The organism is Duodenibacillus massiliensis (genome assembly GCF_928721995.1).
Taxonomy (GTDB): Bacteria; Pseudomonadota; Gammaproteobacteria; order Burkholderiales; family Burkholderiaceae_F; genus Duodenibacillus; species Duodenibacillus massiliensis.
The window spans coordinates 1,258,688-1,372,270 of the sequence record NZ_OV788642.1 but is presented as its reverse complement, the minus strand read 5'-3'; the positions used below and the strand labels follow the sequence as shown (position 1 = coordinate 1,372,270).

The 113,583-nt window shown below is 57.2% G+C and carries 104 protein-coding genes, 4 tRNA genes and 3 pseudogenes (2 of these 111 only partly in view); 81 read left to right on the top strand and 30 right to left on the bottom strand.

The window, feature by feature from the left end:
• The 3 genes in view from cydB to cydP are tightly spaced (at most 18 nt apart) and all read right to left on the bottom strand, a layout consistent with a single transcriptional unit that may run on beyond the window.
• Positions 1 to 795, bottom strand: the 5' portion of a protein-coding gene (gene cydB / locus NXF97_RS06295) for a cytochrome d ubiquinol oxidase subunit II (protein ID WP_022372677.1). The gene continues 345 nt to the left of window position 1, outside the view; only the first 795 of its 1,140 coding nucleotides appear in the window; it begins with the start codon at positions 793 to 795; its stop codon lies beyond the left edge, outside the window.
• An 18-nt stretch (positions 796 to 813) separates the two neighbouring features.
• Positions 814 to 2,367, bottom strand: a complete 1,554-nt coding sequence (locus tag NXF97_RS06290; protein WP_074008609.1) for a cytochrome ubiquinol oxidase subunit I — start codon at positions 2,365 to 2,367, stop codon at positions 814 to 816.
• A complete protein-coding gene (gene cydP, locus NXF97_RS06285; RefSeq protein ID WP_274955483.1) occupies positions 2,364 to 2,714 on the bottom strand; it encodes a cytochrome oxidase putative small subunit CydP in 351 nt (116 codons plus the stop codon). The genes NXF97_RS06290 and cydP overlap by 4 nt, the downstream gene beginning before the upstream one ends.
• Positions 2,715 to 2,804: 90 nt before the next feature.
• Here cydP and NXF97_RS06280 point away from each other — a divergent pair, with 90 nt between their 5' ends.
• Complete coding sequence (locus NXF97_RS06280; RefSeq protein ID WP_274955482.1) at positions 2,805 to 4,115, top strand: sigma 54-interacting transcriptional regulator; 1,311 nt, start codon at positions 2,805 to 2,807, stop codon at positions 4,113 to 4,115.
• 63 nt (positions 4,116 to 4,178) lie between these two features.
• Positions 4,179 to 5,108, top strand: a complete 930-nt coding sequence (locus NXF97_RS06275) for an alpha/beta fold hydrolase (protein WP_074008610.1) — start codon at positions 4,179 to 4,181, stop codon at positions 5,106 to 5,108.
• Here the strand turns inward: NXF97_RS06275 and NXF97_RS06270 are convergent.
• Complete coding sequence (locus NXF97_RS06270; protein ID WP_022372682.1) at positions 5,105 to 5,554, bottom strand: hypothetical protein; 450 nt, start codon at positions 5,552 to 5,554, stop codon at positions 5,105 to 5,107. The two genes, NXF97_RS06275 and NXF97_RS06270, sit on opposite strands and share 4 nt — an antisense overlap.
• A 223-nt stretch (positions 5,555 to 5,777) precedes the next feature.
• On the opposite strand from NXF97_RS06270, the gene NXF97_RS06265 reads away from it, so the two are divergent.
• From NXF97_RS06265 to rpoC, 14 genes are all read left to right on the top strand, one after another.
• Positions 5,778 to 6,131, top strand: a complete 354-nt coding sequence (locus tag NXF97_RS06265; RefSeq protein ID WP_143182981.1) for a hypothetical protein — start codon at positions 5,778 to 5,780, stop codon at positions 6,129 to 6,131.
• 167 nt (positions 6,132 to 6,298) lie between these two features.
• Positions 6,299 to 6,384: transfer RNA gene (locus tag NXF97_RS06260), tRNA-Tyr, on the top strand.
• A gap of 69 nt (positions 6,385 to 6,453) precedes the next feature.
• A tRNA-Gly gene (locus tag NXF97_RS06255) sits at positions 6,454 to 6,527 on the top strand.
• A gap of 12 nt (positions 6,528 to 6,539) precedes the next feature.
• Positions 6,540 to 6,614, top strand: a tRNA-Thr gene (locus NXF97_RS06250).
• Between the two features lie 72 nt (positions 6,615 to 6,686).
• Positions 6,687 to 7,877: an elongation factor Tu gene (tuf, locus tag NXF97_RS06245; RefSeq protein WP_074008611.1), complete on the top strand. Its 1,191-nt coding sequence runs from the start codon at positions 6,687 to 6,689 to the stop codon at positions 7,875 to 7,877.
• A gap of 46 nt (positions 7,878 to 7,923) precedes the next feature.
• Positions 7,924 to 7,999 (top strand) — tRNA-Trp (locus NXF97_RS06240).
• 76 nt (positions 8,000 to 8,075) lie between these two features.
• Positions 8,076 to 8,462 carry a preprotein translocase subunit SecE gene (secE, locus tag NXF97_RS06235; protein ID WP_022372540.1) on the top strand — a complete coding sequence of 129 codons (387 nt, stop codon included), beginning with the start codon at positions 8,076 to 8,078 and terminating at the stop codon, positions 8,460 to 8,462.
• Positions 8,463 to 8,481: 19 nt separating this feature from the next.
• Positions 8,482 to 9,042: a transcription termination/antitermination protein NusG gene (nusG, locus tag NXF97_RS06230; protein ID WP_022372541.1), complete on the top strand. Its 561-nt coding sequence runs from the start codon at positions 8,482 to 8,484 to the stop codon at positions 9,040 to 9,042.
• Positions 9,043 to 9,266: 224 nt separating this feature from the next.
• Positions 9,267 to 9,698, top strand: coding sequence for a 50S ribosomal protein L11 (gene rplK / locus NXF97_RS06225; RefSeq protein ID WP_022372542.1), 432 nt, complete (start codon positions 9,267 to 9,269; stop codon positions 9,696 to 9,698).
• 1 nt (position 9,699) lies between these two features.
• Entirely contained in the window at positions 9,700 to 10,392 is a 693-nt protein-coding gene (gene rplA, locus NXF97_RS06220; RefSeq protein WP_022372543.1) for a 50S ribosomal protein L1, read from the top strand.
• 399 nt (positions 10,393 to 10,791) lie between these two features.
• Entirely contained in the window at positions 10,792 to 11,322 is a 531-nt protein-coding gene (rplJ, locus tag NXF97_RS06215) for a 50S ribosomal protein L10 (RefSeq protein WP_022372544.1), read from the top strand.
• Between the two features lie 42 nt (positions 11,323 to 11,364).
• Positions 11,365 to 11,745: a 50S ribosomal protein L7/L12 gene (gene rplL, locus NXF97_RS06210; RefSeq protein WP_022372545.1), complete on the top strand. Its 381-nt coding sequence runs from the start codon at positions 11,365 to 11,367 to the stop codon at positions 11,743 to 11,745.
• A 325-nt stretch (positions 11,746 to 12,070) separates the two neighbouring features.
• Complete coding sequence (gene rpoB / locus NXF97_RS06205; protein WP_274955481.1) at positions 12,071 to 16,252, top strand: DNA-directed RNA polymerase subunit beta; 4,182 nt, start codon at positions 12,071 to 12,073, stop codon at positions 16,250 to 16,252.
• Positions 16,253 to 16,260: 8 nt separating this feature from the next.
• Entirely contained in the window at positions 16,261 to 20,646 is a 4,386-nt protein-coding gene (rpoC, locus tag NXF97_RS06200) for a DNA-directed RNA polymerase subunit beta' (RefSeq protein WP_084765516.1), read from the top strand.
• A gap of 109 nt (positions 20,647 to 20,755) precedes the next feature.
• Here rpoC and NXF97_RS06195 read toward each other — a convergent pair whose 3' ends face one another.
• Together NXF97_RS06195 and NXF97_RS06190 are read right to left on the bottom strand one after the other, a co-directional pair.
• Positions 20,756 to 22,018 (bottom strand): amidohydrolase, encoded by a 1,263-nt coding sequence (locus tag NXF97_RS06195; protein ID WP_022372549.1) that lies wholly within the window; start codon positions 22,016 to 22,018, stop codon positions 20,756 to 20,758.
• Positions 22,019 to 22,043: 25 nt separating this feature from the next.
• Positions 22,044 to 23,102, bottom strand: a complete 1,059-nt coding sequence (locus NXF97_RS06190) for an NAD(P)-dependent oxidoreductase (protein ID WP_274955480.1) — start codon at positions 23,100 to 23,102, stop codon at positions 22,044 to 22,046.
• A 317-nt stretch (positions 23,103 to 23,419) separates the two neighbouring features.
• On the opposite strand from NXF97_RS06190, the gene rpsL reads away from it, so the two are divergent.
• From rpsL to rplQ, 32 genes are all read left to right on the top strand, one after another.
• On the top strand, positions 23,420 to 23,797 hold the full coding sequence (gene rpsL, locus NXF97_RS06185) for a 30S ribosomal protein S12 (protein WP_022372551.1): 378 nt from the start codon (positions 23,420 to 23,422) through the stop codon (positions 23,795 to 23,797).
• Between the two features lie 179 nt (positions 23,798 to 23,976).
• Entirely contained in the window at positions 23,977 to 24,447 is a 471-nt protein-coding gene (gene rpsG, locus NXF97_RS06180) for a 30S ribosomal protein S7 (protein ID WP_074008614.1), read from the top strand.
• A gap of 75 nt (positions 24,448 to 24,522) precedes the next feature.
• Positions 24,523 to 26,625 carry an elongation factor G gene (fusA, locus tag NXF97_RS06175; protein WP_022372553.1) on the top strand — a complete coding sequence of 701 codons (2,103 nt, stop codon included), beginning with the start codon at positions 24,523 to 24,525 and terminating at the stop codon, positions 26,623 to 26,625.
• Between the two features lie 84 nt (positions 26,626 to 26,709).
• On the top strand, positions 26,710 to 27,900 hold the full coding sequence (gene tuf, locus NXF97_RS06170; RefSeq protein ID WP_074008611.1) for an elongation factor Tu: 1,191 nt from the start codon (positions 26,710 to 26,712) through the stop codon (positions 27,898 to 27,900).
• Positions 27,901 to 27,997: 97 nt separating this feature from the next.
• Positions 27,998 to 28,309 carry a 30S ribosomal protein S10 gene (rpsJ, locus tag NXF97_RS06165; protein WP_022372973.1) on the top strand — a complete coding sequence of 104 codons (312 nt, stop codon included), beginning with the start codon at positions 27,998 to 28,000 and terminating at the stop codon, positions 28,307 to 28,309.
• 201 nt (positions 28,310 to 28,510) lie between these two features.
• Positions 28,511 to 29,155 carry a 50S ribosomal protein L3 gene (gene rplC, locus NXF97_RS06160; RefSeq protein WP_022372972.1) on the top strand — a complete coding sequence of 215 codons (645 nt, stop codon included), beginning with the start codon at positions 28,511 to 28,513 and terminating at the stop codon, positions 29,153 to 29,155.
• Between the two features lie 13 nt (positions 29,156 to 29,168).
• Positions 29,169 to 29,792, top strand: coding sequence for a 50S ribosomal protein L4 (gene rplD / locus NXF97_RS06155; RefSeq protein ID WP_022372971.1), 624 nt, complete (start codon positions 29,169 to 29,171; stop codon positions 29,790 to 29,792).
• The gene (rplW, locus tag NXF97_RS06150; protein ID WP_022372970.1) at positions 29,789 to 30,088 is read left to right on the top strand and encodes a 50S ribosomal protein L23; all 300 of its coding nucleotides are present in this window, start codon (positions 29,789 to 29,791) and stop codon (positions 30,086 to 30,088) included. Before rplD ends, rplW begins: the two co-directional genes overlap by 4 nt.
• Positions 30,089 to 30,916, top strand: coding sequence for a 50S ribosomal protein L2 (rplB, locus tag NXF97_RS06145; protein ID WP_074008615.1), 828 nt, complete (start codon positions 30,089 to 30,091; stop codon positions 30,914 to 30,916). It begins immediately after the preceding gene.
• 12 nt (positions 30,917 to 30,928) lie between these two features.
• On the top strand, positions 30,929 to 31,210 hold the full coding sequence (rpsS, locus tag NXF97_RS06140) for a 30S ribosomal protein S19 (RefSeq protein WP_022372968.1): 282 nt from the start codon (positions 30,929 to 30,931) through the stop codon (positions 31,208 to 31,210).
• Between the two features lie 5 nt (positions 31,211 to 31,215).
• The gene (gene rplV / locus NXF97_RS06135; protein WP_022372967.1) at positions 31,216 to 31,545 is read left to right on the top strand and encodes a 50S ribosomal protein L22; all 330 of its coding nucleotides are present in this window, start codon (positions 31,216 to 31,218) and stop codon (positions 31,543 to 31,545) included.
• A 14-nt stretch (positions 31,546 to 31,559) separates the two neighbouring features.
• Complete coding sequence (gene rpsC, locus NXF97_RS06130; RefSeq protein ID WP_274955479.1) at positions 31,560 to 32,363, top strand: 30S ribosomal protein S3; 804 nt, start codon at positions 31,560 to 31,562, stop codon at positions 32,361 to 32,363.
• Positions 32,364 to 32,366: 3 nt separating this feature from the next.
• Positions 32,367 to 32,783: a 50S ribosomal protein L16 gene (rplP, locus tag NXF97_RS06125; RefSeq protein WP_022372965.1), complete on the top strand. Its 417-nt coding sequence runs from the start codon at positions 32,367 to 32,369 to the stop codon at positions 32,781 to 32,783.
• A 10-nt stretch (positions 32,784 to 32,793) separates the two neighbouring features.
• Positions 32,794 to 32,988, top strand: coding sequence for a 50S ribosomal protein L29 (gene rpmC / locus NXF97_RS06120; RefSeq protein WP_274955478.1), 195 nt, complete (start codon positions 32,794 to 32,796; stop codon positions 32,986 to 32,988).
• Positions 32,985 to 33,263, top strand: coding sequence for a 30S ribosomal protein S17 (rpsQ, locus tag NXF97_RS06115; protein WP_022372963.1), 279 nt, complete (start codon positions 32,985 to 32,987; stop codon positions 33,261 to 33,263). The genes rpmC and rpsQ overlap by 4 nt, the downstream gene beginning before the upstream one ends.
• A gap of 249 nt (positions 33,264 to 33,512) precedes the next feature.
• Complete coding sequence (rplN, locus tag NXF97_RS06110; RefSeq protein WP_022372962.1) at positions 33,513 to 33,881, top strand: 50S ribosomal protein L14; 369 nt, start codon at positions 33,513 to 33,515, stop codon at positions 33,879 to 33,881.
• A gap of 13 nt (positions 33,882 to 33,894) precedes the next feature.
• A complete protein-coding gene (gene rplX / locus NXF97_RS06105; protein ID WP_022372961.1) occupies positions 33,895 to 34,215 on the top strand; it encodes a 50S ribosomal protein L24 in 321 nt (106 codons plus the stop codon).
• Between the two features lie 12 nt (positions 34,216 to 34,227).
• Positions 34,228 to 34,767, top strand: coding sequence for a 50S ribosomal protein L5 (gene rplE / locus NXF97_RS06100; protein WP_022372960.1), 540 nt, complete (start codon positions 34,228 to 34,230; stop codon positions 34,765 to 34,767).
• 20 nt (positions 34,768 to 34,787) lie between these two features.
• A complete protein-coding gene (rpsN, locus tag NXF97_RS06095; protein WP_022372959.1) occupies positions 34,788 to 35,093 on the top strand; it encodes a 30S ribosomal protein S14 in 306 nt (101 codons plus the stop codon).
• Between the two features lie 17 nt (positions 35,094 to 35,110).
• Positions 35,111 to 35,506 (top strand): 30S ribosomal protein S8, encoded by a 396-nt coding sequence (rpsH, locus tag NXF97_RS06090; RefSeq protein WP_022372958.1) that lies wholly within the window; start codon positions 35,111 to 35,113, stop codon positions 35,504 to 35,506.
• A gap of 16 nt (positions 35,507 to 35,522) precedes the next feature.
• Positions 35,523 to 36,056 (top strand): 50S ribosomal protein L6, encoded by a 534-nt coding sequence (gene rplF, locus NXF97_RS06085; protein ID WP_074008617.1) that lies wholly within the window; start codon positions 35,523 to 35,525, stop codon positions 36,054 to 36,056.
• Positions 36,057 to 36,076: 20 nt separating this feature from the next.
• Positions 36,077 to 36,442, top strand: a complete 366-nt coding sequence (gene rplR, locus NXF97_RS06080) for a 50S ribosomal protein L18 (protein WP_074008628.1) — start codon at positions 36,077 to 36,079, stop codon at positions 36,440 to 36,442.
• A 15-nt stretch (positions 36,443 to 36,457) separates the two neighbouring features.
• Positions 36,458 to 36,976, top strand: coding sequence for a 30S ribosomal protein S5 (rpsE, locus tag NXF97_RS06075; protein WP_022372955.1), 519 nt, complete (start codon positions 36,458 to 36,460; stop codon positions 36,974 to 36,976).
• Between the two features lie 20 nt (positions 36,977 to 36,996).
• Positions 36,997 to 37,179 carry a 50S ribosomal protein L30 gene (rpmD, locus tag NXF97_RS06070; protein WP_022372954.1) on the top strand — a complete coding sequence of 61 codons (183 nt, stop codon included), beginning with the start codon at positions 36,997 to 36,999 and terminating at the stop codon, positions 37,177 to 37,179.
• 17 nt (positions 37,180 to 37,196) lie between these two features.
• Positions 37,197 to 37,631, top strand: a complete 435-nt coding sequence (gene rplO, locus NXF97_RS06065) for a 50S ribosomal protein L15 (protein ID WP_022372953.1) — start codon at positions 37,197 to 37,199, stop codon at positions 37,629 to 37,631.
• Positions 37,632 to 37,688: 57 nt separating this feature from the next.
• Positions 37,689 to 39,014, top strand: a complete 1,326-nt coding sequence (gene secY / locus NXF97_RS06060; RefSeq protein WP_022372952.1) for a preprotein translocase subunit SecY — start codon at positions 37,689 to 37,691, stop codon at positions 39,012 to 39,014.
• A 339-nt stretch (positions 39,015 to 39,353) separates the two neighbouring features.
• Positions 39,354 to 39,467 carry a 50S ribosomal protein L36 gene (rpmJ, locus tag NXF97_RS06055; protein ID WP_074008629.1) on the top strand — a complete coding sequence of 38 codons (114 nt, stop codon included), beginning with the start codon at positions 39,354 to 39,356 and terminating at the stop codon, positions 39,465 to 39,467.
• A 13-nt stretch (positions 39,468 to 39,480) separates the two neighbouring features.
• Positions 39,481 to 39,846: a 30S ribosomal protein S13 gene (gene rpsM / locus NXF97_RS06050; RefSeq protein WP_022372950.1), complete on the top strand. Its 366-nt coding sequence runs from the start codon at positions 39,481 to 39,483 to the stop codon at positions 39,844 to 39,846.
• A 16-nt stretch (positions 39,847 to 39,862) separates the two neighbouring features.
• On the top strand, positions 39,863 to 40,261 hold the full coding sequence (gene rpsK / locus NXF97_RS06045; protein ID WP_022372949.1) for a 30S ribosomal protein S11: 399 nt from the start codon (positions 39,863 to 39,865) through the stop codon (positions 40,259 to 40,261).
• A 105-nt stretch (positions 40,262 to 40,366) separates the two neighbouring features.
• Complete coding sequence (rpsD, locus tag NXF97_RS06040; protein ID WP_274955477.1) at positions 40,367 to 40,993, top strand: 30S ribosomal protein S4; 627 nt, start codon at positions 40,367 to 40,369, stop codon at positions 40,991 to 40,993.
• Positions 40,994 to 41,221: 228 nt separating this feature from the next.
• A complete protein-coding gene (locus tag NXF97_RS06035; RefSeq protein ID WP_022372947.1) occupies positions 41,222 to 42,217 on the top strand; it encodes a DNA-directed RNA polymerase subunit alpha in 996 nt (331 codons plus the stop codon).
• Positions 42,218 to 42,384: 167 nt separating this feature from the next.
• Positions 42,385 to 42,804 carry a 50S ribosomal protein L17 gene (rplQ, locus tag NXF97_RS06030; protein WP_022372946.1) on the top strand — a complete coding sequence of 140 codons (420 nt, stop codon included), beginning with the start codon at positions 42,385 to 42,387 and terminating at the stop codon, positions 42,802 to 42,804.
• Positions 42,805 to 42,930: 126 nt separating this feature from the next.
• On the opposite strand, the gene galE is transcribed toward rplQ, so the two are convergent.
• The 4 genes from galE to NXF97_RS06010 all read right to left on the bottom strand — a co-directional run bounded on the left by galE (position 42,931) and on the right by NXF97_RS06010 (position 48,903).
• Complete coding sequence (galE, locus tag NXF97_RS06025; protein WP_022372945.1) at positions 42,931 to 43,944, bottom strand: UDP-glucose 4-epimerase GalE; 1,014 nt, start codon at positions 43,942 to 43,944, stop codon at positions 42,931 to 42,933.
• 27 nt (positions 43,945 to 43,971) lie between these two features.
• Positions 43,972 to 45,249, bottom strand: coding sequence for an RNA-guided endonuclease IscB (gene iscB, locus NXF97_RS06020; protein WP_274955476.1), 1,278 nt, complete (start codon positions 45,247 to 45,249; stop codon positions 43,972 to 43,974).
• Positions 45,250 to 45,556: 307 nt separating this feature from the next.
• Entirely contained in the window at positions 45,557 to 46,318 is a 762-nt protein-coding gene (locus tag NXF97_RS06015) for an enoyl-CoA hydratase/isomerase family protein (RefSeq protein WP_274955475.1), read from the bottom strand.
• A gap of 23 nt (positions 46,319 to 46,341) precedes the next feature.
• Positions 46,342 to 48,903 carry an acetate--CoA ligase family protein gene (locus tag NXF97_RS06010; RefSeq protein WP_274955474.1) on the bottom strand — a complete coding sequence of 854 codons (2,562 nt, stop codon included), beginning with the start codon at positions 48,901 to 48,903 and terminating at the stop codon, positions 46,342 to 46,344.
• A 111-nt stretch (positions 48,904 to 49,014) separates the two neighbouring features.
• Between NXF97_RS06010 and NXF97_RS10745 the strand changes: the two genes are divergently transcribed.
• Positions 49,015 to 49,665, top strand: a complete 651-nt coding sequence (locus NXF97_RS10745; RefSeq protein ID WP_022372942.1) for a VOC family protein — start codon at positions 49,015 to 49,017, stop codon at positions 49,663 to 49,665.
• 63 nt (positions 49,666 to 49,728) lie between these two features.
• On the opposite strand, the gene NXF97_RS06000 is transcribed toward NXF97_RS10745, so the two are convergent.
• Positions 49,729 to 50,607, bottom strand: a complete 879-nt coding sequence (locus NXF97_RS06000; protein WP_274955473.1) for a DUF1801 domain-containing protein — start codon at positions 50,605 to 50,607, stop codon at positions 49,729 to 49,731.
• A 188-nt stretch (positions 50,608 to 50,795) separates the two neighbouring features.
• Positions 50,796 to 51,317: a DUF3455 domain-containing protein gene (locus NXF97_RS05995; protein ID WP_022372940.1), complete on the bottom strand. Its 522-nt coding sequence runs from the start codon at positions 51,315 to 51,317 to the stop codon at positions 50,796 to 50,798.
• A gap of 297 nt (positions 51,318 to 51,614) precedes the next feature.
• Between NXF97_RS05995 and NXF97_RS05990 the strand changes: the two genes are divergently transcribed.
• The 4 genes from NXF97_RS05990 to NXF97_RS05975 are packed head-to-tail and all read left to right on the top strand — an operon-like array spanning position 51,615 to position 56,187.
• Complete coding sequence (locus NXF97_RS05990; protein WP_022372939.1) at positions 51,615 to 52,178, top strand: 2-oxoacid:acceptor oxidoreductase family protein; 564 nt, start codon at positions 51,615 to 51,617, stop codon at positions 52,176 to 52,178.
• Positions 52,179 to 52,185: 7 nt separating this feature from the next.
• Positions 52,186 to 53,454, top strand: a complete 1,269-nt coding sequence (locus NXF97_RS05985) for a transketolase C-terminal domain-containing protein (RefSeq protein ID WP_274955472.1) — start codon at positions 52,186 to 52,188, stop codon at positions 53,452 to 53,454.
• A 15-nt stretch (positions 53,455 to 53,469) separates the two neighbouring features.
• On the top strand, positions 53,470 to 54,531 hold the full coding sequence (locus tag NXF97_RS05980; RefSeq protein WP_074008623.1) for a thiamine pyrophosphate-dependent enzyme: 1,062 nt from the start codon (positions 53,470 to 53,472) through the stop codon (positions 54,529 to 54,531).
• Between the two features lie 18 nt (positions 54,532 to 54,549).
• Complete coding sequence (locus NXF97_RS05975; RefSeq protein WP_274955471.1) at positions 54,550 to 56,187, top strand: NAD(P)-binding protein; 1,638 nt, start codon at positions 54,550 to 54,552, stop codon at positions 56,185 to 56,187.
• Between the two features lie 194 nt (positions 56,188 to 56,381).
• On the opposite strand, the pseudogene NXF97_RS05970 reads toward NXF97_RS05975, so the two are convergent.
• Positions 56,382 to 57,227: pseudogene (locus NXF97_RS05970) on the bottom strand (IS256 family transposase); the annotation flags it as partial.
• Between the two features lie 286 nt (positions 57,228 to 57,513).
• On the opposite strand from NXF97_RS05970, the gene NXF97_RS05965 reads away from it, so the two are divergent.
• On the top strand, positions 57,514 to 57,675 hold the full coding sequence (locus NXF97_RS05965; protein ID WP_022372369.1) for a hypothetical protein: 162 nt from the start codon (positions 57,514 to 57,516) through the stop codon (positions 57,673 to 57,675).
• Here NXF97_RS05965 and NXF97_RS05960 read toward each other — a convergent pair.
• The gene (locus NXF97_RS05960) at positions 57,672 to 58,910 is read right to left on the bottom strand and encodes an MFS transporter (RefSeq protein WP_274955469.1); all 1,239 of its coding nucleotides are present in this window, start codon (positions 58,908 to 58,910) and stop codon (positions 57,672 to 57,674) included. The genes NXF97_RS05965 and NXF97_RS05960 overlap by 4 nt on opposite strands.
• Before the next feature lie 397 nt (positions 58,911 to 59,307).
• Here NXF97_RS05960 and sstT point away from each other — a divergent pair, with 397 nt between their 5' ends.
• Both sstT and recQ read left to right on the top strand, forming a co-directional pair.
• On the top strand, positions 59,308 to 60,567 hold the full coding sequence (sstT, locus tag NXF97_RS05955; RefSeq protein ID WP_022372367.1) for a serine/threonine transporter SstT: 1,260 nt from the start codon (positions 59,308 to 59,310) through the stop codon (positions 60,565 to 60,567).
• A 172-nt stretch (positions 60,568 to 60,739) separates the two neighbouring features.
• Positions 60,740 to 62,578 (top strand): DNA helicase RecQ, encoded by a 1,839-nt coding sequence (gene recQ, locus NXF97_RS05950; protein WP_022372366.1) that lies wholly within the window; start codon positions 60,740 to 60,742, stop codon positions 62,576 to 62,578.
• A 1-nt stretch (position 62,579) separates the two neighbouring features.
• On the opposite strand, the gene NXF97_RS05945 is transcribed toward recQ, so the two are convergent.
• The 4 genes from NXF97_RS05945 to NXF97_RS05930 form a co-directional block, all read right to left on the bottom strand.
• Entirely contained in the window at positions 62,580 to 62,924 is a 345-nt protein-coding gene (locus NXF97_RS05945; protein WP_274955468.1) for an NAD(P)H-dependent oxidoreductase, read from the bottom strand.
• A gap of 117 nt (positions 62,925 to 63,041) precedes the next feature.
• Positions 63,042 to 64,463 carry a zinc ribbon domain-containing protein gene (locus tag NXF97_RS05940; protein ID WP_274955467.1) on the bottom strand — a complete coding sequence of 474 codons (1,422 nt, stop codon included), beginning with the start codon at positions 64,461 to 64,463 and terminating at the stop codon, positions 63,042 to 63,044.
• Positions 64,464 to 64,478: 15 nt separating this feature from the next.
• On the bottom strand, positions 64,479 to 64,643 hold the full coding sequence (locus tag NXF97_RS05935) for a hypothetical protein (protein ID WP_154666311.1): 165 nt from the start codon (positions 64,641 to 64,643) through the stop codon (positions 64,479 to 64,481).
• Positions 64,644 to 64,704: 61 nt separating this feature from the next.
• Positions 64,705 to 64,872 carry a hypothetical protein gene (locus NXF97_RS05930; RefSeq protein ID WP_274955466.1) on the bottom strand — a complete coding sequence of 56 codons (168 nt, stop codon included), beginning with the start codon at positions 64,870 to 64,872 and terminating at the stop codon, positions 64,705 to 64,707.
• 180 nt (positions 64,873 to 65,052) lie between these two features.
• Here NXF97_RS05930 and NXF97_RS05925 point away from each other — a divergent pair, with 180 nt between their 5' ends.
• The 3 genes from NXF97_RS05925 to NXF97_RS05915 all read left to right on the top strand — a co-directional run bounded on the left by NXF97_RS05925 (position 65,053) and on the right by NXF97_RS05915 (position 66,306).
• Complete coding sequence (locus NXF97_RS05925) at positions 65,053 to 65,304, top strand: helix-turn-helix domain-containing protein (protein ID WP_274955465.1); 252 nt, start codon at positions 65,053 to 65,055, stop codon at positions 65,302 to 65,304.
• 92 nt (positions 65,305 to 65,396) lie between these two features.
• A complete protein-coding gene (locus tag NXF97_RS05920) occupies positions 65,397 to 65,852 on the top strand; it encodes a hypothetical protein (protein WP_274955464.1) in 456 nt (151 codons plus the stop codon).
• A 166-nt stretch (positions 65,853 to 66,018) separates the two neighbouring features.
• A complete protein-coding gene (locus NXF97_RS05915) occupies positions 66,019 to 66,306 on the top strand; it encodes a hypothetical protein (protein ID WP_074009581.1) in 288 nt (95 codons plus the stop codon).
• 98 nt (positions 66,307 to 66,404) lie between these two features.
• Here NXF97_RS05915 and NXF97_RS05910 read toward each other — a convergent pair whose 3' ends face one another.
• Positions 66,405 to 66,965: a superoxide dismutase family protein gene (locus NXF97_RS05910; protein WP_074009582.1), complete on the bottom strand. Its 561-nt coding sequence runs from the start codon at positions 66,963 to 66,965 to the stop codon at positions 66,405 to 66,407.
• 348 nt (positions 66,966 to 67,313) lie between these two features.
• Positions 67,314 to 69,125, bottom strand: a complete 1,812-nt coding sequence (locus NXF97_RS05905; RefSeq protein ID WP_418928521.1) for an aryl-sulfate sulfotransferase — start codon at positions 69,123 to 69,125, stop codon at positions 67,314 to 67,316.
• 149 nt (positions 69,126 to 69,274) lie between these two features.
• Between NXF97_RS05905 and NXF97_RS05900 the strand changes: the two genes are divergently transcribed.
• Positions 69,275 to 70,201, top strand: a complete 927-nt coding sequence (locus tag NXF97_RS05900) for a LysR family transcriptional regulator (RefSeq protein WP_274955462.1) — start codon at positions 69,275 to 69,277, stop codon at positions 70,199 to 70,201.
• Between the two features lie 136 nt (positions 70,202 to 70,337).
• On the opposite strand, the gene NXF97_RS05895 is transcribed toward NXF97_RS05900, so the two are convergent.
• Entirely contained in the window at positions 70,338 to 71,135 is a 798-nt protein-coding gene (locus NXF97_RS05895; RefSeq protein WP_274955461.1) for an aryl-sulfate sulfotransferase N-terminal domain-containing protein, read from the bottom strand.
• Between the two features lie 157 nt (positions 71,136 to 71,292).
• Here NXF97_RS05895 and NXF97_RS05890 point away from each other — a divergent pair, with 157 nt between their 5' ends.
• The 8 genes from NXF97_RS05890 (at position 71,293) to NXF97_RS05855 (ending at position 78,189) form a co-directional block, all read left to right on the top strand.
• The gene (locus NXF97_RS05890; RefSeq protein WP_274955460.1) at positions 71,293 to 72,558 is read left to right on the top strand and encodes a LysR family transcriptional regulator; all 1,266 of its coding nucleotides are present in this window, start codon (positions 71,293 to 71,295) and stop codon (positions 72,556 to 72,558) included.
• A gap of 443 nt (positions 72,559 to 73,001) precedes the next feature.
• A complete protein-coding gene (locus NXF97_RS05885) occupies positions 73,002 to 73,502 on the top strand; it encodes a hypothetical protein (RefSeq protein ID WP_274955459.1) in 501 nt (166 codons plus the stop codon).
• Positions 73,388 to 73,954, top strand: a complete 567-nt coding sequence (locus NXF97_RS05880; RefSeq protein WP_274956727.1) for a metallophosphoesterase family protein — start codon at positions 73,388 to 73,390, stop codon at positions 73,952 to 73,954. The genes NXF97_RS05885 and NXF97_RS05880 overlap by 115 nt, the downstream gene beginning before the upstream one ends.
• Before the next feature lie 245 nt (positions 73,955 to 74,199).
• Complete coding sequence (locus tag NXF97_RS05875; protein WP_074009588.1) at positions 74,200 to 74,862, top strand: thiol:disulfide interchange protein DsbA/DsbL; 663 nt, start codon at positions 74,200 to 74,202, stop codon at positions 74,860 to 74,862.
• 25 nt (positions 74,863 to 74,887) lie between these two features.
• On the top strand, positions 74,888 to 75,550 hold the full coding sequence (gene dsbI / locus NXF97_RS05870) for a protein-disulfide oxidoreductase DsbI (RefSeq protein ID WP_022372387.1): 663 nt from the start codon (positions 74,888 to 74,890) through the stop codon (positions 75,548 to 75,550).
• 304 nt (positions 75,551 to 75,854) lie between these two features.
• Positions 75,855 to 77,042 (top strand): cystathionine beta-lyase, encoded by a 1,188-nt coding sequence (gene metC, locus NXF97_RS05865; RefSeq protein ID WP_274955458.1) that lies wholly within the window; start codon positions 75,855 to 75,857, stop codon positions 77,040 to 77,042.
• 241 nt (positions 77,043 to 77,283) lie between these two features.
• Entirely contained in the window at positions 77,284 to 77,733 is a 450-nt protein-coding gene (locus tag NXF97_RS05860) for a MarR family winged helix-turn-helix transcriptional regulator (protein ID WP_143183112.1), read from the top strand.
• A 75-nt stretch (positions 77,734 to 77,808) separates the two neighbouring features.
• Positions 77,809 to 78,189: a cupin domain-containing protein gene (locus NXF97_RS05855; protein ID WP_274955457.1), complete on the top strand. Its 381-nt coding sequence runs from the start codon at positions 77,809 to 77,811 to the stop codon at positions 78,187 to 78,189.
• Between the two features lie 47 nt (positions 78,190 to 78,236).
• On the opposite strand, the gene ade is transcribed toward NXF97_RS05855, so the two are convergent.
• Together ade and NXF97_RS05845 are read right to left on the bottom strand one after the other, a co-directional pair.
• Positions 78,237 to 79,997 (bottom strand): adenine deaminase, encoded by a 1,761-nt coding sequence (gene ade, locus NXF97_RS05850; protein ID WP_274955456.1) that lies wholly within the window; start codon positions 79,995 to 79,997, stop codon positions 78,237 to 78,239.
• Between the two features lie 243 nt (positions 79,998 to 80,240).
• The gene (locus tag NXF97_RS05845; protein ID WP_274955455.1) at positions 80,241 to 81,344 is read right to left on the bottom strand and encodes an amidohydrolase; all 1,104 of its coding nucleotides are present in this window, start codon (positions 81,342 to 81,344) and stop codon (positions 80,241 to 80,243) included.
• Positions 81,345 to 81,571: 227 nt separating this feature from the next.
• On the opposite strand from NXF97_RS05845, the pseudogene NXF97_RS10790 reads away from it, so the two are divergent.
• Together NXF97_RS10790 and NXF97_RS05835 are read left to right on the top strand one after the other, a co-directional pair.
• Positions 81,572 to 81,871, top strand: a pseudogene (locus NXF97_RS10790) (helix-turn-helix domain-containing protein); the annotation flags it as partial.
• A gap of 315 nt (positions 81,872 to 82,186) precedes the next feature.
• On the top strand, positions 82,187 to 82,939 hold the full coding sequence (locus NXF97_RS05835; RefSeq protein ID WP_274955453.1) for an ATP-binding protein: 753 nt from the start codon (positions 82,187 to 82,189) through the stop codon (positions 82,937 to 82,939).
• Between the two features lie 88 nt (positions 82,940 to 83,027).
• On the opposite strand, the gene NXF97_RS05830 is transcribed toward NXF97_RS05835, so the two are convergent.
• Positions 83,028 to 86,783, bottom strand: coding sequence for an SNF2-related protein (locus NXF97_RS05830; RefSeq protein WP_274955452.1), 3,756 nt, complete (start codon positions 86,781 to 86,783; stop codon positions 83,028 to 83,030).
• Positions 86,784 to 87,587: 804 nt separating this feature from the next.
• On the opposite strand from NXF97_RS05830, the gene NXF97_RS05825 reads away from it, so the two are divergent.
• Positions 87,588 to 87,971 (top strand): nucleotide pyrophosphohydrolase, encoded by a 384-nt coding sequence (locus NXF97_RS05825; protein ID WP_274955451.1) that lies wholly within the window; start codon positions 87,588 to 87,590, stop codon positions 87,969 to 87,971.
• Positions 87,968 to 89,983 (top strand): DNA/RNA helicase domain-containing protein, encoded by a 2,016-nt coding sequence (locus tag NXF97_RS05820; protein WP_274955450.1) that lies wholly within the window; start codon positions 87,968 to 87,970, stop codon positions 89,981 to 89,983. Before NXF97_RS05825 ends, NXF97_RS05820 begins: the two co-directional genes overlap by 4 nt.
• A gap of 579 nt (positions 89,984 to 90,562) precedes the next feature.
• On the opposite strand, the gene NXF97_RS05815 is transcribed toward NXF97_RS05820, so the two are convergent.
• Positions 90,563 to 91,603: a threonine aldolase family protein gene (locus tag NXF97_RS05815; protein WP_274955449.1), complete on the bottom strand. Its 1,041-nt coding sequence runs from the start codon at positions 91,601 to 91,603 to the stop codon at positions 90,563 to 90,565.
• A gap of 211 nt (positions 91,604 to 91,814) precedes the next feature.
• Here NXF97_RS05815 and NXF97_RS05810 point away from each other — a divergent pair, with 211 nt between their 5' ends.
• Together NXF97_RS05810 and NXF97_RS05805 are read left to right on the top strand one after the other, a co-directional pair.
• Positions 91,815 to 93,974, top strand: coding sequence for a flavocytochrome c (locus NXF97_RS05810; protein WP_274955448.1), 2,160 nt, complete (start codon positions 91,815 to 91,817; stop codon positions 93,972 to 93,974).
• A 195-nt stretch (positions 93,975 to 94,169) separates the two neighbouring features.
• Positions 94,170 to 94,562: a nucleotide pyrophosphohydrolase gene (locus NXF97_RS05805; protein ID WP_274955447.1), complete on the top strand. Its 393-nt coding sequence runs from the start codon at positions 94,170 to 94,172 to the stop codon at positions 94,560 to 94,562.
• Positions 94,563 to 94,745: 183 nt separating this feature from the next.
• Here the strand turns inward: NXF97_RS05805 and NXF97_RS05800 are convergent, their stop codons facing one another.
• The 4 genes from NXF97_RS05800 to NXF97_RS05785 form a co-directional block, all read right to left on the bottom strand.
• Positions 94,746 to 94,880 carry a hypothetical protein gene (locus NXF97_RS05800; protein ID WP_268874087.1) on the bottom strand — a complete coding sequence of 45 codons (135 nt, stop codon included), beginning with the start codon at positions 94,878 to 94,880 and terminating at the stop codon, positions 94,746 to 94,748.
• Between the two features lie 313 nt (positions 94,881 to 95,193).
• Positions 95,194 to 95,433, bottom strand: coding sequence for a hypothetical protein (locus NXF97_RS05795; protein ID WP_022373767.1), 240 nt, complete (start codon positions 95,431 to 95,433; stop codon positions 95,194 to 95,196).
• A gap of 48 nt (positions 95,434 to 95,481) precedes the next feature.
• On the bottom strand, positions 95,482 to 96,954 hold the full coding sequence (gene cls / locus NXF97_RS05790; RefSeq protein ID WP_274955446.1) for a cardiolipin synthase: 1,473 nt from the start codon (positions 96,952 to 96,954) through the stop codon (positions 95,482 to 95,484).
• Positions 96,951 to 98,804 (bottom strand): ATP-binding cassette domain-containing protein, encoded by a 1,854-nt coding sequence (locus NXF97_RS05785; protein WP_274955445.1) that lies wholly within the window; start codon positions 98,802 to 98,804, stop codon positions 96,951 to 96,953. The genes cls and NXF97_RS05785 overlap by 4 nt, the downstream gene beginning before the upstream one ends.
• A 183-nt stretch (positions 98,805 to 98,987) precedes the next feature.
• Between NXF97_RS05785 and istB the strand changes: the two genes are divergently transcribed.
• The 6 genes and pseudogenes from istB to NXF97_RS05755 form a co-directional block, all read left to right on the top strand.
• A complete protein-coding gene (gene istB / locus NXF97_RS05780; protein ID WP_274955444.1) occupies positions 98,988 to 99,671 on the top strand; it encodes an IS21-like element helper ATPase IstB in 684 nt (227 codons plus the stop codon).
• Between the two features lie 547 nt (positions 99,672 to 100,218).
• The gene (locus NXF97_RS05775; protein ID WP_274955443.1) at positions 100,219 to 104,607 is read left to right on the top strand and encodes an autotransporter domain-containing protein; all 4,389 of its coding nucleotides are present in this window, start codon (positions 100,219 to 100,221) and stop codon (positions 104,605 to 104,607) included.
• A 313-nt stretch (positions 104,608 to 104,920) separates the two neighbouring features.
• The gene (locus tag NXF97_RS05770) at positions 104,921 to 105,295 is read left to right on the top strand and encodes a hypothetical protein (RefSeq protein ID WP_274955442.1); all 375 of its coding nucleotides are present in this window, start codon (positions 104,921 to 104,923) and stop codon (positions 105,293 to 105,295) included.
• Between the two features lie 720 nt (positions 105,296 to 106,015).
• On the top strand, positions 106,016 to 110,386 hold the full coding sequence (locus NXF97_RS05765; protein WP_338031943.1) for an autotransporter domain-containing protein: 4,371 nt from the start codon (positions 106,016 to 106,018) through the stop codon (positions 110,384 to 110,386).
• Positions 110,387 to 110,696: 310 nt separating this feature from the next.
• Positions 110,697 to 111,059, top strand: coding sequence for a helix-turn-helix domain-containing protein (locus NXF97_RS05760; RefSeq protein WP_074009614.1), 363 nt, complete (start codon positions 110,697 to 110,699; stop codon positions 111,057 to 111,059).
• Between the two features lie 88 nt (positions 111,060 to 111,147).
• Positions 111,148 to 111,390 (top strand): annotated as a pseudogene (locus NXF97_RS05755) (IS256 family transposase); the annotation flags it as partial.
• Between the two features lie 297 nt (positions 111,391 to 111,687).
• Here NXF97_RS05755 and NXF97_RS05750 read toward each other — a convergent pair.
• A complete protein-coding gene (locus NXF97_RS05750) occupies positions 111,688 to 113,541 on the bottom strand; it encodes a hypothetical protein (protein ID WP_274955439.1) in 1,854 nt (617 codons plus the stop codon).
• Here NXF97_RS05750 and rsmI point away from each other — a divergent pair.
• Positions 113,540 to 113,583: the 5' end (the start) of a 16S rRNA (cytidine(1402)-2'-O)-methyltransferase gene (gene rsmI / locus NXF97_RS05745; protein WP_274955438.1), read on the top strand. It continues 916 nt past the right edge of the window; 44 of the gene's 960 nt are visible here — the first part of the coding sequence; its start codon is at positions 113,540 to 113,542; its stop codon lies beyond the right edge, outside the window. The genes NXF97_RS05750 and rsmI overlap by 2 nt on opposite strands.

Sequence of the window (113,583 nt, the reverse complement as noted above, 5' to 3'; positions counted from 1 at the left end):
CAGAACCGGGTAGGACGAGAAGTTCGCAAACCACGCGCCGGCGTAAACGTCAACGGTCTTGGCAAGCGGATTGGCGGGACCGGCCGGGTCAAGACCCGCGGTCGCAACAAAGCCGTCAACACCGAAGTAAGCCCAGATGCCGCCCAGGATGAAGAGCACAACCGTCGCAAAGGAGGTGAGCGTGCTCACCACGGAGGCGCGGCGCTGCAGGTCATCTTCGGTTCTTAAAACCAGGTAGTTGGCGCCGTGGGCAACGATCATCAGCAGAGAGACCACACCGCACAGAAGGCCGAAGGGATTCAGAAGCCCGAAGAAGCTGCCGGTGTAAATCGGACGCATCGTTTCATCGAGGTGGAAGGGCACACCCTGCAGCATATTGCCGAAGGCCACACCGAAAATGATCGGGGGAACGGCAGAACCCACAAAGAGCAGCCAGTCCCAGGACTTCTTCCACGTGTCGTGCTCATGCTTGCTGCGGTAGTCAAACGCCAGGGGGCGGAAGATCAGAGCCGCGAGAATGATGAGCATGGCCCAGTAAAAGCCCGAGAAAGCCGTTGCGTACACAATCGGCCAGGCGGCAAAAATGGCGCCGCCCCCGGTGATGAACCACACCTGGTTGCCGTCCCAGTGGGGAGCAACCGAATTGATCATGCAGCGGCGTTCCGTATCGTTTTTGCCGAGGAAGGGCAGCAGAGACCCCACACCCATGTCCTGGCCGTCCATGATGGCAAAGCCCACGAGGAGAACCCCGATAAAGAGCCACCAGATGACTTTCAGAATTTCATAATCGATCATCGTAATTTCTCCATCCGGTTAGGCTTTGCGTTCAAAGAAGTAGCGGCCGGTGCTCAGAGAGCTCGGACCGAGTTTGGCAAAGCGCACCATGAGCCAGAGTTCAACCACAAGCAGTACCGCGTAAAGGACGATAAAGCCGATGAGAGACCCGAGAACGCTGCCGGCGGAAAGCGAAGACACCGAGAGATCCGTGGGAAGCACTTCGTAAATGGTCCAGGGCTGACGGCCGTATTCGGCGACAAACCAGCCGGCTTCGCAGGCAATCCAGGGCAGCGGCATGGCCAGCAGACTGAGCCACAGAAGCTTCTTCTTCTCAACCATGTTGTTCTTGATGCTGAACCAGGCGCACAGAAGGAAGATGAGAAGGCTTGCAATGGCGCAGCCCACCATCAGGCGGAAAGACCAGTACATCGGATTCACGGCAGGCACCGTGGAAAGAGCCGCGGTGCGGATCTGGTCGGGCGTGGCCTTGGAGACATCAGCGGTGTACTTTTTCAGAAGCAGACCGTAACCCAAATCAGCCTGAACTTCTTCAAACTGCTGACGCAGGTTCTGGCTTGAGGGGTTCTTGCGGAGTTCTTCCAGAAGTCCCACGGCACGCTGGCCGTTGATGATGCGGGCCTGAGCCTTTTCAACAAGCGGATTGATGCCTTCGATTTCCGTGGAGATGCTGCGCGTACCCATCAGACCGAAAAGCCAGGGAACCGAGACTTCCATTTCATTGGAACGGGTCTTGTCGTTCGGAAGAGCAAAAAGCGAGAGCGGAGCCGGCGCTTCGTGCGTTTCCCACATGGCTTCCATCGAAGCGATCTTGGTGGGCTGATTTTTCGTCACGAGGTAACCGGATTCGTCACCCATGTGAATCGTGAGAAGCGTGGCGATAAAGCCGAAGCATGCTGCCAGGCGGATCGACTTCTTCGCAAAGTCAATATCGCGGCCCTTGATGAGGTACCAGGCCGAAATCGACAGAACGAACATGGCGCCCGTCATGTAGCCGGCGTTAATCGTGTGCATGAACTTGGCCTGCGCCCAGGGACTCGTAACCACTTCCCAGAAGTTGGCCATTTCCATACGCATTGTCACGAAATTGAATTCGCTGCCCGCGGGGTATTGCATCCAGGCGTTGGCAATCAGAATCCACAACGCCGAGAGGTTCGTGCCCAGGGCCATCAGGAACGTGACGGCAAGGTGTCCGCCCTTGCTCAGACGGTTCCAGCCGAAGAAAAAGAGCCCGACCATGGTGGATTCCAGGAAGAAGGCCATCAGACCTTCAATCGCAAGCGGGGCGCCGAAGATGTCGCCCACGTAGTGCGAGTAGTAGGCCCAGTTCGTGCCGAACTGGAATTCCATGGTGATGCCGGTGGCAACGCCCAGGGCAAAGTTAATGCCGAAAAGCTTGCCCCAGAAACGGGTCATGTCTTTGTAGACCTCACGGCCGGTTACGACGTAACAGGCTTCCATGACCACCAGCATGAATGAAAGCCCCAGCGTAAGCGGGACAAACAGGAAGTGGTACATGGAGGTGAACGCGAACTGCAGCCGCGACAGATCAACGAGTTCAGAAGAAATCATTGCTGCTCCCTCGGAGTGATTTGTTGTGTTGAATTGTTAGATTCCGGCGCACGTTCCAGAAGGGCTGTTGCGACGTTTTCAGGCGTTTGCTCGACGCGCTTGTCCGGGCCGAAAAAGAAGTACCACAGCCCGAAGATGGCAGTGAGTTTGCAGCACAGGATGACGGCGATTTCCAAAACGAGTCCGGGCTTTTTGGCGGCGGAACAGGTGGTTTCAGACATAAGACCCAACTTTCGTATACGCAGGGATTCTTGACGAGCGTATCTTAGAGAAGCGGCCCTGCGTGAGGGTAAGAAAATATGCCGGGAAGGGATAGTTTTTCTCCAAAAATCATCAAAATCGGACATAAACTGACATATTTGGCATAATGAGTTTCACTTGGTTGTCAGCCCGCCGGGTCCGCTCGGCGTTTTCCTTTTCCTGTTGAGCGGTTTTTTATGGCGGTAGCGTCCGAACTTGACTGTCTTTTGTCGGCAATTGATGAACCGGCGTGTCTTATCCGGCCGGAGGATCAGACGGTGGCGGCCGTCAACGCCGCCTATACAGCCGAATTCGGGGCGGTTTTCTTTGAAGGAAGACGCTGCTGGGAGGCACTGCACCGGGCGGCAAGATGCCCGGAGTGCGGCCTGGCCTGTCCCCTGGACAAAACCGGCGAGACGCACCGGGAAGCCTCGGCTGTGCACGCAATTTTTGCCAACGACGCCGAACACCGCTATACGGTTATCACAAGCGCCGTGACCGCCTCTGACGGCAAGGTGCTTTACTGGCTTGAGCGGATCCGTCCGCACCGCACGGACGCGGCTGCGGGGGTTATGGTGGGAAAAAGCGCGGCGTTTCGGCGCATTGTGAGCCGCCTTGCCTCCGTATCGCAGAGAAATTCAGCGCTTTACTTCTGGGGTGAGGAAGGCAGCGGCCGGGAACTTGCCGCACGCACCGTGCATGAAAACAGTCCGCGCGCCACGGGCCCCTTTGTGAAAATCAATCTGGCCGGCATGACGGTGCGCGCGGCGCACGATCTTTTTGCCGGCGAGGTCTCGGGCGGCATTGCGGGCTGCGCGACAGGCCTTTTTGCGCAGGCTGCGGGCGGCACGCTTTTTCTCGAACGCGTCGATGAAGCCGATGGGGCGGTGCTGTCTTGGCTCTGCGAAGTGCTGCACCGGGAAGAGTACGAGGGTGTGAAGGGCTTTACGGTAACCGATTTTCGCTGGATGATGAGTGCGGGGATTTCCTCACGCGCCTTTGCCGCTTTCGGAGAAGCGCAGAAAACGCTGGTAGCGGAAGCCGTGACGGTGTTTATCGAACCGCTTTCGGCAAGGCGCGATGATGTGGAACTTCTGGTGCGGCACTTTCTAAGTGACTTCCGCCGGCAGGGGGAGGGGACGGCGGATGTGTCGCCGGAGGCTCTGAGCGCTTTGACAGGGGCCCGCTGGAAGGCCAATATCCGAGAGTTGCGGGAGACGGTTTTTGCCGCGGCGCGCCGTGCGGCGGCAGAAGACGCTTCCTGCATAACGCCTGAGATGCTGAGCCTGACGCAGGAACCCGCCGATGAAGCCGACAGCCTCTTTCAGCCCGATGCCGGCATACGGCCTGTTGCGGAAGTAAACGATCTTTATATCCGCTGGGCCGTGAACCGTTTTTCCGGCAGCCGCGCGCAGCTGGCGCGCCGGCTCGGTATTTCCGAGCGCACGCTCTACCGGCTGGCTGCAGCCCAAAGGCTTGCCCGAAAGAAGTCAGCTGTAGGAAAATGACGGTTTGACGGCCGGCGGTACTTTCGGCTGCCGGCACTTTCATCCGGAATTTTTTCTTCAGTCATGCCTTCCCGCGACAATCAGGAAACCGAACTTTTAGCCTACAGACTGCTGCCCGGCGAGGAGCGCCACAGGCTTGCCCTGGGCGCTGCGCTCATTCACTGGTCGTATCTTGCGGCGAAAAAACCGTCTGCGAAGGGTACGGTGATTCTGCTGCACGGTGTCGCAAGTAACGGCAGCCGCTGGGAAGAGTTTCTCGATACAACGGACTTAAGGGACGACTGGAACTTTATCCGCATGGATTTGCGGGGTCATGCCGCAAGCATCTGCCGCAAGAAGGCGCGGCTTGAGGACTGGTGCGCGGATGTAACTGAAGTGATGAAGGCCGTGGGTGTGCAAAAAGCCGTGATCATCGGGCACAGCCTCGGAGCCCAGGTCACCCTAAACCTTGCGGCGCACTATCCGGAAAAAGTAAGGGGCGTTGTGCTTCTGGATCCCCTGGTGACGGAAGCACTCACCTCCAAGGCCCGTTCAATGAAGCGCAAACTCCCGATGCTGCGGCTTGCAGAGTCCGTGACGCGCGCCATGAATTCGCTCGGGTTTTCCAGACGCCTTGTCGCGCAGGATCTGCGAGCCATGGACAGCAAGGCCCGTGAAATGATTGCCCGCGGAGGTGACGAGCTCAAGGCCTTTATCGCGCAGTACTCGTCGGCAAAGGCCGACCTGCAGTACATCCATCTCGCACCGTACTTAAGAGACCTTCTGGAAGTGGGGCGCCGCACACCCGCGCCGGAGTCGATTACGTGTCCGACACTGGTGATTGCCGCTTCTTCCGGGACCTTTACCGATGAAAAGGCGATGGCTGCCTGGGTGGCGCGGATGCCTCTGGCCCGCATTCAGGCGGTTCACTGCGCACACTGGCCGATGACTGAGTGCCCGCAGGAAGTCAGTGCCGCCGTTTCCGGCTGGATGAAGGACGTCTTCAGCGCTTAAGGCGCAGGCATTGCTTTCCAGCCCGTCGGACAGGCTCTGACCTGCGGCCACCAGCCCTGTTCGGCTTCGCACCAGAAAACCGTATTCGTTGTCGTGGTTGTCGTTGTTGTCGTGGTGGTGGTTGACGAATTGCCCGGATAGGGTTGTGTCTGCGGAATAACGTACGTTGTCACGGGAGGATCGTCACGCAGTGCGGCAGCGGCTCCGTAAACGAGAGCCCCGGCGGCAAGCGGTCCCCAGACCCAGGCCCAGTCGCGGCTGTGCCAGCTGTGGTGACGCGGGGGCGGCGGGCGGTGCCAGACGGGACGGTGAGCGGGCGGGCGCGGAGCAAAGCCCGGGCCGAATCCGGGGCCGGGACCGTGGGCTGCCGCAGGCAGCGCCGTTGCGGCAAGCAGAAGTGCTGCGGCAGCGGCCGCAGCAGCAGAAAGAATGCGCAGCTTAGTCATGATTTACCTCCGGCAGCAGTTGCCTTTACGGTTACTTTAGCCGTGCGCCGCCGGAAATGCGTGCTTTTTCGCAAATCGCCATTATTCTTAACAAAACTATGGGATTTGTGAAGAAAAGCCAAGCGCAGGGGAGGTGCCTTGGTGCACAATATGCACGGAAAGAAAATGACCTGTGCCGGGTAAAAACTCCCTCGCAGGAACGGTAACCGCAAAGGGCGCGCAATTGTCAGACAATCAACGAAACAACAGCCGCTGGGCAAAGGAAGTGACGATCGGTCAGCAGATCGTGTTTTTTGCAACGGCCGTGAGTTTTGCCGCTGGCGCCGCAGACATGTCCTCGGGAGCTGTTGCCGCTGGCTTCGGAAACTTCGGAATTCTGCTGATTCTGATCCGCACGTATTTTTCCGTGCCGCTCATGGTGGCGGGGCTGCGGGCGAGGGACGTGAACTGGGCCGAACGTGAGGAGAGGCGCCTTATCTCCGGAGGCGATCTTGCCTGGACGGCTCTGGTGGGGCGCGCTGGCTGGGTTTGTCTCTTTGTGAGCGTATTGCTGCAGGCTTTTTTGGGCGTGGCCTGACAAAGCCGGAATTTTCAGATACAATGCGCGCCTTCCCGGCAGAAGGGAGAAGAACAATCCGGAGGAAAACCGGGCGGATTTCAGGTCCGCAGAGGTATTTCGGTGTTGTTTTTCGCCGGAGAGCTTGACAAAGTCTCCGACAACCCGCATAATCTGCCATTCGCTACGGAGGGGTGCCCGAGTGGCTAAAGGGGGCAGACTGTAAATCTGTTGGCTTACGCCTACGATGGTTCGAATCCATCCCCCTCCACCAGCGATCTGTCTGATAAAGACAGCCGCAAATGCAGTGCGGTAAAAGGAAGCCGAATTGCAGTTGTAATAGGCGGGTGTAGCTCAATGGTAGAGCAGAAGCCTTCCAAGCTTACGACGAGGGTTCGATTCCCTTCACCCGCTCCAGCATCAAAGTGTGCCCGTGTGGCTCAGTGGTAGAGCACTCCCTTGGTAAGGGAGAGGTCATGCGTTCGATCCGCATCACGGGCACCAGTAATTTTTTTCGTTTGACATTTTTTGAATACAACCCGGAAAAGTTTCCGGCTTTTGTTCAGGAGTTAAACCATGGCAAAAGAGAAGTTTGAGCGCACCAAGCCGCACGTCAACGTCGGCACCATCGGTCACGTTGACCACGGTAAGACGACGCTCACCGCTGCTATCTGCACGGTTCTGTCCAAGAAGTTCGGCGGCGAAGCCAAGGCCTACGATCAGATCGACGCGGCTCCTGAAGAAAAGGCCCGCGGCATCACGATCAACACCGCTCACGTTGAATACGAAACCGCCAAGCGCCACTACGCTCACGTCGACTGCCCGGGGCACGCCGACTATGTGAAGAACATGATTACCGGTGCTGCCCAGATGGACGGCGCCATCCTCGTTGTGTCCGCTGCTGACGGCCCCATGCCCCAGACGCGTGAACACATCCTTCTTGCCCGCCAGGTGGGTGTTCCCTACATCATCGTCTACCTGAACAAGTGCGACATGGTTGACGATCCGGAACTGCTCGAGCTCGTTGAAATGGAAGTCCGCGAACTTCTGTCGAGCTACGACTTCCCGGGCGACACGATCCCGATCATCAAGGGTTCCGCCAAGCTCGCTCTGGAAGGCGACACGGGTGAACTCGGCGAACAGTCCATCATGAAGCTCGCCGAAACGCTCGACGACTACATCCCGACGCCGCAGCGCGCTCTGGATCAGCCGTTCCTGATGCCGATCGAAGACGTGTTCTCGATTTCCGGCCGCGGCACCGTTGTGACGGGCCGTGTCGAACGCGGTGTGATCCGCGTCGGCGACGAAATCGAAATCGTCGGCATCAAGCCCACGCAGAAAACGACCTGCACGGGCGTGGAAATGTTCCGTAAGCTGCTTGACGAAGGCGAAGCCGGTGACAACGTCGGTATTCTGCTGCGCGGCACGAAGCGTGAAGACGTGGAACGCGGTCAGGTTCTCGCGAAGCCCGGCACCATCACCCCGCACACGAAGTTCACGGCTGAAGTGTACGTTCTGACGAAGGAAGAAGGCGGCCGCCACACCCCGTTCTTCAAGGGCTATCGTCCGCAGTTCTACTTCCGTACGACGGACGTGACCGGTACGATCGAACTGCCGGAAGGCACCGAAATGGTGATGCCTGGCGACAACATCACGATGACCGTTCAGCTCATCTGCCCGATCGCCATGGAAGCCGGCCTCCGCTTCGCTATCCGTGAAGGCGGTCACACGGTCGGTGCCGGCGTGGTTGCCAAGATCATCGAGTAATAGTTCTCGACGCGGGACGGCCCAGTTGTGAGTCGCCCCGACGGACAGGGGTATAGCTCAATTGGCAGAGCGACGGTCTCCAAAACCGTAGGTTGAGGGTTCGATTCCTTCTGCCCCTGCCACAATCTGATGATATAAGCAAGCCGCGATCACCCGACCGCGGCTTGTTTGTCTGCGCTTTAAGCGTGAAAGAAAGTCATGAGTAATACAAACGTACAGCCCGAATCCAACAAAGCGCTTGATATCGGCGTTGTGACACTTGCGGTGTTGATCGTTGCGGCGGGCATTTTTGCCTTTACGTTTCTGACCGATCAGCAGCTCGGCATCCGTATCGGCGCTCTGGTGGGCGGCCTGGTGATCGGCTGCGGCGTTGCCGCATTTTCGCCCTCGGGCAAACGCTTCATCGGTTTTTGCCGTGAGTCCTATGACGAACTGCGCCGCGTTGTCTGGCCGACCCGCCGTGAAACGGTGAATACCACGGGACTGGTGATGGCTTTTGTCGTGGCCGTTGCCTTCTACCTGTTTGTTGTCGACAAGTTCGTGGAGTGGGGCCTTTACGACGGACTGTTGCGTCTGTCGTTCTAACCTCAGCGGGGAAGCTTAAATGTCTGAAGATACCAATCAGAACAAGCAGCCGGAAATGCGCTGGTATACGTTGCACGTCTATTCCACGATGGAAAAGAGTGTCGCCAAAGCCATTCAGGACCGCATTGATCATTCTGATCTGAAGCAGTATTTCGGCGAAGTGCTACTGCCGATTGAAAAGGTGCAGGAAAACCGGAACGGCCGCAAGTATGAAAGCGAACGCCGCATGTACCCGGGCTATGTTTTCGTTGAGATGGTCATGAACGAAGACACCTGGCACCTGATGAACTCCACGCCGCGCGTGATCGAATTCCTCGGCAACAACAATCCCGTGCCGCTTTCTCAGCGTGAAATCGACGGCATCAAGGGCCGCATGAATGTCGGTACCGGTGAAAAAGCCCGTCCGAAGGTTCTTTTTGAAGTGGGCGAAACGGTCCGCATCAAGGAAGGTCCCTTTACGGACTTCAACGGCCGCGTCGAAGAAGTCATGTACGACAAGTCGCGTCTGCGCTGCTTCGTGTCGATCTTCGGTCGCGAAACGAGCGTTGAACTCGCGTTTAACGAAGTCGAGAAAGTCTGATCTCAGCCGCCCTTTCGGGCGGACTGAAAGAAGCGGACCCGGTGGCAGACACTGTGGTCCGTTTTTCTTGAGACCACAAACTGTTGTATTTTGAGCGGCAGTTTTAAATTTTTTTCGGTAAGGGTTTGCTTTTGCTGAAATTTTTCGGCATAATGGCGCCCTTTCTTATTTTAACTGGGGAGCACGCTCATATTGACCGTGCGCAGGAACCCAGGGAGTCAAAAATGGCAAAGAAAATCGTCGGCTTTATTAAGCTGCAGATTCCTGCAGGCAAAGCCAATCCCTCGCCCCCCGTTGGTCCGGCTCTCGGCCAGCGCGGTCTGAACATCATGGAATTCTGCAAGGCCTTTAACGCCAAGACGCAGAAGATGGAAGCAGGTCTTCCGATTCCGGTTGTGATCACCGCCTACGCCGACAAGAGCTTCACCTTCGTGATGAAGACGCCCCCGGCTACGGTTCTGATCAAGAAGGCCGCGAAGATCACCAAGGGTTCGGCCCGTCCGCACACGGACAAGGTCGGCAAGATCACGCGCGCTCAGGCTGAAGAAATCGCCAAGATGAAGCAGCCTGATCTCACTGCCGCCGATATGGACGCGGCCGTGCGCACGATCGCGGGTTCTGCCCGTTCCATGGGTATCACGGTGGAGGGTCTGTAAGATGGCAGCCAAACTTTCCAAGCGCGTTAAAGCCAACGCCGCCAAGTACGATCTTTCCAAGCACTATCCGGTTCTGGAGGCTCTCGAAGCCGTCAAGGCCTGCGCCAACGCCAAGTTCGACGAATCCGTCGACGTGGCTGTTCAGCTCGGCATTGACACCCGTAAGTCCGACCAGACCATCCGCGGTGCTGTTGTTATGCCCGAAGGTACCGGTAAGACCGTCCGTGTCGCCGTGTTCACCCAGGGTGCCCATGCCGAAGAAGCCAAGGCTGCCGGTGCCGATATTGTCGGTTTCGACGACCTCGCCGCTGAAGTCAAGGCCGGCAAGATGGACTTTGATGTTGTGATCGCCAGCCCCGACGCCATGCGTGTTGTCGGTCAGCTCGGTCAGATCCTCGGCCCGCGCGGCCTGATGCCGAACCCGAAGGTCGGCACCGTGACCCCGAACGTTGCCCAGGCCGTTAAGAACGCCAAGGCCGGTCAGGTTCAGTTCCGCGCCGACAAGGCCGGTATCGTTCACGCCCCGATCGGCCGTGCATCCTTTGATGCCGCCCGCTTGGCGACGAACCTTAAGGCACTGATCGAACAGATCAACAAGCTCAAGCCCGCCAGCCAGAAGGGTATCTACCTCAAGAAGGTGGCCGTGAGCTCGACGATGGGTATCGGTGCCCGCGTGGATATCTCCACGCTTTAATGCAGTAAACCAGGGTTAAAGCCCGATGACGTTGTCGGAGGGCTTTGATTCGAAAAGAGGTCGTGAGGCCTCGAGGGCTTTGGGTGGTACGCCGTTTTCGGACGGCGCACCGCTGTCAAAGACCGCTGGAGGGACGCCCGGCGCTTTTGCTGGGGATTGGCAGTCACATCGGGTGCCCTTTAATTGTCTCGAACATTCCGGAAAAACCGCACCCCGCGGTCGGAAAGGTTGCCGAGATATCCAGCGCAGACGGTTCAAACCTCAAAGAGAGACTCTGTGTTGTGTTGAAGGATTTTTCCTGCCCACGCACGAACAACTCTCAGAGACGGGTTAACCGGTTATTAAAAGAACCGGTGCATTCAGTGTTGTTTCGGATGCACCTCTGAGTGGAGCCAGACCATGGGTCTTAATCGTCAAGACAAAGCGGCAGTGATTGAAGAGATGCGCGGCATTGTTGCCAACACCTCCGCAATCGTTATCGCTGAATACCGTGGGCTGACCGTTGAAGCAGTTACCAAGCTGCGTGCCAATGCACGTCAGCAGGGTGTGCAGTTGCGTGTGGTCAAGAACACGCTGGTGCGTCGTGCCGTCGAAGGAACGGCGTTTGCCGATCTGGCCGAGAAGTTCTCCGGCCCGCTCGTCTACGCTTTCTCCGCCGATCCGGTCGCCGCTGCCAAGGTTCTTGCTCAGTTTGCCAAGGAAAACGACAAGCTCGTTATCAAGGGCGGTGCGATGGCCAACTACGTCATGGACGTGGAAGGCGTCAAACAGCTCGCCTCGATGCCGAGCCGCGAAGAACTCCTCGCCAAGCTGATGGCTACGATGAACGAACCGGTTGCGAAACTTGTTCGTACTATTAACGAAGTGCCTGCGCGCTTCGTGCGCACTGTGGCTGCTTACCGCGATGCCCAGGAAAAGGCTGCTGCCTGATTTTTAACCAATTCAATTTAATACACAGTTACGGAGTCAAAAATGGCCCTGACCAATGAAGAAATTCTCGACGCGATCGCTTCCAAGACCGTTCTCGAAATCAGCGAACTCATCAAGATGATGGAAGAAAAGTTCGGCGTTACCGCTACGGCTGCTGTTGCCGTCGCCGGCCCCGCCGCCGGTGGTGCTGCTGCCCCGGCCGCTGAAGAAAAGACCGAATTCGACGTTATCCTCAAGGAAGTCGGTTCCAACAAGATCGGCGTCATCAAGGTTGTCCGCGAAGTGACCGGCCTCGGCCTCAAGGAAGCCAAGGACCTCGTCGAAGGCGCTCCCAAGGCCGTCAAGGAAGGCGTTGCCAAGGAAGAAGCCGAAGAGCTCAAGAAGAAGATCGAAGCTTCCGGCGCCAAGGTCGAACTCAAGTAATTTTCCTTTCGGAAAAAATACTTGCCGGAGACGGCGTGAGGACTTGCTCCCGCGCTGTTTCCCTGCGAAGAAGAGTTTCGGGTTGTTCCGGGCTCTTCTTCGGATTTTGAGGTGTGTTCTGTATAATCAGAATTCAGCTCAAAGTCAAAGTCTGAATGATCGGGAAGAGCAGGAAGATATCTCTGACGTTCCAGCCGCGCGGACGCAATACCTGGTATTGCCCGAGCGGCTTTTGGCGTCTCTGTAATCCGTGCAGGCAATGCTTTCCGTCGATTGAACTTTGAACCCACGTGTTTTTCTCCCCCTCGCGTCGAACGGAGTCTCCATGTCGTACTCGTTCACTGAAAAGAAACGCATTCGGAAGAGTTTTGCTTCGCGTCCGAGCGTCCTTGAAGTGCCCTCCCTGTTGGAAATGCAGCTTCGCAGCTACGAAGAATTCCTTCAGGCGGATGTCAAGCCCGAAAGCCGTAAGGATAACGGCCTGCAGGCAGCCTTCACTTCCATCTTCCCTATCACGAGCCACAACGGTTATGCCCGTCTGAAGTTCCTCGGCTACAAGCTGCAGAAGCCCGAGTTTGACGTTGCTGAATGCCAGTTGAGAGGGCTCACCTACAGCTCGGCACTGCGCGCCCGCATCCAGCTCGAAATTTTTGACCGTGATGCCGCCAAACCCGGCACCGTCAAGGAAATCCGCGAAAACGACGTCTACATGGGCGAAATCCCGCTCATGACGGAAAAGGCTTCGTTCATCATCAACGGCAGCGAACGCGTTATCGTGAGTCAGCTGCACCGTTCGCCCGGTATTTTCTTCGAGCACGACAAGGGTAAGACGCACTCCTCGGGTAAGCTTCTTTTCTCGGCCCGCGTGATTCCTTACCGCGGCTCCTGGCTTGACTTCGAATTTGACCCGAAGGATCTCGTTTACTTCCGTGTGGACCGCCGCCGCAAGATGGCCGGCACGATCCTTCTGAAGGCCATTGGTCTGACGCCAGAAGACATCCTTGCGCACTTCTACGATTTTGACCAGTTCCGCATTCTGCAGAAGGGTGTGACCTGGAACTTCGAACCGTCGCGCCTGCAGGGTGAAACGGCCGCCTTTGACATCAAGGATGCCGACGGCAAGCTCATTGTCGCCAAGGACAAGCGCATCACCGCCCGTCACGTTCGTCTGATGAACGAAGCCGGTGTGAAGAGCCTTTCCGTGCCCGATGAATTCCTGATCGGCCGCGTTCTTGCCAAGGCTGTCTACGACAAGACCACCGGTGAAAAGATCGTTGATGCCAACGACGAAATCACCGAGGATTCGCTCGAAGCTCTGCGCGAACACAAGATCCGTCAGATCGATACGCTCTTTACGAACGATCTTGACCGTGGTGCCTACATCTCCAACACGCTGCGTCTGGATGAAAATCCCGACGAGCTCTCCGCTCGCATCGCCATTTACCGCATGATGCGTCCGGGTGAGCCGCCCACGGAAGAAGCCGTTGAAGGGCTCTTTAACCGGCTCTTCTTTGATTCTGACGCCTACGATCTGTCGCGTGTGGGCCGCATGAAGGTCAACGCCCGTTTCGGCCGCCCGAGCGCCGAAGGTTCGATGACGCTTACGAAGGAAGACATCATCGACACGATGAAGGTCCTCGTCGCTCTGCGTAACGGCGCTGATACGGTGAAGCTCACCGATGCCGAAGGCAATGAGCGCGTCATTGAAATCCACGGCGTGGACGATATTGACCACCTGGGCAACCGCCGTGTGCGCTGCGTGGGTGAATTGGCAGAAAACCAGTTCCGTGCCGGCCTCGTCCGTGTGGAACGCGCCGTACGCGAACGTCTGGGTTCGGCTGAAAGCGACAACCTCACGCCTCAGGATCTGATTAATTCCAAGCCCATCTCGGCCTCGATCCGCGAATTCTTCGGCTCCTCGCAGCTGAGTCAGTTCATGGACCAGACCAACCCCTTGTCGGAAATCACGCACAAGCGCCGTATTTCCGCTCTGGGCCCGGGCGGTCTGACCCGCGAACGCGCGGGCTTTGAAGTCCGCGACGTGCATGCCACGCACTACGGCCGCGTCTGCCCGATTGAAACGCCTGAAGGTCCGAACATCGGTCTGATCAACTCGCTCGCTCTGTACGCGCGCCTCAATGAATACGGGTTCCTTGAGACCCCGTACCGCAAGGTTGAAAACGGCGTGGCGCTCTCTGGCGAAGAAAACATTCACTACCTGTCCGCCATCGAAGAAGGTAAGTACGTGATCGCCCAGGCCAACGCCGAAATGGACGATAACGGCAAGTTGATCGGCGAACTGGTGAGCGCCCGTGAAAACGGCGAATTCATCATGGCTTCGCCTGACCGCGTGCAGTACATGGACGTGGCCCCGGCGCAGATCGTGTCGGTTGCCGCAAGCCTGATTCCGTTCCTTGAACACGACGACGCCAACCGCGCTCTGATGGGCTCGAACATGCAGCGTCAGGGTGTGCCTGTGCTGCGTCCGGAAAAGCCGGTTGTCGGTACCGGTATTGAACGTACGGTTGCCGTGGACTCCAAGGCCACTGTGCAGGCCCGCCGCGGCGGTCTCGTCGAATACGTTGACGCCACCCGCGTTGTGGTGCGTGTGAACGACGATGAAAACGTCGCCGGTGAAGTGGGTGTGGATATCTACAACCTGCAGAAGTTCACGCGTTCCAACGGTTCCACGACGCTGAATCAGCGTCCGATTGTCAAGCGTGGCGACATCATCGCCAAGGGTGACGTTCTCGCTGACGGTGCTTCCACCGATATGGGCGAACTCGCGCTCGGCCAGAACATGCTGATCGCCTTCATGCCCTGGAACGGCTACAACTACGAAGACTCGGTTCTGATCAGCGAAAAGGTGGTGGCAGACGACCGCTACACCTCCATTCACATTGAAGAACTCGATGTGGTGGCCCGTGACACCAAGCTCGGACCGGAAGACATCACCCGCGATATTTCCAACCTTTCGGAAAATCAGCTTAATCGTCTTGACGAATCCGGTATTGTCGCAATCGGCGCTGAAGTAAAGGCGGGCGACGTTCTCGTGGGCAAAGTGACCCCGAAGGGCGAAACGCAGCTCACCCCCGAAGAGAAGCTTCTGCGCGTCATCTTCGGTGAGAAGGCAAGCGATGTGAAGGACACGAGCCTGCGCGTGCCGCCCGGAATGGCCGGCATCGTTATGGACGTGCAGGTCTTTACCCGCGAAGGCGTGGAAAAGGATAAGCGTGCGAAGTCCATCATCGAAGAGCAGTTAAAGCGCTACGACAAGGAATTGAAGGACGCGCTGCGCATTGTTGAAACCGACGTCTTTGCCCGTCTGCGCCGTCAGCTCGCAGGCCGCGTCGCTTCGGGCGGTCCCGAGGGCGTGAAGGCCGGCGCGAAGCTCACTCCGGCGGTGCTTGAAGCCGTCAACGGCTATGACCTCTTTGAAATCCGCATGAAGGAAGAAGAGGATCAGAAGCTCATTGACCTTGCCCGCAAGGTCGTCGACGACAAGCGCGAAGACAACCGTCAGCGTCTGGCCGAAAAGAACGACAAATTAAACCGCGGCGACGAACTGCCCCCGGGCGTACTGAAGATGGTCAAGGTCTTCATCGCTGAGAAGCGCCGTCTGCAGCCCGGTGACAAGATGTCCGGCCGCCACGGCAACAAGGGTGTGGTCTCCAAGATCTGCCCGGTGGAAGATATGCCCTACATGGCTGACGGCCGTCCCGCCGACATCTGCCTCAATCCCCTGGGCGTGCCTTCCCGTATGAACATCGGTCAGATTCTTGAAGTGCATCTGGGCTGGGCCGCCAAGGGTATCGGCTGGCGCATTGCCGAGATGCTCAAGACCGAACAGGTCAAGCAGATCCGCGCGTTCCTCAATGAGGTTTACAACCGCACGGGCAAGAAGGAAGACCTCGACAGCCTCACCGATGACGAACTGATGGCAATGGCAAAGAACCTTGCCAACGGCGTGCCCTTTGCCACGCCCGTCTTTGACGGCGCCACGGAAGAACAGATCCGCATGATGCTCGATCTCGCCTTCCCGGATGAGGAAGCGAAGAAGCTGCAGCTGACGCCTGCCAAGACCCAGGCAACGCTTTACGACGGCCGCACGGGTGATCCGTTTGACCGTCCTGTCACGGTGGGCTACATGCACTTCCTGAAGCTGCACCACCTGGTCGACGACAAGATGCACGCCCGCTCCACGGGTCCGTACAGCCTTGTCACGCAGCAGCCCCTGGGCGGTAAGGCTCAGTTCGGCGGCCAGCGTTTCGGCGAAATGGAAGTCTGGGCACTGGAAGCCTACGGCGCAAGCTACGTGCTGCAGGAAATGCTCACCGTGAAGTCCGACGACGTCACGGGCCGTACCAAGGTCTACGAGAACATTGTGGGCGGTGAACATCAGATTGAAGCGGGCATGCCCGAATCCTTCAATGTGCTGGTCCGCGAAATCCGGTCGCTGGGTATTGACATCGACCTTATCAAACGAGACGCTAACGCCAAGGAATAAGTTCCATGATGAATAAGATTGGTGACTTGTTCAAGCAGCAGACCAACGTTGCTGAACATTTCGACGCCATTAAGATCGGCATCGCATCCCCGGAGAAGATCCGTTCCTGGTCGTACGGCGAAGTCAAAAAGCCGGAAACCATCAACTACCGTACCTTCAAGCCCGAACGTGACGGCCTGTTTTGCGCCAAGATCTTCGGACCGATCAAGGACTACGAGTGCCTGTGCGGCAAATACAAGCGCCTCAAGCACCGCGGCGTGATCTGCGAAAAGTGCGGCGTGGAAGTGACGCTTTCCAAGGTCCGCCGTGAACGCATGGGTCACATTGAGCTCGCAAGCCCCGTTGCGCACATCTGGTTCTTAAAGAGCCTGCCTTCGCGCATGGGTATGGTGCTCGATATTGCGCTCCGCGATATCGAACGCGTGCTTTACTTTGAAGCCTACTGCGTCACCGACCCGGGCCTCACGCCGCTTACCCGCGGGCAGCTTCTCACGGAAGACGAATACATCAAGATGCTCTCCGAGCACGGCGATGACTTCAAGGCCATGATGGGCGCTGAAGCCATCCGTGAGCTCCTTGCGAGCATCGACATTGATCAGGAAGTCACGAACCTGCGTCAGGAACTCTCTGCAACGAGTTCTGACGCCAAGATCAAGAAGATCGCCAAGCGTCTGAAGGTTCTCGAGGGCTTCCAGCGCTCCGGCATCAAGCCCGAGTGGATGATTCTTGAGGTGCTGCCGGTGCTGCCGCCGGATCTGCGCCCGCTCGTTCCGTTGGACGGCGGCCGCTTTGCGACCTCGGATCTGAATGACCTTTACCGCCGCGTCATCAACCGTAACAACCGCTTGAAGCGCCTCCTGGAACTTAAGGCCCCGGACATCATCGTGCGCAATGAAAAGCGCATGCTGCAGGAAGCCGTCGACAGCCTCCTCGATAACGGCCGCCGCGGTAAGGCGATGACCGGTCCCAACAAGCGCCCGCTGAAGTCGCTTGCCGACATGATCAAGGGTAAGTCCGGCCGCTTCCGTCAGAACCTCCTGGGTAAGCGTGTTGACTACTCGGGGCGCTCCGTGATTACGGTGGGGCCGGAACTGCGTCTGCATCAGTGCGGTCTGCCCAAACTTATGGCGCTTGAGCTCTTTAAGCCCTTCATCTTCAATAAGCTCGAAACCCGTGGCCTTGCCTCCACGATTAAGAGCGCCAAGAAGATGGTGGACAATCAGGAACCGGTGGTGTGGGATATCCTCGAAGAGGTGATCTACGAACACCCGGTGATGCTCAACCGTGCTCCGACGCTGCACCGCCTCGGTATTCAGGCCTTTGAACCCAAGCTCATCGAAGGTAAGGCCATTCAGCTGCATCCGCTCGTTTGCGCGGCCTTTAACGCCGACTTCGACGGTGACCAGATGGCCGTGCACGTGCCGCTGTCGCTGGAAGCGCAGCTTGAAGCCCGCTGCTTGATGCTTTCGTCGAACAACGTCCTTTTCCCGGCCAACGGCGATCCCTCGATCGTTCCGTCGCAGGACATGGTGCTCGGTCTTTACTACTCGACCCGTGAACGCATCAATGCCCCGGGCGAAGGCATGTTCTTTGAAAACATCGAAGAAGTGCAGCGCGCCTTAGACGCACACGCCATTGTTCTGCAGACCCGCTGCACGGTGCGTATCCGTGAAGTGGACGTGAACAAGGAAACGGGCGAAAAGACCGAACGCATGAAGCGTTATGAAACGACCGCAGGCCGTGCGCTTCTGTCTTCGATTCTTCCCGACGGCATGAGCTTTGCTGAACTCAACCGGACCTTAAAGAAGAAGGAAATCGCCAAACTCATCAACCGCTGCTTCCGCAAGTGCGGTCTGCGCGCCACGGTGATGTTTGCCGACCAGCTGAAAAATAACGGCTACCGTCTCGCAACGCTTGCCGGTATTTCGATCTGCATCGGCGATATGACCGTTCCGCAGAAGAAGGCCGCGCTCGTGTCGGCTGCCGAAGATGAAGTGAAGGCGATTGAAGAGCAGTACACCTCGGGTCTTGTGACGAAGGGTGAACGCTACAACAAGGTGATCGATATCTGGGGCCGTACGTCCGACGAAGTCGGTAAGGTCATGATGAAGGAACTCTCCAATGAGGCCGTCATCGACCGTCACGGCAACAAGACCACCCAGGAATCGTTCAACTCGATTTACATGATGGCCGACTCCGGTGCCCGTGGTTCCGCAGCGCAGATTCGTCAGGTTGCCGGTATGCGCGGCCTGATGGCCAAGCCCGACGGCTCCATTATCGAAACACCGATTACGTCGAACTTCCGCGAAGGTCTGAACGTTCTGCAGTACTTTATTTCGACCCACGGTGCCCGTAAGGGTCTCGCGGATACGGCCTTAAAGACCGCTAACTCCGGTTACCTCACCCGCCGTCTTGTTGACGTGACGCAGGACCTGGTTGTGGTTGAAGACGACTGCGGCACCACTGACGGCGTTGTGATGCGTCCGCTCGTTGAAGGCGGCGAAGTCATTCAGGCGCTGCGCGACCGCGTGTTGGGCCGTGTGACGGCTGAGCCCGTCTACGACAACAACAAGGAAGTGCTCGTTGAAGCCGGTGTGCTCATTGACGAAGACATCTGCGATAAGCTCGATGCCGAAGGCGTGGATGCCGTGAAGGTCCGTACGCCGCTCACCTGCCACACCCGCTACGGTCTGTGCGCGAAGTGCTACGGCCGTGATCTCGGACGCGGCACGCTTGTGAACGCCGGTGAGTCCGTGGGCGTCATCGCCGCTCAGTCCATCGGTGAACCGGGCACGCAGCTTACGATGCGTACGTTCCACATCGGTGGTGCGGCAAGCCGTGCGGCGGTTGCTTCCAGCGTTGAAGCCAAGAACGCCGGCGTGGTGAGCTTCTCCCCGTCGATGCGTTACGTCCAGAACGGTAAGAAAGAACTCATCGTCATTTCCCGCTCGGGCGAACTCATCATCACGGACGCCAACACGGGACGTGAACGTGAACGTCATAAGGTGCCCTACGGTGCGACGCTTCTGATTAAGCCCGACGAGGAAGTGAAGTCCGGCCAGCAGCTCGCCGCCTTTGACCCGATGACGCTGCCGATTATTTCCGAATACGCCGGCTCCGTGAAGTTCGAAAACGTCGTTGAAAACGTCACCGTGATGAATCAGGTTGACGAAGTGACGGGTTTGAGCTCCATGGTTGTGATCGACCCGAAGCGTACGACGAGCTCGAAGTCCTCAAAGACCAAGTCCACGGCCGCCAACGTCATGCGTCCGCTCGTTCACCTCTTGGACGAAGAGGGCCACGAAGTGAAGATTCCGGGGACCGATCACGCTGTGACGATTCAGCTGCCGGTGGGCGCCATTATCGTGGTGCGCGACGGTCAGACGATTCATCAGGGCGAAGTGCTCGCACGTATCCCGCGTGAAAGTCAGAAGACCCGTGATATTACGGGCGGTCTGCCGCGAGTGGCCGAACTCTTTGAAGCCAGAAGCCCCAAGGACGCCGGCATGCTCGCCGAAGAAACCGGTACGGTTACGTTCGGCAAGGAAACCAAGGGTAAGCAGCGCCTCATCATCACCGACAACGACGGTGTTGAACACGAGTTCCTGATCAGCAAGGACAAGCAGATCCTCGTGCACGACGGTCAGATCGTGCAGCGCGGTGAAGAAATCGTGGAAGGTCCTGCCGATCCGCACGACATTCTGCGTCTGCTCGGCATTGAGGAGCTTGCGCGCTACATCGTCGACGAAGTGCAGGACGTCTACCGTCTGCAGGGCGTGAAGATCAACGACAAGCACATCGAAGTGATTGTCCGTCAGATGCTGCGCCGCGTGCAGATCACGGATCCGGGCGACACGCACTTCATCCCGGGCGAACAGGTTGAACGCAGCGAAATGCTCGACGAAAACGACCGCGTTGTCGCCGAAGGCAAGACGCCGGCGAAGTACGACAACGTCCTGCTCGGCATCACGAAGGCTTCTTTGTCCACCGACTCCTTCATTTCCGCCGCTTCCTTCCAGGAAACGACGCGCGTTCTGACTGAAGCCGCCATTATGGGTAAGGAAGACGATCTGCGCGGCCTGAAGGAAAACGTGATCGTGGGCCGTCTGATTCCGGCCGGTACGGGCTTGGCCTACCACAAGGCCCGCCGCGCCAAGGATGAGATGGAACGCCGTATGGGTCAGGATCCCTCCGAAGCCCGCCGTGTCGCCGAAGAGATGTTCGAGTCGACCGATGCGGAAACCGAGAAGGAAGCTGAAGCCATGCGCGAAGAGATGTTCATGAGCGGCGATGCGGGTAAGGGCGGTTTGTCCGCAGCCCGCCGCGCGGCTGAAGAACTCTTTGCTCAGCCTGAGGAAGAAAAGAAAGAGGACGAAGAAAAGAAGTCTGAATAAGACGGAGTCTGAGTCTAAAAAAAGTGCCGCCCGGGGTTTATACCTGCGGATGGCACTTGTAAGGGAAAGCGAAAAGGGCGGAAGGTTTGCCCGAAACGCTTTCCCTTTTTTATGTGCGGCTCGCGCGTTTCAGAAGGTCAGCTGCCGCAGCGCGCGCTTCCTCAATAATTGTTTCTTCCCCGGGGACGTGTCCCTTTTCCATGATGACCGCGCCGTTACAGATTACGGTGTCAATACTGGAACTCTGAGCGCTGTAAACCCAGTCGGAGATGAGGTTGTAGCCCGGGGTAAAGCGCGTGGAATTATCGGTGCGGATAAGGAGGGCGTCAGCGGCGGCACCCTCGCGGATCACGCCCGCATTAAGCCCGAAAGCGTCAGCGCCTGCGCGCGTAGCCCAGTCAAAAACCTGATGGGCGGGGAGCACCTCGGGACCAAAATTCACCTTCGCGAGAAGCGCCGCGAATTTCATTTCCTCCCGCATGTCGACATTATTGTTAGAGGCGCAGCCGTCGGTACCGAGCGCGACGCGGCAGCCCGCGTCCGTCACCGCCTTGGAGCGGAAAACGCCGCTTGCGAGCTTCATGTTGGAAGACGGATTGTGCGAGAGGGTAGAGCGGCGCTTCGCGAGGATTTCAATATCGGCGTCGGTGAGATGCACGCAGTGCGCAAGCACTGATTTTTCCGTGAGAAGCCCCAGGCTGTCGCAGTACGCGGTGGGGGTCATCCCGTGCGCCTTGATGCAGTCGGCGTTTTCCTGCGCGGTTTCGGACAAGTGCATGTGCAGCGTGAGGCCGTTGTCGCGCGCAAAGTTGGCGCAGCGCTTTAAAAGATCGGTCCCTGCGGTGTAGACGGCGTGCGGTGCGACGGTAACGCCGATTAAAGTTCCTTCGAGGTTGCGGGCAAGGCGTTTGGTGCGGGAAAAGGCTTCATTTAAAACGGCCGTGCCGCGCCTGTCCATCACGGTGTCCGCGACAAGCGCACGGACGCCCAGCTCTTCGGCGGCACGGATCGTTTCCTCCACAAGCCAGTACATGTCGTTAAAGAGCACCGACCCGGACTTGATCATCTCGAGAATGGCGAGCTTCGAGCCCACGTAAATGTCGTGCGCCGTGAGTTTGGCTTCCAGCGGCCAGATGCGGTCGTTAAGCCACGTAAAAAGCGCCATATCGTCACCGTAGCCGCGCAAAAGGGCCATCGCCTGATGGGTGTGCGTGTTGTAAAAGGGCGGCAAAAGCGCCATGCCGTGCGCGTCAATGACGCGGTCTGCACCGGCGGTCTCAGGCGCCTTTAAATCCGCAAAAACGCCCTTATCGATGAGCACATGCGTGCGGCTGCCGTTAAGCGTCACGTTTCTTAAGAGTAGGCTCGTCATGGTGTGGTGGTCCTCGCTTAAAAAATCAGATCAGATCGAGCTCTTCACCCAACAGGCCGCCCGCGCGGGTGTCGGCAAGAATCGCGGCTTCAAGTTCGGCCGGAGGATCAATGACGCCGCGGGCTTCGGGGTGTCCGGTAAGCCAAAGGGCCCCTGCGTTATGAAGGGCCATGGTGGCGTCAATGTACTTCATGAGCGTGGGTTCGGTGAGAATAAAGTTAAGCGGCCGCTTTCCTTCCAGAACGCGCGAAGCGGGAACGCCCGGGCCGTATTCATCCTCCACGCCCATATTGGCCAGGAGAGCCCGGCTTTCGGTGTAAGCGCGGGCATCAGCCGCGTATGTCGCTGCGCCGGCCACACCCGTGGCGGTGACAACGGCGTGGGCTGCTGCGACAGCCTTTTCAACGGCGGCTTTGTCGTTAAAGGCAATCCACGTGACGTCCGTGAGGGTTTTAAGGCGCGCTGAGATCGTGGAGGGTTCCGTCACCACACTGATGCGGGCGCCGAGCTGATGCGCGTAGGTGATGAGACCGGTGCCCACCTTGCCGCTGCCGAAAATGACAAGGTTTTTCCCCGTCCAGTCTTTAAATCCGAGCTGTGCCATAGCGCGGTAAAAGCTTTCGCCTGTCCCGAGACACGTTTCAATGCGCTTGATGCGGCCCGCGTCGGCGATGAAAACGGGATGCGCGGGATTTTTGTAATGCGGCACTCCGGAGCGCGTGAGTTCGACGGTGCCGATACGGGTCGGGCTTTCGATAAAGGCGGCGGCACAGTCAAGAATGAGGTCGTACTGTCCGGCATCTGACCGGGCATCCGCGACCGCAATGCCGTTTGCTCTTAAGCAGTCAAGGGCGGCCGGGTCATTGGGCATGACCTCTGAAATCCCGACCGTGAGCCGGGCGCCTGCGGCCGCAAGTGCCCGGTATTTGGCAAAGGTGTTGAAGTAAACGGGGGTGGCGTCAAGCACCGAGAGCCCTTCAAAGGGCCGGGTTCGGGCCCAGCGGGCTGTTTGTGCGCAAAGGGCGGGGTATTCGTCGGGTTTGTAGCGCGCTTTCAGCGGCGCATCAAAGACAGAAGTGAACATAGGTGCTTAAAACGACAAACGGAAAAACGCAGGCTGCGGGCTCAAAACACAACATCCTGTGCAAAGTGCCCGCATTATGACAAAGCGGCGGGGAAAATTGCGCAAAAAGAGCATGAGACGCTTGACATTATTGGAAAAAAATACGATACTCCCGTTCTTTTCCGAAGCCTGCAGATTGTCGGAGGCCGTTTTGTGCGTCCGAAGGCAGCTTTGCAGGAAAGGAAAAGAATTCACCAGCAACATGTCTCCCCGAGAACCTTTCGGACGTGTGCCGCAAAGGGGCGAGGGGATGGTTTTACACAGAAAATACGGACACTATGCCCACTATTAATCAGCTTGTGCGCAAGCCCCGTGAGCTTACGCATGACAAAAGCAAGAGCCCTGCTCTGAAAAACAGCCCGCAGAAGCGCGGTGTTTGCACCAAGGTCTACACGACGACCCCGAAGAAGCCGAACTCGGCTCTGCGTAAGGTCGCCAAGGTCCGCCTCACCAACGGCTTTGAAGTGATTTCCTACATCGGCGGCGAAGGCCACAACCTGCAGGAACACTCCGTGGTTCTCATCCGCGGCGGCCGTGTGAAGGATCTTCCCGGTGTGCGTTATCACATCGTGCGCGGTTCTCTCGATACCCAGGGTGTCAAGGATCGTAAGCAGGCTCGTTCCAAGTACGGCGCCAAGCGCCCGAAGGCAGCGTAATTCGCGGCGACACTTGTCAGCCGTAAATGGACGGTCCGCGCTTAATACTGGACCGAGTAAGTCGCAGTCGCCCGGAAGCTTTTCCGAGTGTGTACTGCATTAAGTAATACAAGGCCCCGGACAAAGCAAACGAAGTTTCCGGCAGGCCTTAAAGACTGAAGACAACGAAAGAGGAAAAAATGCCCCGTCGTCGCGAAGTACCCAAGCGTGAGATTCTCCCTGATCCGAAGTTCGGCAGCGTTGAAATCTCCAAATTCATCAACGTCGTCATGCTCGACGGCAAGAAGGCCGTCGCTGAACGCATCGTCTACGGTGCTCTGCAGCACATTGAAGAAAAGTCCGGCAAGAACGCTCTTGAAGTGTTCACGACCGCCCTCAACAACGTCCGTCCGCTCGTGGAAGTGAAGAGCCGCCGTATCGGCGGTGCGAACTACCAGGTGCCGGTTGAGGTCCGTCCTGTCCGCCGTCTGGCTCTGGCAATGCGCTGGCTGCGTGAAAGCGCGAAAGCCCGTTCCGAAAAGTCTATGCCCCAACGCTTGGCTGGTGAGCTGTTGGAAGCTGCGGAAGGCCGCGGCGGTGCTATGAAGAAGCGTGACGAAGTGCATCGTATGGCTGAAGCCAACAAGGCCTTCTCGCATTTCCGCTTCTAATTCTGACAATCCGATGCGGGAGAAGCCCTTCGGGCGTCTCTCCCGTGTCATTACCCTGATAAGAGTAAATAAGTCATGGCTCGTACTACTCCGATTTCGCGCTACCGCAATATCGGTATTTCTGCCCACATTGACGCGGGCAAGACCACGACGACCGAACGTATTCTGTTCTTCACGGGCGTCAACCATAAGCTCGGTGAAGTCCACGACGGCGCTGCCACGATGGACTGGATGGAACAGGAACAGGAACGTGGTATCACGATTACGTCCGCCGCTACGACCTGCTTCTGGCGCGGCATGGACATGCAGTACCAACCGTACCGTTTCAACATCATCGACACCCCGGGGCACGTCGACTTCACGGTTGAAGTCGAACGTTCCATGCGTGTGTTGGACGGCGCGGTGATGGTTTACTGCGCTGTGGGCGGCGTTCAGCCCCAGTCTGAAACCGTTTGGCGTCAGGCCAACAAGTACGGCGTTCCCCGTATTGCGTTCGTCAACAAGATGGACCGCACGGGCGCCAACTTCTTCAAGGTCGTCGATCAGATGGAAAAGCGTCTGAAGGCGCACCCCGTGCCGATCGTGATTCCGATCGGTGCCGAAGACAACTTCAAGGGTGTGGTTGACCTCATCCGCATGAAGGGCATCATTTGGGACGAAGCCAGCCAGGGCACGAAGTTCGAATACATCGACATCCCGGCTGAACTCGCTGAAGAAGCCAAGGTCTGGCACGACAAGATGGTCGAAAGCGCTGCTGAAGCAAGCGAAGACCTCATGAACAAGTACCTTGAAGAAGGTGAATTAAGCCACGAAGAAATCGTGAAGGGTATCCGCCAGCGCTGCATCGCCGGCGAAATCCAGCCGATGTTCTGCGGCTCCTCCTTCAAGAATAAGGGCGTGCAGCGTATGCTCGACGGCGTGATTGAATTCCTGCCGTCTCCGGTTGACATTCCCCCGGTTAAGGGCTTTGACCTCAACGACCAGGAAGTCGAACGTGAAGCAAGCGACGATGCGCCGTTCTCGGCACTGGCCTTCAAGATCATGACCGACCCCTATGTCGGCCAGCTCACCTTCCTGCGCGTTTATTCCGGCATCCTGAAGTCCGGCGAAACCGTTCTCAACTCCGTCAAGGACAAGAAGGAACGTATCGGCCGTCTGCTGCAGATGCACGCCAACGAACGTAAGGAAATCACGGAAAGCGAAGCCGGCGACATCGCCGCTGCCGTGGGCCTGAAGGATGTTACGACCGGCGATACGCTCTGCGACATGGCCAAGCCCATCATCCTCGAACGCATGGAATTCCCGGAACCTGTGATTTCTCAGGCTGTGGAACCCAAGACCAAGGCCGACCAGGAAAAGATGGCGCTCGCCCTCGGTCGTCTTGCCCGCGAAGACCCGTCCTTCCGCGTGCGCACCGACGAAGAAAGCGGCCAGACGATTATTTCCGGTATGGGCGAACTGCACCTGGAAATCATTGTCGACCGTATGCGTCGTGAATTCGGTGTGGAAGCCACGGTCGGTAAGCCCCAGGTTGCCTACCGCGAAACGATCCGCTCCACGGTCGAAAACGCCGAATGCAAGTTTGCCAAGCAGTCCGGCGGCCGCGGCCAGTACGGTCATGTCGTGCTTAAGCTCGAACCGCTCCCTGCCGGCAAGGGCTTTGAGTTCGTCGATGCCATTAAGGGCGGTGTGGTTCCGCGTGAATACATCCCGGCGGTTGAAAAGGGCGTCGAAGACACCCTCAAGGCCGGTGTGCTCGCCGGTTACCCGGTTGTGGACGTGAAGGTCACGCTGCACTTCGGTTCTTACCACGAAGTCGACTCGAACGAAAACGCGTTTAAGATGGCCGCCTCCATGGCCTTCAAGGACGGTATGCGTAAAGCCAACCCCGTTCTGCTTGAACCGATCATGAAGGTCGAAGTCGAAACGCCGGAAGAAAAGATGGGCGACGTGATGGGCGATCTTTCCAGCCGCCGCGGCGTCATCCAGGGTATGGATGACCTCATGGGCGGCGGCAAGGCGATCCGTTGCGAAGTGCCGCTTTCCGAAATGTTCGGCTACTCCACGTCGCTGCGTTCTCTGACGCAGGGCCGTGCAACCTACGTGATGGAATTCGACCACTACGCGGAAGCTCCGCGCAACGTGGCTGAAGCCATCATCGCTGAAAAGACCAAGTAATCAACCCGTTTTGCAGTAAGGGGCCGGAAAATCCCTTTCCGGCTCCGGCAAAACAGACAGTCAATTTAAAAAGGACCATAAAAAATGGCCAAGGAAAAATTTGAACGAACCAAGCCGCACGTTAACGTCGGCACCATCGGTCACGTTGACCACGGTAAGACCACGCTCACTGCTGCTATCTGCACGGTTCTCTCCAAGAAGTTCGGCGGCGAAGCCAAGGCTTACGACCAGATCGACGCGGCTCCTGAAGAAAAGGCCCGCGGCATCACGATCAACACCGCTCACGTTGAATACGAAACCGCCAAGCGCCACTACGCTCACGTCGACTGCCCGGGGCACGCCGACTATGTGAAGAACATGATTACCGGTGCTGCCCAGATGGACGGCGCCATCCTCGTTGTGTCCGCTGCTGACGGCCCCATGCCCCAGACGCGTGAACACATCCTTCTGGCCCGCCAGGTGGGTGTTCCCTACATCATCGTCTACCTGAACAAGTGCGACATGGTTGACGATCCGGAACTGCTCGAGCTCGTTGAAATGGAAGTCCGCGAACTTCTGTCGAGCTACGACTTCCCGGGCGACACGATCCCGATCATCAAGGGTTCCGCCAAGCTCGCTTTGGAAGGCGACACGGGTGAACTCGGCGAACAGTCCATCATGAAGCTCGCCGAAACGCTCGACGACTACATCCCGACGCCGCAGCGCGCTCTGGATCAGCCGTTCCTGATGCCGATCGAAGACGTGTTCTCGATTTCCGGCCGCGGCACCGTTGTGACGGGCCGTGTCGAACGCGGTGTGATCCGCGTCGGCGACGAAATCGAAATCGTCGGCATCAAGCCCACGCAGAAGACGACCTGCACGGGCGTGGAAATGTTCCGTAAGCTGCTTGACGAAGGCGAAGCCGGTGACAACGTCGGTATTCTGCTGCGCGGCACGAAGCGTGAAGACGTGGAACGCGGTCAGGTTCTCGCGAAGCCCGGCACGATCACCCCGCACACGAAGTTCACGGCTGAAGTGTACGTTCTGACGAAGGAAGAAGGCGGCCGCCACACCCCGTTCTTCAAGGGCTATCGTCCGCAGTTCTACTTCCGTACGACGGACGTGACCGGTACGATCGAACTGCCGGAAGGCACCGAAATGGTGATGCCCGGCGACAACATCACGATGACCGTTCAGCTCATTTGCCCGATCGCTATGGAAGCCGGTCTCCGCTTCGCTATTCGTGAAGGCGGTCACACCGTGGGTGCCGGCGTCGTTGCCAAGATCATCGAGTAATTTTTGATACTCGTTTGAAAACTTGACAGTTTTAGGGGGTGCAGATATACTGCGCCCCCTTAGTTCTTTTATCTGTTCTTTTTCAGGAATACATCCAATGCAGTCTCAGCGCATCCGCATCCGCCTCAAGGCGTTTGACTACAAGCTGATCGATCAGTCCGCTCTCGAAATCGTTGACACCGCCAAGCGCACCGGCGCCGTGGTCCGCGGACCGGTTCCGCTCCCCACGCGCATCCAGCGTTTCGACATTCTGCGTTCCCCGCACGTCAACAAGACGAGCCGTGATCAGCTCGAAATCCGCACCCATCAGCGTCTGATGGACATCATTGACCCGACGGACAAGACCGTGGACGCGCTCATGAAGCTCGATCTGCCGGCCGGCGTCGACGTCAAGATCAAGGTGCAGTAATCTGAAAAGGTTTTAAACGCAGGGTTTCTTCAGGGCTCTTCGGCAGAAGGTGAGGAGCAGGGGAGACCGGCGTTTTTTCATGTCGTTTCTGGCTTCCGAAGCAATCGATCGGTGTTCGAATACTTGCAGACGAACCTCCCGTCGTGAAACGATTTTTTTAAAGTACGGTCCCGGCCAATCGTAGCCGGGGTGGAGAAATAAATGAGTGATAAGCTCGGCTTAGTCGGCCGCAAGATCGGCATGACGCGCATCTTCCAGGATGACGGCAAGTCCGTCCCCGTGACGGTGCTCGATGTGTCCGGTAACCGTGTCACGCGTGTGAAGACGGTGGAAACCGACGGCTACAATGCAATCCAAGTCGCGTTCGGCACGAAAAAGCCCTCGCGCGTCAACAAGGCTGCTGCCGGTGAATTCGCCAAGGCTGGCGTTGAAGCCGCTGCCGTGTTGAAAGAGTTCCATATCGATGCTGACAAAGTTGCCGAATACAAGCCCGGCACTGTTCTCGGCGCCGACATCTTCACGGAAGGCCAGAAGGTCGACGTGACCGGCACCACCATCGGTAAGGGTTTTGCCGGCGTTATCAAGCGCCACCACTTCTCGTCCAACCGCGCCAGCCACGGTAACTCCGTGACGACCCGTGCACCGGGCTCTATCGGTAACCGTCAGGATCCGGGCCGTGTTTTCCCGGGTAAGCGTATGGCCGGTCAGCTCGGCAACGCCCAGCGTACGACGCAGAACCTGGTTGTGGCCCGCGTCGATGCCGAACGCGGTCTGCTGCTCGTCCGCGGTGCCGTTCCCGGTTCCAAGGGCGGTGAAGTCGTCGTGCGTGCGGCGGTCAAGGCCTAATTAGGAGCGATCAATGGAACTCAATGTACTCAATGAACAGGGCCAGGAATCGGCAAAGCTTGCCGCTTCCGATACCGTGTTCGGTCGTGAATACAACGAAGCCCTGGTGCACCAGCTCGTGGTTGCCTACCAGGCCAACGCTCGTCAGGGTACCCGTGCGCAGCTTAACCGCCGCGACGTGCACCACACGACGAAGAAGCCCTGGCGTCAGAAGGGAACGGGCCGTGCCCGCTCCGGTATGAGCTCGTCTCCCCTGTGGAGAGGCGGCGGCCGTACCTTCCCGAATACGCCGGATGAAAACTTCACCCAGAAGATCAACAAGAAGGCCTATCGTGCCGCCATGCAGACGATCTTTTCCAAGCTCGCTGCCGACGGTCGCCTTGTTGTGATCGATTCGATCAGCGCCGAAACCCCGAAGACGAAGGATTTCGCCGCTAAGCTGAAGGCTCTCGGTGCCGTTGAACACGTCATGGTGATCACCGCTGAAGTCTCTGACAACCTGTACCTGGCTTCCCGCAACCTCAAGAACGTTCTGGTTGTGGAGCCGCGCTACGCCGATCCGCTCAGCCTGATCTACTACAAGAAGATCGTGGTGACGAAGGATGCGGTCGCCAAGATCGAGGAGATGCTGGGATGAAACAAGATCGTCTGTTGAAGGTGCTTGCCGGCCCCGTGATCTCCGAAAAGAGCACGATGCTCGCCGAAAAGAACCGTCAGTACACGTTCCGCGTCGTGCCCTGTGCCACGAAGGCGGAAGTCAAGGCCGCTGTCGAACTGCTCTTTAAGGTCAAGGTCGACGGTGTTCAGATTCTGAATGTGAAGGGTAAGGTCAAGCGTGCCGGCCGTAACGGCGGTGTGCGCAGCGATGTCCGCAAGGCCTACGTCACCCTCGCTCAGGGTCAGGAAATCAACTTCGCGCAAGAGGTGAAGTAAATGGCTCTCGTCAAAACCAAACCGACGTCGGCCGGCCGCCGCCACATGGTGAAGGTCGTTACGCCCGGTCTGCATACCGGCAAGCCTTTTGCCGCGCTTACCGAGAAGAAGAACCGCGGTTCCGGCCGCAACAACAACGGGCACATTACGTGCCGTCACAAGGGCGGCGGCTCCAAGCGTGCCTACCGTCTGATCGACTTCCTGCGCAACAAGGACGGCATCTCCGCCCGCGTTGAACGCATCGAATACGATCCGAACCGTTCTTCTCACATTGCTCTGGTGTGCTATGCCGACGGCGAACGCCGTTACATCATTGCTCCCAAGGGCCTGAAGGTCAATGACACGATCATGTCGGGTCAGGAAGCTGCGATTAAGGTCGGCAACACCCTTCCGCTCCGCAACATCCCTGTGGGCACCACGATTCACTGCATCGAAATGCTGCCGGGCAAGGGCGCTCAGCTCGTCCGTTCCGCCGGTGCGTTCGCTCAGCTGATCGCCCGCGAAGGTGACTACGCTCAGGTCCGCCTGCGTTCCGGTGAAGTGCGCCGCATTCTTATCGAATGCCGTGCCACGATCGGTACCGTCGGTAACGAAGAAAACAGCCTGCGTGAACTCGGCAAGGCCGGTGCCACCCGTTGGCGCGGCATCCGTCCGACCGTCCGCGGTAAGGTGATGAACCCGGTTGACCATCCGCACGGCGGTGGTGAAGGCCGTACCGGTACGGGTCGTCCGCCTGTTACGCCTTGGGGTCAGCTCACCAAGGGTTACCGTACTCGCAACTCCAAGCGCACGGACTCCATGATCGTCCAGCGCCGTTATGACAAGTAAGGGGGCCTCGTAATGTCTCGTTCGTTAAAGAAAGGACCGTTTGTCGACGGTTCTCTCATGAAGAAGGTCGAAGCCGCCCAGGCCAGTCGTGACAAGCGTCCGATCAAGACCTGGTCGCGCCGCAGCACGATTGTCCCCGAATTCATCGGTCTGACGATTGCTGTTCACAACGGCCGCCAGCACGTACCTGTGTACGTCAATGAAAACATGGTCGGCCACAAGCTCGGCGAATTTGCTCTGACGCGTACCTTCCACGGTCACGCTGTGAGCGCCGACAAGAAGGTCAAGGGGTAATGTAAATGGAAACTACTGCAATTGTCCGTGGTGTTCGCCTCTCGGCTCAGAAGGGCCGTTTGGTTGCAGACCTCGTTCGCGGTAAGCCCGTGGACAAGGCCCTCAACATCCTCACGTTCACGCAGAAGCGCGCTGCCGTCATCATCAAGAAGGCGCTCGAATCTGCCATCGCCAACGCCGAGCACAACGACGGTGCCGACATTGACGATCTGCGCGTGAAGAAGATCTACGTGGAAAAGGCCACGACGCTGCGCCGTTTCGGTGCCCGCGCCAAGGGCCGCGGTACGCGTATCTCGAAGCAGACCAGCCACATCTTTGTGACGGTCGGCGACTAAGGTAAAGGTGAACCATGGGTCAGAAAATTAATCCTACCGGCTTCCGCCTTCCCGTTACGCGCAACTGGACGTCGCGCTGGTACGCGGTCGGCCGTGAATTTTCCCGTACGCTCGGCGAAGACCTCCGTGTCCGCGCCTTCCTTGAGAAGAAGCTCAAGGCTGCGAGCGTTTCCCGTATCCTGATCGAGCGTCCCGCCAACAACGCCCGCATCACGATTTTCTCTGCTCGTCCCGGTGTTGTGATCGGCAAGCAGGGTGCTGACATCGAACAGCTCAAGGCTGAAGTTCAGAAGATGGTCGGTGTGCCCGTGCACATCAACATCGAAGAAGTCCGCCGTCCTGAGCTCGATGCGCAGTTGATCGCCGACGGCATCACCCAGCAGCTTGAAAAGCGCGTGATGTTCCGCCGCGCCATGAAGCGCTCGATGCAGAACGCCATGCGTCTCGGTGCCAAGGGCATCAAGATCATGAGCGCTGGCCGCTTAAACGGCGCCGAAATCGCCCGTACCGAATGGTACCGCGAAGGCCGCGTTCCGCTTCAGACGCTGCGTGCCAACATTGACTACGGTTTTTCCGAAGCCAATACCACGTACGGCGTGATCGGCGTGAAGGTGTGGGTCTACAAGGGTGACAACCTCGGCCGTGATGAGGCTGTTGAAGCGGCTCCGGCTCCTGCCGACCGTGAAGACCGCCGTCGTCGTCCGAGCCGCCGTCCCCGTAAGGCCGAAGGCGCTGAAGGCGAGGGCAAACCCGCCGCCCGCCGCAGCCGCAAGGCCGCTGCTCCTGCAGCTGCCGAAGCTAACAAAGACGGAGAATAATCGATGCTGCAACCGAATCGTACCAAGTACCGTAAGGACCAGAAGGGTCGCAACTACGGTCTGGCTCAGCGCGGCGCGAACGTTTCGTTCGGTGACTTTGGTCTCAAGGTTATCGAACGCGGTCGCCTGACGGCCCGTCAGATCGAAGCTGCACGTCGTGCTCTGACGCGCCACATCAAGCGCGGCGGCCGTGTGTGGATCCGTGTGTTTCCGGACAAGCCCATTTCGAGCAAACCCGCCGAAGTCCGTATGGGTAACGGTAAGGGTAACCCTGAATACTGGGTTGCGCTGGTCCAGCCGGGCCGCGTGCTCTATGAAATGGACGGCGTTGACGAGAACCTTGCTCGCGAGGCCTTTGCCCTTGCTGCCGCAAAGCTTCCTCTGAAGACGAAGTTCGTTGTCCGCCAGATCGGCATGTAAGGAGACGGACATGAAGGCAAAAGAACTGCGCGCCATGGATGAGGCTGCGCTTAACAAGGAACTGAATGACCTGCTGCACGCACACTTCAAGTTGCGTGTTCAGAAGGCCACTCAGCAGCTCCAGAACTCGAACCAGCTGCGCACGACGCGCCGTGACATTGCGCGCGTTCGCACGGTTCTCGCTCAGAAGGCGGCCGCGAAATGACGGAAAATAACGTTGAAACCAAGGCGCTCACCCGTACTCTCGTCGGTACGGTCACGAGCGACAAGATGGATAAGACTGTGACGGTCCTCGTGGAACGCCGCGTCAAGCATCCTCTCTACGGCAAGTACATCGTGCAGAACAAGAAGTACCATGCGCACGACGAAAGCAACACCTGCGGTATCGGTGACAAGGTGGAAATCGCTGAGTCCCGTCCGATCTCCAAGACCAAGTCCTGGAAGGTCACCCGCGTGATCGAAAAGGCCGTCGTCATCTAAGCCGACTGCGTTTTCAAAAACTGCTTGCAAGTAAGCCGGATTTTCGGCTATACTTGCGGGCCTGCGAAAAAGCCGACCGCAAGGTCGGCCTTTTCGTCGCATTTTCCGGATCATCCGGACCAGTGTTTCTGCCCGCCAGACTGCAGTGACGGCGGTGTTTCTCGGAAGCAGGGGTACGGTGTGGTCTTTCTCCCGTACGGGACCAATACTATCCGTGACTTCACGGAATAAGTTGGAAATTACGTAGCCATGATTCAGATGCAAAGCAGACTGGACGTCGCCGATAACACCGGTGCGCGTTCAGTAATGTGTTTTAAGGTGTTGGGCGGCTCCAAGCGCCGCTATGCAAACATCGGTGACGTCATCAAGGTGACGGTAAAAGAAGCTGCCCCGCGCGGTCGCGTCAAGAAGGGTGAGGTCTACAACGCTGTTGTGGTCCGCACCGCCAAAGGCGTGCGTCGTGCCGACGGCTCTCTCGTCCGTTTTGACGGCAACGCCGTTGTTTTGCTCAACTCGAAGCTCGAGCCTGTGGGCACCCGTATCTTCGGACCGGTCACGCGCGAACTGCGTACCGAGAAGTTCATGAAGATCGTGTCTCTCGCTCCCGAAGTGATTTAAGGAGGCCGACAAGATGCAACGCATCCGTAAAGGTGACGAAGTCATCGTCATCGCCGGCAAGGACAAGGGTAAGAAGGGCGTCGTCCTCTCCCGCGTCGATGAAAACCATGTGACCGTTGAAGGCGTCAACGTTGCCAAGAAGCACGTTCGTCCCAATCCGATGACCGGCGTTGAAGGCGGCATCGTTGATAAGGTTTTGCCGATTGACCACTCCAATGTGATGCTCGTCAATCCCGCAACCGGTAAGGGCGACCGCGTCGGCTTTAAGGTTGTCGACGGCAAGAAGGTCCGCGTGTTCAAAAGCAACGGCGCCCAGGTCGGCGCCAAGGCGTAAGGAGTCCGGACGATGAGTCGTTTTCACACTCTCTACAACGACGTTGTTGTTCCCGAACTCACCAAGAAGTTCGGCTACAAGACGATCATGCAGGTTCCCCGCATCACCAAGATCACCCTCAACATGGGTGTCGGTGAAGCCGTGAACGATAAGAAGATGGTCGACAACGCTGTTGCCGATATGACCAAGATCGCCGGCCAGAAGCCTGCCGTCACCCGTACCCGTAAGGCCATCGCGAACTTCAAGATCCGCGAAGACATGCCCATCGGCTGCAAGGTGACCCTGCGCGGCGAACGTATGTATGACTTCCTTGACCGCCTGGTGACCATTGCCTTCCCGCGCGTCCGCGACTTCCGCGGTGTGTCGGGCCGTGCCTTTGACGGCCGCGGCAACTACAACATCGGCCTCAAAGAACAGATCATTTTCCCGGAAATCGAATACGACAAGATTGATGCAATCCGTGGTATGAACATTTCCATTACGACGACGGCCAAGACCGATGAAGAAGCCAAGGCGCTTCTCGCGGGCTTCCACTTCCCGTTCCGCAATTAAGCCCAGAAGGTGCTAGGAAAATGGCAAAGTTATCTTTGATCAACCGCGAACTCAAGCGTGAAGCCACTGTGGCTAAGTTTGCGGCTAAGCGCGCCGAACTGAAGGCGATTATTAACGACGCTGCCCGCCCGATGGAAGAACGTCTGGCTGCGCGCGCCAAGCTCCAGACGCTTCCGCGTGATGCGAGCCCCGTGCGCCTGCGCAACCGCTGCGGCCTCACCGGCCGTCCGCGCGGTACGTTCCGTAAATTCGGTCTGGCCCGCGGCATGATCCGTGATGCGGCCATGCGCGGTGACATTCCCGGCCTTGTTAAGGCCAGCTGGTAAAGCGAGGAGATTACTAAATGAGTATGAGTGATCCGATCGCCGATATGCTGACCCGTATCCGCAACGGGCAGATCGTCGACAAGACTGAAGTTGTGATGCCGAGCTCCAAGCTCAAGGTGGCCATTGCCACGGTGCTTAAGGACGAAGGCTACATCGACGGTTTCTCCGTTGTGAGCAACGAAGGCAAGTCTGAACTGCATATCGGCTTGAAGTACTATGACGGCCGTCCCGTGATCGAACGCATTGAACGTGTGTCTCGTCCCGGACTTCGTATCTACAAGAACCACGGTTCCATCCCGCAGGTGATGAACGGCCTGGGCATCGCGATCGTTTCCACCCCCAAGGGTGTGATGACCGACCGCAAGGCCCGCTCCGAAGGCATCGGCGGCGAAGTTCTGTGCTACGTCGCTTAATTGAGGGGAGAACAATATGAGTCGTATTGGTAAGCTTCCCGTTCACCTGGGTAAGGGCGTCGACTGCAAGATCGTCGACGGCAACATCATCGTCAAGGGCCCCAAGGGCGAAGTGACGATGCACGTTCTTCCCATGGTCGGCGTCGACATCAAGGACGGTGTTGTGCACTTCACGCAGTTGAATGAAACCCGTGAATCCAACGCCAACATGGGCACGATGCGTGCCCTCGTCAACGACATGAACAAGGGCGTTACCGTGGGCTTTGAAAAGAAGCTCACGCTCGTGGGCGTGGGCTATCGTGCCCAGGCTCAGGGTGACAAGCTCAATCTTCAGATTGGCTTCTCGCACCCCGTTGTGCACCAGATGCCCGCCGGCGTCAAGGTTGCAACGCCGAGCCAGACCGAGATCATCATCTCGGGCGCCGACAAGCAGAAGGTCGGTCAGACCGCTGCCGTCGTCCGCAGCTATCGTGCCCCGGAACCCTATAAGGGCAAGGGCATCCGTTATGCCGACGAACATGTCGTCATCAAGGAAACCAAGAAGAAGTAAAGCGGGGACGTGAGACTATGATCAACAAGAAGGAAAACCGTCTGCGCCGCGCCGGTGCCACTCGCGCCCGCATCAAGCTGCAGAAGGTCAATCGTTTGACGGTGCACCGCACCAACCTGCACATTTACGCCACCATCATCGCTCCCGAGGGCGACCGCGTGCTCGTTTCTGCTTCCACGCTCGAAGCCGAAGTCCGCGCCAAGCTCGCTGCTGATGGCAAGACGGGCGGCAACATCGCTGCTGCGAAGATTGTCGGCGCCCGTCTGGCAGAGAAGGCAAAGGCCGCCGGTATCGAATCCTGCGCTTTTGACCGTTCCGGTTATCGTTACCACGGCCGCGTTGCCGCGCTGGCCGAGGCCGCGCGCGAAGCCGGCCTCAAGTTCTAATAGGAATCGAGGCTTATGGCTAAGGTTGATAAGAAGAACGCCGCCGAAGAAATTGATGACGGCATTCGCGAGAAGATGATTGCGGTTAACCGCGTCACCAAGGTTGTCAAGGGCGGCCGCATTATGGCGTTTGCTGCTCTGACCGTGGCCGGCGACGGCGACGGTTCCATCGGCATGGGTACGGGCAAGAGCCGCGAAGTTCCGGCTTCCGTTTCCAAGGCCATGGAACGCGCCCGCAAGTCCATGATCAAGGTTCCGTTGAAGAACGGCACGATCTATCACGCTGTTGAAGGCCGTCACGGCGCCAGCCGCGTGATCCTCATGCCCGCCGTTGAAGGTACCGGTGTCATCGCCGGCGGCCCGATGCGCGCCATGATGGACGCCGTCGGCATCCGTAACGTGCTGGCTAAGGCTTACGGTTCCACGAATCCCTACAACATCGTCCGCGCGACAATCAACGCTCTTGAAAACCTGCGTTCTCCGGCTGATATCGCCGCCAAACGCGGTAAGACCGTTGAAGAGCTGACGGCCTAATGTGCTGAGGACTGAGCAAAATGGCAGACAAAAAGACAGTCAAAGTCACGCTCGTGAAAAGCCCGATCGGCACCAATGAAAAGCAGCGCGCTACGCTGCTCGGACTTGGTCTGAAGAAGCTTCACCAGACGCGTGAACTCGAAGACACGCCCGCCGTGCGCGGTATGATCACCAAGGTCGCCTTCTTAGTGCGTGCCGAATGATCGAAGGAATTACAGACATGCGTTTGAATACTCTGAAGCCCGCTGAGGGCAGCAAGAGCGCCGCGCACCGTGTCGGTCGCGGCGTGGGTTCGGGCTGGGGCAAGACCGCCGGCCGCGGCCACAAGGGTCAGAAGTCCCGTGCCGGTGGTTTCCACAAGGTCGGGTTCGAGGGCGGCCAGATGCCTCTGCATCGTCGTCTTCCGAAGCGCGGCTTCACTTCGCTTACCCACAAGTTCGTTGAAGTGATCCGTCTGTCGGATCTCGAAAAGCTTCCCGTTGATGAAATCGATCTGGCCGCTCTGCGCCAGGCCGGTCTCGCCGATGGTCTGACTCAGGACGCCCGCGTGATCGCCGCCGGCAAGCTCACCCGCAAGGTGACTGTCCGCGGTCTTAAGGTCACCAAGGGTGCTAAGGCAGCTATCGAAGCGGCGGGTGGTTCGGTTGCTGAATAACTTCAGCTTCCCCTGAACCGACTTTTTCCGACTTTAATAACGCTTTAGGACATCGACGTGGCGAATAGCCCCAGCAACAAACCGACAGGGCTGGCAAAGTACGGCGACCTCAAAAACCGCCTGATCTTTCTGCTGTTGGCTCTGATTGTGTACCGAATCGGTGCTCACGTGCCGGTTCCGGGTATTGATCCCGACATGCTGCGTCAGCTCTTTGATGAGCAGAAGGGCGGCATTCTCGGGCTGTTCAACATGTTCTCCGGGGGCGCACTCTCGCGCTTCTCGGTGTTCGCTCTCGGCATCATGCCCTACATCTCTGCAGCGATTATCATGCAGATGCTGTCGTACGTGCTGCCGAGTCTTGAAGCGTTGCGTAAAGAAGGCGAATCCGGCCGCCGCAAGATTACCCAGTACACGCGCTACGGCACGCTGCTGCTCGGGTTCTTCCAGGCGGTCGGTATTGCAGTTGCTCTGGAAAGCCAGGCCGGGCTTGTTCTCGCGCCGGGCTTCATGTTCCGCTTCACCTGTGCCGTGAGCCTGGTGACCGGAACGATGTTTCTGATGTGGCTCGGTGAGCAGATCACCGAGCGCGGTCTCGGCAACGGTATTTCCATCATCATCTTCGCCGGTATTGTGGCCGGGCTGCCGAGTGCGGCAAGCGGACTGTTCCAGCTTGTGAGCACCGGTGCCATTTCGCCCCTTGCCGCGATTTTTGTGATCGCCGTTGTTGTGCTCGTCACGGCTTTCGTGGTGTTCATCGAACGCGGTCAGCGCCGCATCACCGTGAACTATGCACGGCGTCAGATCGGTAACAAGATTTACGGTGGACAGGCTTCCTATCTGCCGCTGAAGATCAATATGTCGGGTGTGATTCCCCCGATCTTTGCGTCTTCGCTGATTTTGTTCCCGGCAACGCTGGCGGGCTGGTTCACGAGCGGTGATTCCACGCGCTGGATCCGTGACCTTGCAGCAGCACTAAGCCCCGGGCAGCCGCTTTACACGCTTCTTTATGCCGCGCTCATCATTTTCTTTGCCTTTTTCTACACGGCTCTTGTTTTCAATCCGAAGGAAACGGCTGAGAATCTGAAGAAAAGCGGTGCGTTTGTGCCCGGTATCCGTCCGGGTGAGCAGACGGCGCGTTACATCGATAAGGTGCTCGTGCGTCTGACGTTGGGCGGTGCCGCGTATCTGACATTTGTGTGCCTTGTGCCTGAATTCCTGAATCTGCGTTTCAACGTGCCTTTCTACTTCGGCGGCACCTCGCTGCTGATCGTGGTCGTTGTGACGATGGACTTCATGAGCCAGGTTCAGGCCTACATGATGTCGCACCAGTATGAGAATTTGCTCAAGAAGACCAACTTCAAGGGCTTTGGTGGCCGCGCCTAACTCAGGTTAACGGTCCGCCGTAATTAAACACAGGGTCCCGGGCCGCATGCCGGAGACCGCTTCAGGAAAAACACTGAAAGCGGAAGAGGCGGCGGCCCTGAAAGACCGGCAGAAAAAACGAGGCATCCGCACGCAAAATTTTGCGCTGAGGATTGTTTCAGGTCCCACAGGTTGTGGAAGGCGTTGCGGGCACTACGCGCAGCGGCATCCGGTAAACCTCTGCGGGACTTGTTTTTTCAGGAAAATAAGGTAAAATCTCGCCCTTTCCGCCAGTCGGACACTGACTAATGCTCCCGAAGGCCGCCCAACCAGAACGGCACGAGGGAGTCGGAGATGAAAATGAAGGTTAACGCTTCGGTCAAAAGAATGTGCCGCAAGTGCAAGATCATCAAGCGCAAAGGTGTTGTGCGTGTGATCTGCGAAGACCCGCGTCACAAGCAGCGTCAAGGCTAATTGAGGTAAAAAAATGGCTCGTATCGCCGGTATTAACATTCCGCCGAATCAGCACGCCGTTATCGGTCTGACTGCCATCTACGGCATCGGCCGTTCGCGTGCTCAGGATATTTTGGATTCCTGCGGCATCGAATATTCCAAGAAAGTGAAGGATCTGAGCGACGCGGAACTGGAAAAGATCCGTGACGCCGTCGGCAAGTTCACCGTTGAAGGTGACCTGCGCCGTGAAATCCAGCTTTCCATCAAGCGTCTGATCGACCTGGGTACCTACCGCGGCTTCCGTCACCGCCGCGGCCTGCCCGTGCGCGGTCAGCGTACCCGCACCAATGCCCGTACCCGCAAGGGCCCGCGCAAGGTTGGCGTCACGCTTAAGAAATAATCACTGAAGGATAGTTATGGCTCCCAAGACTCAGCAGGCCGTTCGTGCCCGCAAGAAGGTGAAGAAGGTCGTGACCGAAGGCATCGCCCACGTGCATGCATCCTTCAACAACACGATCATCACGATCACGGACCGTCAGGGCAACGCCGTTGCCGCTTCCTCGGCCGGTGCTCAGGGCTTCAAGGGCTCCCGTAAGTCCACGCCCTTTGCCGCTCAGGTTGCCGCCGAACACGCCGGCAAGAAGGCTCAGGAATACGGTCTGAAGAACATTGAAGTGCGCATCGAAGGTCCCGGCCCCGGCCGTGAATCGAGCGTGCGCGCTCTGAACGCTCTCGGCATCCGCGTCACGAGCATCCAGGACGTCACCCCCGTTCCTCACAACGGTGTGCGTCCCAGCAAGCGTCGCCGCGTCTAACCGACAGTTAATTCACAAATTTTCGTATCCTGCGTTCGCGCTTTCCTCGTCGAACGCGAACTGAATGCGGTCAACGCCGCAGGATAGAAGAGGTAACATAAAAAAATGGCACGATATCTCGGTCCCAAGTTGAAGCTCTCGCGCCGCGAGGGTTACGACCTCAATCTGAAGAGCGCACGCCGTTCCTTTGACTCCAAGGTCAAGGATGCAGAAGTCAAGCCCGGCCAGCATGGCAAGATTTCCGGTCAGCGTCTCTCCGACTACGGCACGCAGCTGCGTGAAAAGCAGAAGGTGAAGCGCACCTACGGCGTTCTCGAACGTCAGTTCCGCCGTTACTACGCTGAAGCCAACCGCCGCACCGGCAACACCGGTGAAGTGTTGCTCACGCTTCTGGAATGCCGCCTTGACAACGTCGTCTACCGCATGGGTTTCGGCAGCACGCGTGCTGAAGCACGCCAGCTCGTGAGCCACTGCGCGATCCTCGTGAACGGCAAGAAGGTGAATATTCCCTCTTACGCCGTCAAACCGGGCGACGTCATCTCCGTGCGCGAAGGCGCCAAGAAGCAGACGCGCATCATCGAAGCCCTGGAACTCGCCGGTCAGAACGGCTTCCCGTCCTGGGTGAGCGTTGATGCAGCCAAGATGGAAGGCACGTTCAAGGCCACGCCCGCACGCGACGAAATTGCTCACGACATCAACGAAGCGTTGGTCGTCGAACTTTACTCGCGTTAATCTGGTTGATGTACCGGCTCTCGGGCAGTCAGCGTGTAGTGCGCGCTGCAGTGCTTCTGAGAGCCGCGCAGGTGTCCGGCCTGCGGAAAAAACACACAGTACGTCCGGCCCTTTCCGGGGTGCCGGACGTTCTCAATTTCATTTCCCCGGATTTTTCTATACAGTTTTCAGCTGTAGTCAGCCTTATCGGTGTAACGAGCCGAGGGTATTGAATAGGAAAAACATCACATGGCAAACACCACGCTCCTGAAGCCGACGACGATTGAAGCCGTTGTCGACGAGAAGAACCCCAACCTTGCCGTCATCACGCTTGAGCCGTTTGAACGCGGCTACGGCCACACGCTCGGCAACGCCCTGCGCCGCATCCTTCTGGCCTCCATGGTGGGCTACGCTCCCACGGAGGCGAGCATCGTCGGCGTCGTGCACGAGTACTCCCAGATCGACGGCGTCATTGAAGACGTTGTGGATATTCTTCTCAACCTCAAAGGCGTCATCTTCAAGCTCGAAGGCGGCCGTCAGGATGTGAATCTGCGTCTGCAGAAGTCCGGCACCGGCGTTGTCACCGCGGCTGACTTTGAACTTCCGCACGACGTCACGGTTTTGAATCCCGACCACGTCATCGCCAACCTCTCCGGCGGCAAACTCGACATGCAGGTTCACGTGGAAGCCGGCCGCGGCTATCAGCCCGGCGACATGCGTGCTTTCCGCGACGACTACAGCAAGCACACCCTGGGCCGCATCGTGATGGATGCGAGCTTCTCGCCCGTGCGCCGTGTGGCGTACGCCGTGTCGGCAGCGCGCGTTGCGCAGCGTACCGACCTCGATAAGCTCGAGATGACGATTGAAACAAACGGCGTGATCTCTCCGGAAGACGCTCTCAAAGAAGCCGTCTACATCCTGCAGGATCAGCTTTCTGTCTTCGGCTCCATCCGCACGGATGCCGAACCCGTGAAGGGCATCGAAGAAGACAAGACGCCGCCTCTGGATCCGATCCTCATGCGTCCTGTGGACGATCTGGAACTCACGGTGCGTTCCGCCAACTGCCTCAAGGCCGAAAATATTTACTACATCGGCGATCTGATCCAGCGCACGGAAAACGAACTGCTCAAGACCCCGAACCTCGGCCGCAAGTCCCTGAACGAAATCAAGGAAGTGCTCGCCGCTCACGGTCTTACGCTCGGCATGCGCTTGGAAAACTGGCCGCCCGTCAATCTCGAGCACTAATTTTTAACGGAAATGTCCCCGAAGTCCGCACTTTCGGTGTAGACTTCGGGACTTTCATTTTTAACCCAACCCGCCCGCTGCGGACAATTTATGTCCGCGGATAGAAGAGCCGGGGGCCCGGTTCAATTCTGAACTCTGAGGCCGAAGACTTTTTAAGGATAAACATCATGCGTCATCATTCCGGCTATCGTAAGCTCAACCGCACCAGCGCTCATCGCCTCGCGATGCTCCGCAACATGAGCAACTCGCTGCTGCGTCACGAAGCCATCAAGACCACGCTTCCCAAGGCCAAGGAACTGCGTCGTGTTGTCGAGCCCCTTATCACGCTCGCCAAGACCCCGTCTGTTGCCAACCGCCGCATCGCCTTCAACCGTCTGCGTGACCGCGAAATGGTCACCAAGCTCTTCGAAGTTCTGGGCCCGCGTTTCGCGAAGCGCAACGGCGGCTACACCCGCATTCTGAAGATGGGCTTCCGTGCCGGCGACAATGCCCCGATGGCTTATGTCGAACTCACGGAACGCGCTGAAGTTGCTGAAGAAGTGAAGACCGAAGCGGCTCCCGCTGCTGAAGCCAAGAAGGCTGAATAAGTCTTTCTGACTTTTGGTCTGCAGCCGGTACTGCGTCATAACAGTGCCGGCTTTTTTCTGCCCGAAAAAAAAAACGGCCGGTGATTCCGAGGAGAACCATCCGGCCGGTATCGTAACTGACGGGCTTTACTTTCCGGCAGCTGCCTGCATCTGTTCGTAGTGCCAGGCGTCGCGGCACATGTCGTCAAGCGAGAGTTGCGCCTGCCATCCTAAAAGCGCCTTGGCTTTGGCCGCATCGGCCCAGTTGGCGGCTATGTCGCCCGCGCGGCGCGGTTTGATCTCATAGGGGATCGGATGACCGCAGGCCTTTTCAAAGGCGTGAATGATCTCAAGCACGCTGTAACCGGTGCCGGTACCGAGGTTAACGGCTTCCCAGCCTTTGAGGCTTTCGATTTTGTCACAGGCCAGAGCGTGCCCGCGGGCGAGATCCACCACGTGGATGTAGTCTCTGACGCCCGTGCCGTCCTTGGTGGGGTAGTCGTTGCCGAAAACGCCCACGCGCGCCAAGCGCCCCGAGGCCACACGCGCCACGTAGGGCAGGAGGTTATTGGGAATGCCGTTCGGATTTTCACCGATCAGGCCCGAAGCGTGCGCGCCGATCGGGTTGAAGTAGCGCAGGCACACGGCCGTGAAATCAGGCCGTGCGGCGCAGACGTCTTTGAGAATATCTTCGATAAAAAGCTTGGTGCGCCCGTAGGGGTTGGTGACGCCCCCGACGGGATGTTCTTCCGTTAAGGGCAGGTACTGCGGCGTGCCGTAGACGGTGGAAGACGAGGAAAAGATGATGCGGGTGACGCCTGCCGCATGCATCGCTTTTAAAAGCGACACCGTGCCCCCGACGTTGTTGTCGTAGTACTCCAGGGGCTTGACGCAGCTCTCACCCACGGCTTTGAGGCCCGCAAAGTGAATGACGACGTCGATTTTTTCCGCAATGAGCACCGCCTGCAGCTTTTCCGTGTCGCGGATGTCGCCCACGACAAGAAGGGGGCGCTTGCCCGTTATTTTTTCCAGGGCGTCAACGACAGCGGCATCTGAATTGCAGAGGTTGTCGTAGAGCACCGCCTTGTGGCCGCGCGTGATGAGTTCAACGGCGGTGTGCGAGCCGATAAAGCCCGTTCCGCCCGTGAGCAGTATGTTCATAGAAATTCCGCGAGGAAACCCGCGTCTTCAGACGCGGGAGGAATCGCAGCCCTCCTTTCTCAGTTCAGTTAAAAACATCTTTCGCTTCTCAAGAAGCGAAAGTTTCTTGTAGGAAATACCGGCAGAAATCTTTGTACTGTCCAGACGGCGCACATCGAATGCACCCGAGGAGCGTCTGCCAAAAATAAAGCCGACTTCCCCTTTGCACAGCACCTTGTCAAAGAGCCTGAAGCCGTGCACTAGGTACGGAGCCTGATGGCGCTTGCGCACACGGCCTTTGAGAATCGTCAGCTTGTGGATCTGGCGATTGTGGCGGCGCGTCTGTTTCTGAAACAGGTATTCGCCCCGACGTTTTGCGTCGAGGACGCCAGCAATGCAGAAAGCGTCCGCGCAATGGGTCTTTGGCAAGCCCGCGACGATGCGCTTGTGTTTGGTCAGATACCCGTAGGTATTCATGACAGGCAATTCGGGATGGCGCTCGCGCAGGCGGTTGAGCACCGTCCAACGCATGATGCCCATGAAAGTCTCTGTCCTGAAAGAAGCGCCGCGCCGGGGACTGAACTGCTTCAACTTGCCTGCGTGATACGCCTTGTGGCACGCCTCACAGAGCGTGATGAGGTTGCCCGGCGCGTCGCCTCCCGTTTTCCGACTCTCAATGTGATGCACGTTGAGAATCAGATCTTTCGATCTGCCTTTGCAGGCTTGGCAAACGTGACCGTCGCGGAACAGCACATATTCGCGCACGTTCCAAAAGCCAAGCTGCTCGCCCTGCTGATAGCCTTCGCCTTCAATCTCCGGGTTTTTGATCTTCTGAATGTCGAAGGATGCGGTTTCAATCACGATTTTGGTGATCGGAAGCACTCGGCAAACCGCTTCAATGCGCGATATGTGCGCCTGAATGCGGTTCTCCACGGACGGCGCAAGCCAACCCTTGTGCTTCGATCGAACGCGATTATCAAAACGCGGCGCACGGCAGCGGGTCTTGCGGTTGCGTCGGGCGCGGCGAAGTGCCAAGCGATTCGAGAGCAAGCCCGTCACGTCCTGCCGCAGTTCGACCTCGGAAGCCAACAACTCTTCCTTGGCGGTCGTTGCGCTCAGGCCGACGTGCTTGTAGCCCGCATCCACACCCAAGGTGATCGGCTGCTTGGTTTCGCCCGTCGGCACCGTCAGTTGAATCACAAAGGGCGTTCGGCGCACAGGCACGGCCTTCCCGGCCCGAAGGAGCTTACGCGCCTTGGGCGGGGAGCACGGCATGAGCGGTTGCCCGCGCATATTCAACACAAAAACTTTCAATGTGTTCTCCATTGACGGATACCTCACGGGCTCCGTCTGCTCGACCTTGCGGTCGGTGGTGATCCTTCGCCAATGTTGGAAGGGGTTTGTTGTCTGAAGCACTGCTCCTACCTCTCAGAGCTTTTAACCGCAGACCGCAGAGCGCGGGACTAGGATCGACATCCCGCGGTGCCTGTTTGCGTCCCGTCTTGCGACGGAACGGATTCCCAACCAACGGAGTCCGTCCGAAAACGGACTGAGGCTAGTCAACCAAGACTTGTTGCCAAGCCTCTGACTTCAGTCAGGGGTAGTTGACATTCTGCGCTCCCGTAACGCGCGTTTAATGCGCTTTAAAGCTCGGCATCCGGCCTTCGAGAAACGCCGCGCAGGCTTCCTGTGCTTCGGGCGTTTTACTTGTGACTGCGAAAAGGCCGGCTTCTTCGCGGGTGATGTCGGCAAGCCGCGTGCTCCAGGCGCTTTGCAAAAGCTTTTTGGCACCCTGCACGGCCGCGGGCGACATGAGCGCGAGGCGCCGCACGCGGGCGTCGGCCTGGACAAAGACGTCTTCGTCGGCGTAGACGGCGCTCACCAGGCGCATTGCAAGCGCTTCGTTGGCGCTGATCGGTTCGGACAAAAGAATCTTTTCCGCGGCCTTATGGTACCCGGCGTTTAAAAGCGCGAGAAGGCTTGCGCCGTAGCGGGGCGTCAGGCCCAGCGCGGTAAAGGGCAGGGAAAAAAGGCTTGACGCCGAGGCGTAGACGAGGTCACAGTAGTAAAGCATCGTCACGCCCAGACCCACGGCAGGGCCCGCCACGCAGGCCACGACCGGTTTGCGGCAGTTTTTGAGCGCCTCAATAAAGCGTCCCGTGGGCGTGGTGCTGTCGGCGCTTAAGTCCGTAAGCTGCTCCTTTAAGTCGCCCCCGGCGCAGAAAATGCCGGGCTGCGCGTGCAGAAACACGGCGCGCACCGTCTCGTCCGCATCAGCGCGGGTAAACGCCTCCGTGAGACTTTCAAGCATTGTTTTATCAAGCGTGTTGCGCTTTTCGGGGCGCGAAATTTCAAGCTGCAGGACGTTGTCGTGAAAGGTCGTGAGAATGGGCATGATGTTTGGGTCTTAAAAAAGAATCAGAGAATGGAGCCGGCTGCCGTTTTCGGAACCGCAACGCCGACAGTCTGCGCCCAGCGGGCGGCTGCGGCTGCCAGTGTCCGCGTGAGTCCCGAATCCTCCCGGTAGCTGCGGTCCGTGATGCAGACCACTGCGGGATCTTTTCCCGGGGTCTGCGTGATTCTGAGCACGGCGTGCAGTGCCGGGGCCACACGGCTGTCGTCAGCGGCGATCAAAAGGCACTCGCGGTCCCAGTCGATGTCGGCGAGATCGCCGGTGGCGGGGTCGCCCGCCAGAAGCGCCGCCCGGTCTTGGGCACTTAACTGTGCGGTAAAAGCGGCAAGCGCCTGTTGGTCAGAGGGCTTGACGCCGCGCACGATGAGTGCACCGGCCGAAAGCCTCACGGACGTTTCAAGGTACGCAGGATACGGGGCAAAGAGCATGTGCCGGGCATCAGGTTCAGCCGTAACAGGCCGGCCGCATAGGGCCCCCGAGGCATCAAGCACCGTGAGGCCCTTGTCGTCCACGGCCGCGGGGGAGAGCTTGAGTTCGGCAAGCGCCGGAAGCGCTTCCGCAAGGCGCGAGAGCCGCATGAGGGTCTCCGCAAGGCTTTTTTCATCGGCGGGCGGCATGCCACGGCAGCCCCGCAAGAGGGCGGCAACCGGCGAGCGCCGGATGCTTTCGCGGGCCTGCGCCTGCGTCACGGGTGGTATGAGAATCACCTTGTCGCGGATGAGGCTTCCGGCCAAGCCCCCGGCCCCGAGCGTAATCACGGGCCCTAAAACCGGATCGGTGATGTAGTCCACCGCGACCTCACGGGCGTTGGCGGTATCGACCATCCGCTCCACCCATACGCCGCGCAACCGTGCGTAGGGGGCTTTTTCCGCACAGTGCCGTTTCAGTGTTTCAAACGCTTCGGCGACACCGGCTTCGCTTCTTAAATTGAGAATGACGCCGCCCGCGTCCGTTTTGTGGGCAATGCCGTCGGCGCTCAGTTTGACCGCCACCGGAAAGCCGATCGTGTGCGCTGCGGCCGAAGCTTCCTGCGCGGTTGCGGCAAAGGCGCCCTGTGCGCCGCGGATGCCGAAAGCGGCAAGAAGCGCCGCGCACTCGCTTTCGGTTAAAACGAGGCGGTGTGCGCGCCGCGCGTTTTCAAGCGCAGCGGCGGCTTGGGCTGTGTCTGCGGGCGTTTCTGTTTCGGGGCCTTCCGCGGTACGGGATTCACCCGTGCGGGTAACGCTTTGAAGGGCAAGCGCAAGCGCTGAAGCCGCAGCCCGGGCGCTCGTAAAGGCAATGAGGCCGCTTTCGCGGCAGGCATCGCGGAAATTGACGTCGGTGCCGCCTGTGCGGCAGACCAAAAGGGGTTTGCCCGCTTCCCGGGTGACCTCAGCCAACAGGGCCGGTGCCTCAGATTCGCGGGCGGCGGTCATGGGGGAAAGCGATACGATAAGCGCATCGGCCGACGGGTCGGCCAAAATCACCCGCGCGGCATCACGCACAAGGGTTCCTGCGGCTTCGGGCCCGAGGTCCGAGGGGTCGTTCATTAAAACGGGCGACTGCGTGAGCGCCGTAAGCGCCGTATGAGTGCTCCGGGAGAGCTGCGCGGGGATGAGCCCGGCCTGTGTGACGGCGTCGGCGGTGAGGTTTACAACCCCGAGGCCGTTACCCGCGCAGGCCGTGCGGCTTCCCTTGGGAAGAATCCCGAACGCGAGAAGCCCGAGCGCGGCGCAGAAGTCTTCGAGGCTTTCGGCGCACGCTGCTCCCGTGCGCGCAACGGCCGCGGCAAAAACCGCGGGGTCCGCGGACGGCGTGCCGAGCCGTGCCGCAGAAAGGCGGCCTGCGGTGGGGCTTACCCCGGGCGGCAGAATAATGACAGGTTTGACGCGGGCGGCGGCTTTGAGGGCCGACATCAGGCGCCGCGGATGCCGCACCGTGAGAATTTGAAGTGCAATGATTTCGGTTTTGGCGTCGGCCGCGAGAAAATCCACGATTTCGTCCAGTCCCGTTGCGGCCTCCGCCCCCGAACTGATGACGGAAGAAAAGCCGAACCCGGCTTCGGCCGCATAATCAAGCACGGCAGCCGTGAGCGCTGCGGACTGACAGACAAGTCCCACGGGGCCGGCGGCGGCAAGTTTCGGGATGTAACTCACATTAAGCCCGATATCCGGGCGCATGATCCCGACGGAATCCGGGCCGATCAGGTGAATGCCGCGCTCACGGGCGGTCTGAGCGAGCTTATCCTGCCAGAGACGGTCTTCGGTCCAGGTGCCTTCGCCGGGCGTTACAAGCACGTTGGCAATGCCGAGCGCGGCACAGTCTTTGAGCACAGACTCAACGCGCGCAGAGGGCGTGGCGATGACACAGAGCTCCGGCGTATGCGGGAGGTCGCGTAAGCCGGCCCAGCAGGGTGTAAGCCCGATGTACTTGTACTTGGGGTTGACGGGATAGGCTTCGAGCACCCGGCGGCTGTTCATGACGCCCGACCAGACCGCACGTCCGCGGCTTCCCTCCCGGTCGCTCGCGCCCACAACGGCAACACGGGTCGGAATAAAGGCGGAGGCAAGACGATGCGTGACGGACATGAGACTACTGGACAATGCGGAAGGCAAAATACCTGAAACCTCAAGTTTAACGCGCCTGCAGCGGGCTTCCGGTGTCATAATCGCTCTCAAAGGCAATACGAGGTTTATTCCATGAGGCAGAGAGTTTCCTGCGGCGAGGCGCCGAGCGAGTGGTACCGTGCCGACGGCACGACGGTCGCGTGCACCGAAAAGGTGAAGGTGTTAAACGAGAACTGGCAGGAAATCCGCGCGATGCTGCAGGATGCCATGGATGATGCCGTTTTGATGGGCTGCACCGAAAAACAGTTTCGTGAGGAGTACACGCGGCTTGTGGCTTCGATCACCTCGGACTATGCCGAACAGAAAGCCCAAACGCGTCCGGCTGAAGACTTTGCTGTTTTAAAGACGGATCACATCGTACTTACGGTCGCTGACTTGGATGCAAGCATCGCCTTTTACAGCAAAGCGCTCGGCATGAAGGCGGTGACGTTCGGTGCAGGCCGCAAAGCCCTTCTTTTTGCGGGCGGCAAAATCAATCTGCATGAAGCGGCAGGAGAGCCGATTCTGCCGCGCGCAAAAACCCCGCAGGCCGGAAGCAGCGATCTCTGCTTTCTGGTGAACAAAACCCCCGAAGAAACGGTGGCGCACCTGAAAGCCTGCGGCATTAGCGTGGAAGAGGGGCCGGTGCGTCGTACGGGGGCCTACTTTCCGCTTACGTCCGTCTACGTGCGCGATCCCGACGGCAACCTCATTGAGCTTGCGGTTGAAGCCGAGGACGATTGAGTCCAAAAAAACGGCGGAAAGCCCGGAGACTTTCCGCCGTCAGATATCGCTTTTCAGCCGGTTTTACTTTTTCGCGGCCGTTTTCTTTGCGGCCGGTTTTTTGGCTGCGGGCTTTTTCTCCGCTGCCTTTTTGACCGTCGTCTTTTTCTCAGCCGTCTTTTTTACAGGCGCTTTTTTGGCGGCAGCGGGCTTTGCTGCGGTTTTCTTTTCAGCGGTTTTGGCAACCGCCTTCTTTTCGGTCTTTTCCGCGGCCTTCGCGACAGCTTTTTCCACTACAGCCTTGACTTCGGGTTTAATGGCCGGGGCCTTTACCCGGGAAGCCGTCTTTTTGGCGGTTTCTTTTTTAAGCTGCAGGGCGGCGGCCTTGGATTCAGCGCGCTTTTTCACAAGGCTCTTTTCGGGCTTTGTGGGTTTGAGAATGCGCTTGATTTCAGCGGCCTTGCGGGCTGCTTCTTCCTTGGCGGCTTCTTCGGCCGCTGCTTCTTCCTGCGTGCGCATGGAAATGCGCACGATCGGGGGCGCCACCGCGGCGTTTTCTTCCTTCACGCCCCAGAGCTGCAGCAGCTCCGTTTCCGACGGGGTCGAACCGCGATTGCGGCGCGCCACAACGCTCGCGCGCACCAGCTTTTCAATATCGGGCAGCGGCAGACGGTTGAGGTCGGTGAAGTTAATCAGACTGTGTTCGGCGTCAAACCCCTTGATCGTCGCGACAAACGGCTCGATCACGGAATTTTCCGCCACATACAGCGTCAGGGATTTTTCGCGCGATTCAAGCGCAAAGAGCGGACCGCCATTTAATTCATAAAAGACCAGGCCGAAACGCTTGCTCTCACGAACACCGCGGGCGGCGCGGCGGATGAGGCTTGCCACACGGGCCATGGCAACGCGGCGGTCAGGCGGCAGGCTTTGCAGGAATACCCCCAGAACCGTAGCTCCCACCATGATGCCTTCCCTCCCTTTTTCTTTGAGACAAACAGATATTTCCGCCTCTGTGTCGACACAGAAGGCTTTACAAAGGCGGAAAAAACCATGTTATTTTACAGGAAGTGCGCCTTGTTTGCTTAGTTTTTTCTTCTCTGATCGTTGATTGCTATGGGAATTTCGTCTGTTTTTCTTGCGGCGGTCCGGAATTAACGGTAAAAGGTATAGCGGGCACTGAAGCGCACGGCCAAAACGGCCCCGAGGCTGTTGCGGGTGCAGGCCGACACGGGAATGCCGCCTTTGGCTTCGTCGCGCTTAACCCAGCGGTAGTGCGACAGAATGCCCTTTAAATTGCCCGCGGGCCGTACGGCAAAGAGAAGCCCCTTAAGGTCATGCTTGGTTTTGCCTTCCGTCCAGCTTTCCACTTTGGCGGCAAGCCGGCTTTTGTCGGGTGCGGAAAACGTGAAGTCCGCGCCCTGGGCTGCCACTTTGCGGCCCTTTTCGTCTCTGAGGGTCACTTCCGGCGTGATAAAGCGCCACCAGAGGCCCTGAGTGTCGGCGGTGCACTGAAATTTCTGCACGCCCGTGCCGTAAAGAACCAGCGCTTTTTCGGCACTTGTGTCCTTGGGGTCGATGGCCCCGGGGCCCATGAGGGCGTCAAGGGCGGAGCAGCCGGTGAGCGTTAAAGCGCTGAGCACGGACAAAGCGGGCAGAAACAAACGAAAGGTCATGGCAGATAAATCCCGGAAAAACGGGGAAAAAAGCGGGGAGCATCCCGGCAGTACCCGCCATTGTATGAGCGAAGGGCGGCACTTGCGCGCATAGAGCGCGCCTACAGACTGCTTCACTCGGATGATGCGAACAATTTGAAAAGTCGCTATTGTCTGACGCAACAAAGAGCGGGCAGAGCGTATCAGCCCGCGCGGACCTCATTAATACCCTGCGGTTTCACGTGAAGCCGACAGGGGCGGCAGGGGCGTTTCGCTTGCGTGAAAGGCCGCGGCCGTCAACACTTCAGGAGAGAAGCTGTGTATCAGATCCGTATCCATGGCCGCGGTGGCCAGGGCGTGGTGACCGCGGCTGAAATGCTCAGTGTCGCAGCCTTCACCGAAGGCCACTGGGCTCAGGCCTTTCCGAGTTTCGGCTCGGAACGCACCGGCGCGCCGGTGACGGCCTTCTGCCGCATCGACGAAAAAGAAATCCGTCTGAGAGAACCCATTTCCGAGCCCGACGTCGTGCTCGTGCAGGACAAAACGCTTTTGGAAAGCATTGATGTTTTTTCGGGTATTTCGCCCGAGGGCTACGTTCTGATCAACGCTTCGGCCGAACCCGAAGCGATGGGACTTACTGAACTCATCGCCCGGCTTCCCGCGGGGCACGTGAAAACGGTGCCCGCAACGCGCTTTGCCCTGGAAAAAATCGGCCGGCCGCTGCCGGGAGCTGCGATGCTTGCGGGCTTTGCCGCGATGACGGGGGCTCTGAAACTGGAAAACGTCCAGGCCGCCTACAGCGCGCGCTTTGGCGGAAAGATTGCGGAAGCAAACGCTCAGATTGCCGCTGCCGCCTATGAGTGGCTTACGAAGAAGGAGTAACCCCGCGATGCTCAAACAGATTGAAGGCAGTCAGGGCGTGGCCCAGGCCGTGGCGCTGTGCCGCCCGGAAGTGATCTGCGCTTATCCGATTTCCCCGCAGACGCATATTGTTGAAGCGCTCGGCAACCTCACCCGCAAGGGGCAGATTGAAAACTGCGAGTACATCAACGTCGAAAGCGAATTTGCCGCGATGAGTGTGGCGATCGGCGCGAGTGTCGCAGGCGCCAGAGCCTACACGGCCACCGCAAGCCAGGGGCTTCTTTACATGGTGGAAGCCGTCTATAACGCTTCGGGCCTGGGGCTTCCGATTGTGATGACCGTGGCGAACCGCGCAATCGGAGCTCCGATCAACATCTGGAACGATCATTCCGACGCGATGAGCCAGCGCGACAGCGGCTGGATTCAGATTTACGCTGAAAACAACCAGGAAGCCTGCGACGTGCATATCGAGGCCTTCCGGATTGCCGAAGAGCTCTCGCTTCCGGTGATGGTCTGCATGGACGGCTTTGTCCTCACGCACGCCTTTGAGCGCATTGACATCCCGAGTCAGGAAGACGTCGACCGGTTTCTCCCGCCCTATCAGCCGCGGCAGGAACTCGATCCCGACAATCCCGTTTCGATCGGCGCCATGGTGGGGCCGGAGGCCTTTACCGAGGTGCGCTATCTCGCGCACGTCAAGCACCTGCAGGCACTTGACCTCATCCCTCAGGTGCAGCAGGAATTTAAGAGTGTCTTCGGGCGCGATTCCGGGGGCCTCGTGAGTTCCTACCGCATGGAAGACGCCGAACTCGCGGTTGTGGCGATGGGGTCGTGTGTGGGCACCATCAAGGATACGGTGGACGAGCTCAGAGACGCGGGCGTCAAAATCGGCGTTGTGGCTGTGAAGTGCTTCCGGCCCTTCCCGGTGGCCGCGGTGCGCGAAGCGCTTAAGGGAGCGAAGCGCGTTGTTGTCGTGGAACGAACGCTCGCGGTGGGCTCGGGCGGCGTTTTAAGCCGCGACGTGATGGTGGCCTTGGAAGGCCTCTCCGTTGAAGAGTACTGTGTGATTGCGGGCCTCGGGGGACGTGCGATCACGAAAAAGTCGCTTAAAGAGGTCTTCAGGAAGGCGCTCGAGGGGACGCTCCCGCGGTTAAGTTTCATGGATCTAGACATGGAACTCGTAAACCGCCAGCTCGCGCGCGAAAAGGCGGCCCGTAAAACGGGGCCCTTGCCCGAGGCGCTCGTGCGCGACGCCGTCATGATGGAAAAGAGTTCGCCGCAGCGCGGCGGCTTTTAAGGGGAGCCGACAGTCATGCAGGAAACAAAAGTTCGTTTTTATCAGACGGGGACTTTTACGGTCGGTAACCGCCTTTTGGATGAAGCCGCCCGCACCGTACAGTCGTCGATGGAGCGCTTTAATGCGCTTAATTCCGGGCACCGCGCGTGCCAGGGGTGCGGAGAGGCTTTGGGCGCGCGTTATGCGCTTGACGCCGCGATGGAGGCCACCAAGCGCCGGCTTATTGCCTGTAACGCCACGGGGTGCCTCGAGGTTTTCTCCACACCCTATCCGGAATCGGCCTGGCAGATGCCCTGGTTTCATTCGCTTTTCGGAAACACCGCGGCGGTTGCGACCGGTATGGCCGCGGCCGCGCGCGTCAAGGCCCGCAAAAAGGGCGTTGCACCCGACCGGGTGCTCGCAATGGGCGGCGACGGCGGTACGACCGACATCGGTTTCGGGTGTTTGTCGGGGATGTTTGAGCGTAACGACGATGTGCTCTACATCTGCTTTGACAACGAGGCCTATATGAATACCGGGGTGCAGAGGTCCTCCGCCACACCTCCCACCGCACGTACCGCCACCACGATGCCGGTGCCGGGCTACGCCGGCAACACCTTCGGGCAGGGGAAAAACGTGCCGGCAATCGCGATGGCGCACGGCATTCCCTATGTGGCGACCGCCACCGTCGCGGATCTGCACGATCTGGAGCGTAAGGTGCGCCGCGCCATGGAATTTCACGGCGCGCGCTACATCCACATTCTCGTGCCCTGTCCGCTGGGCTGGGGCGCGCACTCCTCGAAGACGATTGAACTCGCGCGTCTGGCGCAGTTAACCGGTCTTTTCCCCGTCTTTGAAGCCGAATACGGGGAAGTGGTGAAGGTAGAAAAAATCCGCCGCAGGATGCCGGTGGAAGCCTACATGAAGCCGCAGAAGCGCTTTGCGCATCTCTTTGCCAAAAACGCCGATCCTGAGGTTTTGCAGCGCATGCAGCACCTCGCGGACCGCAATATTGCGCGCTACGGCTTGATTGGCGACAGTGAAGGCGAAGACGTGCCCGTGCCGGAGCAGGGTGAAGAACGGGCGGCGCGGATTTAAGGCGGGGGAAAGACACAAATGACTCAGAGTAATACCAAACCTTTTGCGATTACGCTTGATGTGGGCTCGTCGCTTGCGAACCGCACCGGCTCCTGGCGCACCTTAAAGCCCGTGTACGTTTCGCGTACGCCCCCGTGTAACGCCAAGTGCCCGGCGGGCGAAAAGTGCCAGGCCTGGCTTTTCCTTGCGGAAAACGGGGACTATGAAGCGGCCTGGAAAAAGATCACGGAAGAAAATCCGCTTCCGGCATGCATGGGGCGCGTGTGTTATCACACGTGTGAGACGGCCTGTAACCGCGGAGGGTTGGACGAAAGCGTCGGGATTAATTCCGTTGAGCGCTTCTTAGGCGACAACGCGATTGAAAAGGGCTGGCACTTTACGGTGCCCGCTCAGCACACGGGTAAGCGCGTTTTGGTGGTGGGCGCGGGCCCTGCCGGGCTTTCGGCGGCCTATCATCTGCGGCGTATGGGGCACGATGTGACGGTTTACGAGGGGGCGGAGTTGCCGGGCGGCATGATGCGCTACGGCATCCCCAAGTACCGTCTGCCGCGGCCTATTCTTGATGCCGAAATCGAGCGCATCCGCGCCACGGGCGTCACAATCGTCTGCTCGCGCGAAGTTACGGACCTTGAAAAAGAGCGCCGTGAAGGAAAGTTTGACGCGGTGTTTCTCGCGGTGGGAGCCCACCTTGCACGGCGCTCTTATGTGCCCGCCGGAGACGCCTCGCACGTGATGGACGCGGTGAGCGTACTCAAAGAAGTCGCTGACGATGAAAAGCCCATGCTCGGGCGCCGCGTTGTGGTCTACGGCGGCGGCAACACCGCCATGGACGTCGCGCGCACCATGCGCCGCATGGGCGCCGAGCCCCTCGTTGTCTACCGCAGAACGCGTGATAAGGCACCGGCGCATGACGCCGAAATTGCCGAAGCCATTGAAGAAGGCGTCACGATGAAGTGGCTTTCCACCGTGAAAGAAGCCTCCGAAGGGGAAATCAAGATCGAAAAGATGGTCTTGGACGTTAACGGGAAACCCCAGCCCACGGGTGAATTTGAAACGATTGCCGCCGACAGTCTGGTTTTGGCGCTCGGACAGCAGACCGATCTCGGACTGCTCACGGGCGTTAAGGGCCTCACCGTCGAAAAAGACGAAGTGATCGTGGATCCGGTGACTTTCATGACCGGAGCCGACGGGGTCTTTGCGGGCGGGGACATGATCCCCGGGGACAAAAACGTCACGGCCGCCATCGGCCACGGCAAAAAGGCCGCGAGGAGCATTAACGCGTGGCTCAAGGGTGAGGTGTATCAGCCCGAAAAAGCCGCGCCTCCGGCGTCTTTCGAGAGGCTTCACACCTGGTACTACGCGGATGCTCCGAAGACCGTGCGTCCGATGTTGGACCTCGTGCGCCGCCAGACGACGTTTGACGAAGTGCAGCGGGGTCTGACCGAAGAAAACGCACTGTTTGAAGCGCGCCGCTGCATGAGTTGCGGCAACTGCTTTGAGTGCGACAACTGCTATGGCGTCTGCCCGGATAACGCCGTCATCAAGCTTGGCGCCGGTATGAAGTTTCGCTTTAACTATGAGTACTGCAAGGGCTGCGGTATCTGCGCGAACGAATGCCCGTGCGGTGCGATTGACATGGTAAGCGAAGACGTCTGACCCCGGGCACGGACGTTTGTGAGACCGCCTGAAGGAGACGTCTTTCAGGCGGTTTTTTCGCATATTGAAAGCTTGACTTTTTCTCAGGGCTCTTTAGCCTGAATTTTGCATGAGCGCTGAAAAAACAGCGCTCTTTTTGATTCTTCGGGCATATGTGTGGGTAGTTAGTCCCCCGATTTTGGGCAACGAGAGCCTGTAGAGACACGGCTGAGATGGACAATGCAGGTTTGATGTTGCGCCTGGGGAAATACGGCTTCAATGGCCTGCGTCATACCCTTGAGGCCGTCTGTGACGGCGATCGGGATGCCCTCTACGCCACGGTTTTTCAATTCCGTAAATACCGACGTCCAGAAAGCCGCGCCTTCGTTTTCATGAACCCACATGCCGAGCACATCGCGTCGGCCGTCACAACGTACGCCGAGAGCCAAATGAACCGCCATCTTCTTGATGACGCCGTCCTTACGGATATTGATGCGCAAAGCGTCAAAGAACACCACCGGGTAGACCGAATCCAACGGACGGCCTTGCCATTGCCGTACGTCGTCATTTACCTTTTCCGTCACGGTGCTGATGAATTCGGCACTCACTTCAACGTGGTACTGACTTCTGATGAACTCAGTGATTTCACGGGTAGACAATCCGCGTCCATATAAATCGATGATGGCGTCATCGAAGTCATTGAAATGCCGTGAGTGCTTGGGTACCAGGCGGGGAACATAAGTCCCCTTGCGATCGCGGGGAATCTGGATTTCTAAATCGCCTTTATTGCAGTGAAGCGTTTTCTTGCTGTACCCATTGCGTTTGTTTTCAACGCGCTCAGCCGACGATTCCTCTTCGTTGAGATTATCGTCTTCCTGTGTCAAATGGTGCTCCAGTTCCCCTTGCAGGGCGGCGTTGATGAAGCGTTGGGCTACGATCTTCATCGCTTCGTTGAAATGAGCCTGCGTTAAGGCCGTTAAGCCGCCGGCTTCCATCAGTTGCTCTGCGGCATCGTTCAGAATGGCCTGCTGCTGGTCGGTAAATTTTACGGTGTCGTTTATTTTGGGTGTACGGTGTGCCACGGTGATTCCTTTCGCGCCCTACGGGAGCGCTATTATCGCCTGAATACAAAAAACCTTACATCCCCAAGCTGTCAACAACAATATCAAGCTGATTATTCGGAAAGCCTACGGGTTTCGTAATGTTGAAAATCTCAAGGCAATGGTGCTTTTATGCTGCTCAAATTTGGTGATCCCTTTGCCAAACCATGCTGTCTCCGGAAAGCCCGCATTCCTCCCGGGGCTCAAGCCCCGGGCTTCCTGCGGGAAATTCTGTGAAGAGGGCCTGGTGCAGAATAAAGAGCTGCAGGAAAATCTTGCCGAACTCAAAGCAAACCAGGCCGTGCCCTTGCCGGGAGAGGAAGAGAAGGCGGAAAAACCGGAGAAAGACGAAAAGCCCGAGAAGGCTGAAAAGGCCGAAGAACCGGCGAAAAAAGACGCCGCGTCTTAATCGGTTTCCCCCGTATCGTCACCGACGTACGGGGGTATTTCTTCGGTGTCTTTCACAGCCGCCGCAGCAATGAGCGAAAGGCCCATAAAAAGCGCACAGGCAAAGTAGGGCATGCCCGCCGTAAAAGCAGCGGGGGCGTTTGCGGGAAACATCAGTAACGGCGTGCCGATTGCGGGCGCCACGGCCCCCGTGAGGGAATTGAGTGAACTCACGGCGCCGATCGTTGTGCCCTGATGTTCCGGCGCGGTTCTGCGGCTGATATCCCCGGTGATCATGGGGCCTGCGGCGCCTGAGACCGCGTACAGGCAGCAAAAAAGCGCCGCCACAAAGCCGTTACCGGTGAGTGCCACCACGGCCAAGGCTGCGGTCCCTGCGGCAAGCGCCGTAAAAACGATTTTGCGGGGTGTGAGCCGGATCACAAGGCGCGGCAGGAGCCACCCCTGCACAAAGGAGATGCTCAACCCAAGAGCAAAGACCGAAAGGCCGATTAATAACGGCGTAAAGCCGTAGCGGTACTCGGTGTAAAGCGCCCACGTGCACTGCAAGACGCCGGTCGCAAGGCTTGAAAGCGTGAGAACGGTGACAAGAAGCCGGTTTTGCGGCATCCGGATTAAGGCCCAGACCGCCGCAAAGGGGTTGTTGCGTTTAAGGGAGAGAGGTGCCGTGTCGCGGGTTTTAAGGGATTCCGGCAGGACAAAGGCGCCGTAAAGGAAGTTGGCAAGGCAAATCACGGCCGCGCACATAAAGGGAAAGCGCACATCAAACTGTCCGAGTACGCCCCCGAGAGCGGGCCCCAGCACAAAGCCGATACCGAAAACCGCACCGATTTTCCCAAAGCCTGAAAAGCGCTGAACGCCCACCGTGACGTCGGCGATATAGGCCTGCGCGACCGTCATATTGGCGGAGAGCATCCCGCCCAAAATGCGGCTTCCTAAAATAAACCAGAGCGACGTGGAAAACGCGGGCACCGCAAACATGAGCCCGAGCCCCAGAATGCCGCCCAAGAGCACAGGGCGCCTTCCGATGCGGTCTGAAAGGGCTCCGAGTAACGGTGCACTTAAAAACTGCATCACGCCGTAACTCAACATAATCGCGCCGTACCACGTCGTCTGCAGATCGCGCGTGACGGCAAGCTCTCCGATTAACCGCGGCAGCACCGGCACAATAAGGCCGATACCGAGGGCATCCAAAAAGATGCACACGAGAATAAAGCCGATACGCGGTGTGACGGGCATGGGTTAACGGGACAATGAAGCGGTCGTAATGCGCCTGATGATAAGAGCTTTCGGGATGAAAAGAAAAGCGGACGGAGTTGCCGCGGCCCTGTGTCCCGAACGGTCCCGGAAAACACGCGGAAAGCGCGTATTTTCTAGGTCAGAGTGCCTATTTTGCGCGTTTTTTGTTGATTTTGTCTGTTGTAGTGACGTATTCTCCCGACATTGAAACAATTTTTAAGCACGCAGGTGATCCTGCCGGCAGTTGTTGCAGGTGCGCTCTTGAAAAGGAGGGCCTGCACTCTGACGGCGGGCGGCGTTGGTTTATGCCGGAGACGGTGCACGGGGTGTCAGATTCTCATTCCGCGGCCGGCTTTTTCCCTGAGACGTGCGGTTTTACCTCTGACGGAAAATAAAAATGAGTGAAGTCAACAGAAAAACCCTGATGCACCGCGCCATGCCGCTAATCTTGGGAGGGTCGCTCGTAAAGCAGATCCTCGTTGCTTTGGTGCTCGGTGCCCTCACAGCCTACTTTGCCCCGCAGGCCGCCGTGAGTCTCGGGTTTCTTGGTACCGTGTTTGTCTCGGCCTTAAAGGCTGTGGCGCCGGTTCTGGTGTTTGTGCTCGTGGTGGCCGCTGTCGCGAACCAGGACGTGCACGATGAAACGCATATGCGTCCGATCGTGGTGATTTACCTGGTCGGCACCTTTGCCGCCGCCGTCACAGCGGTTGTGGCAAGTTTCCTTTTCCCGGTCACAATTGAACTTGTGACCGAAGGCGCGAAGGCCTCTGCGCCGGGCGGCATTCTCGAGGTGCTCCGCAACCTCGTGATGAGTATTGTTGATAACCCCGTGCACGCCCTTTTAAACGGCAACTACATCGGCATTCTTGCCTGGGCCCTCGGTATGGGTATCGCCCTTCGAAAGGCTAGTAACCGCTCGCGCGAGATGGTTAACGACATCTCCGACGGCGTGGAATTCATCGTGCGCGTCGTGATCCGCTTTGCGCCTGTCGGTATTTACGGGTTGGTTTCCAACACCTTTGCCACGGCCGGTTTTGCCGCGCTGGTGGGCTATGTGCAGTTGCTCCTCGTTCTCATCGGCTGCATGCTCTTTGTGGCACTGGTCCTGAACCCCCTCATCGTCTGGTTCTGTACGCGCCGCAATCCCTATCCCCTCACTTGGATGACCCTGCGTGAGTCCGGTGTGACCGCGTTCTTTACGCGTTCTTCGGCCGCGAACATCCCGGTGAACCTGAACCTCTGCCGTAAGCTCGGGTTACCGGAAAGCACGTTCGGTGTGTCGATTCCCCTGGGTGCCACGATCAACATGGCCGGTGCCGCCATCACGATTACGGTTTTGGCGTTGGCTGCCTGCCACAGCCTCAACATTCAGGTGGATGTGTTCACTGCTATTCTTCTCTCGGCGGTCGCGGCGCTCTGCGCCTGCGGTGCGGCGGGTGTGCCGGGCGGGTCGCTTATGCTCATCCCCTTGGCCTGCAGCCTCTTTGGCATTGATAACGGTACCGCCATGCAGGTTGTGGCCGTGGGCTTCATTATCGGTGTGCTGCAGGACTCCGCGGAAACGGGCCTCAACTCTTCTTCGGACGTTCTCTTTACGGCGGCAGCCTGCTTAAGAGCCAAGCGCCTGCAGGAAGAAGCGGCCAAAAAGCCTCTGTAACTTGCTGAAGTGTCTCCCCTGACGGGAGGCCGAACCGGCACGGTTTTTCCGAAAATTTTCGGGTGAACGTGCCGGTTTTCTTTTTCTGTCTTAAGACGGCAACGGGGGCGGCGCAGGTACAATCCCGTCCGTCATCGTTGGGGACCCACGGCCCCTCTTTTCGGAGAGCAAATTGGCGCAGACGGCGCAGGACATTCTGGAATCGGTTTTCGGCCTCACGGCGTTTCGCGGCTTTCAAAAAGACGTCATCGAAACGGTGGCCGCGGGCGGCGACGCGCTCGTACTCATGCCCACCGGGGGCGGCAAAAGCCTCTGCTACCAGATTCCGGCGCTGATGCGCTCCGGGATGGCTGTGGTGGTCTCGCCCTTAATTGCGCTCATGGCCGATCAGGTAAGGGCCCTCTCCGACGCCGGAGTCAAAGCCGCCTACCTCAATTCCACGCTTGCCTGGCCCGAGGTTGCCGACATCAAGCGCCGTGCTGCAGCCGGTGACGTCGACATCCTTTACGTTGCGCCCGAGCGATTGGTGCTCGAAAGCACGCTGCAGTTTTTAAGTACGGTTAGGCTTTCGCTTTTTGCAATCGATGAAGCGCACTGCGTGAGTATGTGGGGGCATGATTTTCGCCCGGAATATGCGCAGCTTTCGGTGTTAAGGGAGCGCTGGCCCGAGGTGCCCCGCATTGCGCTAACCGCCACCGCAGACCTCGCGACCCGGGAAGAAATCTGTGAGCGGCTTTTGGTCAATCCCAAACGCTTTGTCGCAAGCTTTGACCGCCCCAACATCCGCTACCGGATTGTCGAAAAAGATCATGCGCAGCACCAGCTCACGCACTTTATTGAAGATGAGCACCGGGGCGAAAGCGGCATTGTCTACTGTCTGTCGCGCGCCAAAGCTGAGAGCACGGCTGAAAAACTCGTGGCCCGCGGGATTAATGCCCGGGCGTATCACGCCGGAATGGACAGTCAGATGCGCCACGACAATCAGGCGTGGTTTATCAATACGCCCGGTGCCGTGATCTGCGCAACGATTGCTTTCGGTATGGGTATTGACAAACCCGACGTGCGGTTTGTCGCACACATCGATATGCCCAAAAGCATTGAAAACTACTTCCAGGAAACGGGGCGGGCGGGCCGCGACGGCAAACCCGCGCAAGCCTGGATGTGCTACGGGCTCGCTGATGTCGTAAACCAGATGCGCTTAATCGAGATGAGTGACGCGGACGATCTCTACAAACGCCGCTCGTCCATTAAGCTTGACGCGATGTTGGCGCTGGCCGAAACCGTGCACTGCCGCAGAAAGCTGCTTCTCAATTATTTCGGCGAAGAAGCGCCGGAGACCTGCGGCAACTGCGACAACTGCCTCGAGCCCCCTGAGATTATCGATGCAACGGTCGCCGCTCAGAAACTCGTGAGCTGCATCTGGCGTTGCAATAAACTGAGCGGCCACACCTTCGGCGCGCGGCATATCGTGGATGTACTGTTGGGTAATCCCACCGAAAAAGTGTTCGCTGAAGGGCATGACAAGCTTTCCACTTTCGGTATCGGCAAAGACTTGGATCCGGATCAGTGGAGGCGTCTTATCCGCCAACTCATTGTCCTGCGCATTCTTACGGTGGATGCGGAGCGCTACAGTGCCCTTGCGCTTGCAGGCGGCCGGGCCTCCGAGCTTCTCAAAGGAAAAATCCGCGTGACGATGCGCAAAAACGGCCTGACGGCAACGAAAGCCAAGTCAGGCCGGCGCGGGAACAAAGAAGAATGGAACCCGTCCGAAGAGACGCGCCTTCTTTTTGAGGCACTGCGTGCCTGGCGGCTAGAAGAGGCCCGCCGGCTCGAGCAGCCTGCGTACTGCATTTTCTGGGATTCGGCGCTCAAAGCAATTGCGCAGGCTAAGCCCGGGACAATCGAAGAGATGCGCCGTATCGACAGGATCGGAAACGGCCGGATCGAAAAATACGGCGAGGCCCTGCTTGAGGTCATCAAAGCCTTTGAAGCCGACGACACCCGCCTGTGATTTACGCCGCTTTCGTAAGAAGCGCGGCGAGTGCCTCACCGTGCGCTTGAGCGCGCGCTTTGATGCCCTTTAAGTCGTCTTCTGTGGAGACGCCTTCGATAAACATCATGCCGCCCGAAAAGACCGGATCGGTGTTTCGCATCCTGCAGTAGTTGGCCGTGAGAAAAAGCGGCGCGCACATAGCCTTGACGGGAGTGCCGTCAATCACGGGGTTCTCAGAAGAAATGTCTTCGCCTGCGGTAAAGGAAAAGACGGCCAGTTTGTCTTTTAACGCCGTGCCGCTCGTGCCGTAGGCAAAGCCGTGGGTGAGCACGTCGTCAAACCACTGTTTGAGAAGCCCCGGCACCGAGAACCCCAATGGAGCGGGAACTGAAAGACGATGATGTCGTGATCGGTGAGAAGCTTGTGCTCAAGCGCGAGGTCAAAGGCGCCGTTACGGCAGCTGTCCGCAATGTTGTGTACGCTAAACAACCCGCGCTTGAAAGCGCGGGGTTTCCTGACACGGTGCAGGCTTTCCCGTAACAGGCAAGGTTTTTGAGGCCTTGTCTGCCCGGGCGTCCCCTGCACCACAGGAACATTTAAAACGCAACCGCTCTACGGCTACGGGCTTCATCAGCTCGATCCGTCGGTTCCGGCGAAGGACTGCTTCGTCTTGCCGATTCGCTGGTTTGTACCGCACTATCGATCCGGCGTTCCCTGAGACTTGTTTGAGCCTCGCAAGCGCTGATTGCTCAGCCTTCAGATCGTAGCTGTCAGTGGCGGGATCCGCAAAATACAGGTTCATGGCGGCCGCAAGGTCGCGGTCCATGTACCAGCCCGTATCTCCCAACTGATGACTTCTCTCCCAAAGAGCCTTCTTACGGTACGTTCCCGTTTCGGGATCGTGCTGACTCGGGCGCAGTTTCCGGGGACTGACCTCCACCACACAACAGCCGGCGCTTTCAGCCTTACTTGTCATCCGGGTTATCAATCCTGCAATACCGCTTTTGCCCAAACTCTTGCCGTATCCGGCTCTCTGAAATGCTATGTATGAGTTCTTCTCCACAATGACGGTGCCGGCCCTGCCGAACACCTGGTTAATCACTTCGCCGTGTAGGCAACGGCGGGTTTGCGCCTGGCGGCGGTACAGATCCGCAAGTTTTGCCTTTGTTGCCTTATAGGTCTTGGATTCCTTCCAGACAATCTTTTTTCCGGCGGCTTTAACGGTGCCGTCCGCGTTGTAGCACTCCCGATTCGTGTCTCTGCGGGAGCGGTCCATGGCACGTAAAAGACGCGCAATCTCCTTTTCCTGAGAGACAGTGCCCGCGCTCACCAAAATCTTTTGCTGCCACTCGGGGCTGTAAAAAGTCATGGTCCGCGGGCCCGGGTCAACAGCCACCTTGAGATCCTTGGGAGCATAAACGTGCTTGACGGGCGGTACGCCTTCGACAATGAGCTGAACAAAGTAGCGCATACGGCCGCGGATCATCCGCCGGACAAGACGGCAGTATTTGACACGCTTAAAGCCGGACGGATCTGTTGCTGAAAGAAGAGCTTCTTTCTGCCAGGCATCCGGGGCTTCAGCCTTTATCACCAGATCCAGAACCTCGAGCGTCCACGTCTTAGCCTTCCAACGCAACCCTGTTTTGTTTGATTTTCCCTCAACGCTGTGCAAGCCCCGTTTAGCACTCTTAAACCGCGGCTGACCGCCCTGATGAAGCAGCCAGCGCTCAATGCCCTGCCAGACACGTGTGGCAATTTTCTGCGCTTCGTTGATGCCGATGCGCTTTGTAAAGCCGCCCTTGGCACGGTGCTCTTTCACGACATCATGCAGGGCATACTCGGAAAGGCGAGCGGACTTCTGAATTTCCTTAAACCGCTTGTTACGGTCTTTGCCCTTGGGCATCGCGGCCGTGAGCTTTCATGCTTCAGTGCTTTTCATGGCGCGCACGCGTTTCTTTGCTGTTCCAAGAACAGCATTGAAGAGCTGGCGTGCATCGGAGAAGTAGGTCTCCAGTGCACTTTCCTGATCCTCTCCGGTTTTCAGGCCCAGCTCGATGACAAAGGACGGGGTGCGCGATTTCATCGCGGCTGAATATACCTTAAGCGAAAACTATGTGCATGGTTTGGCTGCGTTTGGGCCAAGATTAAAAAAATTTCGAAAGCCCGCATTCCTCCCGGGGCTCAAGCCCCGGGCTTCCTGCGGGAAATTCAGTGATCTCAGGGAGGCGCCGCGTGACTTCTGCGATGATGGCGTTGTTCGCGACAGACTTTGCGGGATTCGGGTGGGCGTTAATGAGCAGAATCTTGGACATTTCTGTTTTTTGGGTTGTGTTTGTAATGGAACGTATTGTGCCTTGTTCCAAGGTTTTGCCGCCGCCTGATCTTGGCAAAAGTGTCTGCGTTTCTGCCGGAATTCAAAATATTACTATGAGTAATATTTTCAAAATGTTCGTTATAGTGATAAACAGAGTTTTCGGAAAGAGGTTATCCGTATGCCGCAGCCCGTTATTGTTCGCCTCCCGAACCAGATGTCCGTGCTTTTGAGGGCGCGGAGAAAGTACCTGAGAATTACTCAAAAAGATGTTGCTTTCAGGTTGGGTATCACGCAGCCTCGGGTTTCCTACCTTGAACATCACCCGCAGGCAATCAGTCTTGAGCAGCTGATGCGCTGGCTTTGGCTGCTCGACATAGATTTGGCGCTTTGGCCGCGCGAGAGGCAAGAACACGTGGAGACGGAGCGGTGAGTGTCAAGTGAGCTTTCGCCGATTTTGTTCCTAAAAAGTAGGTTGTAGTCTGAGCTCGGTGAAGGCTTTGCCCTCTCGGCCACCGCACGAGCATGTACTGGGGTGCGCATCTCAGGACCTGCTACGACCTGCAGATGGCTGACGTGAGAACCCGCGCCTTTGTGTCCTACTTCTTTGACGCGCGTGACAAAGAAGACTACGAGCAGGCTCAGGGCACGGCGTCTGCCACCCGCTTTGACTACGACGGCTTAAACGGCCACCGTATCCAGATCGGTGGCTTTGCCGAATACGCGCTTTCTGACGCCTTCCGCCCCTATGTGGGTCTTACCTTCGAACAGATTCTTTCTGCTGAAGCCAAGGGCAGCGCAACGGACGCTCAGGAAAGCCTTGCTCTCCGGGGCTCCGACATGGAAGGTAGCACCGGTATTGTTTCTCTCGGCTGGACCACAGGTAACGCGGACGGATTCTCCTTTGAAGCCGGTCTTAACGGCTGCTTCGGCGAACGGCGCGGTGTGACCGGTCAGGTGCAGGCGAACCGGAGGTTCTGACCGACAATTTCTCCTTGATCAAACTCTGAAATACACTCGGTTCGGGCACACGGGGCACATAAAACCTGTGTGCCCGAATTGTTTCTGTTGTGTCGCGGCGTTACGCCGGGCGTTGCGGCGGCTGTGATTTCGTAGAATCAGCAAAGAGATACCGCAAGGACACGCGATGGCAGAACCCGCTCAGAAAAACAGCAACAGCAGCAGAGACGCTCAGTGCGCAGCAGGCGGCTTTTGCACGGCGCTTTCAGTGGTTTTTCGTCCGTTGGTGTGGCTCATTAAAGGACTCCTTTCCGTGCTGGCCGCCGTCTCTCACGTGCGGGATTTTCTTGTCTTTGTTGCCCAAGTGAGTTCTCTGCCGGTCCGGATGGCCGTCTACTGCGGGATGAGTGCCGTCATCGTGTTTTTCTTCTGGACGGCGGTGAAGTGGGGCCTGACGGCCGCGGGCATTCTTTAACCACGGATGAAAATCGTCCTTCCATGGAAAAAGAGCTCTGACTTCACAAAAAATCAGAGCTCTTTGACTGCCGGCACAAAGACCGGTACAGGCAGCGGTTACTTGATGATGCCGCAGGCCATGCGGGCGCCGCCACCGCCGAGCTTGGCGGGATGGTCGTGGTAGTTGTCTCCGCCCACATGAATCATGAGAGAGTGGCCCTTCAATTCATTAACGCTCTTGAGTTTCGGGGCAAGAACCGGTGTCACAGCCGTGCCGTCCGCGGCAACAAAGAGACCGGGAAGGTCACCCTTGTGGCCGTTCTTATCCCACGGGAAGGAGTGCACGCCCTTCTTTTCCGGATCCCAGTGGCCGCCCGCCTTCATCCCAAGACCGTCGTCCGTCATGCCGCAGTCCGGATTTTGGTGCACGTGAAAGCCGTGCATGCCGGGGGTGAGGCCTTTCAAATTCGGGTAAAGCGCCACACCGAAGGGGGTGTTTACAGCCACCACGCGGCCCACGGCGGTGTTGCCGTCTTTGCCGAGAAGGTCAATGTTGATCACAACCTTTTCCTTGGCCGTCATCGGGTCGTAGAGCTTGGTCTGATCAGCGTCAGCAAGCGCTGCGGTTGAGGCCGCAAGTGCCGAGCAGAGCGCGAGTGTCTTGAGTGCGTTTTTCATTGTTTTTCCTCATTTGTCTTCGCAGTACCGGAACTTCCGGCGGGGAGGCAGCTGCACTGCTTTTCTTGAAAAAATTAAAACAGAGGAAACTGAAATGAAACTTAAAAAAAGCGGAGACAATGGCGGATATTGGCTGAGCCGATCGGCCGCAAACCCAGTCTCATCAAGCCTTGGATGGGGGTTCGTCCGTGATGCGGGACCCTTAAGGTATCAATGTGTAAGATGCAGAAAAAAGATCAATCTGCGATCCGGATGTATTCGCCGAAAAATCCCGCCGCGGTTAAAAAACCGGGCGGGCAAAAAGAGGAGAAAGTGACGGCGGGGCCCCTTGAGAGCCCCGGGGGTTTCTTACTGGTTAAAGGCCTTCTTCACATCAACCGGAAGCGCGCGGTAACCCATCGTGCTCTTTAACTGAATTTCAACAGAAGGTTCCTTAGCACCCCACTTGAATTCATTGATGATGGGGTTAGGCGCCTCCGTGGCGAAGTTCTTGAAGTTAAGACCGGCGGTCGCGGAGTACACAAAGACCGAGTTCTTGTCCTTTTCGTACTGCGTCACAGAGGTAATCGGGCTGTACCACTCAAAGCCGCGGTCCTTGCCGTATTCCCAGACCTGCTGAATCGTCATCTTCTTCTGATCGATCTTGTAGATGACGGCACGGCTGTACTTCATTTCAGGAAGCGGCGGCTGCTCCATGCCGCGGGCGTCACCGTTGTCAAACACCGAGAGATAGAAGGTGTTCTTGTCCGACATCTCGTCGATACGCCAGCCGGTGTGCTGAGTCCACGTCCAGTCAAAGCCCTGTTCGCATTTGCTGCCTTCGCACTTAATGGGATTACCCTTGGCGTCAACCGGTGTCAGAAGCTTATCCTGATAAGGTTTCTTCCAGCCTTCATGGGATGCCACGATCCACTTCACCTTCTTGTCGCGGCCGATCTTCACAAGCGCTGACTGATGGCGGGAAGAAATAATGATGGAGTCGTCGCTCGGGTCGTAGTCAACGGAATTGACGTGCGCCCAGTTGCGGCCCGCACCCACACCCGCGATATCGCCGAAGTTGTTGTTCTTATCCATCGCAACGAGTTCTTCCGCGGAAAGCGTCTTACCTTCCTTCGTGGCGTCAATATTTAAGCATACGGCACCCTGGTCCATCGCCTTAATGATGTTGTCGCGGTAGGGATCGAGAATCTCAAAGAGACGGAATTCATCGACGGCGTTACCGTCCTTGTCGACTTCCAGAATCACGTCGCGCACGGTGTGCACGCGCTTACCGTCGGGGCGCCGGTAGTCAGCTGAGGAAACACGCAGGAAGTAGTGGCCGTTTTGTGCGGGATCCATGGCGTGCGAGAAGTCCGCGTAACCCGCAGGAAGCCTGCGGTTAAAGACTTCGCGGCCGAGAAGGTCGTACTTGGCGTAGCGCTGGCCGTAGCCGAAGGTAAGCATCCCGTCCGCGGTCTGATGAAAGCCCATCATGATGCCCGCCTTGTAGATATTTTCCGGGTCGTAAATGGGATCGACGTACATGTACCAGCGGACTTCGCCCTTGGTGTCAATGATGGCGTTTTGCGGATAGTAGTTCCATTCGAGAGCGCCGCCCATCGGGTTATTCCAGACGACACGGGCGAGTTTCCCGCCCGTGGAAAGGAAGTTATTGATGAAGTAGAGGCGGTCGGAGAATTCCGGCGCGACCTTCTTTACTTCGGTCTCAAACATATTCTTGTGTTGCGCCTGAGAGCCGTTGATTTCGGTGTAGACCGCGGGAGCGTAGGTGCGGTAGACCTCTTTTTCAACGCGCTTCGTTTTCTTGCCGTCAACAATGGTGTAGGAGACTTCGATGGTGTTCACGTAGTCCGGATACAGACCGAAAACGGGAATGCCGGCGTGGGTGCGAAGCGCCGTGTCGCTTACGTGATACTTGATTTCCTGACCGCCCTTTTTGGGAACGATGCGCACCGTGGCGTCCTTTAAAACATAGCCGCCGTTTTTAATGACGGCTGTCAAGGGCGCAATTTTGTAGGGGTTGCCGATCAGTTCGCCGATCTGGCCCTGGGTGACATAGTGCACCGTGGGGCCGCTCGAACCCCCGCCCGCGAGCGTAACGGCGGGTGCGAGAAAGGCAGCTGAAACAAGCGCTGCAGCGGCTTTAACGGAAAAGGACATACGGGACATGGGTTGTCTCCTCATGAGTCTTTCTTTGGTGATGTGCGTGGGCTTAATGCCTGGGTGTTAGGTTAGATATCGCCCTGATACTCTGCTATTGTGAATTTCCGCGTCCGAACAATCAGAATCGGAATTGGCCCGTTTCTTCCATGAAAAAAGAGAATCTTGACCGCGAGGCGCTTTTGCTCCTGAAAGCCCTTGTTGAAACCCAAAACCTCGTGCGCGCGGCGCAGTCGCTTGACATGCCCGCAGCAACCGCTTCAAGAACGCTCGCAAGACTCAGAGATCTTTTCGGCGACACGCTCTTTACCCGCTGTGCCGGGGGCCTTACGCCCACCGCGCGGGCCCTGGAACTCGCGGCAAAAGCACAGGCTGTGCTCTCTGACATGGAAAAGCTTCTGGAACCCGCCGTTTTTGATCCGGCAAGCCTCAAGCGGAGTTTCCGGATTGCCTGTGTGGATCACGGGGTTTTCTTTGTGGCGCCCGCCGCGGCACAGACGGCGCGGCTGGCGCCGGGCGTGGAACTTGAGATTGTGGAATTTGCCAATAACTGGGCTTCCGACCTTCAAAACGGAGAGCTTGATTTTGCGATTTCCCCGGTGGATGAGATCCCCGCGGACTGCATGAGTCTCACGCTCGAGCACTGCCGTTCGGTTCTTTTGATGAGGAAAGATCATCCCCTGGCGTTGGTCTGCCGCGCAGCGGGCAAAGGCCCGAGCCTTGAAGACATTCTGAAGTTTCGTTTTGTGGAGCTTGTCTTTCGGCCGACGTGGCTCTACCGGCGCATGATGACCATGGGGCCTGAAGCCTGGCGTGAGCGCTCGGTTGCCGTCAGGACTCCGTACTTTTTCAGTGCCGTTGAGATGGTGAAGCATTCGGACCTTCTTTTGAAGGCTTCCGAAATGCTTGCTGACACCGTTTTGCCCGGAGGGTCCCTGGCCGCGGTGCCGGTTCCTGACGTCCTGCACGCCGACTTTGAACCCAAACTCATCTGGAACCGGCGTACGCACACGGACCCGGCAGCGCAGTGGCTGAGGTCCCTCATTGCCGGATCCGTCAGCCACAAAACGTCATAAGCCATGCACGCGATCGATATCACAGTCCGGGAAGTCACTGAACGCAAGGACAAACTCATTGCTGAACTCACCGCCCTTTGGGAGGCTTCCGTAAGAGCCACTCATACCTTCCTGACGCCCGAAGGCATCGCCGAAATCAGGGGCTTTGTGCCGCAGGCTTTCCGGGCCGTGGCGCATTTGGTTGTCGCAGAACGCTGGGGCCGCGTGCTCGGGTGGCGCCGTCCTTATTCTGACGGAACCCCATCATGATGCCGGCACGGTAGATGTCGTTGTTGTAGATCGAAGAAGGCTCCATGTACCAGCGGATTTCGCCCTTGGTGTCATAGATCGCGTTTAAGGGATAGCGGTTCCATTCCAGAGCCCCGCCCATGGGGTTGTTCCACACCGCGCGGGTGGAATCCGGTGTTGCCGCGATCATGTTGTTCACAAGGTAGAGGCGGTCGGAAAAGGCCGGATCCATTTTTTTGACTTCGGCCTTGGGGAAAGCCGAGTCAACGCCCGCGTAGCCCGCCGTGCGGAGGTTTGCGGGGCCCGCGTAGATGCGGTACTTCTCGTTGGTGACCTTTTCGCTCTTGCCGTTCGCGAACTTCGTGTAGGAGACTTCAACGGTGTTGCGGTAGTCGGGATAAAGACCGAAAACCGGAATGCCGCCGTGGGTGCGCACCTGGGTGTCGCTCACCTTGTACTTGATTTCCTGGCCGCCCTGCTTTGGGACGATGTGCACAGTGACGTCGGTTAAGGTGTAGCCGCCGTTACGGATCACGGCTGTTAAGGGCGCAATGCCGTAAGGATTCATGTTCACCGCGCCGATTTTGCCGGTGGTGGGATAGGTGACGTGGGGGCTTGAGGCGCCGCCGATAGCAAAGGCACCGGAACTCACGGTTAAGGCCGCAACGGCACAGGCCGCGCTCAGAAATGTCTTTTTGACCTGCATGGAGATTGTATCCTTTGGTTGGAAGTGAAGTGCTTTAAAGCCGCCAGACCGGGGAAAGGGAAATCGGTCGGATCAGCGCGCCTTAAATGTTGAAAACGAGTCTAAAAGTGAGTGCCCGGCGTTACTATCGAGAGATACGGCATCACTCTTGCAAAAAATGACGAACCAACTTTTAGAAAATGAAAAGCTCGGGGCCTTAACGCTTGAAGACCTCGTCTTTTTCGTGACGCTCGGCGAGGAGCTCTCGCTCTCGGAAACCGCCAAACGCTGCTCGCTGAGCCTTTCAGGCGCCTCGCGCACGATGAAAAAACTCCGGGAGGTTTTTGACGACAAACTCTTTCTGCGCTCGATGCCGGATTCGATCGCCACAGAGCGCGCTCTGGAGCTCTATCCCTTGGTGAGCGACATCGTGGAAAGGGCCGGGGCGCTTACGCACTCCGCCGTGTTTGATCCCGTGAAACTTACGAAGACCTTCCGGATCGGAGCGGTGGATAACGCGCTTTTTGCGGTGATGCCGGAAGTGGTGAAGGCGTTTTTCAAGGAGGCCCCGCACGCAAGGCTTGAGGTCGCGCAGGTGGGCTCCAACCTTCTGGCTGAACTTGAAAACGGGCATCTCGATTGTGCTGTGTTCCCTTCAACGCTCACGCTGCCGCACGGCTACGGGTCTTTGCGGCTTTATCCCGTGAAGTACGCGCTCTGTGTGAGAGAAGGCCATCCGCTTCAAGCGCTTTATGAAGAAAAAGGGAAGGTGACGACAGACGACATCGCAAAGTACCGCAAAGTGAGAATCTCCAACGAGTCCGCTTCACAGACCTCGTTTTATTCGTTGGACGAGCGCATCTACCTCGGGGAAGCCGTGCAGGACTGCGCGGTGGTGGTGCCGTACTTTCTGTCGGTGTCGACGATTCTGCAGGAAACAGATTTCACCGCAACGCTTCCGATGCAGACAGCGCTCAGAATGCAGCAGACGATTAAAAGCCCCTCGAAGGTTATTACGCATTCCGGTGTGACCGTTGTGCTCGTAAAAAACCGCCCATACAACAATTGGTTGCTGAGCGGCTATCGGAACGAGACAACGGGTGACACCGTGCCGGCCTTTGACGTCCACGGAGCTACTGACTCTCGCCCTACACCTGGCCGAACGAGAGGAGGAGCCGTTGCTGATTCCTATGAGACAATTTTAGGGGCCACGGTTCTCACCGTCAAACGTTCCGAAGACGGTTCTATCCAAGGTGTTTTCGATCCGGCAAGCGGTAAGTCTTACCTTATTGTGGTGATTCCGGCCGAAGTTCCTTTGGACAACACCAAGGGGAGGGAGTTCTTTTACACGCAGTTGATCTGGCACGAGCGCGTCGCGCGCGATCCGGCCATGCAGTGGTTCAGAGGGCTTTTTGCGGCCTACGCCACAGCTCAGCAGGAGTGACGGGCTAACGCCGGACAAAATGTTCCTGCCGGGGTGGGTCAGGTTTTATGTCGTTTTTGGGATCAGCTTCTGTGTCGCTTGACAGGTTGAGACGAAAAAAACACAGGCAGGAAAGGCAAAAACAGGGGATCGGACGGTACGGCTGAGGTTTTAAAGCAGAAAAACGTGCGGCGCCGGTCCGGACTGGGCCCGGCGGCCCGAAAAAATTATTTGCTTGTTGTCTTCCGGCTGCCCCGACTCAAAAAAGAGTCCGCCGTCTTTCGTCTTTTTGTCATGGATCCGTCAGAGCCCTGCCATTGGGCTGACACAGCAGCATCGCACAATGCAGCACACACAGGCAGAAGATCCCAATACAACCGGTGTGCCGCCGAAAGGACAACGCCTCTGCCCGCTGCCGCGGTGTTTCGGCACGGCGTATCCGGTTTAAGCATCAAACCCAAAAAATGAAACGTCGTCTTTTTATCCAGTCTGCGCTCGGCGCCTTCTTTATTCCCGCGGCCGGTGAACTTTTTGCCAAAACGCCGGTAATTGCCGATATTGAATTACCGAAGCCTGAAAACGTGATCTCCAAGTTCGGTTTTGTGACCGATGTGCACTACGTGGTGGCCCCGACGCGCCTCATTCCCAAAGAAGACTCGGTGCGCGTCTACCGGGATTCGCTTGCAAAACTCCGTCAGGCCATCGATCTCTTTATCGGCCAGAACCTCGACTTTGCGATTGAACTCGGTGACTTTAAGGACTGTAATGACACGGCACCCGTGAAGGCACGATTGCCTACCTTCAGACCGTGGAAGCGGAATTCCGGCGCTTTAACGGGCCACGCTACCACGTGGCCGGTAACCACGACTTCGACAAGATTACCTACGGCGACTTTGTTTCAAACATCACAAACCACGGTGACGCCAACGGCCGGATGTACTACAGCTTTGTGTCGGGCGGCGTGAAGTACATTGTGCTTGATGCCTGCTACAACAACGCCGAGGGTGAACACTACGCGCTCGGCAAATTTGACTGGACAAAGGCCGTGGTGCCCGACACCGAAGTTGCGTGGCTTAAAAAGGAGTTGGCTTTCGGCAAGGAACCCGTGATTGTCTTTACGCACCAGCTGCTCAACTACTGGGACGTCAATCCCGTGCCGCAGAACTTCATCATTTATAACAGCCGCGAGATTGTAGAGATGCTTGAAAAAAGCGGGCGCGTTCTGGCGGTTCTCTCGGGCCACTACCACAAGGGTTACTACAGCCGCAGAAACGGCATTCACTACGTGGTGAACCAAGGCATGGTGGAGCGGCCGCTCCCGCACAATGTGCTCGGCATCGTGAGCGTGGACCGCGATCACAATGTGTACGTTCAGGGTATTTACGACGAGAGAAGTCACGTCTGCAAAAAGGCCTGAGCGGGCTGAGTGCGGCTGATGTGCTGCGCACACGGGCACTTACGCTTTAGCGCGTGATTATCAAAAAAGAGGCGGCTTCGGCCGCTTTTTTCATTTTTTGAATAATCGTGTTTCGGTTTGCGGATGTTGCTCGCTGTAATCGTCAATTTCGCAAAACGGGTCCTGCACCTAAACTGCCCGTACATAAAAGCACACAGCGTAAGCCTGTGTGCGGTAACCGACATACTTCAAAGGATAAGCACATCATGCAGCGCAGAACTCTCGTGGCCGCCGCGGCCGCTTTCGGACTGACTTCCACAGCACTTTCGGCCTTCGCCGCCGAAAAGGGCACCCAGTATGTGGTGCTCGATAAACCGCTCCCGAACGCCGAAGGCACGCTCATTAAGGTCTTCTCCTACGACTGCCCGTTCTGCTACAAGTACGACGTGGGCGTTGATCCGCGGGTGCTGCCGCGCATCGAAAAAGAGGTGGGCTTGAAATTTAAGCCGATGCACCTCGAAACCAAGGGAACCTACGGCCGCTGTGCGAGCGTGTTTCTTGCGATGTGCATGCTCCGGGACGAAAAAGCCGGTGTTTCCATTGAAGACAAGAATTCGCTCTTTAAGAAAGCCAAGGACGCGATCTACAATGCCTACCACCGTAAGCAGGAGCGGTGGACGGCCGGCGAATCGGCGTTTTTGAAGACCATGACCGACGCCACGGGCCTCACCGCCGCCGACTACGAAGCCGCGAAAAAGGATGCTGCCGTGACGGCCTTGGCCGACAGCTGGAAGGTCACCTATGACGTCGCGAAGATCCAGGGCATTCCCGCTTACGTTGTCAACGGCAAGTACCTGATTATGACCAAGAGCATCCGTAACTTTGACGGCATGGTCTCGCTTGTGAAAGAACTCGCGGCCATGAAGTAAGCCGGTGACGTCAGGGAGAACAACTATGCAATGGACAGGGCGCTTTAAGGCCGATCCCGTCGGAGAAATTGCCCGCTGGTCAGACATGCGCTGGCCGTGGTTACTCATTATCTTTTTAAGCTGCGCCCTCGTTGTGATTGCGCACAACGTGTTTCAGGTGTGGCTCTATATGAAACCCTGCGAGCAGTGCGTTTACATCCGCTTCGGGTTCCTGGTGGTTGCTTTGGGTGCTCTGATTACCGTCATTAATCCCAAAAACCTCATCCTGAAGCTCGTCGGGCTCGTGGTGAGTGTTTACGGGGCGGTCTACGGCCTCATGTGCTCCTTTAAGCTCTCGGCCATTCATCACGCGATTCACGGTGACGATATGGAGGCGGTCTTCGGGATGCAGGGGTGTTCTCTGGAACCGAAGTATCCCTTCGGGCTTCCGTTGGAAAAGTGGGCGCCGGACTGGTTTTTGCCCACCGGTGACTGCGGCTACGACACGGCGGTGGTGCCTGACGGTACGGTGCTTTCTTCCGCGCAGCAGTTTTTGATCAACATGTATAACAGCGCCGACAGCTGGTATCTGATTCCGGCCTGGAAGTTCATGAGCATGGCGCAGTGCTGCATCCTCGCTTTCGGTGTGGCGCTCGTGATGGTCGTGGTTTTAACGGGTTCTTCGTTCTGGAAACGCTTTAAGGCCTGAAGACCGCATTACGGACGTAAAGCTTCTCAGCGCCGCTTTCCTTTGCCGGGAGCGGCGTTTTTGTCGCCGGCTGATGCGTAATCTGTCAAATCTAACGTTAGAAACGTTAGATTAGGCCGTTTTTTGTCAGATTAGGCGTTAGAAAAACCAGCCGTGACCGGTTTGTGAAATGGGTCGGATCATTGTGAAAGAGATCGGGCAGCGTGGTAAAGACGCAGTCTCGCGGTAATGCCTCAAAAGTGCTCAGGCGCCGCCGTTACATTTGGCTGTATCCTTTCCGGACTTGTGTCGTAAGGAACTTTTCATGACCAACAAAACGCCGGGTGACAAAACGCTGCTCACGCACGCAGGGCGCCCTTTTAATCCGGCTTTTCCGTACGTCAATCCCCCGGTGGTGAGAGCTTCCACCGTGCTTTTTGAGTCCGTGCACCGCATGCACGAGTGCGAAGCGCACCGCAATGCCGGCATCAAGGACTCCCCCACTTACGGGATCTGGGGCACACCCACGCATGAAGCGTTTTATGAGGCCTTAAAAGCCCTTGAGGGCCCTGAAGCCGTCGGCGCCTGGGCGTTTTCAACGGGGCTTGCGGCCTGCACAGTGCCTCTGATGGCTTTTGTGAGCGCCGGAGACCATGCGCTCTTTGCCGACACGGTCTACGGCCCCACGCGCGACTTTGCCGAAAACGTGCTCACGCGCTTTGGGGTGGAGGTGGAGTTTTACGAACCCAGAATCGGCGCCGGGATTGAAAAGCTCATCCGCGCAAACACCAAACTCGTGATGATGGAAACGGTGGGTACGCACAGTTTTGAGCTGCAGGACGTGCCCGCGATTGCCGCCGTGTGCCGTAAGCACAACGTCATATCCGTCATTGACAACACGTGGGCAACGCCTCTGTACTTTAAGCCCCTGGATCACGGCGTTGACATGGTTATCCACGCAGCAACGAAGTACATTGCGGGGGCTTCTGACCTGATGATGGGCGTGGTGATCTGCAACAAAAAAGCCTGGAAGCCCGTCTTTCAGCTTGTGGCCGACACCGGTCAGGCAACGCCTTCGGACGACGTTTATCTCGCGTACCGGGGACTGCACAGCATGGCCGCGCGCATGAAGGCCGCGGAAGATGGCGCCGCTCAGGTTATCGCCTGGTTTAAGGCGCAGCCTGAAGTCGAAGCCATTCTCTGGCCCGCAGACTCCGATAACCCCGACTATGCGCTCTGGAAGCGGGACTATAAGGGAGCGTCACCCCTGTTCGGTGTGCGCCTTAAGCCCGAGTGGGCGGGGAAACTGGAACCCATGGTGGACGCCTTAAAACTCATCGGCCGCGGGTACTCCTGGGGCGGCTACGAGAGTCTTCTCGTGATGAGTTACGGAAAGCGCACGACCGGGAAGGTTCCCTTTGACCGGATGATCCGCATGGCGGTGGGCCTGGAAGATCCGGCGGATCTCATTGCAGATCTCGAGCAGGCGTTTGCAGCGTTAAGGAACCACTGATTTCCAACGGCCGCAGAACACGTAAGCCGCTGTGTCGGGTGACTGACAGAGCGGCTTTTGCTCTTCTCAGAGGATTTTCGCGGGAGCGGGTTTGCGCCGACTATTACCAACTTATCCGCGGTTATCCGAGAAATCCATAAAAACCCCGGCAAACCCGCTGAATTCCGTGCTGATTTCCATTGAGCTGTCGGTCAGTCAGGCGAACTTTGCGGTTTTTCTTTGCTTCCGCTATATTGTTCGCATGCGAACAAATAAACATACACCGTCACCGGCCCAAGAGCTGCCGCGAAAGATCGCCCGTCTGCATGCTTTGACGCGCGCCCGTATCGAAGCGCTTTTGGCCCAACACGGCATCACCGATATTGAGCCCTGCCACGGGGATATTTTTACGGTGCTTTTTGCCGAGAAGAGCCTGCCGCTTACGGAACTCGCGGCAAAAACGCACCGCTGCAAGTCAACGGTTTCGGTGATGGTGGGGCGCCTGGTGAAAGCAGGGTGGCTTCAAAAAACAGCTGATCCCGAGGATGCGAGGCGCATAACGGTCGCTTTAACCGAGAAGGGCCGAAAGATTGAGGGCATTTTTGAAGCGGTGTCTGAGGCGCTTATCAAAGACCTTTCCGCCGGTTTTACCGAAGAAGAGCTTCGGGTCTTCGAGGGGCTCATGGACCGGATGTCGGGTAACTTTTCCTGAAAACCAATTTTTTTCTTTAACTACATTGTCTGCGGTCATTTTGTTCGCAGACGAACAATTTAGGAGACCATCAAAGTGACAAACAACAACTTTGCACTGCTGCACACGGGTGATGCAGCCCGTCAGGAACTGCATGACGCGCTGGGACTTACGGGCTGCGAGGTGTCGGTGAATACGCTGCCCGCGGGCGCCGGCATTCCTTTTGTGCACGCGCACACCAAAAACGAAGAGGTTTACGGCGTGTTGACCGGAAGCGGTGAACTCTGGCTTGACGGGGAGACGCATCCCGTCATGAAGGGCGATTGGTTTCGGATTTCGCCTGCCGGTAAACGCGCTTTAAAAGCGGGAGCGGAAGGCATGAGCTACATCTGCATTCAGGCTAAGGCCGGAAGTCTTGAGGGCTTTACTGCTACGGACGGCGTGCTTTGCGAGGAAAAGGCTCTCTGGATGAAGTAAGGCCGGGTGAGGTTAAGAGCGGGGAGCCTGGATGCTCCCCGTTTTTGTCAGACCTCAACCGTGGTAAACGCAAAGCGCGTCACATCAAAAAGTCCCATATCGGTGAGCCTGACGGCCGGAATGACGGGTAAGGCGGTAAAAGCCATCGTCATCACCGGGTCAATGCCTTCGGCAAAGTCAAAAAGAGAACGCAGTTTCGCGTAAAACGCCGCTTGTTTTTCAATAAAGACTTCGGCTGTCTCCGTTGTCATGAGACCGGCAACGGGAAGCGCAAGCAGCGCTTCAACGTGCCCCTTTTTCACCAAAACCATGCCGCCTCCGGTACAGCGAAGTGCTTCAGCCGCCGTGAGCATATCCGCATCGCTGCCGCCCGCGATGATGAGGTTGTGGCTGTCGTGGGCGACGGTGACCGCAACGGCGCCGTCCATGCGTGCATCTTCCCGGATGTAACCCGAAAGGATTGCAAGACCGCGGTTTCCTGTGGCGTGATGCCGTTCAATGACGGCAAGCTTCACCAGGCCCGGATTGCGGGCGGCGTCAAAAAGGCCGTCTGAGGTCACCACGGGTCGGATGTCTTCTTCGGTGAGAAGATCGTTTGGCACAAGCCGGATCACACGCGCCTGCCTGCCGGTGAGCGGGAGTGCAAAGGTCTTTTCTGAGAGCGGCCCGGTATTGACGCGCGAGAGCACGGTGTTGGGAATTGTTTTGACGGGGGCTTTCCAAATGATCTGGCCCTCTTGTGCGGCAAGGCGGCCTTTTAAAAACACGTCCGTTACGTTGAAGTCCGTGAGGTTGTCGACCACCGCAAGATCAGCGCGCCAGCCCGGTGCCACGGCTCCGACTTCTTTCAGACCGTAGTGCCGTGCGGCGTTAATCGTTGCCATACGTACGGCTTCCATGGCGGGAAGTCCTTCCTCAACCGCGATTCTGAGGTGCTTTTGCATGTGCCCGCGTGCCTTGACGTCGCAGGCGTGCGCGTCGTCGTTACAGAAAAGGCAGGATGCGGCGTTCTCCGGCGTGACGGCTTTCAGTAGCGTTCTGAGCGTGCGTGCTGAAGACCCTTCGCGCAAGTTAACGGCCATGCCGCAGGCAATGCGCTCTCTTACCTCCTCAGGCGTGGAGCACTCGTGATCGCTTGTGATGCCGGCCGCGGCAAAGCGTTGCAGATTAATGCCTTTGACGCCCGGCGCGTGACCGTCCACAGGCCGCCCCAAAGACCGGGCAAGCGCAATCTTTTTGAGTAGTTTTTCGTCGCCTGCCAACACCCCGGGAACGTTCATGACTTCGGCCAAGCCCAGTACCGCGGGATCGTTAAAAAAGGGGGCAAGATCGTCGGCTTCAAGCACGGCGCCTGCGTGCTCAAAGGGCGTTGCAGGTACGCAGGAAGGCAGCATGAAGCGGATGTCAAGCGGGCAGCCTTCGGCGTTTTCGATCATGAAACGGATGCCCTCGGTTCCCAGTACATTGGCAATCTCATGGGGATCGGCAACGACGGTCCCCGTGCCTTCCGGGACAACGAGATCGCTGAAATGCGCCGGCGTGAGCATCGAGCTTTCGATATGCACGTGCGAGTCAATAAACGCAGGAAGAATGGTTTTTCCGGTGAGATCGACGATTTCTCTGGCTTTGACGCTGCCCGTGGGAACAAGACCCGTGATGCGGTCACCAGTTATGAGCACGTCGACTCCCGTAAGCCACACGCCGTTAAAAACATCGGCCGCGACGGCCCCGGTGAGACAAAGATCCGGCAAGCCGGCGGCAAGGCGCGCTTGGAGGTTGCGGACGGCGGGGGTGAGGGTGTCGGGCATGGCGGAGTCCTTGGGGAGGCCGGGGCGGACGCCGGCGGATGGTTTTTTTGCTGGTGTGGTAGAGGTTGTCGCCTTAAAAACAGGCGGCTGCCGATGCTGATGAGAGTATATGCAGTCTGAGCCTCAACTGACGCAGGCCTGACCGATAAAAAGCGCAAACCGTGAAGCAGTTCCCGAAAGCGCCCGGGGAAGTAAATGGGGGATTGACAGGCACGGCGTTAAACCCGTGCCTGTCCGGATCGGTTAAATGCCGTTGATGCGGTTGATGAAGCGCGCAAAGACGCCCCAGCCGATGGGAAGCGATACTTCGTCCTGAATGCAGAAGTCAGAACGGTGATGCCCGTGATGGTTGCAGCCGTAGTAGCAGAACGCGGCTTTGCCGCCGTGCTCCTGCACGCGGCGGATGAGCATCGTGCAGTCTTCGCTGCCGATCTTGGCGTTCATGTCGACAACGGACTTCACGCCCGGAACTTCCGCAGCGCAGGCTTTCAGAAGTTCCACCGCTTCCTCGTCGCCCTTATACGTCACGGCTTCGCCCATCCGGGTGAGTTGGGCTCTGACGCCGTAGACCTGGGCAAGCCCGGCGACTGTCTGCTCAACGTTTTTGGCCATGTAGTCGTTGATTTCTGTTGTTTCACCGCGCACTTCAAGCTGCATGTAGGCGTGATCGGCCACAATGTTGCGGCCCGTGCCGGAGATGAGCTTTCCGATCTGAACGCGCGTGATGCCCTGGCTGTGACCGGGGAGACTGCCGAGCGACATGCAAAGGGCCGCGGCGCACATGAGAGCGCTTTTACCTTTTTCCGGAGAGCCGGCCGCAGCCGCCGTACCGAAGAGTTCCAGATCAAACTTGGTGGTGGCAAGGTACCCGAAGTGCGATACGCCGACTTCACCCAAGGGAGCGGAGCACCCGATATGGCCGCCCGCAAACCAGTCGACATCATCGACGATGCCCTTGGCTGCCATCGCTGCGGCCCCTCTTACGCCTTCTTCCGCAGGCTGAAAGAGAATCTTCACGGTTCCTTTGAGCTGATCGCGGTTTTCGGAAATCCAGCGCGCAAGCGCCAGGCCGACAGCCGTGTGGCTGTCGTGGCCGCAGGCGTGCGAAAAACCCTTGTATTCGGAGCGGTAGTGTCCCTGGTTGGCTTCGTGTTCGGGAGCTTCGGTCTCTTCAATGGGCAGCGAATCGATGTCAAAGCGCAGCGCCGTAACCGGCCCCGGACGTCCCGTCTCACAAACGGCCATTGCGCCCGTGTAGCCTTTAAGTGACGCGATGAAGTCTTCCGGTACGCCGTGCGAGGCGGCCCGCTTTTGGGCGGCTTCAACAAGAGCCGGATTGCGGCCCATGACGGCAGCTGCTTATGACTGCCGTTATGTTTATCTAATCATATATCTAATTGTTATCTCATCACATGATATTTAAATACTTGTATTAAACAGTTTTGTATGTTGATATAATGCAATAAATATATTGTGATTATCTAATCATAATGTTGTGATTAGATCGTGATTATATTGTTGGTCTGACGGAAGCTCCGGAAGTTGCTCCTTTGGATTTGAAGCTTGGTACTGATATGCGTCGGGAAGATCTGAATACTGAATTTAGGCGGCATTATGTCGATGACATCAAGGCAACGGTTATCGCGTTTGCCAACACGCAAGGAGGATATCTGTATGTCGGTATCGAGGATGACGGGACTGCCTGCGGAGTCTCGGATCCTGACGGTGCCGTTCTTCAGATTCAGAATGCACTGCGGGATTCGATCACGCCGGACGTGATGGCGTGCGTCAATTGCCGCGGTGAAGAAATTGACGGCAAAGATGTTGTTGTCGTTGAGGTCAAACAAGGAAGTCAGAGACCTTACTTTCTCAGGGGCAAGGGACTGCGTCCGGAAGGTGTCTTTGTCAGGCAGGGACCGTCAACTGTTCCGGCAGGCGTCAATGCGATCAGGGAAATGCTGATGGAAACCGCAGGAAGAGTTTTTGAGAAAGAGGTTTCCTTTGAGCAGGAGCTCTCCTTTGATTACACATCGAGATACTTTGCTCAGGCCGCGGTTGCCTTCGGGGATCAGCAGAAAAAAACGCTCGGTCTGGTTAATAAAAACGGGCTTTACACAAATCTTGCGCTGCTTTTATCCGATCAGTGTCCGTATTCCCTGAAAGCCGCGGTTTTTCAGGGAACCGACAAGATGATTTTTCGTGACAGAGCCGAATTTGAAGGCTCCGTTTTGGAGCAGTTTGACAAAGCCTTGGCTTTTTTGGAGAAACACCAGTCAAAGCGTTCTGTTTTTCAGGGCGCGAAAAGAATCGATATACCGGACTATCCGATGATGGCCGTCAGAGAAGGACTCACGAATGCTGTTGTGCACCGGGAGTACGCAAGTACCGGGCCGATTCTGATGAGTATTTTCGCTGACAGACTGGAAATTCTGAATCAGGGCGGATTGCTGCCGAACTTCACAATAGATGAAGTTCTCAGAGGGGTATCTGAGCAACGCAACGAAAAGCTGGCAGCCGTGTTTTACCGCCTGGGACTGCTGGAAGGCTACGGGTCCGGTTACAGCAGAATGCTTTCATCCTATGCCGGCACAGGGAAGAAACCGGAAATTTCCGTCACGCGCTTCAGTTTTATGCTGACTCTGCCCAATGTGAACGGCGGTTTGGGGGGTGTAAGCGGACGAGCGGTTATCCGGGAGCAGCCGCAGCAAGTTGTGCCCGCAGTTTCGCTTGAAGATCTCTCCGAACGGGCAAGAGAGCGGATGCAGAAGGTTCTGCAGCGCTGCCGTCAACAGCCTCAGATAACCCGCGCGGAGGCGCAGGATTTGTTGGGCGTTTCGCAGAGTACGGCGACACTGCTGCTTAACGCCATGGTGCAGCGCGGGCTGCTGGTGTCTGTTGGTTCAGGACCAACGAAGGCCTATCGCCCGACTGGCTTGGCTTAAGTACATGCGACAGTCTGTCGGTGGGGGATGACGGAGATGAATCCCGTCAGCTTTCCCACCGGAAACATACCGGACTGAAGGTTGAGGATCAGTGCGTCTGTAGCGTAAAGATTTCCTGTAGTTCGTTCTTGGAGAGATCTCCGATCCAGTTTTCGCCGGTCTCAACCGTCATCTCTGCCAGGGCCTTCTTGGATTCAATCATCGTGTTGATCTTTTCCTCAAAGGTCTCGGCGGAAATAAAGCGGTAGACGTTCACGGAAGACTTCTGCCCGATACGGTAGGCACGGTCCGTGGCCTGGTTTTCCACGGCCGGGTTCCACCAGAGGTCGTAATGGATGATCGCGGTGGCCGCGGTGAGATTAAGCCCGGTGCCTGCGGCTTTGAGCGACAGGATAAGCACCTTGTCGCTGCGGTTAGTCTGAAAGCTGTCGACAATTGCCTGGCGCTCTTTCTGGGCCACACCCCCGTGAATAAATTTCGGCGTGCTGCCTGACTTCTCGCCGATCCACTTCTGCAGCAGTTTCCCCATCTCCCGAAACTGCGTGAAGATCAGTACCTTGCGCCCTGCGGCTTCGAGATCCTCGAGAATTCCGAAAAGCCGCTGCATCTTGCCGGAATACTCCGCGGAAGCGTAAGAGCCGTCCTTAGCGTACTGCGCGGGGGCATTGCAGATCTGCTTAAGCTTCATCATGAGCGTGAGAACCATCGCACGGCGCTCCATGGGACTCATGCCGTCGTTAATCTGTTCAAGCGACTTTTTAACGACCTTGTCGTAAAGAAGCGCCTGCTCTTTGGTGAGCGTGCAGTATTCATCGGTCGAAATCTTTTGCGGCAGCTCAGGCGCAATCGCCTTGTCGGTTTTGAGCCTTCGCAGAATAAAGGGCGCCGTGACGCGCTTAAACTGCTCGGCCGTTTCTTCATCGTGCTCGATTTCGATGGGCTGCGCGAAGGTGTTCTTAAAGCCCGTTGCGGAGCCGAGAAGCCCTGGGTTGGTGGCTTCCATGATGGACCAGTATTCCATGAGCCGGTTTTCCACGGGCGTGCCGCTCATCGCAACGACCCCGTCAGCCTTGACGGTACGCACGCTCTTAAAAGTGGAGGTGCGGTAGTTTTTGACGGCCTGGGCTTCATCCAAAATGAGAAGCCGCCAGGCGCGCTCCGCAAGCGTGTTGACGGAAGACCTGAGCGTGCCGTAGGTCGTGAGCACTGCGTGCACCGTCTCTTTTTCACCGGGCAGCGCCCGGCCCTGGCCGTAGTAGACGTGCAGTTTAAGTTTCGGCGCAAAGCGCGCGGTTTCTCTCTGCCAGTTGGTGATAAGTGACGTCGGCACCACAATGAGCGCGGGTTTGCCTTTCAATTCCCTGCGGGTGCGTAAACCTTCAAGAAGCGTAATCACCTGCAGCGTTTTTCCGAGCCCCATGTCGTCAGCAAGGATCGAACCGATCCCGATACGGACATTGCGCATCATCCAGCGGTAGCCCCGTTCCTGATAGGGCCTGAGTGTTGCTTTGACGGTTGCGGGAATGGGTGTGTCGGTTTCTTTAAGCAGCCTCTGAAGCGCCGTGCGCACGGCCTCGGTGAGCTGAACCGGGCTTGAATCCATGTCGCCCGTGAGCGCTGCGCGCAGAATCGCCATTTTGGTGAGGCCCTGCTTTTGCGCCTCGATGCGGTTGCGGATGCGGGTAAGTTCCTTTTCATCCACAAACATAAAGCTGTCGTGAAAGCGTACGACGCGTCCGGCCATGGCTGAAAGCGCTTTGAGTTCTTCGCGCGAAATCGCTTCGCCGCCCACCGCCACCTTCCAGTCAAAATCCAGCAGGTCCATAAGGCCCATAAAGCCCTGCGACACATCCCAGTTTTCCGCAAGGTCAATCTGCATCGTGGCCTGAGGTGCGAGAAGCTTTCTGAGGCTCTTCGGAAGAATCACCTTGACGCCCAGAAGCCTTAACTGCGGAATCGCTTTAAAGAGAAGGGGCGTCAATTCCTGCATCGTCACAAGCGTCGTCTCCGAGCCCTTTCGCAGAAGGTCGGTGAGTTCCGCACAGTGGTTGCTTAACCTTGCGGCCGTGCGCATCGCGTCAAAGCGGACCGGCTTAAAGGCGGGGTCGGACAAAATGCGCTTCAAAGTGGCATAACCCGCGCCTACCGCGCCTCCGCTGGCGTTTGCGTCCATCGACAAAAACCCGAGCTCAACCGTGAGGGGCTCTTCAGCGGCCTTATCAGTGTCGTGCGCTTCGCTTCCGTGCCAGGGATCGCGCACCGTGAGAACGGGTTTTAAGTGCACGGCAACAGAGGCCGTGCTTTGCGCCAGGGGGCTCAACCACTCGGAAAGCCGCAGGCGCAGCGCCGTGTTTTCGGGGTTTTCGAGCGTATCGGTGTAGTCCGCGGCAAATAGCGCCGTGTTGTCGGGCAGCAGCGTCTCGCCGCGAACCTTTTCAAAGCCCGCGCGCACGAAGCTGTCGATGAAGATCCCCAGAACAATTTCGCCCATGGTGACCGCACTCATCGCGTCCGGGCGCCCGAGGATCTCAAGCCAGGGTTTGTCCACCCGCAGAAAAAGCGCACCGAGTTCCCGGGTGAGCTCCCGGATTTCAGGGGACGTGGTCGCGGGAATCCAGCGCACCGCAAAGCAGCCTTCGGCGGGCTCATAAATCTGCGGCATCGCAGCCTGAACCATCATGAGTTTTGCCGCCAGCACCCAGGCGTCGTAGAAGGCTTCGATTTCCTCGGCTTCGCTGTCAAGTTTCTTCGCGTTTAAAAAGCCCGAGAACATCTCGTGCACGCGCACGGGGCTTCCGTCCGGGCGCATGTCACCGACGCGGCAGGACACAAGTTTCCCGCTTTCGTGGTCAAATTCCTGCCAGTAAAGGGTTTCGGAGGTTCGCACCGCGCCCCAGGTATTGACCGAAATCAGTGCTGCGGGGTGCTCTTCGTCGGACACGAAAACGGGCGGAGTGTGCTCCGAGAGTTTTGTGAGTTGCGCTTTGGCAACCTTGGCCGCTGCCGTGAGCACTTTTCTCACCGTTTCCCGCAAGTTTCCGCCCACGTAGCCCGCGGGCTTTTCTGAGAGGAGCGCGAGCTGCGCGTCCGGTTCAAACGCGGGCGTCTTAAAGGTCAGTGCCGAGAGGCTTCTCAACCAGTCTTCCTTGGTTTCGGCTTCGGTGGGGGCGGACCACGTGTTGTCGTCATCGATGTAAAGATCGGTGATGTTGCTGTCCTGCATCACCGACGCATCAAACGTGCCGGCCGCATCGGACGGATCGGCGCGCTTGAGAATATCGCGCCAGGCGGGTAGTTCCGAATTGAGTGCCCGCTCGATTTCTACGCCTCTTAACGCCAGTTCTTTTGTGAGGTCAATGCCGCGCAGCGCAAAGAGAATGAAGGGATTGGCATCGATCTCCTGGCTCATCTTGTAAATGACCGCCGCGATGTGTTTGCAGGGCACCGCGCTGTCCGGGCACGAGCACTGCATGTCCATGTCCCGCCAGCTCGCGGGAAACAGGCGGATCCCGATCTTTTCGCATAAGGGGAGGATGTCGGGTGACAGTTCGCGCGCAGAGAGCTTGGCAAGAATGAGGGGCGAGGACGCGACGGCATCAAGCAGCTTTTCGCGCTGCTCGCGGGAGATTTCGGGGAGCTTCAGAGTTACCGTATAAAACGGATCATAGTGCCCGATAACGCGCGCCTTGACGGCGTGCTGTTCAAAGTCAAGCCGGAAGGATTTGACTTTGCCGGTGTTGGCGCAGGTTTTGCCGCGGGGGATGCGGTTGGCGTAGTCGATGTGCGTGAGGGCGTTGAGCCACTGCTCGCCCCACCAAGTGGTGCCGTATTCGGTGCGTGCCATGAGTCGGAAACCGGTTGTCGAAAGAAGAGGGCTGCACGGGGAAAGGCTGTGCAAGAGAAAGGGAAAGTCGGGGGTATTGTAAGGGGACGGTGGGATGCACGGGAATAAAAACCATGTGCACGGCAGACGGGGCGGACAGACTCGTTTGCGGTAAGAAGAGAAACTTTCCCGACACATCGGTGGCGTTTCAGCCAACATAACCAACACAGCAGACCGTATTCTTCAGGATGAAAACCTTGTTACGTCTGATTGGCGGTGCGGATTTCGGCGGCCGGCAAAGGGTAGATGCTCACGGACGACCTTTGCCCGATACGGTAGGCGCGATCCGTGTCCTGATTTTCGACGGCCGAGTTCCGCCAGAGGTCGTAATGGATGATGGTGGTTCGGCTGGACGAAGAAGAGGTTTTGTCAGAGATATCGCGGCGTCTGGGGCTTCCCTCTGCGGATGCTTTTCAGATCTTTACCGGCAGCTTTACGCAAGCGGTCGGCTTTCCTTTTCCGGTGCGCCCTTCTAAGGATAATGTCTGGGCTGAGCCTTTCGCTTCAGAAGCTCGAAAGGATACGTTTGCCCGGTGCAGGAGCGGATAAAACTGTTTATTGCCCGAGTCGGGAGAGTTGCCGAAGCAACTTTTTAAGAACAAAATCGGCGAAAGCTCACTTGACATTCACCGGAAATGCTGCCCGAGTTAAGGTCTGAGTGCAGGTCGGCCGCGTGATGATCGGCGGGCGGGAAAATAGGTCCCGCATGAAAAGGACTGTGTCGCTAAGATTGATCTGTCAGTCTTTGTTCCCGGAGCGTCATTCATGACAGAGTCCCGTGTGTCAGAAAAACCGGTCATCAGTGCCGATACGTTGAAACGCATTCTTGCGTTTCGTGATGACCGCAACTGGAAGCAGTTTCACAAACCCAAGGACCTCGCGATCTCCGTGAGCCTTGAAGCCGCCGAGCTTCTCGAATGCTTTCAGTGGTCTGGAGCCGATACTGAGGTCAGAGCAAAGAAAGAAGTGATGAAGGAGGAGTTAAGCGACGTTGTCATCTACGCACTGCTCCTTGCGGACCGTCTCGGTATCGACATTGACGCCGCCGTACGGGAAAAGATTGCCGTCAACGATGCAAAGTATCCCGTCAAAGAAAGCTACGGGTCTTCCGCCAAATACAACGAACTCAAAAAGGCCGTTCGCTCATGACGATCGTTTATCAGAAAACTCTCGCTGAATTTTATGAAGATCAGGCCGCAGGCATTGTCGCCGACATGCTCGCAGGCGCCGGTCATGAGTCCTCCTCGCGCGGTTCGGCACAGTACCGTGCCTGGGAAAACTCGCTGGTTTTCATGGAAAGCATGCTTAAAGGCGCCAAGGTCTCGTGTGACTGCGGCGTGCTTATTGAATACCGGCTGCCTTCGACAAGCCGGCGGGTGGACTTCATCGTGACAGGACACGATGTGAAGGGCGATCCCAACTTCGTCATCATTGAACTCAAACAGTGGTCGTGGGCGGATGTGGTACGGGAAAAACCAGGCATTGTGGTTGCCAACGTAGCGGGCAGCCGCAACGAAGAAACGAACCATCCGTGTTATCAGGCGTGGTCTTACAAGGTTTTTCTCGAAAATATGCTCAATACGGTTGAGGAACACCACCTGCAGGCGCATGCCTGCGCATACATGCACAATTACCCGTACAAAGGCTTTGAGGTTGATCCCTTGGCGGCCGACCCCAATCATGAACTTGTGCGTGACACACCGCTTTTCGGCCAGTATGACCGCAGGGAGCTCGGCGACTTCGTTTCGCAGTACGTGGGGCGCGGTGACGGCGAAGCGATCATGGAGCTTCTGGCCGACGGCAAAATCGTCCCGGGTAAGGGCCTTGTGGACGCGGTAAGCGGCATGTTTGATGAGGTGAGTCCCCGCTCCTTTACGCTTATTGATGAGCAGAAACTCGCTTACGAAACCGTGATGGACGCGGTGCGTACAACGCCCGTCAACGACAAGCACTGCGTCATTATTGCGGGCGGCCCCGGAACCGGCAAAAGCGTTGTGGCGATGAGTGCGCTCGTTGCGATATTGAGAGAGTTCCGCAACAACGAAAAGCGCCGCAATGTACGTTTTGTCTCGCCGACCTCATCCTTTCGTATTGCCATGGTTGAAATGCTGACCAGCGGATGCACCAATAAAAAGGAGAAGGCGAGGCGCAATGCGCTCGCAAAGAACCTCTTTTGCGGCAGCATGGGCTTTTTCACACCTTCCCCCGCAGATCCGAAGGTAAACGGCTTTACCGAAAATTATTACCACTGCCTGCTTTGTGATGAATCGCACCGCCTGCACTCGTATCAGAACATGTACCGCGGGACCAATCAGATCGAGGACATCATTCAGGCTGCCTGTGTTTCAGTCTTTTTCGTTGACGACAATCAGGCTTTAAGGCCCAACGATATCGGATCCGTAGCGTCGATTGAAAAGGCCGCGCAAAAGTACAGCGCCAAAATTTCTCGCGTGGATCTCGCGGCGCAGTTTCGCTGCCGCGGCGCTGAGGGGTTTCTTAATTGGCTTGCCGTGGTGCTGGGACTTGCGGACGCCGACACCGCCGGGAATGCGCAAGGGTGGGATAAGGAGAGCTTTGACTTTGACGTGGTTGATACGCCGGAAGAAGTTATTGCGTTTGTAAACGCCAAGAACAAAGCAGCGGATGATGAGGCGCCGATCGCGGGCCAGAGCATTATTTCCGGTGCAAGACTTCTGGCCGGTTACGCCTGGCCCTGGACTAAAGAGGATAATTCTCACGGAGAAGTAGCGGACGTGGATTTGGGCAGCGTGAAACTGCCTTGGAATAACCGTGCGTCAAGCTACAAGTGGGCCGTGGATCCGGATACGAAGGAACGCAACGAAGTGGGCTGTGTGCACACAAGTCAAGGCCTTGAGTTTGACTGGGTGGGTGTTTTTATCGGCAAAGATCTCAGGTACGATCCGGAGAAAAAGATCCTTTACGCCGATCTTAAAAATTACTTCGATACGGGCGGTAAAAACGGCTTGGGGAAAACGCCTGCGGAGCGTGCAAAGAACCTCCTGCCGTATGTTTGCCGCTGCTACCGGGTGCTTCTTTCACGCGGTGTGAGGGGTGCACGGGTTTACTGCTGTGATCCCAACCTTGCGGCGTACCTGAAAGCAGAGCTCGCAAAAGCACAGAACCTCAAGGTTTCTGAGTGACGGAAAAGGGCTTCTGAAGTCCTCAGGCCGCTCCGTCACCGGGGCGGCTGTTGCATTTTTGATGCTGTTTCATTTATCAGCCGGGCCATTTTGAAATGGCCCCGGCTCAAACCATGCACGCCGATTTTTCGTCAGGCAAAATAGTTCGAAATCGGCTCAAAAAGCCGCTGGTTTGCCATTTTTACGTGGTTTCAGTAGCTGAGTTTATTACTGTAAGATTTCAACACCGCATCGGCTGTGCTTCTTTGGTCACGGACTTTAGTTTCAGTAGCTGAGTTTATTACTGTAAGATTTCAACCGCCTCAGATTTCATTGTGAAATCAATGATGTTGTTGCCTGGGAAGTAGACCTGCTTTCGAAACTAACGGAGTTGCAGAAATTCATGGATTTTTTGCGAAAGTTCATATCAAATCCAACTTGAAATCTTACAGTCATAGACTCAGCGGGAAGACGTCTCCGGACGTGCTGAAATCCACTAAAGTCAAGATTGAATCCGTCCTCTGGTAACACATACGGAATAAAAAAACATCGATAGGCTTGAAACCTACCGATGTTTTTTCTTTTGCTGAAGTCGGAACGTTACGCTCGTCGCAGTGTTCCGACATCCGCAATCAGTTCTTCAAGCACTTCCGGCTTTGTCGACCACGCCGTACAGAAGCGCACGATAAGCCGCCCGTCCTGTGTCTTCCCGCAAAGCTCGTAGCGATACTTCTTCGAAAGCACGTCAGCCTGCGCTTTCGTAATCCGCACAAACTGCTGATTCGTGGGGGAGCTGCCTTCCATCTCGCACCCGGCCTCAATAAACGCTTTGCGAAGCTGCATGGCGCCCTCAACCGCTTGCTTTCCAATCTCAAAATAAAGGCCGTCCTTCATCAAGGCGGCAAACTGCACTCCGCCCAAACGGCCCTTCGCAAGCAGAGCTCCGCGCTGACGCATCAGCGCAGGAAAGTCGCGCTTTAACGCAGGGTTCTTGATCACGAGCGCTTCACACGCAAGCGTTCCGCACTTGGTGCCGCCTAAGTAAAACGCATCGGCCAAACGCGCAATGTCTTTTAAGGTCACATCAGGACTTGCCGCAAGACCGTACGCGAGACGTGCGCCGTCAATGTAAAAGAAGAGCCCGTACTCGCGGCAGACCGCTGCGAGTTCTTCGAGTTCAGCGAGGCTGTAAATCGTGCCGGTTTCCGTCGGAAAAGAGATGTAGAGGAGTCCCGGCTGCACTAAGAGCACCTTCTCTTCGTTTTCGAAGTAATCCGCGCACAGGCGCCGCAGTGCATCGGCCGTTACCTTGCCGTCCACTGCCGGAACGGTCATTACTTTGTGCCCGGTCGATTCGATCGCGCCTGTTTCGTGCGCTTCGATGTGACCGCTTGAAGCAGATACCACTCCCTGGTGGGGGCGCAGAGCTGCAGCGATCAGCGTGAGATTGGTCTGCGTGCCGCCTGAAAGAAAATGTACGTCCGCATCAATGCCGCCGCACGCGGCGCGGATCATGTCTGAAGCTTCTTTGCAGAATACGTCCTCACCGTACCCAGGGACTTCTTCGAGATTTGTTTCGCACAGCGCTTTTAAAACAGCGGGGTGGCAACCGGCAATGTAGTCGCACTGAAACTGATGCATGCAGAAGTCCTCTCAAAGAAAATGTGCAATTTTCTAATTATGACGCAGGAAGGACTGTGTCTCCAAATATTTAGCGACGGTAAATGACGCTCTCAGTATTGGAACGCACGGGTGCTGCTTCCCTTTGACGGAAAACAAGAGAATTCCTTGATGCCTGGGTTAATACAGGATAAATTCGAATTTTCACAGGCCTTTCAGAGGAGAATCCGCCATGGCAATACGACCGATTGTTTTAGCAGCAACTCTCGCTGTTGCAGCGTTAGGGACAACAACAGTCACGGCTCAGGTCTACAAGGAAACAGTTTCCGGACATAACGGACCCATGACCGTAGAGGTGACGATCGAAAAGGGCGCAGTGAAGACCGTCAAGGTGCTGAAGCATTCCGAGACGGTCGGTATCGGATCGGTTGCTGTGGAAAAGATCCCGGCCGCAATTGTCAAAAGCAATAAGGCAGATGTGGCGGCTGTCACCGGGGCATCGGTGACATCAAAGGCGATTGAACAGGCTGTGGAAGTCGCGCTTGCCAAGGCGACAGGTAAGTCTCTGAAAGCGAAATTTAAGCCCGGTACTTACAAGAGTCAGGCTTACGGCAACAATGGTTATCTTAATGTTGAGGTCACGGTAACAAAAGACAAGATTAAGTCCATCAAGGTTCCGGCCAATCAGGAAACACCGTTCATGGGCGGTATGGCCATCAAGTCCATCTCAGACGATATCGTCAGGTATCAGACACTGAATGTTGATGCCGTCTCCGGAGCAACCGTCACAAGCGTAGCCTTTAAGCAGGCAGTAGGCGCGGCTCTCACACAAAGCGGCGTGAATCTGGCGGCTCTGCAAAAACCGGTGCCTCAGAAGATCAAGAAGTTCAAAGGAACCCGTTCCGAAAGTTATGACCTTGTGATTGTGGGTGCGGGCGGCGCGGGTTTGTCGGCCGCCGTGACGGCCGGACAGGCAGGAAAGTACCGCGTCATCGTGCTTGAAAAGATGCCGGTTATCGGGGGAAACACGCTGCGCTGCGCCAGTGCTTTCAATACGGCCGATCCCGAACGGCAAAAGCTCCTGCCGATGACCGACACGCTGAAAGATGCTGTTGTTAAGGCCATCAGCGAAAAGCCCGTAAGTGAAGAGCATCGTAAGCTCATGGCTGATGTGAAGGCAAAGTACGAGGCTTATCTGGCTTCGGGCTCAAAGACACTCTTTGACTGCCCGGAATGGCATGCTTTGCAGACCTATAACGGCGGCGACAAAGTGGGCCATATTCCGCTTATCCGGACCTATGCCGCCAACACGCTTGATACGCTGCACTGGATGCAAAAGCTCGGTACTCCCGTGCTTGACCGCGTGAGTCAGGGTGCAGGTGCTCTTTGGCAGAGAACGCATCAGGTGGATGCTCCTGCGGGTACCGGTCTTGTAGAGCCGCTTTATAAGGCAGCGGTCAAGGAAGGCACCAAGATCGTGACGGGCATGAAAGCAGAGTCCCTGATCGTGAAAAACGGCCGTGTGGTCGGTGTCCGGGCAAGTGACAAAGTCGGCAACAACTATGCCTTTAACGCAAAGTACGGTGTGATTCTTGCAACCGGCGGCTACAGTCAGAATAAAGTGCTTCGGCAGCGCTCGGCTCCGCAGCTTACCGCTGATATGGTTTCAACAAATCAGCCGGGAGCCACCGGTGACGGCATTGTGATGGCCACCAAGATCGGTGCCTACACCACGGGTATGAACTACGTGCAGGTTTATCCGCTTGCAACGCCGGGTACCGGTGCTCTGCAGGGACGTGCCCGCAAGATGTCGGGGCTTGACGATGTGATTGACGTCAACAAGAACGGCGAACGGTTTGTGAAGGAAGATGCCCGTCGTGACGAATTCGTGGCCGCTATTAAAAAGCAGCCCGGCGCAGTCTGCTACGACATCAATGATGCGTCGATCGTGAAGGAATTCAATTCCTTTAACGAAAATGTGGAAACCTTGGTCAAGCTCGGGCGTATCTACAAGTCCGATACGCTTGCGGGGCTTGCAAAGCAGCTTGGAATGCCGGCGGAAAACCTGGAAAAGACCGTAGCCGAGTACAACAAGATGGTTGAAGCAAAGAGCGACACGAAGTTCGGGCGCAAGCTTTTCGACCAGAAGATTGAGAAAGCCCCGTTCTATGCAACGCCCAGAGCTCCTTCGATTCACCACACGATGGGCGGCCTGGAGATCAATACCAAGGCGCAGGTTGTTGATGTGCTCGGCAATCCCATCCCGGGGCTCTATGCTGCCGGTGAAGTCACAGGCGGTATCCATGGTTCCAACCGCTTGGGTGGCAACGCCACGGCTGACGTGCTGACGTTCGGACGTATTGCGGCGAAGTCTGCGCTCGGAATCAAGTAAAAGAGCAGAGTAGCCGGCAGAGGAGGCTTCCGCAACGATCGCGGGTTCTCCGCTGCCGTGCCCGATGATCAGAGGCCCCGATTCTTACGGGAACCGGTGCCTTTTTGCACTGGAAACGTTTTCAGTCTCTGATTTCTCAGAAGGCAGTGCCGTTAAGATTCCCGCACTACAAGTTTTTGAAGCAGGAGCCCGCAAATGTCCGAAACGATCATGTACGAAAAGCCCGCTATCAGCGGCGAAACGATGAAGCGCATTTTGGCTTTCCGCGATGACCGCAACTGGAAGCAGTTTCACAATCCCAAGGACCTTGCAATTTCGATCAGCCTTGAAGCCGCGGAGCTTCTCGAATGCTTTCAGTGGTCCGGTGCGGACACTGAGGTGCGTGCCAAGAAAGCCGCGATGACAGAGGAGTTAAGCGACGTCGTTATCTACGCGTTGCTTCTCGCAGACCGCCTCGGCATTGACCTTGATGCGGCAGTGAACGCGAAGATGGCAAAGAATGCGGCCAAGTATCCGGTAAAAGATTGCTGGGGCAGCTCCGCGAAATACGATGCACTCAAAAAGAAAGCTCGGTCTGAAAGCCGGTAGCGCACCGGTTAAAACAGCATCATCAGAGGTCCCAGACGGGAAGCGCCGTTACATTGTCCGAAAGCTTTTGTGTTTTGCCGCAGAGGCACACAACAGCCCCCGGGCCGCGCCTCACCAGGAGGCCGTTAAGAACGCTGAAAGGCGCCGTCAGGCGCGCGTCCTGCGTTTCTGTTGCACGGACGGCTACCTGGGCCGGTGTTCGAGTGTTTTGCCGACGGCGCCGAAAAAAGAGGGAAGCAGGTAAAGGATGCCGAGAGCGCCTGCGAGGTTAAGCCGGTCACCGAGCTCATCAGAGTCAAGTCCGGTTTCAGCAAGCATTGTTTGGCTGTCAAATGCCTCCGTCGTGTGACGCGCCATTACCCGCAGAAAGACAGTAAACGCTGCCGGATTTTTGAGGCCGGCATCTCTCAGTTCCGGTTCAAGGGACGAGCGGATTAAGTCCCGGCATCGATCCGAACCAGATTCGTTCCCAAACGTCCCCCTGCGGTCATCGCGGGGAGTGTTCCGCGCGTGAGAGTTCCCGTGGGTTTCCAGGGCTTTTGCCCGAGCCCTTGCCCCACGATTTTATAGAGACTCAGCGGGAAATAGATCATAAAACGCAAGACGTCCGGCTAGAGACTCATCAACCGGCTTACGGTAGCCGGGGCGTCGTGAGAAAAGCTTCCGGATCGTCTTGGGCAAGCTGCCGCTCGCGGTTGGTGAGAAGCGACACACACGGGCGGGCGTCAGAAAGTGCGGCAAGCAGTGTGTGTTTCCCCGCTCCGTGCATCCCATTGATGAGGACGCCCTTGAATTGTCCCGAAGCGCGTTTGACGGCGGGCACCAGGGTACGGAGAAGATAAGCCGGATTGTGAGAAGTCTCTGCGGACATGGCAAATGAACCCAATCGGCTTCAGAAAGGCGGAAACACGGCGCCCGGTCAGAGGAGCGGCGACAGAAGATAACAGATTCCCTCAAGCAACCTGTCTTTCAGAGGCCTCTTGTGCCAGGTCACCGGATCGACTTCCGAGCACCGCGCTTCATAGCTTCTCAGCAACCGCACCAGATCCGCCACGAACTTGGGGTCAAACACAAGAAGCATCATCTCGAAATTGAGATGCAGGCTCCGGTTATCGAGGTTCACAGTTCCGAAGAGCGCAAAGTCGTCATCGACCGTAATGGCTTTGGTGTGCAGCAACCCCGCATTAAACCGCAGGATCTTGACGCCCGCCGCCATCAGGCCCTCAAAGTAGCGATGCGAAGCCCACTGCACAAACTGCGAGTCGTTTTTCGCGGGCAACAAGAGCCGCACATCCACACCCCGCCACGCTGCGTTTTGCAGCGCCACGGCCATCGCTTCATTGGGCACAAAGTAGGGCGTTGAAATGAGGACACTGCGGCGTGCGCAGTTAATCGCTTCGATGATCACGCGCATGTTGGCGTCATCGGGCGCCGTGGGCCCTGAGGGCACCACCACAATACGGGCATTGCCTTCCGGCGGCACCGCAGGCACCGGCAGAAACGAAAACTGCTGTCCGGCGTCATCGGGCTGCAGCGCCCAGTCAAAACTGAAGACGAGGTTGAGGTCCGCGACCGCAGCGCCGGTGATTCTGGCCATCGCGTCAATCCATTCGCCGACGTGCTCGTTTTGGTTGAAAAACGCCGGGTCGACCATGTTGAGACTTCCCGTGTAGCCCACGCGGTTGTCGATCACAATGGTCTTGCGGTGCAGCCGCAGATCGAGCCGGCCCTGCGTCGGCGCAAAAAAGCGCACAGGCAAAGCTGACAACACATGTACGCCCGCCGCCTGCAGGCGCTTGGGCCAGGCGGACTTAAAAAAGCTGTGTGAGCCGATGTCGTCCAGCAACACCTTACACGCCACACCGCGCCCGGCGGCCGCAATCAGCGATTCAGCCACGGCATCCGCAAGACCCCCGGCGCTCCAGATGTAAAACTCCATCGAAACGCTTGTTTTCGCCGCATCGATGTCAGAAATGATGCGCTTTAGGGCGGCGTCTGTGTCACCAATGAGTTCAATCGTGGATCCCCGGCTCATCGGAATGTCGCCCAACTTTTGCGCGAGCCTTACAAGGCCCTTGTGGCGCTGCCCCGCGGGGAGTTCTCCCACGTAGGCTGCGGGCTTTTGCGAAAGCACCGCTTCCCAGCGGTAAAGCGCCTGGCGCATCCGGAATTCCCGCCAGCGTCCGATGGGCTTTTCCCCGATGAGAAGATAGAGAATGAAGCCCACGTAGGGAAGCGCAAGCGTAAGCACAATCCACGCCAGGGAAGAGGCCGGCGGATGGCGCGTCAGAATCACCCGAAGTACCACGCCCAAGGTGAGTCCTGCCTGAATGACAACCGCAACCGTGCCCCAGAGGGTGACGGTGTTTAGGCTTGCAAGAAGCTCCGTCATACCGTTTTCTTCTGCGCCGCGGCTTCCGACTTGGCGGTGAGCTCTTCCCAACGGGCATACGCGGCTTCAATGAGCGCGGGCAGCGCGTCACTTCTCTGTTTATCCGCCTTTTGCTTTGCAACGTCCGTCTTAAAGTAGTCTGCTGCGCACATCGCGGTCATCAGGTCACTTTGTTCGGTTTCTAGCGCCTCAATTTTGGCGGGGAGCTCCTCGAGTTCCTTGGTTTCCTTAAAGCTCATCCGGATGCGCTGCGGGGGTGCGTTCTTCACGGGGCGCTCTGCCGGGGCTTTCACCTTTTCAGAGGGTTTCGCGGGCATTTCCACCGCGGGCCTCTGTTGCACCCAGTCCTCGTAACCCCCGATAAATTCCATCCAGCGGCCGTCGGGCGCGGGCCAATTGACGGGCGCCAAAACCTGCGTGACGACGTCGTCCAGAAAACGCCGGTCGTGGCTCACGAGAATAATCGTGCCTTTGTAATTTTCGAGTGTTTCTTCGAGCAGTTCGAGCGAATCGATGTCAAGGTCGTTGGTGGGTTCGTCAAGCACCAGAAGGTTTGCAGGAAGCGCAAAAAGGCGAGCCAACAGCAATCGGTTGCGCTCGCCTCCGGAGAGGTTACCCACAGGGACGTTTGCGCGCTGCGGCGAAAAGAGAAAGTCCGCGAGGTAACTCATGATGTGCTTGCGTTCGCCCGCGACTTCCACCCAGTCGCTTCCCGGGCTGATCGTTTCCGCAACGGTCTTTGTGTCGTCCAGCTGTTCGCGCAGCTGATCGAAGTAGGCAATCTGCAGGTTGCTGCCGAGCTTCACGGTTCCGCTGTCAGGCGCAAGTTTCCCCAAAAGGAGTTTGATAAGCGTTGATTTTCCCGCGCCGTTGTGGCCCAAGAGCCCGAGCTTGTCACCTCTCATCAGCTTGAAGTTAAGACCCTTCACAATGGTGCGGTTGCCGAACGCTTTCGTGAGGTCTGTGACTTCCGCAACGACTTTGCCGCTTTTTTCACCGGCGTCAATCGTGAGATTGATGCTCCCGATCCGTTCACGGCGTGCGGCACGCTGGCGTCGCAGTTCTTCGAGGCGCTTCACACGGCCTTCGTTACGCGTCCTGCGGGCTTCAATCCCTTTGCGGATCCACACCTCTTCCTGGGCGTGGAATTTGTCAAAGCGGGCGCGCTCCAGAGCTTCCGCGGCAAGCTCTTCTTCCTTGCGGGCCTCGTAGGCGGCAAAGTTTCCCGGGTAGGATCTGAGAACCCCGCGGTCCAACTCAATGATGCGCGTGACGGTGTCGTCCAAAAACGCGCGGTCGTGGGTGATCACCATCAGAGACCGCGAATTTTTAAATTCACCCGTCAGAATCGATTCAAGCGTGAGAATCGTTTCGACGTCCAGGTGGTTTGTGGGTTCGTCAAGTAAGAGCAGATCAGGCTTAAGGCTTAACGCGAGTGCTAAAGCCGCGCGCTTTTTTTCGCCCCCGGAGGCCTTTTGGGGATCGGCGTCGCCGGGAAGCGAGAGCTTTTCAAGATACTCATCAAGCCGCGCGTACGCGGTCCACTTTTCCCGGTCGTCGGCAATCGCGTCCAGTCCCCCGCGGGCAATGAGGCTTTCGCGGAAGGTGGGGGCAGCAGGCAACGCTGGTTCCTGTTCAACGTACACCGCGCGCAGGCTGTCCTGCATACGAAGCTCCCCTGCGTCTAGCTTTTCTTTTTTGGCAATGACCTGCAGAAGCGAGCTTTTCCCGGTGCCGTTGCGGCCGATGAGGCCCACGCGCTCTCCGGCTTCAAGGCTCATGGCGGCGTGATCCAAAAGCGCCGCATCACCCCAGGCGAGCTGGGCATCCATCAGTGAAAAAATCGACATGACGCGTCTTCATGAGAAACTGTTGTGCGCACTATAACAGCGAAAAATGAGCATTTTTCGGATTCTTCGGGCATATGTGTGGGTAGTTAGTCCCCCCCCCCCCGATTTTGGGCAACGAGAGCCTGTTAACAAATACGGAGAGAGCCCCCGGTAGTCGCGTAGCGAAATATCGCGGATCAGGCCGTGTTGCACATTCTCCGTTTGGAGTGTTTCTACCGGGAAACCCACAAAATTGAGATGAATATGGGGATGGCTAAATTCCCGTCACAGGCCAGCATTGAATCTTTCGATTTCTCTTGTTCTCAGCTCGATAAATCGGAGATCTTGTCCTTGGCTAAGTGTGATTGGATCGCCTCGCACGAGAACGTGCTTTTTTACGGCCAGCCCGGGCTTGGGAAAACCCATCTGGCCATAGCTCTTGGGAAAAAAGCCATCGTCGACAAAGCTTACAGCGTGAAATTTATCAGCGCAAATGACCTGATGGCCGAGCTCGAGCAGGCGCGGCAACAAAAGGCCGTGGACGACTACCTGAGACTGATCAACCGCGCCGATCTCATCATCGAGGATGAGTTTGGTTATCCGCTGATGGAAAATCACCCCAGCTACGCTGCCCTGTTTTATGCCTTCATTTCCTCTCGCTACGAAAAAAAGAGCACCATCATCACAACCAACCGCTCAGTCACTGACTGGCCCAGGTATTTGGGCAATGACAAAGATTGCTGCGGCGCAATTCTTGACCGCTTCTTGCACCACTCAATACGCGTATGTTCTAAGGGCCAAAGTTACCGGCAGAGGCATATGAGGCAAGAGCGATTGTCCGCCAATCCTGACAAAGCCACATTTGCCAAGAAAATGACAACTGAATAGCGAATTTGCCGCCGCCTCGGCTGTGGCCGGTGCGGCGGCCTGCCCACGCTCAAGAGCGTTAATTTCTGACGCGCCACAGCGTTAGTTTTTACTGCACCTGCTGTGTCTCTTTTTATCAGACAGACGGCATCATTTTTTAACGCACTTCTGTATCTGCTATTAACGCACTTTTGCATCATTTTTAAGCGCACGTGCGTATCAGCTTTTAACGCCCGTTTACCGTCAGAACTGACACAGTTAACGCACCAACTGTGTCAATTCCTCACGCTCCATAACAGGTGTCCCTCAGAACAGAGTGATGCCTTCGTTTTTTGAATCTTTCGGGGGGGGGGGCCGGACGGATTCAGTTTGAAAACCGAGAATTTGTTGTAGAAAAACAACAAAATTTAAAAATATTCGCTGAAAACACCAGTTTTTTATAAGGGAATACCCCCCCCCAGTAGACAAACGGAAAATTCTTATTCTGCAGGTGTACCGCCTCGATAGGCGGGGATGTACCGGTCGCATGACGGGTGCAGAAAAAACGAAAATTTTCGGAGTTTTGTAAATGAACAAGTCTTTTAAGGTCGTCTTCTCCAAGGCGCGTTCCGCGCTGATGGTCGTCAATGAAGCGACTTCTTCCATTCAGGCCAAGGGCACAAAGACAGTGATCGCTGCAGCCGCTGCTGCAATGATCGCGGGCGGTGCTGTGGCTGCTCAGCCGGCAAAAGGTGTTGATAATAATGTTTACATCGGCACCGGTGTCACTCACTCTCTGGTTGGTGTGACCACAACATCCAAGGGTAACCAGATCTGGGATACCGCCACCAGTGCGTGGATAACGGCACAGCAAAACGCAGAGCTTGTTGCCGCGAGCAAAGTGATTCTTGATGGAACGCTCAATGTAGGCGTTAAGCTTGCGGAAGGTTCTACTGGAGGAGACGTCGGAGCAACACTTGGTATTGCCTCTTTAAAGAGCACAGGTGTTGTGAATGTTACGGCTGGTAATGCGGCCTCAAGTGCCGCCGCAACCGCAAAAATCACCACAACAGGGAATGCTGATCTTATCGGCGGCCAACTCAACTTCTTGGCAAATCCGAATGCCACTACTAAGGCAGCCGCAGCTTCTGCTGAGGGTAGCACTCAGGCTAAAACTTATGGTGCTCTGAGCCTGGAATCGACCGGTGACGTGACTCTTGGTCAGGCCGCCACTACCGACCAGGCGGCTTCGGTTCTTGCTGTGAAGGTAGACAAGGATATTTCCGCCACCATTAAGGGTGCCAATGTCAACGTGACCAATGCCACGTTTGCTAACGAAGGTGCCCTGACTATTCAGGCTACAGGTCAAACCAACCCGAAGGTTACGTTTGCTTCTGACTACACCCAGGGGACCGGCAACAGTGGCAAGCTGGACGTTATTGGTGCTTCCGAATTCACAGGTAATGTGAAATTTGACTCCGTGATGGTTGGTGCTGCTCGTACCACGGCTGATGCTGCAAACAATGTTGTTTCGGAGTCGGTTCTGCTTAACGGCAATGTGACCGTTAACGGCACTGCTAAGAAAGCCGCTTCTTTCGCTACTGGCAAGCTCAACATCAAGAGCGGTACGTTCACTGTGGGCGGCTATGCAACAGCTGACCTCGGCGAAGTCGCTGTTAGTGGTGCGGGCACGAGTCTCGCTGTTAATGCTTCCGGTGCTGCCACTGCCTCCAAGATGACGGTTTCTCAGGGCACGCTGACTGTTGACGGTGATCTCACTGTTAACAAGGCGGCTGATACGCCGGCTGTTGCAGCTGCAACGGATCCTGTATATGACCTGACCATCGGTACGGCTGGCAATACCGTCTCCGGCAGCTTAACGGCTGGTAGTGTCCTGATTGGTACGGCAACTGATGCTGCTCTGACCGTTTCCGGTACGATGCAGGCTGATTCCGTGACGGTGCAGGGCTATGCCGGTGATGCCACGCTGACAGTTTCCGGGGATAAGTCCAGCGTGACGATCGGTGCTCTCAACCTTAACAAGAGCGGTAATGTTTCTGTCGTTGACTCGGGTGCTGTTGTTGTGACGGGTGATACCGTTTTTGCCAAGGACAGCACCGGCCACTTCTCTGTCAGCGGTACTGATGCGAAGGTTACCCTGCAGAATGTTTCTTTTGCCAAGGAAGCAACGGGCAAAGTCAATGTGCAGGATGGTTCCGTCACGATTGACGGCACACTGACTGCAAACTCCGGTTCTCTGACGATTGCTGGTGCTACGGCAGCTGCGACGGTCAACGGCAAGGTTGTTGCTGCGGGCTCGACTAAGACCGGACTCGTTGAACTGACGCAGGGTACGCTGACATTGGGTAGCACTGCTGATATTGGGACCGAAACTGGTGCAGTGAAGCTGACAGCAGGCAAACTCGAAGCAGCCTCTGCTTTGTTACTTGCAAATCAGGATTCGACGGTTACTGATGAGGCTGCTAAGAAAAAACTGCTCAACAAGGCTTTGGGGCTGTCTACACAGAATACGAGCTTGTCGATCACGGTGACGGATGAGAAGCTGTCCTCTGATCAGATCGTTGATCTGCAGACGCGTATCAATGAGAAGGCTTCCGGTGCGGCCTTTGCTGTGACGGCCATTACCGATAGCACGGGTAAGGAATACACGGAACTGTTCCTGCGTGACGATAAGGCAACATCTCCGTCGTTCAACATTTCCACGCTGGCCGGTGATGTTCATCTGAAGAATATTGACGCCAAGGTCAATACAGATAAGTCGACGACGCTGGCTTCTGCCCTGACGGTTGGTGGTGCGGCTGGTTTTGCGCATAATCTCGGTGTTCAGTCGTTGATTTTCGAAACAACGGCTCCGTCTACCGGTGCCACGAATGCCAATGTGACGGTTGATGGCAAGATGCTGACCCTTTACGGCTCTTTGACGGATACCGCTAAGGAACTGATCCAGGCCTATGAATACACGGATACAACCACCAAGAAGGTTGTTCCGACGGCTGTTACGGTTCAAAACGGTGGTAAGTTCGTGTTGGGCGATGACACTGCCGGTGCAGCACAGCGTTACGGTAACCTCAACGCCAAAGTGACCTTGACCAGTGGTTCGATGACTGTTAATAACGGTGTTTTCACTGTCAAGTCCCTGAAGACGACAGCACAGGGTTCCGCCACTGTGGCAGAAAATGCCAATCTGACGCTGAAGTCCCTGGCTGGTGAAGGTGGTGTTGTGACCGTTGACGGTAACGGTGTATTGACGGTTGAAAGTCTTGCCACCGGCGCTCAGGCTGGTGTCACGCTTACCGGCTCTCATGTTGACGACAAGCACACCAAGGCTAAGGTTGCCAAGTACTTCCGCCTGGCTGAAGCTACGAGCAAGACTGATGCCGCGACAACACTCGGCACGGTGACTCGCACCGCTGGCACTGCCACGCAGCTGGTTGTGGGTACGACTGACGACTCTGTCCTCACGAAGTTCATGGCAGACAACCAGTACACCTACGACTACGTTGATCACACCGCTGATCCTTTCAGCGATATTAAACATGTCGACTCGGCGACTCTGATTGCCACGAACGTGAATGTAGCAGCTGGTACGGCGGCAATGACCGGGTTGACAGTCTTTGACATGGGTTCCATCGTTGTTGAAAAGGATCAGCTTGGCAACAACAAGGCAATTGTCCGCGGCGGTACTGTCTCCGGCGAAATCGGCCTCGCGAATGTTTCCGGCAAGTCTCTGACGTGGGACGCCAAGACCGGTATCGGTTCTCTGGCTCTGTTTACGGAAGGTAACGAGGAGAACAGACTGACTGTCGGCGACGCTATGCTCGATGGTAAGGTTGTTAACGGCACGGCTCAGGTGAAGGTCCAGAACGCCGAAGAAGTCATGCCCGGCTTCTTCCTCAACAAGGACATGCAGCGCATCTACGATGAGCATCTCTTTGATGCCGCTTCGTCGGACGCTCAGATCGCCATGCTCACCCAGTTCTCGCAGGCCGTTAACGGCATGACGAGCCTCGGTGAAATCAAGGCGGCTTCTCAGGCTCTGGAAGAAGGTTCGAACTCCGCGGTACTGGGCGGTGCGTACAACGCAGCGCTTGACGCCGGCGAACAGTTCAATAAGGCCCTCGACCGCCGCATGACGGTTGCAAACGGCCTTAACCGTGCCGAAGGCTTCACCCTCTGGGCTGATGTCATCGGTACGTCGAACCAGGCCAAGAAGCTCTACGGTAACTCCGGCTATGACCTCGACCTCTACGGCGGTGTCCTGGGCGGCGACTACACGTTTGCTCAGTATGACGCCACGCTCGGTGCGGCTCTTACGGTCGGTACCGGTTCCGGCGGCTCCAAGGGTACGGCCACCTCGATTGACAACGACGTTGACTTCGTGGGCTTCTCTGTCTACGGCAACAAGCGCTGCCCGATCGTGAACTCCAAGTTCGACCTCGGCTACATGCAGACCAAGAGCGACATCTCTGCGGCCAACAGCATGGGCAACTGGAGTAGCGACGTTAAGGCCAAGGCCTTCACGTTCGGCTTCGGTGTGGAACTGCCGACCACGGTGGGTATCGTCAACGTGACGCCGCACGCCGGCATCCGTTACACGCGCCTTGATGTGGAAGGCCGTGACGGTCTCTTCGGTACGGACGACGATAAGTTGAACGTCTTCCAGGCTCCCTTGGGTGTGACCTTCTCGGGTGCCTTCGAGACGAGCGGCTGGAACCTCGCCCCGACGTTTGACCTCTCTGTGGTGCCCGCCTTCGGCGACAAGGATGCTACGACGAAGTACAACGGTCTGACGACCGAAGTCATCACCCGCGTTGTTGACAGCTCGCCTGTGCAGGCAACCCTGGGCCTTTCTGCTCAGAAGGACGCCTTCACGTTCGGCATCAACTACACGCTCGGTGCCGGCAGCGACGAACGTCAGAACCACTCGTTCAACGCCAACGTCCGCTACACGTTCTAACCGAGAGGTTTGAACGTCAGACCTTCCGGCCGGTTTCTGCGGGAACGAGATTCGGCCGGAAGAGCACCGGTTAGGAGAGGGGAGAAATTCTGACTCACCATGAGGCGGATTCGTCTCCCGTCTCCCGACGGTGCATGAGCAATACAAAGCGGTTTCCTTCACGGAAATCCCCGGTTTTGCTTGAGCCGGTTGATTCGGTCTCCGAGACTTAGAGACCGGATATCAAAACTCCATGTCAGGCAAGTTTCAAACCCCGTTTCCCGGATCGGAAGCGGGGTCTTTTTTAACCGATTTCTTTCTCCGGCATACGGCCATGAGGACAAAAGAAGAAGCAGAGCACAGAAAAGCCACGGAACGAAAACCGGGGTGCGCGAGTGAAGAAAAGCGCCGCTGGGCAGTGGATCTTTTTGAGCACGGTTACGGTTACACGAAGGCCGCCGCGATTCTGGAACTGGCGCCTTACACGGTCCGCGACTGGGCGAGAGCATGGCGCGCAGGGCGTTTTACGGTGGAGATTCCCGCCAACCAGAAGCAGCACCCGAAATACATCCGCCTGCGTGTGCTCACGTTGCGCGCGAAGGGGCTTTCCTGGCGCAAGATTGAGGAAAAGACGGGCGTCAATATGTCCACCTGCCGTAAGTGGGTGGCTAAGCAGAGTATCGAAGCAGAAGAGAAGATGGAATCCTGACGGTCCAGGGGTTGAAAACTTTTTGTGGTCCGTTTGCGATGTTCCTTTGTTCTGCCCGGTTTTTCTCTTTCTGCCGGTTGTTTGTTCGACAGCAGGCTGTTGCCATCATACAAATCTGTCGGGAAAGACACTCCCGCCGCTAGTGGCGCCGGTCCCGGTCGTGCTGACGAAAGTGCTGTGCCGTTAACAGAGCCGACTGCGCCGCTGTCACTGATGAATCGTTTCGTTGTAAGCGTGCGTTGTGCCGCCTTGGGCGTTAAGTGTTTCTCTCTGAAAGATGGCTGTGCCGGTCAGCGTGTGCAGCGAGCCGGAGAGCGGAGGGCACCGTGCTGGTTTCATGATTGCGCACAGATCGGCGTTGTGACAGCTTCTTTTCGGAATTTTTTCGGGTGAGTGGTACATGTCACAGAGAAGATCTGTTACCCCGTGTTCTGAGCACCCGTAAAAATTCTTTTTTCCGAAAATCTGAGGTGAAAATCATCCGAATTGTTGCTGAAAAACAACAGAAACAAAAAATTTCGCTCAAAACTGCTGAAAAATATAAGGGAATACCCCCCCCCAGTAGACAAGCGAAGGAATTCTTATTCTGCGGGTGTACCGCCTCGATAGGCGGGGGTGCGCGGGGCACACAAAGCGCCGTGCAGAAAAACGAAAATTTTCGGAGTTTTGTTAAATGAAAAGTCTTTTAAGGTCGTCTTCTCCAAGGCGCGTTCTGCGCTGATGGTCGTCAATGAAGCGACTTCTTCCATTCAGGCCAAGGGCACAAAGACGGTGATTGCTGCAGCAGCGGCTGCTGCAATGCTCGCCGGCGGTGCGATGGCTGCGACCACCAGCAATGGTGAGTTGATTTCGCCCAATATGACGATGACTACGCCGACTGGCACAACGGAAGCAACCCATGCTGCACTGCAGGTGCGTCCTTCTTCGACGGAAACAATCGTTTTTAACAATCTCAGCTACGGCACAAAAGCTAAGGTCGAAGGCGTGACGATTTCTTATGAATCGCAGCCTGCGGTGGGAACTCAGGAACAGAAGCCGAATCTCTTCAGCATCATTGGCGGAACGATCTCGGGTTTTGATGTTAAGAAGTTGTCTGTTGCTGCTGACGACAACGCAAAGAAGGGTGAAGGCGGCTCTGTTTTTGAGGCAAAGGCTTCTCCTGACAGCACCCACAGCGCGGTAGGGGATAATCTGAACATTTTGATTGACGGTGTGACGTTCGCTGACAACCACGCTGCCGCCCGCGGTGGTGTTGGTTTTATTTCCGGTGTGGCAGATTTCAAGATTCAGAACTCCATTCATACCGGCAATAAGGTTGATGCTGACGGTGGTGTCTACCAGATCGGTAACCAGTCGACTGGCACCATCACTGGCAGCACCTTCTCCGGCAACAGCGCCGAAAAGAGTGGTGGTGCCCTTCGTGTAAGTAAGTCCACGGTTACCATTGACAAGTCTGTTTTCGACGGTAATACGGCGAAGGTTGCCGGCGGTGCCATCACAGTTGATAACGATCCCACACTCACGGTCAAGAACAGTGTGTTCACGAACAACGTGGTTGGGGAAGGCAAGACCGGTCACGGTGGTGCTGTTTATGTGAGCGGTAAAAATCCTGTTACTACCGTTGATGCTTCCGAATTTACCGGCAACAAAGCGGGCCACGGCGGCGCTTTCTACATTCAAGGTCAGACGGCAACCTTCAAAGATACCGTCTTCACGAATAATGAAGCGTATGAATACGGTGGTGCACTGCGTGTGAACACCGGTAACGTCACGTTTAATGTGACGAAGGGTGACGTTGCCTACACCGGCAACAAGGCCGGCACTGCAACTGATTCTGTTGCTGGTCAGCGTTACAACGGCAAGACGGGCGGCTTCCTCTATCTGCAGTCTGCTACGAGTGCATCCGGTACGGCTACGTTTGATGTGGCCGACGGCGCAACGCTCACGATCGGTAAGGACGCAACGGCTGACAGCATTGCTTCTTACTCCAAGACGGGTGCCGTTTCCACGATTACCAAGACCGGTGCCGGTGACTTGGTTGTCAACGGTGATATGAGCGCCTTTGTGGGCAATCTCACGGTTTCCTCCGGCTCGATGACGATTGCCGGCGGTATCGGTGAGTATGACCTGGCTGTTCAGGAAGCGGTGAATAACCTCGTGAAGGATGGTAATGCGCCCTCCGACTCCGGTGTTGCTACGACTGTTATCGTTGCGGATCAGGCCGCTCTGACAGTTGGAAATCTGACTGTTACCAAGGCTCTGGCGGTCAATGCCAATGGTGACTTTACGGCCGGGAACATCACTGTTGCCAAGACAACCTACAAGGATCTCAAAGTCAGTACCGGTGAAGAGGCTTTTGCCAATGGCTTCAGTACTTCTGGTGCTGCGACCATTACTGTTGCCAAGACCGCAAAGGCCGGTGACATCACGGTTGATGCCGGTACGTTTGAAAAGCTTGGTGCCGGTTCTCTGACTGCTGGCAATGCCGCTGTTAATTCCGGCACGATGACTGTCTCTTCCGGTTCTCTGTCTGTGAAGGACATCAGCGTTGGTACTTCCGGTACGGCTACGGTCGCTGCCGGTACAAAACTTGAAGTCACAGGCACGATCACGGGCGAAAAGCAGAAGCTGGGTGTTACCGGCACTCTCGCTACGACGCTTGGCAATGTGGTTGACTATGCGGACGGAAAAGCTACGACCAAGCAGAATGCCGTTGTTAAGTTCGAGCAAAATTCCTCCTTTGAGGTTACGGACGAGGGCCTGCAGTACACGACAACTCAGTGGAACAGCATCAAGACGGCCGCCGGTTCTACAAACCTCAAGATTGCTAACGGTACGCTCGTTGCAGCAGATGCAAAGACGCCTCTGACGCTGGCCGATGTGGATGCTGTTCAGGGGTATGCCGGTGCTGCTGAGGTTGTTGAAAAGGCAAGCGGAACGGGATACACCTACACTGGTGCGAAGGCAATGACCATCGGCAAGCTGACGGTTAACGCCAAGGATGCCAATACCAAGCTCACCAACGTGACGCTTAATGGTACGGAACAGAATAAGTTCACACTTCGCGGTAACGCCAAGGGTGAAGTCCTTGCAGTTCCGTCGGACGTCAAGACTATCGATATCAGCCATGTCCGCTTTGGTGAAAAGGCTGCTGACCATGGTGTTGTGACGAATGCCCTGAAAGTTACGACGGATGCTGGTGTTGATGCCGGTTCCTTTGACTTCAAGGGTGACGTCGAACTCAATGGTGCCTTTAGTGTTGCGAAGAATGCAACGGCTCGCTTCCTCGGCGATGTGAAGGATGCAGCTACTACCCGCGCCGTTCTGACGAAGGGTATCAATAACGAAGGCACCACTGTTGTCGGTACTGTTCCTGCGGCTGACGCAACGGACAAGACCCTGCAGGTAAATGCTTCCACTCAGACGCTCAACGGTGGTCTGACAGTTTTCGGTGCGAAGCATGAGGCCGCTGCCCTGCAGTACAAGGCAGCTGCCGCTAACAACAACGTGATTTACGTCGGCGAACAGACGACTCTGAATAAGAGCCAGCAGTTCGGTACTACGGCTACTAACGGCAAGAACGTTGTTGCCATCGACCTTGCTTCTGTGGCTGCTAACGGTTACACCGCTAAGAGCGGCGCTATTCTGAAGACCGCAGATGCAACAGTTACTGTTGCTGCTGACCAGTCTACGTACTCTGTTGATCTTCTGAACCTCAACAGCAAGGTTCTCACGATTGCTGAAACCGGTGCAACTCTCAATCTCGGCACGGCTTTTGCTGAGGGTACTGCAGTTAAGCTCGGCAATGCCTTCTACAACGACGGCACAGTTGCAACTGACGGCACGTTCGCTGTCGTGACGGATGAAGAAGCTGTTCTCGAAGTTGAAACCTCTGGTCTGCACACGGCCGGCGCTGTTGTTCAGGCTGTTCGTTCCTACGAAAAGCCGACCAACGGAATCGCTGCCATCGTGTACAACAACTGGGAAGCCTGGGATCAGGAATACAAGAAGTCTTTCTTTGAACAGGCTAAGGCGGCTGGTTTGCTTAACGATCATGTGACACTTGAAGAGTTCGACCCCGAGACATCCTTTGCTGCCGGTAAGCAGGCTGCATTCCTGCAGCTCGGTGAGCAGATCGGTAATGCTCAGTGGACGGCGATCACCAACGCTGAACATGCTGCCACCAATATGGCAGTTCTCGGCGGCGCCTTCACGACGACCCTTGACGTGAACGACCAGGTGACGGCAGTTCTCAACCGCCGTATGAGCCTCGCAAACCTCAACGTTTCCCGTAACGAAACCGGTGTGACCCCCTGGGTTGATGTCTTCGGCACGATGAATGAAGGTAAGCGCCTCTTCGGTAACGGCATGGGCTACGAAGCCGACATCTACGGTGCGGTCCTCGGCTTTGACTACACCGCCACCTGCGGCAGCATCCTCGGCCTTGCGATCAACGTCGGTACGTCCGACGGCAACTCCACCGGCAACGGCCAGAAGGTTGACAACGACCAGGACTTCTACGGTGTGTCTGCCTACGCTTCCCGTCAGTTCGGCAGCTTCAACACGAAGCTCGACCTGGGTTACCTCGTCACGAAGAACGATCTGAAGACCGCTTCCTCCTACTTCGGCGCTACGAGCGAGAAGTTGGATGCCAAGGTCTTCACGGTTGGTCTCGGTGCTGAGTTCCTGGCGTCCGCCGGTGCCGTCAACGTTGTGCCGCACGCCGGCATCCGTCTGACGACGATCGACATGGACGAAAGCAACTACGGTGCTGACTACGACAAGATGACGGTCTATCAGCTGCCGTTGGGCGTCACGTTCTCCGGCTCGTTTGACGCGGCTGGCTGGCAGGTTGCTCCGCAGTTTGACCTCTCTGTTGTTCCGACCTTCGGTGACAAGGACGCTGTCGCGACCTACGCCGGCAATGTCAAGGACACGACCCGTGTTGTTGACACCAACCCGGTTCAGGCCACGCTCGGCGTGTCTGCTCAGAACGGTGCGTGGACCTTCGGTCTTAACTACGGTCTCACGGCCGGCGGCGACGACCGCATGAACAACTCGCTCAATGCGAACGTCCGCTACACGTTCTAACCGCAAGGTTTGAATGGCAGGACTTCCGGCCGTCTTCTGCGGGAAACAGAGTCGGCCGGAAGAGCACCGAAGGGGAGAGGGGAAAAAGGGATAACCATCCAGGTGAGATCCTCAATTCCCTTTTCCAGCTGGTGCGATAAGCAGTACGAAGTGGTTTCCTTAACGGAAATCCCCGGTTTTGCTTGAGCCGGTTGATCCGGACTCCGAGACTTAGAGTCCGGGCATCAAAACTCCATGTCAGGCAAATTTCAAACCCCGTTTCCCGTCGGAAGCGGGGTCTTTTTCCTTTAGCGTTCTGAAGAAAAAGGCAATGACAACGCAGACAGTTTCTCAATCTGCCCGTCCGGTGAGAATCCGGCCGGACTTTGCGCCGGACATGAAACGCCGTCACGCGGCGGAATTGTTTGCGCACGGCCTGGGTTACCAGAAAACCGCTGAGATTCTGGGTTTGTCGCCTTATACCGTCCGGGACTGGGCGAGAGCCTATAAGGCCGGGCGATTCGGCACGGTTCTTGCCGCCAATCAGATGCGCTACAGCGAGGAAGAGCGCGAAAAGGTGCTCGCATTGAGGGCGCAGGGTCTATCCTGGCGTGCTATTGCTGAGCAGACCGGTGTGAAAATGGCTACCTGCCGCAAGTGGGTGATGGCCGCTCAGAACCCCAAGACCGAATAGTCGAGGATGTAAGGTTTTTTGTGTCCAGGCGACAATAGCGCTCCCGTAGGGCGCGAAAGGAATCACCGTGGCACACCGTACACCCAAAATAAACGACACCGTAAAATTTACCGACCAGCAGCAGGCCATTCTGAACGATGCCGCAGAGCAACTGATGGAAGCCGGCGGCTTAACGGCCTTAACGCAGGCTCATTTCAACGAAGCGATGAAGATCGTAGTCCAACGCTTCATCAACGCCGCCCTGCAAGGGGAACTGAAGCACCATTTGACACAGGAAGACGAAAATCTCAATCGGCCGCGCTGGACACCGCAACGTGCACCCTCGGGGCGGTTGCTCCTGCTGTCTGCTTTTCAACAACGCGGGAGAGCAGTTGCTTGGCCTCTTCTGACAGAAACGCCGAAGCTCTCGCTTCAAAGGTCGTAAGAAGCGGGAGAAGGGCCGCTTGCGCCCTCGCGGCCGGCTCTTCAAAACCGTCCTGTGCTCCTTTTTTGACGAGATGCGCAAGTTCAATCAGTTCCTTGTCAAACCGGCGGCAGCCCTCAACGGCCGCAAAAAACCGGTGCATGATTAAAGCACGCACCGGTTCGTGACGGGTGAAAGAAGCCCGGAAAGGGCTTTAAGGCCCGGTTATTCCGGAAGTGCCTGGGTTGTGAGATCAAGCGCTTCAGCGGGCGTTTCACTTTCGGGGGCGGTTCCGTTCGTCACGTCCCCCGTTTCAGGAACGAGAGCCGGTGCGTCACCGGGTTTTCTCACCGGTGCGGACTCGGCCTGGCGCTTTAACCTTGAGCCGTGGGTGACGACCTGGAAGGCGATGAGTTCGTCGGCAGGCATCACGTTAATGGCACCCCCCGTGATCATCGCGGTCTGTCCTCGGCGGTGCACAACCGGGGAATGCTCGAGGTCATAGGTGAGCCTCCCCGTGAGCCCGTCAATCGTTTCGCGGATGCTGCCCTTGGCCATCGTAAGAGCGACAGTCAGGGCATCGGACCCCAAGGCAAAGAGCCGGCGCTCGAGCATCGTTTTGGGCGCCACGGTCTTATATTTTTCTTCAAAGGCCGCGGGGTCAAAGGTAAGGACAAAGGGACTGTCCACAAGTCCCACCTGACGGAGGTCATAGGTGAGGGCCTTGGCGTCTGCGTCATGCGCGGCGTCGCCGGGGTTCACCGCGGACGTCGCCCAAAGGCGCGAGCGCATCGGAAGGCGCGAGCGCACCAAAGAGGCCGTAGGCGACTCAAGCGCTAAGAAAATCGCGTGGTACGGGGGTTCAGCCAAGGCGGCGCGCGCACGCAACGCGGCTTCTTCGCGCCTGAGCCTGATCTGCTGCTGGCGCCACCCCTGGGGGTCGGCTTCCTGGTCAATCAATTCCTCTTCGGGCATTGTCTCATCGCGTTCAACCACGAGCTGGAAGAACTGGTTGACTCTCCGGTAGGCATCAAGGTCCACGGTGAGACGGTCCGGCGCAAAGCCCGCAAGCGTCAAAGACTTTTCAAAAGCCTGCGAGATGCGCTTTTCCAGGGGGCTGTTGCCGTCAATAAGTAACACTTTGGGACGCTTACCCGATTCGGTCAGGCGCGGCAGGGCCTTTAAGCCCAGTTCGGTGACATACAGGGCATCTTCTTCCATCGAGAGCCCCAGCATTAAAAACTGGTGCGGAAAGACCTTGGGCTCGTAGCGCACCGACGGGGGCGGGAGGTCTTCGGCGGCGGTAAAGCCGGGGACCGAGATCTTCGCGGCAATGCTGCCGGTACCAAGGAGATCGACTTCCTGAGAGGGTTCTTCGGCCGCAGTGCTTCCCACCACTTCTGTGGTGTCGGCGACATTGAGTTCCCGCTGCGCTTCGTCGGCTAAAAGCGCTGCTTCACGCGCGAGCTGCTGCTCCTTAAGTTCTTCCGGCGTCAAGGGCACTTCCTTATCGATTTCGATCTGGTTCAGTGTCACGATCGGAAGCGGCAGGTAATTGAGTTTGGCCAAAGTTTCCACCGCCGTGCGGTCAATGGGGCCGATCGCGGCAACCGCGCCGGCTTCAGCCGCCTTTTGCGCCTGCTTTACGATGTTTCCTGAGGCGTCCGGGTGCACCAGAAGAATTTCAGCCGGTTTTTCCGCCGCATAATTCGATGCGACAATACCGTTTAAGGCGGACTGTGTGACGCCCGAGAAGACTGAGTCTTTCGAGGGCAGCAGCACCGCGATTTTGACGGGGGGCTCGGCGGGGGCGGTATTGGCATCCGTGTTCGGTGCGGCACCGGCTGTGGCGCCTTCGGACACCGGGGGCGTTGCGGCGGTTGCGTGAGCGGCGGGGGCAACCTCAGACGTCACGGGCGCCTGCGGTGCGGAGGGCAGCGCAGGGGCGATCTCTGAGGCAGCGGTCGCCACCTGAGGCGTCATTGCAGGTGCGGCAGCCGGGACCGGCGTCTGAGCCGAGGCCGTGAGCGCCGTCAGAGCGGCACAAAAACCAACAAAAAAGGAATGTTTCAGCGTCATGACGTCTGAAAATTTGGAAAACGTTAATTCAGCGGGACCGGA

Excerpts from the sequence above, each read along its gene's own strand:
- NXF97_RS06190 (WP_274955480.1), bottom strand. The coding sequence starts at position 23,102 with ATGTTCACTTCTGTCTTTGATGCGCCGCTGAAAGCGCGCTACAAACCC.
- rplD (WP_022372971.1), top strand. The coding sequence starts at position 29,169 with ATGGAACTCAATGTACTCAATGAACAGGGCCAGGAATCGGCAAAGCTT.
- NXF97_RS05905 (WP_418928521.1), bottom strand. The coding sequence starts at position 69,125 with ATGTCCTTTTCCGTTAAAGCCGCTGCAGCGCTTGTTTCAGCTGCCTTT.
- secE (WP_022372540.1), top strand. The coding sequence starts at position 8,076 with ATGAGTAATACAAACGTACAGCCCGAATCCAACAAAGCGCTTGATATC.
- NXF97_RS05985 (WP_274955472.1), top strand. The coding sequence starts at position 52,186 with ATGCTCAAACAGATTGAAGGCAGTCAGGGCGTGGCCCAGGCCGTGGCG.
- rplE (WP_022372960.1), top strand. The coding sequence starts at position 34,228 with ATGAGTCGTTTTCACACTCTCTACAACGACGTTGTTGTTCCCGAACTC.
- NXF97_RS05890 (WP_274955460.1), top strand. The coding sequence starts at position 71,293 with ATGACGAACCAACTTTTAGAAAATGAAAAGCTCGGGGCCTTAACGCTT.
- rpsE (WP_022372955.1), top strand. The coding sequence starts at position 36,458 with ATGGCTAAGGTTGATAAGAAGAACGCCGCCGAAGAAATTGATGACGGC.
- galE (WP_022372945.1), bottom strand. The coding sequence starts at position 43,944 with ATGAACATACTGCTCACGGGCGGAACGGGCTTTATCGGCTCGCACACC.
- NXF97_RS05770 (WP_274955442.1), top strand. The coding sequence starts at position 104,921 with ATGAGGACAAAAGAAGAAGCAGAGCACAGAAAAGCCACGGAACGAAAA.
- rplC (WP_022372972.1), top strand. The coding sequence starts at position 28,511 with ATGAGTGATAAGCTCGGCTTAGTCGGCCGCAAGATCGGCATGACGCGC.
- rplA (WP_022372543.1), top strand. The coding sequence starts at position 9,700 with ATGGCAGCCAAACTTTCCAAGCGCGTTAAAGCCAACGCCGCCAAGTAC.
- rpsM (WP_022372950.1), top strand. The coding sequence starts at position 39,481 with ATGGCTCGTATCGCCGGTATTAACATTCCGCCGAATCAGCACGCCGTT.
- rplX (WP_022372961.1), top strand. The coding sequence starts at position 33,895 with ATGCAACGCATCCGTAAAGGTGACGAAGTCATCGTCATCGCCGGCAAG.
- tuf (WP_074008611.1), top strand. The coding sequence starts at position 6,687 with ATGGCAAAAGAGAAGTTTGAGCGCACCAAGCCGCACGTCAACGTCGGC.
- NXF97_RS05810 (WP_274955448.1), top strand. The coding sequence starts at position 91,815 with ATGGCAATACGACCGATTGTTTTAGCAGCAACTCTCGCTGTTGCAGCG.
- NXF97_RS06000 (WP_274955473.1), bottom strand. The coding sequence starts at position 50,607 with ATGGTGGGAGCTACGGTTCTGGGGGTATTCCTGCAAAGCCTGCCGCCT.
- NXF97_RS05825 (WP_274955451.1), top strand. The coding sequence starts at position 87,588 with ATGACAGAGTCCCGTGTGTCAGAAAAACCGGTCATCAGTGCCGATACG.
- NXF97_RS06010 (WP_274955474.1), bottom strand. The coding sequence starts at position 48,903 with ATGTCCGTCACGCATCGTCTTGCCTCCGCCTTTATTCCGACCCGTGTT.
- NXF97_RS05800 (WP_268874087.1), bottom strand. The coding sequence starts at position 94,880 with ATGCTTGCTGAAACCGGACTTGACTCTGATGAGCTCGGTGACCGGCTT.
- rpsN (WP_022372959.1), top strand. The coding sequence starts at position 34,788 with ATGGCAAAGTTATCTTTGATCAACCGCGAACTCAAGCGTGAAGCCACT.
- NXF97_RS05995 (WP_022372940.1), bottom strand. The coding sequence starts at position 51,317 with ATGACCTTTCGTTTGTTTCTGCCCGCTTTGTCCGTGCTCAGCGCTTTA.
- rpoB (WP_274955481.1), top strand. The coding sequence starts at position 12,071 with ATGTCGTACTCGTTCACTGAAAAGAAACGCATTCGGAAGAGTTTTGCT.
- NXF97_RS05935 (WP_154666311.1), bottom strand. The coding sequence starts at position 64,643 with ATGAAATCGCGCACCCCGTCCTTTGTCATCGAGCTGGGCCTGAAAACC.
- rpsQ (WP_022372963.1), top strand. The coding sequence starts at position 32,985 with ATGACGGAAAATAACGTTGAAACCAAGGCGCTCACCCGTACTCTCGTC.
- NXF97_RS05835 (WP_274955453.1), top strand. The coding sequence starts at position 82,187 with ATGATTTTTCGTGACAGAGCCGAATTTGAAGGCTCCGTTTTGGAGCAG.
- NXF97_RS05765 (WP_338031943.1), top strand. The coding sequence starts at position 106,016 with ATGGTCGTCAATGAAGCGACTTCTTCCATTCAGGCCAAGGGCACAAAG.
- rplQ (WP_022372946.1), top strand. The coding sequence starts at position 42,385 with ATGCGTCATCATTCCGGCTATCGTAAGCTCAACCGCACCAGCGCTCAT.
- rpsJ (WP_022372973.1), top strand. The coding sequence starts at position 27,998 with ATGCAGTCTCAGCGCATCCGCATCCGCCTCAAGGCGTTTGACTACAAG.
- NXF97_RS05925 (WP_274955465.1), top strand. The coding sequence starts at position 65,053 with ATGCCGCAGCCCGTTATTGTTCGCCTCCCGAACCAGATGTCCGTGCTT.
- dsbI (WP_022372387.1), top strand. The coding sequence starts at position 74,888 with ATGCAATGGACAGGGCGCTTTAAGGCCGATCCCGTCGGAGAAATTGCC.
- rpsK (WP_022372949.1), top strand. The coding sequence starts at position 39,863 with ATGGCTCCCAAGACTCAGCAGGCCGTTCGTGCCCGCAAGAAGGTGAAG.
- NXF97_RS10745 (WP_022372942.1), top strand. The coding sequence starts at position 49,015 with ATGAGGCAGAGAGTTTCCTGCGGCGAGGCGCCGAGCGAGTGGTACCGT.
- NXF97_RS06035 (WP_022372947.1), top strand. The coding sequence starts at position 41,222 with ATGGCAAACACCACGCTCCTGAAGCCGACGACGATTGAAGCCGTTGTC.
- rplP (WP_022372965.1), top strand. The coding sequence starts at position 32,367 with ATGCTGCAACCGAATCGTACCAAGTACCGTAAGGACCAGAAGGGTCGC.
- rpsH (WP_022372958.1), top strand. The coding sequence starts at position 35,111 with ATGAGTATGAGTGATCCGATCGCCGATATGCTGACCCGTATCCGCAAC.
- NXF97_RS05910 (WP_074009582.1), bottom strand. The coding sequence starts at position 66,965 with ATGAAAAACGCACTCAAGACACTCGCGCTCTGCTCGGCACTTGCGGCC.
- sstT (WP_022372367.1), top strand. The coding sequence starts at position 59,308 with ATGAGTGAAGTCAACAGAAAAACCCTGATGCACCGCGCCATGCCGCTA.
- rpsC (WP_274955479.1), top strand. The coding sequence starts at position 31,560 with ATGGGTCAGAAAATTAATCCTACCGGCTTCCGCCTTCCCGTTACGCGC.
- NXF97_RS05960 (WP_274955469.1), bottom strand. The coding sequence starts at position 58,910 with ATGCCCGTCACACCGCGTATCGGCTTTATTCTCGTGTGCATCTTTTTG.
- NXF97_RS05830 (WP_274955452.1), bottom strand. The coding sequence starts at position 86,783 with ATGGCACGCACCGAATACGGCACCACTTGGTGGGGCGAGCAGTGGCTC.
- cydP (WP_274955483.1), bottom strand. The coding sequence starts at position 2,714 with ATGTCCGATTTTGATGATTTTTGGAGAAAAACTATCCCTTCCCGGCAT.
- rplB (WP_074008615.1), top strand. The coding sequence starts at position 30,089 with ATGGCTCTCGTCAAAACCAAACCGACGTCGGCCGGCCGCCGCCACATG.
- rplJ (WP_022372544.1), top strand. The coding sequence starts at position 10,792 with ATGGGTCTTAATCGTCAAGACAAAGCGGCAGTGATTGAAGAGATGCGC.
- ade (WP_274955456.1), bottom strand. The coding sequence starts at position 79,997 with ATGCCCGACACCCTCACCCCCGCCGTCCGCAACCTCCAAGCGCGCCTT.
- rpsG (WP_074008614.1), top strand. The coding sequence starts at position 23,977 with ATGCCCCGTCGTCGCGAAGTACCCAAGCGTGAGATTCTCCCTGATCCG.
- cls (WP_274955446.1), bottom strand. The coding sequence starts at position 96,954 with ATGACGGAGCTTCTTGCAAGCCTAAACACCGTCACCCTCTGGGGCACG.
- fusA (WP_022372553.1), top strand. The coding sequence starts at position 24,523 with ATGGCTCGTACTACTCCGATTTCGCGCTACCGCAATATCGGTATTTCT.
- NXF97_RS05915 (WP_074009581.1), top strand. The coding sequence starts at position 66,019 with ATGGCAGAACCCGCTCAGAAAAACAGCAACAGCAGCAGAGACGCTCAG.
- rpsS (WP_022372968.1), top strand. The coding sequence starts at position 30,929 with ATGTCTCGTTCGTTAAAGAAAGGACCGTTTGTCGACGGTTCTCTCATG.
- NXF97_RS05815 (WP_274955449.1), bottom strand. The coding sequence starts at position 91,603 with ATGCATCAGTTTCAGTGCGACTACATTGCCGGTTGCCACCCCGCTGTT.
- iscB (WP_274955476.1), bottom strand. The coding sequence starts at position 45,249 with ATGGAGAACACATTGAAAGTTTTTGTGTTGAATATGCGCGGGCAACCG.
- NXF97_RS05750 (WP_274955439.1), bottom strand. The coding sequence starts at position 113,541 with ATGACGCTGAAACATTCCTTTTTTGTTGGTTTTTGTGCCGCTCTGACG.
- NXF97_RS05930 (WP_274955466.1), bottom strand. The coding sequence starts at position 64,872 with ATGTCCAAGATTCTGCTCATTAACGCCCACCCGAATCCCGCAAAGTCT.
- rpmJ (WP_074008629.1), top strand. The coding sequence starts at position 39,354 with ATGAAGGTTAACGCTTCGGTCAAAAGAATGTGCCGCAAGTGCAAGATC.
- rplF (WP_074008617.1), top strand. The coding sequence starts at position 35,523 with ATGAGTCGTATTGGTAAGCTTCCCGTTCACCTGGGTAAGGGCGTCGAC.
- NXF97_RS06290 (WP_074008609.1), bottom strand. The coding sequence starts at position 2,367 with ATGATTTCTTCTGAACTCGTTGATCTGTCGCGGCTGCAGTTCGCGTTC.
- rplK (WP_022372542.1), top strand. The coding sequence starts at position 9,267 with ATGGCAAAGAAAATCGTCGGCTTTATTAAGCTGCAGATTCCTGCAGGC.
- rpsL (WP_022372551.1), top strand. The coding sequence starts at position 23,420 with ATGCCCACTATTAATCAGCTTGTGCGCAAGCCCCGTGAGCTTACGCAT.
- NXF97_RS05805 (WP_274955447.1), top strand. The coding sequence starts at position 94,170 with ATGTCCGAAACGATCATGTACGAAAAGCCCGCTATCAGCGGCGAAACG.
- rplW (WP_022372970.1), top strand. The coding sequence starts at position 29,789 with ATGAAACAAGATCGTCTGTTGAAGGTGCTTGCCGGCCCCGTGATCTCC.
- rpsD (WP_274955477.1), top strand. The coding sequence starts at position 40,367 with ATGGCACGATATCTCGGTCCCAAGTTGAAGCTCTCGCGCCGCGAGGGT.
- tuf (WP_074008611.1), top strand. The coding sequence starts at position 26,710 with ATGGCCAAGGAAAAATTTGAACGAACCAAGCCGCACGTTAACGTCGGC.
- metC (WP_274955458.1), top strand. The coding sequence starts at position 75,855 with ATGACCAACAAAACGCCGGGTGACAAAACGCTGCTCACGCACGCAGGG.
- NXF97_RS05795 (WP_022373767.1), bottom strand. The coding sequence starts at position 95,433 with ATGTCCGCAGAGACTTCTCACAATCCGGCTTATCTTCTCCGTACCCTG.
- NXF97_RS05785 (WP_274955445.1), bottom strand. The coding sequence starts at position 98,804 with ATGTCGATTTTTTCACTGATGGATGCCCAGCTCGCCTGGGGTGATGCG.
- NXF97_RS05895 (WP_274955461.1), bottom strand. The coding sequence starts at position 71,135 with ATGCAGGTCAAAAAGACATTTCTGAGCGCGGCCTGTGCCGTTGCGGCC.
- rpmC (WP_274955478.1), top strand. The coding sequence starts at position 32,794 with ATGAAGGCAAAAGAACTGCGCGCCATGGATGAGGCTGCGCTTAACAAG.
- rpoC (WP_084765516.1), top strand. The coding sequence starts at position 16,261 with ATGAATAAGATTGGTGACTTGTTCAAGCAGCAGACCAACGTTGCTGAA.
- NXF97_RS05775 (WP_274955443.1), top strand. The coding sequence starts at position 100,219 with ATGAACAAGTCTTTTAAGGTCGTCTTCTCCAAGGCGCGTTCCGCGCTG.
- NXF97_RS05940 (WP_274955467.1), bottom strand. The coding sequence starts at position 64,463 with ATGCCCAAGGGCAAAGACCGTAACAAGCGGTTTAAGGAAATTCAGAAG.
- rpmD (WP_022372954.1), top strand. The coding sequence starts at position 36,997 with ATGGCAGACAAAAAGACAGTCAAAGTCACGCTCGTGAAAAGCCCGATC.
- NXF97_RS05760 (WP_074009614.1), top strand. The coding sequence starts at position 110,697 with ATGACAACGCAGACAGTTTCTCAATCTGCCCGTCCGGTGAGAATCCGG.
- NXF97_RS05845 (WP_274955455.1), bottom strand. The coding sequence starts at position 81,344 with ATGGGCCGCAATCCGGCTCTTGTTGAAGCCGCCCAAAAGCGGGCCGCC.
- rplV (WP_022372967.1), top strand. The coding sequence starts at position 31,216 with ATGGAAACTACTGCAATTGTCCGTGGTGTTCGCCTCTCGGCTCAGAAG.
- NXF97_RS05920 (WP_274955464.1), top strand. The coding sequence starts at position 65,397 with ATGTACTGGGGTGCGCATCTCAGGACCTGCTACGACCTGCAGATGGCT.
- NXF97_RS06015 (WP_274955475.1), bottom strand. The coding sequence starts at position 46,318 with ATGCCCATTCTCACGACCTTTCACGACAACGTCCTGCAGCTTGAAATT.
- NXF97_RS06195 (WP_022372549.1), bottom strand. The coding sequence starts at position 22,018 with ATGACGAGCCTACTCTTAAGAAACGTGACGCTTAACGGCAGCCGCACG.
- rplN (WP_022372962.1), top strand. The coding sequence starts at position 33,513 with ATGATTCAGATGCAAAGCAGACTGGACGTCGCCGATAACACCGGTGCG.
- rplO (WP_022372953.1), top strand. The coding sequence starts at position 37,197 with ATGCGTTTGAATACTCTGAAGCCCGCTGAGGGCAGCAAGAGCGCCGCG.
- NXF97_RS05900 (WP_274955462.1), top strand. The coding sequence starts at position 69,275 with ATGAAAAAAGAGAATCTTGACCGCGAGGCGCTTTTGCTCCTGAAAGCC.
- nusG (WP_022372541.1), top strand. The coding sequence starts at position 8,482 with ATGTCTGAAGATACCAATCAGAACAAGCAGCCGGAAATGCGCTGGTAT.
- NXF97_RS05975 (WP_274955471.1), top strand. The coding sequence starts at position 54,550 with ATGACTCAGAGTAATACCAAACCTTTTGCGATTACGCTTGATGTGGGC.
- NXF97_RS06270 (WP_022372682.1), bottom strand. The coding sequence starts at position 5,554 with ATGACTAAGCTGCGCATTCTTTCTGCTGCTGCGGCCGCTGCCGCAGCA.
- NXF97_RS05860 (WP_143183112.1), top strand. The coding sequence starts at position 77,284 with ATGCGAACAAATAAACATACACCGTCACCGGCCCAAGAGCTGCCGCGA.
- rplL (WP_022372545.1), top strand. The coding sequence starts at position 11,365 with ATGGCCCTGACCAATGAAGAAATTCTCGACGCGATCGCTTCCAAGACC.
- NXF97_RS06275 (WP_074008610.1), top strand. The coding sequence starts at position 4,179 with ATGCCTTCCCGCGACAATCAGGAAACCGAACTTTTAGCCTACAGACTG.
- NXF97_RS05820 (WP_274955450.1), top strand. The coding sequence starts at position 87,968 with ATGACGATCGTTTATCAGAAAACTCTCGCTGAATTTTATGAAGATCAG.
- NXF97_RS05885 (WP_274955459.1), top strand. The coding sequence starts at position 73,002 with ATGAAACGTCGTCTTTTTATCCAGTCTGCGCTCGGCGCCTTCTTTATT.
- NXF97_RS05875 (WP_074009588.1), top strand. The coding sequence starts at position 74,200 with ATGCAGCGCAGAACTCTCGTGGCCGCCGCGGCCGCTTTCGGACTGACT.
- NXF97_RS06280 (WP_274955482.1), top strand. The coding sequence starts at position 2,805 with ATGGCGGTAGCGTCCGAACTTGACTGTCTTTTGTCGGCAATTGATGAA.
- NXF97_RS05980 (WP_074008623.1), top strand. The coding sequence starts at position 53,470 with ATGCAGGAAACAAAAGTTCGTTTTTATCAGACGGGGACTTTTACGGTC.